This window comes from Geodermatophilus sp. SYSU D00525 (assembly GCF_054050475.1).
Window position 1 is genome coordinate 57,672 of record NZ_JBJGZK010000006.1, and the last position, 114,098, is coordinate 171,769.

The 114,098-nt window shown below is 75.3% G+C and carries 111 protein-coding genes, 5 tRNA genes and 1 pseudogene (2 of these 117 cut by a window edge); 87 read left to right on the top strand and 30 right to left on the bottom strand.

What is annotated here, in order from left to right; translation table 11 throughout:
• The 3 genes in view from ACI796_RS07210 to ACI796_RS07220 are tightly spaced (at most 5 nt apart) and all read left to right on the top strand, a layout consistent with a single transcriptional unit that may run on beyond the window.
• Positions 1-1,065: the 3' portion of a histidinol-phosphate transaminase gene (locus tag ACI796_RS07210; RefSeq protein WP_456940552.1), read on the top strand. 39 nt of this gene lie to the left of the window's left edge; 1,065 of the gene's 1,104 nt are visible here — the last part of the coding sequence; its start codon lies off the left edge, out of view; it ends in the stop codon at positions 1,063-1,065.
• Between the two features lie 5 nt (positions 1,066-1,070).
• Positions 1,071-1,667 carry an imidazoleglycerol-phosphate dehydratase HisB gene (hisB, locus tag ACI796_RS07215; RefSeq protein ID WP_456940553.1) on the top strand — a complete coding sequence of 199 codons (597 nt, stop codon included), beginning with the start codon at positions 1,071-1,073 and terminating at the stop codon, positions 1,665-1,667.
• A 3-nt stretch (positions 1,668-1,670) separates the two neighbouring features.
• Complete coding sequence (locus ACI796_RS07220) at positions 1,671-1,847, top strand: hypothetical protein (protein WP_456940554.1); 177 nt, start codon at positions 1,671-1,673, stop codon at positions 1,845-1,847.
• Here the strand turns inward: ACI796_RS07220 and ACI796_RS07225 are convergent.
• On the bottom strand, positions 1,834-2,292 hold the full coding sequence (locus ACI796_RS07225) for a hypothetical protein (protein ID WP_456940555.1): 459 nt from the start codon (positions 2,290-2,292) through the stop codon (positions 1,834-1,836). The genes ACI796_RS07220 and ACI796_RS07225 overlap by 14 nt on opposite strands.
• Before the next feature lie 81 nt (positions 2,293-2,373).
• Between ACI796_RS07225 and hisH the strand changes: the two genes are divergently transcribed.
• On the top strand, positions 2,374-3,009 hold the full coding sequence (hisH, locus tag ACI796_RS07230) for an imidazole glycerol phosphate synthase subunit HisH (RefSeq protein ID WP_456940556.1): 636 nt from the start codon (positions 2,374-2,376) through the stop codon (positions 3,007-3,009).
• Between the two features lie 4 nt (positions 3,010-3,013).
• On the opposite strand, the gene ACI796_RS07235 is transcribed toward hisH, so the two are convergent.
• Positions 3,014-4,054: a molybdopterin-dependent oxidoreductase gene (locus tag ACI796_RS07235; protein ID WP_456940557.1), complete on the bottom strand. Its 1,041-nt coding sequence runs from the start codon at positions 4,052-4,054 to the stop codon at positions 3,014-3,016.
• A gap of 65 nt (positions 4,055-4,119) precedes the next feature.
• On the opposite strand from ACI796_RS07235, the gene ACI796_RS07240 reads away from it, so the two are divergent.
• On the top strand, positions 4,120-6,435 hold the full coding sequence (locus ACI796_RS07240; protein ID WP_456940558.1) for a M20/M25/M40 family metallo-hydrolase: 2,316 nt from the start codon (positions 4,120-4,122) through the stop codon (positions 6,433-6,435).
• Positions 6,436-6,504: 69 nt separating this feature from the next.
• On the opposite strand, the gene ACI796_RS07245 is transcribed toward ACI796_RS07240, so the two are convergent.
• Positions 6,505-7,449, bottom strand: coding sequence for a helix-turn-helix transcriptional regulator (locus ACI796_RS07245; RefSeq protein ID WP_456940559.1), 945 nt, complete (start codon positions 7,447-7,449; stop codon positions 6,505-6,507).
• 107 nt (positions 7,450-7,556) lie between these two features.
• Between ACI796_RS07245 and ACI796_RS07250 the strand changes: the two genes are divergently transcribed.
• Positions 7,557-7,958, top strand: a complete 402-nt coding sequence (locus ACI796_RS07250; RefSeq protein WP_456940560.1) for a VOC family protein — start codon at positions 7,557-7,559, stop codon at positions 7,956-7,958.
• 6 nt (positions 7,959-7,964) lie between these two features.
• On the opposite strand, the gene ACI796_RS07255 is transcribed toward ACI796_RS07250, so the two are convergent.
• Complete coding sequence (locus ACI796_RS07255; RefSeq protein ID WP_456940561.1) at positions 7,965-8,723, bottom strand: SDR family NAD(P)-dependent oxidoreductase; 759 nt, start codon at positions 8,721-8,723, stop codon at positions 7,965-7,967.
• Between the two features lie 23 nt (positions 8,724-8,746).
• The gene (locus tag ACI796_RS07260; RefSeq protein WP_456940562.1) at positions 8,747-9,373 is read right to left on the bottom strand and encodes a nitroreductase family protein; all 627 of its coding nucleotides are present in this window, start codon (positions 9,371-9,373) and stop codon (positions 8,747-8,749) included.
• 58 nt (positions 9,374-9,431) lie between these two features.
• On the opposite strand from ACI796_RS07260, the gene priA reads away from it, so the two are divergent.
• From priA to hisF, 3 genes are read left to right on the top strand one after another with little or no spacing between them, the layout of a single operon-like run.
• Positions 9,432-10,166, top strand: coding sequence for a bifunctional 1-(5-phosphoribosyl)-5-((5-phosphoribosylamino)methylideneamino)imidazole-4-carboxamide isomerase/phosphoribosylanthranilate isomerase PriA (gene priA / locus ACI796_RS07265; RefSeq protein ID WP_456940563.1), 735 nt, complete (start codon positions 9,432-9,434; stop codon positions 10,164-10,166).
• Entirely contained in the window at positions 10,163-10,555 is a 393-nt protein-coding gene (locus ACI796_RS07270; protein WP_456940564.1) for a RidA family protein, read from the top strand. Before priA ends, ACI796_RS07270 begins: the two co-directional genes overlap by 4 nt.
• On the top strand, positions 10,552-11,346 hold the full coding sequence (gene hisF / locus ACI796_RS07275; RefSeq protein ID WP_456940565.1) for an imidazole glycerol phosphate synthase subunit HisF: 795 nt from the start codon (positions 10,552-10,554) through the stop codon (positions 11,344-11,346). Before ACI796_RS07270 ends, hisF begins: the two co-directional genes overlap by 4 nt.
• 64 nt (positions 11,347-11,410) lie before the next feature.
• On the opposite strand, the gene ACI796_RS07280 is transcribed toward hisF, so the two are convergent.
• The gene (locus ACI796_RS07280; RefSeq protein WP_456940566.1) at positions 11,411-12,052 is read right to left on the bottom strand and encodes a TIGR03085 family metal-binding protein; all 642 of its coding nucleotides are present in this window, start codon (positions 12,050-12,052) and stop codon (positions 11,411-11,413) included.
• Between the two features lie 111 nt (positions 12,053-12,163).
• Here ACI796_RS07280 and ACI796_RS07285 point away from each other — a divergent pair, with 111 nt between their 5' ends.
• The 17 genes from ACI796_RS07285 (at position 12,164) to ACI796_RS07365 (ending at position 34,768) form a co-directional block, all read left to right on the top strand.
• Positions 12,164-13,939: an ABC transporter ATP-binding protein gene (locus tag ACI796_RS07285; RefSeq protein ID WP_456940567.1), complete on the top strand. Its 1,776-nt coding sequence runs from the start codon at positions 12,164-12,166 to the stop codon at positions 13,937-13,939.
• Positions 13,940-14,016: 77 nt separating this feature from the next.
• Positions 14,017-15,828 (top strand): ABC transporter ATP-binding protein, encoded by a 1,812-nt coding sequence (locus ACI796_RS07290; protein WP_456940568.1) that lies wholly within the window; start codon positions 14,017-14,019, stop codon positions 15,826-15,828.
• Between the two features lie 27 nt (positions 15,829-15,855).
• A complete protein-coding gene (locus tag ACI796_RS07295; protein WP_456940569.1) occupies positions 15,856-16,269 on the top strand; it encodes a hypothetical protein in 414 nt (137 codons plus the stop codon).
• A gap of 37 nt (positions 16,270-16,306) precedes the next feature.
• Complete coding sequence (locus ACI796_RS07300) at positions 16,307-16,837, top strand: hypothetical protein (RefSeq protein ID WP_456940570.1); 531 nt, start codon at positions 16,307-16,309, stop codon at positions 16,835-16,837.
• A gap of 10 nt (positions 16,838-16,847) precedes the next feature.
• A complete protein-coding gene (locus tag ACI796_RS07305) occupies positions 16,848-18,500 on the top strand; it encodes an FAD-binding dehydrogenase (RefSeq protein WP_456940571.1) in 1,653 nt (550 codons plus the stop codon).
• Entirely contained in the window at positions 18,497-19,162 is a 666-nt protein-coding gene (locus tag ACI796_RS07310) for a hypothetical protein (RefSeq protein WP_456940572.1), read from the top strand. The genes ACI796_RS07305 and ACI796_RS07310 overlap by 4 nt, the downstream gene beginning before the upstream one ends.
• Positions 19,163-19,215: 53 nt before the next feature.
• The gene (gene hisI / locus ACI796_RS07315; RefSeq protein ID WP_456940573.1) at positions 19,216-19,590 is read left to right on the top strand and encodes a phosphoribosyl-AMP cyclohydrolase; all 375 of its coding nucleotides are present in this window, start codon (positions 19,216-19,218) and stop codon (positions 19,588-19,590) included.
• Entirely contained in the window at positions 19,577-21,085 is a 1,509-nt protein-coding gene (locus ACI796_RS07320; RefSeq protein WP_456940574.1) for an anthranilate synthase component I, read from the top strand. Before hisI ends, ACI796_RS07320 begins: the two co-directional genes overlap by 14 nt.
• Positions 21,082-21,750, top strand: coding sequence for a Trp biosynthesis-associated membrane protein (locus ACI796_RS07325; protein ID WP_456940575.1), 669 nt, complete (start codon positions 21,082-21,084; stop codon positions 21,748-21,750). The genes ACI796_RS07320 and ACI796_RS07325 overlap by 4 nt, the downstream gene beginning before the upstream one ends.
• 56 nt (positions 21,751-21,806) lie before the next feature.
• On the top strand, positions 21,807-22,616 hold the full coding sequence (trpC, locus tag ACI796_RS07330) for an indole-3-glycerol phosphate synthase TrpC (protein WP_456940576.1): 810 nt from the start codon (positions 21,807-21,809) through the stop codon (positions 22,614-22,616).
• 105 nt (positions 22,617-22,721) lie between these two features.
• A complete protein-coding gene (gene trpB / locus ACI796_RS07335) occupies positions 22,722-24,071 on the top strand; it encodes a tryptophan synthase subunit beta (RefSeq protein WP_456940577.1) in 1,350 nt (449 codons plus the stop codon).
• Entirely contained in the window at positions 24,068-24,865 is a 798-nt protein-coding gene (trpA, locus tag ACI796_RS07340) for a tryptophan synthase subunit alpha (protein WP_456940578.1), read from the top strand. Before trpB ends, trpA begins: the two co-directional genes overlap by 4 nt.
• Positions 24,862-25,812: a prolipoprotein diacylglyceryl transferase gene (gene lgt / locus ACI796_RS07345; RefSeq protein ID WP_456940579.1), complete on the top strand. Its 951-nt coding sequence runs from the start codon at positions 24,862-24,864 to the stop codon at positions 25,810-25,812. The genes trpA and lgt overlap by 4 nt, the downstream gene beginning before the upstream one ends.
• A 317-nt stretch (positions 25,813-26,129) precedes the next feature.
• Positions 26,130-30,794, top strand: coding sequence for a glutamate synthase large subunit (gltB, locus tag ACI796_RS07350; protein ID WP_456940580.1), 4,665 nt, complete (start codon positions 26,130-26,132; stop codon positions 30,792-30,794).
• Positions 30,787-32,274 (top strand): glutamate synthase subunit beta, encoded by a 1,488-nt coding sequence (locus tag ACI796_RS07355; RefSeq protein WP_456940581.1) that lies wholly within the window; start codon positions 30,787-30,789, stop codon positions 32,272-32,274. The genes gltB and ACI796_RS07355 overlap by 8 nt, the downstream gene beginning before the upstream one ends.
• A gap of 206 nt (positions 32,275-32,480) precedes the next feature.
• Positions 32,481-33,896 (top strand): pyruvate kinase, encoded by a 1,416-nt coding sequence (pyk, locus tag ACI796_RS07360; protein WP_456940582.1) that lies wholly within the window; start codon positions 32,481-32,483, stop codon positions 33,894-33,896.
• Between the two features lie 29 nt (positions 33,897-33,925).
• Positions 33,926-34,768, top strand: coding sequence for an acyl-CoA thioesterase (locus ACI796_RS07365; protein ID WP_456940583.1), 843 nt, complete (start codon positions 33,926-33,928; stop codon positions 34,766-34,768).
• Here the strand turns inward: ACI796_RS07365 and ACI796_RS07370 are convergent.
• A complete protein-coding gene (locus ACI796_RS07370) occupies positions 34,746-36,416 on the bottom strand; it encodes an aminotransferase class V-fold PLP-dependent enzyme (RefSeq protein WP_456940584.1) in 1,671 nt (556 codons plus the stop codon). The genes ACI796_RS07365 and ACI796_RS07370 overlap by 23 nt on opposite strands.
• A gap of 129 nt (positions 36,417-36,545) precedes the next feature.
• Positions 36,546-36,619 (bottom strand) — tRNA-Leu (locus ACI796_RS07375).
• Positions 36,620-36,697: 78 nt separating this feature from the next.
• Between ACI796_RS07375 and ACI796_RS07380 the strand changes: the two genes are divergently transcribed.
• Positions 36,698-37,312 carry an ANTAR domain-containing response regulator gene (locus ACI796_RS07380; protein WP_456940585.1) on the top strand — a complete coding sequence of 205 codons (615 nt, stop codon included), beginning with the start codon at positions 36,698-36,700 and terminating at the stop codon, positions 37,310-37,312.
• A 150-nt stretch (positions 37,313-37,462) separates the two neighbouring features.
• Positions 37,463-38,797, top strand: coding sequence for an ABC transporter substrate-binding protein (locus tag ACI796_RS07385; RefSeq protein ID WP_456940586.1), 1,335 nt, complete (start codon positions 37,463-37,465; stop codon positions 38,795-38,797).
• A gap of 77 nt (positions 38,798-38,874) precedes the next feature.
• Here ACI796_RS07385 and ACI796_RS07390 read toward each other — a convergent pair whose 3' ends face one another.
• The 5 genes from ACI796_RS07390 to ACI796_RS07410 form a co-directional block, all read right to left on the bottom strand.
• Positions 38,875-39,294: a DUF7712 family protein gene (locus ACI796_RS07390; protein WP_456940587.1), complete on the bottom strand. Its 420-nt coding sequence runs from the start codon at positions 39,292-39,294 to the stop codon at positions 38,875-38,877.
• A gap of 90 nt (positions 39,295-39,384) precedes the next feature.
• Positions 39,385-40,242, bottom strand: a complete 858-nt coding sequence (locus ACI796_RS07395) for an ABC transporter ATP-binding protein (RefSeq protein ID WP_456940588.1) — start codon at positions 40,240-40,242, stop codon at positions 39,385-39,387.
• Entirely contained in the window at positions 40,239-41,252 is a 1,014-nt protein-coding gene (locus ACI796_RS07400) for an ABC transporter ATP-binding protein (RefSeq protein WP_456940589.1), read from the bottom strand. Before ACI796_RS07400 ends, ACI796_RS07395 begins: the two co-directional genes overlap by 4 nt.
• Positions 41,242-42,240, bottom strand: a complete 999-nt coding sequence (locus ACI796_RS07405; protein WP_456940590.1) for a branched-chain amino acid ABC transporter permease — start codon at positions 42,238-42,240, stop codon at positions 41,242-41,244. The genes ACI796_RS07400 and ACI796_RS07405 overlap by 11 nt, the downstream gene beginning before the upstream one ends.
• A gap of 4 nt (positions 42,241-42,244) precedes the next feature.
• Positions 42,245-43,495, bottom strand: a complete 1,251-nt coding sequence (locus ACI796_RS07410; RefSeq protein WP_456940591.1) for a branched-chain amino acid ABC transporter permease — start codon at positions 43,493-43,495, stop codon at positions 42,245-42,247.
• A gap of 289 nt (positions 43,496-43,784) precedes the next feature.
• Here ACI796_RS07410 and ACI796_RS07415 point away from each other — a divergent pair, with 289 nt between their 5' ends.
• On the top strand, positions 43,785-44,405 hold the full coding sequence (locus tag ACI796_RS07415; RefSeq protein WP_456940592.1) for a GNAT family N-acetyltransferase: 621 nt from the start codon (positions 43,785-43,787) through the stop codon (positions 44,403-44,405).
• On the opposite strand, the gene ACI796_RS07420 is transcribed toward ACI796_RS07415, so the two are convergent.
• Positions 44,406-44,810 carry a PaaI family thioesterase gene (locus tag ACI796_RS07420; protein ID WP_456940593.1) on the bottom strand — a complete coding sequence of 135 codons (405 nt, stop codon included), beginning with the start codon at positions 44,808-44,810 and terminating at the stop codon, positions 44,406-44,408.
• Between the two features lie 69 nt (positions 44,811-44,879).
• Here ACI796_RS07420 and polA point away from each other — a divergent pair, with 69 nt between their 5' ends.
• The gene (gene polA, locus ACI796_RS07425) at positions 44,880-47,630 is read left to right on the top strand and encodes a DNA polymerase I (RefSeq protein ID WP_456940594.1); all 2,751 of its coding nucleotides are present in this window, start codon (positions 44,880-44,882) and stop codon (positions 47,628-47,630) included.
• Between the two features lie 108 nt (positions 47,631-47,738).
• Here polA and ACI796_RS07430 read toward each other — a convergent pair whose 3' ends face one another.
• Positions 47,739-48,236: a hypothetical protein gene (locus ACI796_RS07430; protein WP_456940595.1), complete on the bottom strand. Its 498-nt coding sequence runs from the start codon at positions 48,234-48,236 to the stop codon at positions 47,739-47,741.
• 43 nt (positions 48,237-48,279) lie between these two features.
• Positions 48,280-49,119 carry a class I SAM-dependent methyltransferase gene (locus ACI796_RS07435; RefSeq protein WP_456940596.1) on the bottom strand — a complete coding sequence of 280 codons (840 nt, stop codon included), beginning with the start codon at positions 49,117-49,119 and terminating at the stop codon, positions 48,280-48,282.
• 214 nt (positions 49,120-49,333) lie between these two features.
• Here ACI796_RS07435 and rpsA point away from each other — a divergent pair, with 214 nt between their 5' ends.
• The gene (gene rpsA, locus ACI796_RS07440; RefSeq protein ID WP_456940597.1) at positions 49,334-50,806 is read left to right on the top strand and encodes a 30S ribosomal protein S1; all 1,473 of its coding nucleotides are present in this window, start codon (positions 49,334-49,336) and stop codon (positions 50,804-50,806) included.
• 221 nt (positions 50,807-51,027) lie between these two features.
• Here rpsA and ACI796_RS07445 read toward each other — a convergent pair whose 3' ends face one another.
• Positions 51,028-51,207, bottom strand: a complete 180-nt coding sequence (locus tag ACI796_RS07445; RefSeq protein ID WP_456940598.1) for a hypothetical protein — start codon at positions 51,205-51,207, stop codon at positions 51,028-51,030.
• A gap of 248 nt (positions 51,208-51,455) precedes the next feature.
• On the opposite strand from ACI796_RS07445, the gene coaE reads away from it, so the two are divergent.
• Positions 51,456-52,061: a dephospho-CoA kinase gene (gene coaE, locus ACI796_RS07450; RefSeq protein WP_456940599.1), complete on the top strand. Its 606-nt coding sequence runs from the start codon at positions 51,456-51,458 to the stop codon at positions 52,059-52,061.
• 82 nt (positions 52,062-52,143) lie between these two features.
• On the opposite strand, the gene ACI796_RS07455 is transcribed toward coaE, so the two are convergent.
• From ACI796_RS07455 to ACI796_RS07470, 4 genes are all read right to left on the bottom strand, one after another.
• Positions 52,144-52,218 (bottom strand) — tRNA-Val (locus ACI796_RS07455).
• A 49-nt stretch (positions 52,219-52,267) separates the two neighbouring features.
• Positions 52,268-52,338: transfer RNA gene (locus ACI796_RS07460), tRNA-Cys, on the bottom strand.
• Positions 52,339-52,381: 43 nt separating this feature from the next.
• Positions 52,382-52,454, bottom strand: a tRNA-Gly gene (locus tag ACI796_RS07465).
• A gap of 102 nt (positions 52,455-52,556) precedes the next feature.
• On the bottom strand, positions 52,557-53,006 hold the full coding sequence (locus tag ACI796_RS07470) for an SsgA family sporulation/cell division regulator (protein WP_456940600.1): 450 nt from the start codon (positions 53,004-53,006) through the stop codon (positions 52,557-52,559).
• 215 nt (positions 53,007-53,221) lie between these two features.
• Between ACI796_RS07470 and ACI796_RS07475 the strand changes: the two genes are divergently transcribed.
• The 4 genes from ACI796_RS07475 to ACI796_RS07490 all read left to right on the top strand — a co-directional run bounded on the left by ACI796_RS07475 (position 53,222) and on the right by ACI796_RS07490 (position 55,345).
• On the top strand, positions 53,222-53,872 hold the full coding sequence (locus ACI796_RS07475; RefSeq protein ID WP_456940601.1) for a sigma-70 family RNA polymerase sigma factor: 651 nt from the start codon (positions 53,222-53,224) through the stop codon (positions 53,870-53,872).
• A complete protein-coding gene (locus ACI796_RS07480) occupies positions 53,869-54,759 on the top strand; it encodes an anti-sigma factor domain-containing protein (protein ID WP_456940602.1) in 891 nt (296 codons plus the stop codon). Before ACI796_RS07475 ends, ACI796_RS07480 begins: the two co-directional genes overlap by 4 nt.
• A 14-nt stretch (positions 54,760-54,773) precedes the next feature.
• On the top strand, positions 54,774-55,247 hold the full coding sequence (locus tag ACI796_RS07485) for a TIGR02611 family protein (RefSeq protein ID WP_456940603.1): 474 nt from the start codon (positions 54,774-54,776) through the stop codon (positions 55,245-55,247).
• A gap of 26 nt (positions 55,248-55,273) precedes the next feature.
• Positions 55,274-55,345, top strand: a tRNA-Val gene (locus ACI796_RS07490).
• Positions 55,346-55,576: 231 nt separating this feature from the next.
• On the opposite strand, the gene ACI796_RS07495 is transcribed toward ACI796_RS07490, so the two are convergent.
• Positions 55,577-56,122: a dihydrofolate reductase family protein gene (locus tag ACI796_RS07495; protein WP_456940604.1), complete on the bottom strand. Its 546-nt coding sequence runs from the start codon at positions 56,120-56,122 to the stop codon at positions 55,577-55,579.
• Positions 56,123-56,232: 110 nt separating this feature from the next.
• Between ACI796_RS07495 and ACI796_RS07500 the strand changes: the two genes are divergently transcribed.
• The 20 genes from ACI796_RS07500 to ACI796_RS07595 all read left to right on the top strand — a co-directional run bounded on the left by ACI796_RS07500 (position 56,233) and on the right by ACI796_RS07595 (position 75,270).
• Positions 56,233-56,655, top strand: a complete 423-nt coding sequence (locus ACI796_RS07500) for a hypothetical protein (protein ID WP_456940605.1) — start codon at positions 56,233-56,235, stop codon at positions 56,653-56,655.
• A gap of 35 nt (positions 56,656-56,690) precedes the next feature.
• A complete protein-coding gene (locus ACI796_RS07505) occupies positions 56,691-57,080 on the top strand; it encodes an HNH endonuclease (RefSeq protein WP_456940606.1) in 390 nt (129 codons plus the stop codon).
• Positions 57,081-57,090: 10 nt separating this feature from the next.
• Complete coding sequence (locus ACI796_RS07510; protein ID WP_456940607.1) at positions 57,091-57,630, top strand: MOSC N-terminal beta barrel domain-containing protein; 540 nt, start codon at positions 57,091-57,093, stop codon at positions 57,628-57,630.
• A gap of 98 nt (positions 57,631-57,728) precedes the next feature.
• Positions 57,729-59,801: a threonine--tRNA ligase gene (thrS, locus tag ACI796_RS07515; protein ID WP_456940608.1), complete on the top strand. Its 2,073-nt coding sequence runs from the start codon at positions 57,729-57,731 to the stop codon at positions 59,799-59,801.
• Complete coding sequence (locus ACI796_RS07520; RefSeq protein WP_456940609.1) at positions 59,798-60,379, top strand: HIT family protein; 582 nt, start codon at positions 59,798-59,800, stop codon at positions 60,377-60,379. The genes thrS and ACI796_RS07520 overlap by 4 nt, the downstream gene beginning before the upstream one ends.
• A 2-nt stretch (positions 60,380-60,381) precedes the next feature.
• Entirely contained in the window at positions 60,382-61,014 is a 633-nt protein-coding gene (pgsA, locus tag ACI796_RS07525; RefSeq protein WP_456940610.1) for a phosphatidylinositol phosphate synthase, read from the top strand.
• Positions 61,011-61,946 carry a phosphatidylinositol mannoside acyltransferase gene (locus tag ACI796_RS07530; RefSeq protein WP_456940611.1) on the top strand — a complete coding sequence of 312 codons (936 nt, stop codon included), beginning with the start codon at positions 61,011-61,013 and terminating at the stop codon, positions 61,944-61,946. The genes pgsA and ACI796_RS07530 overlap by 4 nt, the downstream gene beginning before the upstream one ends.
• On the top strand, positions 61,946-63,157 hold the full coding sequence (locus ACI796_RS07535) for a glycosyltransferase family 4 protein (RefSeq protein WP_456940612.1): 1,212 nt from the start codon (positions 61,946-61,948) through the stop codon (positions 63,155-63,157). Before ACI796_RS07530 ends, ACI796_RS07535 begins: the two co-directional genes overlap by 1 nt.
• Before the next feature lie 11 nt (positions 63,158-63,168).
• A complete protein-coding gene (locus tag ACI796_RS07540) occupies positions 63,169-63,708 on the top strand; it encodes a hypothetical protein (RefSeq protein ID WP_456940613.1) in 540 nt (179 codons plus the stop codon).
• Positions 63,709-63,774: 66 nt separating this feature from the next.
• Positions 63,775-64,677, top strand: a complete 903-nt coding sequence (gene pdxS, locus ACI796_RS07545; protein WP_456940614.1) for a pyridoxal 5'-phosphate synthase lyase subunit PdxS — start codon at positions 63,775-63,777, stop codon at positions 64,675-64,677.
• Positions 64,674-65,342, top strand: coding sequence for a pyridoxal 5'-phosphate synthase glutaminase subunit PdxT (gene pdxT, locus ACI796_RS07550; RefSeq protein WP_456940615.1), 669 nt, complete (start codon positions 64,674-64,676; stop codon positions 65,340-65,342). The genes pdxS and pdxT overlap by 4 nt, the downstream gene beginning before the upstream one ends.
• A complete protein-coding gene (locus ACI796_RS07555; protein WP_456940616.1) occupies positions 65,339-66,091 on the top strand; it encodes a YebC/PmpR family DNA-binding transcriptional regulator in 753 nt (250 codons plus the stop codon). The genes pdxT and ACI796_RS07555 overlap by 4 nt, the downstream gene beginning before the upstream one ends.
• A 145-nt stretch (positions 66,092-66,236) precedes the next feature.
• Complete coding sequence (gene ruvC / locus ACI796_RS07560; RefSeq protein WP_456940617.1) at positions 66,237-66,803, top strand: crossover junction endodeoxyribonuclease RuvC; 567 nt, start codon at positions 66,237-66,239, stop codon at positions 66,801-66,803.
• Positions 66,800-67,438, top strand: coding sequence for a Holliday junction branch migration protein RuvA (gene ruvA / locus ACI796_RS07565; protein ID WP_456940618.1), 639 nt, complete (start codon positions 66,800-66,802; stop codon positions 67,436-67,438). Before ruvC ends, ruvA begins: the two co-directional genes overlap by 4 nt.
• The gene (ruvB, locus tag ACI796_RS07570; RefSeq protein ID WP_456902765.1) at positions 67,435-68,559 is read left to right on the top strand and encodes a Holliday junction branch migration DNA helicase RuvB; all 1,125 of its coding nucleotides are present in this window, start codon (positions 67,435-67,437) and stop codon (positions 68,557-68,559) included. The genes ruvA and ruvB overlap by 4 nt, the downstream gene beginning before the upstream one ends.
• 172 nt (positions 68,560-68,731) lie before the next feature.
• Positions 68,732-69,097 (top strand): preprotein translocase subunit YajC, encoded by a 366-nt coding sequence (locus ACI796_RS07575; protein WP_456940619.1) that lies wholly within the window; start codon positions 68,732-68,734, stop codon positions 69,095-69,097.
• 10 nt (positions 69,098-69,107) lie between these two features.
• A complete protein-coding gene (gene secD / locus ACI796_RS07580; RefSeq protein ID WP_456940620.1) occupies positions 69,108-70,796 on the top strand; it encodes a protein translocase subunit SecD in 1,689 nt (562 codons plus the stop codon).
• On the top strand, positions 70,793-72,163 hold the full coding sequence (gene secF, locus ACI796_RS07585) for a protein translocase subunit SecF (protein ID WP_456940621.1): 1,371 nt from the start codon (positions 70,793-70,795) through the stop codon (positions 72,161-72,163). The genes secD and secF overlap by 4 nt, the downstream gene beginning before the upstream one ends.
• On the top strand, positions 72,160-72,756 hold the full coding sequence (locus ACI796_RS07590) for an adenine phosphoribosyltransferase (protein ID WP_456940622.1): 597 nt from the start codon (positions 72,160-72,162) through the stop codon (positions 72,754-72,756). Before secF ends, ACI796_RS07590 begins: the two co-directional genes overlap by 4 nt.
• Positions 72,757-72,846: 90 nt before the next feature.
• On the top strand, positions 72,847-75,270 hold the full coding sequence (locus ACI796_RS07595; RefSeq protein WP_456940623.1) for a RelA/SpoT family protein: 2,424 nt from the start codon (positions 72,847-72,849) through the stop codon (positions 75,268-75,270).
• Here the strand turns inward: ACI796_RS07595 and ACI796_RS07600 are convergent.
• The 3 genes from ACI796_RS07600 to ACI796_RS07610 are packed head-to-tail and all read right to left on the bottom strand — an operon-like array spanning position 75,260 to position 77,471.
• Positions 75,260-75,901: a class I SAM-dependent methyltransferase gene (locus ACI796_RS07600; RefSeq protein ID WP_456940624.1), complete on the bottom strand. Its 642-nt coding sequence runs from the start codon at positions 75,899-75,901 to the stop codon at positions 75,260-75,262. The two genes, ACI796_RS07595 and ACI796_RS07600, sit on opposite strands and share 11 nt — an antisense overlap.
• The gene (locus ACI796_RS07605; protein ID WP_456940625.1) at positions 75,898-76,614 is read right to left on the bottom strand and encodes a peptidylprolyl isomerase; all 717 of its coding nucleotides are present in this window, start codon (positions 76,612-76,614) and stop codon (positions 75,898-75,900) included. Before ACI796_RS07605 ends, ACI796_RS07600 begins: the two co-directional genes overlap by 4 nt.
• Positions 76,611-77,471 (bottom strand): peptidylprolyl isomerase, encoded by an 861-nt coding sequence (locus ACI796_RS07610; RefSeq protein WP_456940626.1) that lies wholly within the window; start codon positions 77,469-77,471, stop codon positions 76,611-76,613. Before ACI796_RS07610 ends, ACI796_RS07605 begins: the two co-directional genes overlap by 4 nt.
• A gap of 166 nt (positions 77,472-77,637) precedes the next feature.
• On the opposite strand from ACI796_RS07610, the gene ACI796_RS07615 reads away from it, so the two are divergent.
• From ACI796_RS07615 to aspS, 4 genes are read left to right on the top strand one after another with little or no spacing between them, the layout of a single operon-like run.
• Positions 77,638-78,321: an MBL fold metallo-hydrolase gene (locus ACI796_RS07615; RefSeq protein WP_456940627.1), complete on the top strand. Its 684-nt coding sequence runs from the start codon at positions 77,638-77,640 to the stop codon at positions 78,319-78,321.
• Entirely contained in the window at positions 78,318-79,595 is a 1,278-nt protein-coding gene (gene hisS / locus ACI796_RS07620; RefSeq protein WP_456940628.1) for a histidine--tRNA ligase, read from the top strand. The genes ACI796_RS07615 and hisS overlap by 4 nt, the downstream gene beginning before the upstream one ends.
• Entirely contained in the window at positions 79,595-80,575 is a 981-nt protein-coding gene (locus ACI796_RS07625) for an aldo/keto reductase (protein ID WP_456940629.1), read from the top strand. Before hisS ends, ACI796_RS07625 begins: the two co-directional genes overlap by 1 nt.
• Positions 80,576-80,605: 30 nt before the next feature.
• Positions 80,606-82,381: an aspartate--tRNA ligase gene (gene aspS / locus ACI796_RS07630; protein WP_456940630.1), complete on the top strand. Its 1,776-nt coding sequence runs from the start codon at positions 80,606-80,608 to the stop codon at positions 82,379-82,381.
• A 21-nt stretch (positions 82,382-82,402) separates the two neighbouring features.
• Here aspS and ACI796_RS07635 read toward each other — a convergent pair whose 3' ends face one another.
• Positions 82,403-82,918: an ASCH domain-containing protein gene (locus ACI796_RS07635; RefSeq protein WP_456940631.1), complete on the bottom strand. Its 516-nt coding sequence runs from the start codon at positions 82,916-82,918 to the stop codon at positions 82,403-82,405.
• A 63-nt stretch (positions 82,919-82,981) separates the two neighbouring features.
• Here ACI796_RS07635 and ACI796_RS07640 point away from each other — a divergent pair, with 63 nt between their 5' ends.
• The 4 genes from ACI796_RS07640 (at position 82,982) to ACI796_RS07655 (ending at position 87,199) form a co-directional block, all read left to right on the top strand.
• A complete protein-coding gene (locus ACI796_RS07640) occupies positions 82,982-84,307 on the top strand; it encodes a glycosyltransferase (protein WP_456940632.1) in 1,326 nt (441 codons plus the stop codon).
• 10 nt (positions 84,308-84,317) lie between these two features.
• Positions 84,318-85,409, top strand: coding sequence for a pyridoxal-phosphate-dependent aminotransferase family protein (locus tag ACI796_RS07645; protein ID WP_456940633.1), 1,092 nt, complete (start codon positions 84,318-84,320; stop codon positions 85,407-85,409).
• 53 nt (positions 85,410-85,462) lie between these two features.
• Positions 85,463-86,284, top strand: a complete 822-nt coding sequence (locus tag ACI796_RS07650) for a hypothetical protein (protein ID WP_456940634.1) — start codon at positions 85,463-85,465, stop codon at positions 86,282-86,284.
• A gap of 156 nt (positions 86,285-86,440) precedes the next feature.
• Entirely contained in the window at positions 86,441-87,199 is a 759-nt protein-coding gene (locus tag ACI796_RS07655) for a hypothetical protein (protein ID WP_456940635.1), read from the top strand.
• A gap of 133 nt (positions 87,200-87,332) precedes the next feature.
• On the opposite strand, the gene ACI796_RS07660 is transcribed toward ACI796_RS07655, so the two are convergent.
• On the bottom strand, positions 87,333-88,202 hold the full coding sequence (locus ACI796_RS07660; RefSeq protein ID WP_456940636.1) for an aldo/keto reductase: 870 nt from the start codon (positions 88,200-88,202) through the stop codon (positions 87,333-87,335).
• A gap of 35 nt (positions 88,203-88,237) precedes the next feature.
• Here ACI796_RS07660 and ACI796_RS07665 point away from each other — a divergent pair, with 35 nt between their 5' ends.
• The 14 genes from ACI796_RS07665 (at position 88,238) to nusB (ending at position 101,675) form a co-directional block, all read left to right on the top strand.
• The gene (locus ACI796_RS07665) at positions 88,238-89,611 is read left to right on the top strand and encodes a replication-associated recombination protein A (RefSeq protein ID WP_456940637.1); all 1,374 of its coding nucleotides are present in this window, start codon (positions 88,238-88,240) and stop codon (positions 89,609-89,611) included.
• 110 nt (positions 89,612-89,721) lie between these two features.
• Positions 89,722-90,147: a DUF948 domain-containing protein gene (locus ACI796_RS07670; protein WP_456940638.1), complete on the top strand. Its 426-nt coding sequence runs from the start codon at positions 89,722-89,724 to the stop codon at positions 90,145-90,147.
• On the top strand, positions 90,147-90,440 hold the full coding sequence (locus ACI796_RS07675) for a hypothetical protein (RefSeq protein ID WP_456940639.1): 294 nt from the start codon (positions 90,147-90,149) through the stop codon (positions 90,438-90,440). Before ACI796_RS07670 ends, ACI796_RS07675 begins: the two co-directional genes overlap by 1 nt.
• A gap of 47 nt (positions 90,441-90,487) precedes the next feature.
• Positions 90,488-93,178, top strand: coding sequence for an alanine--tRNA ligase (gene alaS / locus ACI796_RS07680; RefSeq protein WP_456940640.1), 2,691 nt, complete (start codon positions 90,488-90,490; stop codon positions 93,176-93,178).
• Between the two features lie 5 nt (positions 93,179-93,183).
• Complete coding sequence (gene ruvX, locus ACI796_RS07685) at positions 93,184-93,843, top strand: Holliday junction resolvase RuvX (protein WP_456940641.1); 660 nt, start codon at positions 93,184-93,186, stop codon at positions 93,841-93,843.
• On the top strand, positions 93,840-95,501 hold the full coding sequence (mltG, locus tag ACI796_RS07690; protein WP_456940642.1) for an endolytic transglycosylase MltG: 1,662 nt from the start codon (positions 93,840-93,842) through the stop codon (positions 95,499-95,501). The genes ruvX and mltG overlap by 4 nt, the downstream gene beginning before the upstream one ends.
• Before the next feature lie 7 nt (positions 95,502-95,508).
• Complete coding sequence (locus ACI796_RS07695) at positions 95,509-96,321, top strand: shikimate dehydrogenase (RefSeq protein ID WP_456940643.1); 813 nt, start codon at positions 95,509-95,511, stop codon at positions 96,319-96,321.
• A gap of 76 nt (positions 96,322-96,397) precedes the next feature.
• Positions 96,398-97,576 (top strand): chorismate synthase, encoded by a 1,179-nt coding sequence (aroC, locus tag ACI796_RS07700; RefSeq protein ID WP_456940644.1) that lies wholly within the window; start codon positions 96,398-96,400, stop codon positions 97,574-97,576.
• Positions 97,573-98,106, top strand: coding sequence for a shikimate kinase (locus ACI796_RS07705; protein WP_456940645.1), 534 nt, complete (start codon positions 97,573-97,575; stop codon positions 98,104-98,106). Before aroC ends, ACI796_RS07705 begins: the two co-directional genes overlap by 4 nt.
• Positions 98,103-99,158: a 3-dehydroquinate synthase gene (gene aroB / locus ACI796_RS07710; protein WP_456940646.1), complete on the top strand. Its 1,056-nt coding sequence runs from the start codon at positions 98,103-98,105 to the stop codon at positions 99,156-99,158. Before ACI796_RS07705 ends, aroB begins: the two co-directional genes overlap by 4 nt.
• The gene (gene aroQ / locus ACI796_RS07715; RefSeq protein ID WP_456940647.1) at positions 99,155-99,589 is read left to right on the top strand and encodes a type II 3-dehydroquinate dehydratase; all 435 of its coding nucleotides are present in this window, start codon (positions 99,155-99,157) and stop codon (positions 99,587-99,589) included. The genes aroB and aroQ overlap by 4 nt, the downstream gene beginning before the upstream one ends.
• Positions 99,586-100,689: a M24 family metallopeptidase gene (locus ACI796_RS07720; RefSeq protein ID WP_456940648.1), complete on the top strand. Its 1,104-nt coding sequence runs from the start codon at positions 99,586-99,588 to the stop codon at positions 100,687-100,689. Before aroQ ends, ACI796_RS07720 begins: the two co-directional genes overlap by 4 nt.
• On the top strand, positions 100,690-101,250 hold the full coding sequence (efp, locus tag ACI796_RS07725; protein ID WP_456926769.1) for an elongation factor P: 561 nt from the start codon (positions 100,690-100,692) through the stop codon (positions 101,248-101,250).
• A gap of 17 nt (positions 101,251-101,267) precedes the next feature.
• Entirely contained in the window at positions 101,268-101,675 is a 408-nt protein-coding gene (gene nusB, locus ACI796_RS07730) for a transcription antitermination factor NusB (protein ID WP_456940649.1), read from the top strand.
• A 55-nt stretch (positions 101,676-101,730) separates the two neighbouring features.
• Here nusB and ACI796_RS07735 read toward each other — a convergent pair whose 3' ends face one another.
• On the bottom strand, positions 101,731-102,123 hold the full coding sequence (locus tag ACI796_RS07735) for a hypothetical protein (protein ID WP_456940650.1): 393 nt from the start codon (positions 102,121-102,123) through the stop codon (positions 101,731-101,733).
• Between the two features lie 242 nt (positions 102,124-102,365).
• Complete coding sequence (locus ACI796_RS07740) at positions 102,366-103,208, bottom strand: glutaminyl-peptide cyclotransferase (RefSeq protein ID WP_456940651.1); 843 nt, start codon at positions 103,206-103,208, stop codon at positions 102,366-102,368.
• A gap of 422 nt (positions 103,209-103,630) precedes the next feature.
• Between ACI796_RS07740 and ACI796_RS07745 the strand changes: the two genes are divergently transcribed.
• From ACI796_RS07745 to ACI796_RS07770, 6 genes and pseudogenes are all read left to right on the top strand, one after another.
• Positions 103,631-103,816: a hypothetical protein gene (locus ACI796_RS07745; protein ID WP_456940652.1), complete on the top strand. Its 186-nt coding sequence runs from the start codon at positions 103,631-103,633 to the stop codon at positions 103,814-103,816.
• Positions 103,817-104,266: 450 nt separating this feature from the next.
• Positions 104,267-104,464, top strand: coding sequence for a hypothetical protein (locus ACI796_RS07750; protein WP_456940653.1), 198 nt, complete (start codon positions 104,267-104,269; stop codon positions 104,462-104,464).
• A 433-nt stretch (positions 104,465-104,897) separates the two neighbouring features.
• Entirely contained in the window at positions 104,898-105,101 is a 204-nt protein-coding gene (locus tag ACI796_RS07755; RefSeq protein ID WP_456940654.1) for a hypothetical protein, read from the top strand.
• 116 nt (positions 105,102-105,217) lie between these two features.
• Positions 105,218-107,926, top strand: coding sequence for a hypothetical protein (locus ACI796_RS07760; RefSeq protein WP_456940655.1), 2,709 nt, complete (start codon positions 105,218-105,220; stop codon positions 107,924-107,926).
• A 214-nt stretch (positions 107,927-108,140) separates the two neighbouring features.
• A pseudogene (locus ACI796_RS07765) lies at positions 108,141-108,557 on the top strand (ATP-binding protein); the annotation flags it as partial.
• 796 nt (positions 108,558-109,353) lie between these two features.
• Positions 109,354-110,958: a LuxR C-terminal-related transcriptional regulator gene (locus ACI796_RS07770; RefSeq protein ID WP_456940656.1), complete on the top strand. Its 1,605-nt coding sequence runs from the start codon at positions 109,354-109,356 to the stop codon at positions 110,956-110,958.
• A 138-nt stretch (positions 110,959-111,096) separates the two neighbouring features.
• Here the strand turns inward: ACI796_RS07770 and bldD are convergent, their stop codons facing one another.
• Positions 111,097-111,633 (bottom strand): transcriptional regulator BldD, encoded by a 537-nt coding sequence (bldD, locus tag ACI796_RS07775; protein WP_387986855.1) that lies wholly within the window; start codon positions 111,631-111,633, stop codon positions 111,097-111,099.
• A gap of 231 nt (positions 111,634-111,864) precedes the next feature.
• Between bldD and pyrR the strand changes: the two genes are divergently transcribed.
• The 3 genes in view from pyrR to ACI796_RS07790 are tightly spaced (each overlapping or abutting the next) and all read left to right on the top strand, a layout consistent with a single transcriptional unit that may run on beyond the window.
• Complete coding sequence (pyrR, locus tag ACI796_RS07780; protein WP_456940657.1) at positions 111,865-112,458, top strand: bifunctional pyr operon transcriptional regulator/uracil phosphoribosyltransferase PyrR; 594 nt, start codon at positions 111,865-111,867, stop codon at positions 112,456-112,458.
• On the top strand, positions 112,455-113,375 hold the full coding sequence (locus ACI796_RS07785; RefSeq protein ID WP_456940658.1) for an aspartate carbamoyltransferase catalytic subunit: 921 nt from the start codon (positions 112,455-112,457) through the stop codon (positions 113,373-113,375). Before pyrR ends, ACI796_RS07785 begins: the two co-directional genes overlap by 4 nt.
• Positions 113,372-114,098, top strand: partial view of a dihydroorotase gene (locus tag ACI796_RS07790; protein ID WP_456940659.1) — the 5' portion only. 560 nt of this gene lie beyond the right edge of the window; 727 of the gene's 1,287 nt are visible here — the first part of the coding sequence; it begins with the start codon at positions 113,372-113,374; the stop codon falls past the right edge of the window. The genes ACI796_RS07785 and ACI796_RS07790 overlap by 4 nt, the downstream gene beginning before the upstream one ends.

The following is a 114,098-nucleotide window of genomic DNA, read 5'->3' on the forward strand; positions in this document are numbered from 1 at the left end:
CGCGGCCGCACGCCCTACGGGGCCCCGCAGCTGCAGGTCACCCACCGGCTCAACACCAACGAGAACCCGCACCCGCTGCCGGCCGAGCTGCTGGCCACGCTCGGCGAGGCGCTCGGGCACGCGGCGGTGGAGCTCAACCGCTACCCCGACCGGGACGCCGTCGCGCTGCGCACCGACCTCGCCGCCTACCTCGGCCGCGGCGGGGAGCGCATCGAGCCGGCGCAGGTGTGGGCGGCCAACGGCAGCAACGAGGTGCTGCAGCAGCTGCTGCAGGCCTTCGGCGGAGCGGGCCGGACGGCGCTGGGCTTCACCCCCTCGTACTCGATGCACCCGATCATCTCGGCCGGCACCGGGACGGCGTGGGTGGACGGGCACCGCCGCGCGGACTTCACCATCGACGCCGCCCAGGCCGCCGCCCAGGTGCGCGAGGTCCGGCCCGACGTCGTCTTCGTGACCAGCCCGAACAACCCCACCGGGACGGCGGTCGCGCTGGAGACGATCGAGCAGCTCCACGACGCCACCGACGGCATGGTCGTGGTCGACGAGGCCTACGAGGAGTTCGCCCGCGCCGGCACGCCGTCGGCGCTGACCCTGCTGCCCGGCCGCCCGCGGCTGGTGGTCAGCCGCACGATGAGCAAGGCGTTCGGCATGGCCGGGCTGCGGCTGGGCTACCTCGCCGCCGACCCCGCCGTCGTCGACGCGCTGCAGCTGGTCCGGCTGCCCTACCACCTGTCCTCGCTGACCCAGGCCGCCGCGCGGGCCGCGCTGGCGCACACCGACGCGCTGCTGGCCACCGTCGACGCGGTCAAGGCCCAGCGCGACCGGATCGTGGCCACGCTGCCGTCCCTGGGGCTGACCAGCGTGCCCAGCGACGCCAACTTCGTCCTGTTCGGCCGGTTCGCCGACGCGCACGCCGCCTGGCAGGCGCTGCTGGACCGCGACGTCCTCGTCCGCGACGTCGGCATCCCCGGCTGGCTGCGGGTCACCGCCGGCACCCCGGAGGAGACCGACGCCTTCCTCACCGCGCTGGGTGAGGTGGCCCCCGACCACCGCCTGGGAGACTGAGACCCATGAGTCGTACCGCCCGCGTCGAGCGCGCCACCAGCGAGACCAAGCTGGTCGTCGAGCTGGACCTCGACGGCACCGGGAAGAGCTCGATCAGCACCGGCGTCGGCTTCTACGACCACATGCTCACGGCGCTGTCGAAGCACAGCGGCATCGACCTCACCGTCCAGGCCGACGGCGACCTGCACATCGACGCGCACCACACCGTCGAGGACGTCGCCATCGCGCTCGGCCAGGCGTTCGGCGAGGCGCTCGGGGACAAGAAGGGCATCACCCGCTACGGCGACGCCACCGTCCCCATGGACGAGGTGCTCGTGCAGGCCGCCGTCGACCTGTCCGGCCGGCCGTACTTCGTGCACGCCGAGCCCGAGACGATGACGCCGATGATCGGGCCGGACTACCCGACGTCACTGACCAGGCACGTGCTCGAGTCCTTCGCGTTCAACGCGCGGATCACCCTGCACGTGCGGGTGCTCTACGCCGGCCGCGACGCCCACCACATCGTCGAGGGCCAGTTCAAGGCGCTGGCCCGGGCGCTGCGGGCCGCCGTCGCGATCGACCCGCGGGTCGCCGACGTCCCCTCCACCAAGGGCGCGCTGTAACGGATGGAGTTCGGCGTCGTCCTCGTCGTCCTCGGCGGGTTCCTGCTGGGCGGGGCGTGGAGCATGTGGAAGGCGGACCACGACACGAAGGGCCGCACCGGTCCTCAGGTCCTCGTCGCGGTGATCCTCCTGGTGGCGGCGCTGCTGGCGACCGCGTCGGGCGTCCTCAGGCTGGTCTGACCGCCTCCTCCGGCTCGCCGGCGCCGACCCGGGGACGGCCCGCCGCCGCGGTGACCGCCCCGGCGGCCAGCGTGGCCGCCGGCGCCGGGAGCCCCCGGCCGCGGGACGCGTCCCGCGCCGCGGTGGCGGCCAGCCCCCAGACCCCCGCCGCCGGGTGGCCCCGCGACCCGGGGACGCGCCGGGTGACGGCGGCGGCCACCGCGCCGGCGGCCCCGGTCAGCGCCACGCCCCAGGTGTCGGCGGCGCGCGGGCCCGGCCGCACGCCCTCGGCGGCGTAGGCCAGCGAGCCCGCGTGGACCGGGAACCAGACGCCGGACGCCCGGTCGGCCGGCAGCACCCGGCCGTCGCTCTCCCCGCTGTCGCCGTGGCCGCCGGTGGCCCCGCTGACCATGCCGCCGAGCACGCCGGCGACCACCGCGGCCCGCCGCAGGACGTCCCTGTCCACGCCCGGGCAACGACCGGCGCCCGCCCGCGGTGCCGGGGAATCCCGGCGGGGGCCGCGACGCTGCCACGTACCGTGGCAGACGTGAAGAAGGTGGTCGTCCTCGACTACGGGTCGGGCAACCTGCGCTCGGCCGAGCGGGCCCTCGCCCGCGTCGGCGCCGACGTGACCGTGACCGCCGACCGCGACGCCGCCCTGGCCGCCGACGGGCTCGTCGTGCCGGGCGTGGGCGCGTTCGCCCACTGCATGCGGGAACTGCGCGCCGTCGACGGGCCGCGCACCATCGGCCGGCGGCTGGCCGGCGGCCGGCCGGTGCTGGGCATCTGCGTCGGCATGCAGGTCCTGTTCGAGCGCGGGGTCGAGCACGGCCACGACGCCGAGGGCTGCGGCGAGTGGCCCGGCACGGTCGAGCAGCTCGAGGCGCCCGTCCTGCCGCACATGGGCTGGAACCGGGTCGAGGTCCCCGAGGGCAGCGTGCTGTTCGACGGCCTGGCCGACGAGCGCTTCTACTTCGTGCACTCCTACGGCGTCCGCGAGTTCACCCTCGGCCAGGACGGGCCGCCGTCGCCCCTGGCGCCGCCGAAGGTGACCTGGGCCGAGCACGGCGACCGCTTCGTCGCCGGCGTCGAGAACGGCACGCTGTCGGCGACCCAGTTCCACCCGGAGAAGAGCGGCGACGCCGGTGCCCAGCTGCTCACCAACTGGCTGGCGACGCTCTGACCCGCTACTGCAGGGGGAAGGGCGGCTGCACCCACCACGGGGCGTCGACCACCTCCACCCGGCGGACCCACTTCACCCACCAGTAGCCGCGCCGGCCCGGCGCGACCAGCCGCAGCGGCGCCCCGTGCCCGGCCGACAGCGGCCGGCCCGCGCAGTGCGTGGCCAGCAGCAGCGCGCCCGCGTCGGCCAGCGGCAGCCGCCGCCGGTAGCCGGTGACGCTGACGACGTCGACGCTGCCGTCCTCCGGCAGGTCCGCGCCGGCCAGCAGCCGGTCCAGCCGGACGCCCCGCCACTCCTGCGTCGCGTACCAGCCGCCGGTGCAGTCGAGGACGGCGGTCACCGTGTCGCCGCGGTCGAGGTCGGCGGCGCGCAGCCGGGTCGTGCGGCCACGCGCGACCAGCTCGACGGTCCCGCCGGCGTCGTCCGGGACGGCGTCGGTGAACCACTGCGTCACCGGCATGGCCGCCGGGTCGCCGCTGCCGCGCTCGTGCGAGCCGGTGCCGCGCCGCCGCGCGCCCGGCGCCCCGGTGAGCCGCAGGCCCCCCTCGACCGCGCCCCACAGCGCGGCCGCGGCGACGGCCAGGCCGCCGGTCCGCAGCAGCGCGCGGCGGGAGGCGTCGCTGCGCCGCGGCCGCTGCCGGCTGCCGACGGCGTGCACGGCCAGCAGCACCGCGGTGCCGACCGCCGTCGCGACGTGCACCTGCAGCAGCGCCACCCCGCCCACGGACAGGCCCGGCCCGGCGACGGTGTGCAGCACGCCGGTCACGACGGTCAGCCCGACCAGGACCGCGAGGCCCCAGGCCGCCGTCGGGTCGCGGCGGCCGCGGGTGCGCGCCCGCGACCGGCGGACGACGACGGCCTTCCACGGCACGAGCAGCAGCAGGCCCAGCCCCGCGGCCCCGTGCACGGCGGCCACCAGCCGGGAGGGCAGCGGCGTCCCGACGCCGAAGGCGAGCACCCCGGTCCCGCCGGCCACGAGCAGGAGCGCCAGCAGCCCCAGGTCGGTCCGGCGCCCGGCACGAGCGGGGAGCGCACCGCGCAGCATCCCCGGAGTGTCCTCCGCGCGCACCTAGGGTGACCCGGTCCCGCATCCGGTCGAGGAGGACCCGCTTGCCCGCGTCGCGCACCCCCGCCCCGGCACCCGAGCGCCGGGGAGGGCCGCTCGGCCCGCTCGTCGTCCTGGCCCTGCTGGCCGGGCTGACCGTCTGGAGCGTGCTGGCGCTGCGGCCGCCGGCGCCCGCGCCCGCCGACGCCCCGGCGGCGTCGTTCAGCGCCGGGCGGGCATTCGCGCACGTGCAGGAGATCGCCGCGCAGGTGCACGTCGCGGGCAGCCCGGCGCACGAGCGCGTCGTCGACGGGCTGGTCGCCACGCTCACCGACCTGGGCCTGGACACCCGCGTGCAGAACGCCGTCGGCACCTGGCAGGCCGGTCCCGGGGAGGCGGAGATGGCGCGGGTGCGCAACGTCGTCGCGGTCCTGCCCGGCACCGACAGCACCGGCCGGCTGTTCCTCATGGCGCACTCGGACTCGGTGGAGACCGGCCCGGGCGCCAGCGACGACGCCGCCGGGGTGGCCGCGATCCTCGAGACGGTGCGCGCGCTGGGCGAGGGCGAGCCGCTGCGCAACGACGTCGTCGTGGTGGTCACCGACGCCGAGGAGGCCTGCCTGTGCGGCGCCGAGGCGTTCGCCGACAGCCACCCGCTGGCGGGCGAGGGCGGGGTGGTGCTCAACCTGGAGGCGCGCGGCACCACCGGCCCGCCGATCATGTTCGAGACGTCGCTGGGCAACGCCGGGCTGGCCGCGCGGTACGCCGCCGCGGTGCCGCACCCGGTGGCGAGCAGCTTCGCCGTCGAGGTGTACCGCACGCTGCCCAACGACACCGACTTCAGCGTCCTGCTCGGCGACGGCGACTTCACCGGCCTGAACACCGCCTTCATCGACGGCAACGCGGGCTACCACACCCCCCAGGACACCCCGGCCCGGCTGGACCAGCGGACGCTCCAGGCGCTGGGCGACAACACCCTCGCCCTCACCCGGGAGCTCGGCGACGCCGACCTGACCGACCTCGCCCGCCCCGGTGACGGCGACGCGACCTACTTCCCGCTGCCCACCGGGCTGGCGCGGTACCCGGGCGCGCTGGTGTGGCCGCTGGCGGGCGCGGCGGTGCTCGGCGTCGCCGTCCTGGCGCTGGTGGACCGGCGGCGCGGCTCGGCGCTGCCCCGGACGCTGCTCGGCACGGCGGCGGCGCTGCTGCCGCTCGTGCTCGCCCCGCTGGCCGTCGTCGGGCTGTGGCGGCTGCTGGTGCTGGTCCGGCCCGGGTACGCCTCGATGATCGACCCGTGGCAGCCGGGTTGGTTCCGGCTGGCGGCGGTCGCGCTCGTCGCGGTCGTGGTGCTCGCCTGGTACGCGCTGCTGCGCCGCCGCGTGGGCGCCACGGCGCTGCGGACCGGGGCGCTGGCGCTGCTCGCCGTCCTCGCGGTGCTGCTCGCGGCGGTGGCGCCCGGCGGGTCGTACCTGGCCGCGCTGCCGGCGCTGGCCGGCGTCCTCGCCGGGCTGCTGCCGCGGCGCGCGCGGCTCGCCGGCGCACTGGTGGCGGGGGCGGTCGCGGTCGTCGTCCTCGCGCCGACCGTGGCGCTGTTCTTCCCGGCGCTCGGCCTGGCCGGCGGGGCCGCGCCCGCGGCGGTCGCGACGGTGCTCGCCCTCGCCCTGCTGCCGGTGGTCGAGGGGCTGTTCCCCTCCCACCCCGCGCGGCTGCGGACGCTGGCCGTGCCCGGCACCGCGGCGGCCCTGACCGTGCTGCTCACCGCCGTCGGGCTGGCCGTGGACCGCTTCGACCCGCAGCACCCGGTGCCCAGCCAGCTGGTCTACGCGCTGGAGGCCGACACCGGCGAGGCGTGGTGGGCCAGCACCGAGGACGACCCGGGGGAGTACACGGCACGCTACGTCGGCACCCCGCGGACGCTGCCGCACGACTACCCCTACCTCGCCGGGCAGGCGGTGGCGGCCGGGCCGGCGGAGGTGGCGGACCTGCCGACGTCGCGGGTGGAGGTCGTCGACGACCGCTCCACCGGCGGGCAGCGGACGGTCACCGTGCGGGTCACGCCGCAGCGCGCGGTCCGGCTCGTGGTGCTCGACCTGACCTCCGACGGCGGGACGGTGAGCGCCGCCCGCGTCGAGGCCCGCGACGTCCCGGCGCGGACGCTGGGACAGGACCGGCTGTGGATCACCTTCCACGCGCCGCCCGCGCAGGGCGTGGAGGCGACGTTCACCGTGGACGGCGGCGGGCCGCTGCGGCTGCGGGTGGTCGACGGCAGCGACGGGCTGGGCGACCTGCCCGGCTTCGAGCCGCGCCCGCCCGGGGTGGACGCGGCCGGCACGCACAGCTCCGACCTCGTCGTCGTGGGGGCGACGACGGACCTCGGCTGACCCGGCGCCGCACGTCGACCTGCTGCCGCCTCGCCCGGGCCGAGGCGGCAGCAGGTCGACAGCGGGCGCTCAGCCGCCGTGGCGGGCCAGCAGCTCGGCGCCGATGACGGCGAGCTCCGCGCGCACCCCGGCCGGCTCCACCACCTCCACCGCGGCGCCGAACCCGGCCAGCTGCTCGGCGACCGAGCGCACCGTGTGGGCCGCCACCCGGAGCCGCACCCGCCCGTCGCCGTCCGGGCCGCCCTCGACGGCGCAGTGCCGGCCGAAGCGGTCCCGCAGCACGGGGACCAGCCGCCCGGCCACCAGCACCGTCGCCGAGACGGGGGACCGCCGGTCCTCGACCGCGCCGACCACCTCGTCCCACACGCCGGGCAGGTCCAGGTCGGCCGGCCGCGCGAAGACCTCCCCGGTCACCGCCGGCGACCCCATGCGGTCGAGGCGGAAGGTGCGCCGCCCCGCCGCGGTGCCGGCGACCAGGTACCAGGTGCCGTCCTTGTCCACGAGCCCCCACGGCTCGGCCCGCCGCCGGGCCGGGGTGCCGCCGCGGCCGGCGTAGTCGAACTCCACCACCCGCCGGGCGACGACGGCGTCGAGCAGCAGCGCCACCTCCGGCCGGTCCCGGGCCCGCTCGCCCCAGCCCGCCGGGTCGACGACGACCGCCTCCGCGGCGGCCGCGGCGTCGGCGCGGAAGGTGCCCGGCAGCGCCCGCAGCAGCTTGCGCAGCGCGCCCCGGGCGTCCGGCCCGGCCGCGGTGGCGGGGCCGAGCAGCAGGAACAGCGCCCGCGCCTCGGGCCCGGTCAGGCCGGTGAGGTCGGTGCGCGCCCCGCCGACCAGCTGCCACCCGCCGCCCCGGCCGGCCTGCGGGTACACCGGGACGCCCGCGGCCGACAGCGCCGCCAGGTCCCGACGGGCGGTCGCGACCGACACCTCCAGCTCGGCGGCGGCCTGCGCGGCGGTGACCCGGCCGCGGGCCTGCAGCAGCAGGAGGAGGGCGACCAGCCGGTCGGCACGCACGCCGCCGAGCATGCCGCGGAAAGTGCTCAGGAGGTGAGCACGTCACTGCGGAGCATGGGGTCCAGCGGGACGCAGCAGGCGGACCGCCCTGACGGAGGGACCCTCCCGTGCTCCGAGGACTGGCCACCGTGACCCTGCTCGCCGACGACGTCCCGGCCGCCGCCCGCTGGTACGCCGGCGTGCTGGACACCGAGCCCTACTTCACCCGGCCGGTCGAGGGGCCGCCGGCCTACGTCGAGTTCCGCGTCGGCGACGACGAGGACGAGCTCGGGATCATGGACGCCCGCTACGCCGGCTGGGCCACCGGGCAGCCGGCCGGCGTCGTCGTCCACTGGCACGTCGACGACCTGCCCGCCGCGCTGCGGCGCCTCGAGGACGCCGGCGCCACCGTCGTCTCCCCGCCCACCGTGCGCGGCGAGGGCTGGTCCACCGCGGTGGTCGCCGACCCGTTCGGCAACCTGCTCGGCCTCATCACCAGCCCGCACTGGGCCGCGGCCCACGGCGGCTGACCGGGGTCAGCTGCGCAGGTGGGAGGCGCCGTTGACGTCGACGATCGTGCCGGTGCTGAACCGCGCCTCCGGCGACGCCAGCCACAGCACCGCCGAGGCCACCTCCTCCGGGCGGGCGACCCGGCCGAACGGCGACTGCGCGCGGACGGCGTCGCCGCCGGGGCCGTCGAGCACCTCGCGCGCCATCTCGGTCTGCACGAAGCCCGGCGCCACGGCGGTGACCGAGATGCCCAGCGGCGCCAGGGCGAGGGCCATCGACTGCGCGAAGGCGTTCATCCCGGCCTTCGACGCGCCGTAGGCCGGGTTGTCCGGCTCGCCGCGGAAGGCGCCGCGGCTGGACACGTTCACCACCGCGCCGCCGCCGGCGGCCCGCAGGTGCGGGACGGCGCGGAAGGTGGCGTGCGCGGCGCCGAGCAGGTTGACCGCCAGGGTCCGCTCCCACACGTCCTGCCACTCCTCGAAGGAGGCGGTCAGCGGCGGGGACGCCACGAAGACGCCGGCGTTGTTGACCAGCACGTCCAGCCCGCCCAGCGCCTCGGCGGCGGCGTCGACCATCGCGCCCACGGCGTCGGCGTCGGTCATGTCGGCCTGCACCAGCGCGTGGCCGGAGCCGGGCAGCTCGTCGAGGACGGCCTCGGCGCGCTCCTTCGAGCTGCCCCAGTGGACGGCCACCCGGTCCCCGCGCCCGGCGAAGGCCCGGGCGATCGCGCGGCCGATGCCGCGGGAGCCACCGGTGACGAGGACGGCGCGCGAGGAGGAGGTCACGGGCGGGCAGTCAACCAGCCCGGTCACCAGCGGCCGCGGTGGACGACCTCGTCCACACCCCGCCGGCCGCGCCGCAGCGACGGCGAGCGCCGGTCGTCCCCGCCCGGGTAGCCGACCGACACGACGCCGACCGGCCGGTGGGTGCCCGGGATGCCGAACGCGTCCCGGAAGGCGTCCACCCGCTCGGCCGGGACGCCGAACAGGCAGGCGCCGAGCCCCTCGTCGACGGCGGTCAGCAGCATCATCAGGGCCGCCATCCCGGCGTCGACGTCCCAGTAGGGGACCGGCCAGCGGGCAGCGACACTGGCGGGGTCGCGGTCGGTCCAGCCCTTGTCCGGCTCGGCGTAGCGGTCGAGGTAGGCGTCCTTCGACGACAGCGGCACCACCAGCAGCGGCGCCCGCCGCATCCGGGTGAGCCACCCGTCGGGGCCGGGCGGGTGGGGGACGGCACCGGAGGCGGTCACCGACCAGAACAGGTCCCGCTCCTCGGCCGTCTCCAGCACCAGGAACGCCCAGCCCTGGGTGAACCCGGCCGACGGCGCCCGGATCGCGTGCGCGAGCAGCCGCTCGCGCACCTCCGGGGGCACCGGCCGGTCGGGGTCGTAGTCGCGCACCATGCGGCGCCTGCGGACGACGTCGGCGAACTCCACGCCCGCAGCCTGCCCTGGGCGAGGCAGGCCACAGCGAGGCGGTCCCTAGGCTGGGAGCGTGCCGACCCTGCAGCTGCTCCCCGCCGTCGACGTCGCCGACGGCCAGGCCGTCCGACTCGTCCAGGGGGAGGCCGGCAGCGAGACCTCCTACGGCGACCCCCTCGACGCCGCCCTGCAGTGGCAGCGCGACGGCGCGGAGTGGGTGCACCTGGTCGACCTCGACGCCGCCTTCGGCCGCGGCAGCAACCGCGAGCTGCTGGCCCGCGTCGTCGGGGAGCTCGACGTCGACGTGGAGCTCTCCGGCGGCATCCGTGACGACGCGTCGCTGGCCGCGGCGCTGGCCACCGGCTGCCGCCGGGTCAACCTGGGCACCGCGGCGCTGGAGTCGCCCGAGTGGTGCGCCCGCGCCATCGCCGAGCACGGCGACCGGATCGCCGTGGGCCTCGACGTCCGCGGCACCCGGCTGGCCGCCCGCGGCTGGACCCGCGAGGGCGGCGAGCTCTACGAGACCCTCGCCCGCCTGGACGCCGAGGGCTGCGCCCGCTACGTGCTCACCGACATCACCAAGGACGGCACGCTGCGCGGCCCCAACCTGGAGTTGCTGCGCGAGGTCTGCGCCGCCACGCCCCGGCCGGTGGTCGCCTCCGGTGGGGTCAGCTCGCTCGACGACATCCGGGCGCTGGCCGGGCTGACCGCGGTCGGCGTCGAGGGCGCGATCGTCGGCAAGGCGCTCTACGCCGGCGCGTTCACGCTGCCCGAGGCGCTGGCGGTCACCCGCGAGGCGTCGTCGTGACCGCGCGGCGGATCGGCTCGGGCGGGCCCTGGGAGGACGTCGTCGGCTACAGCCGGGTCGTCGTGCACGGGGACTCCGCCTGGGTGAGCGGCTGCACCGCCACCGTCGACGGCGCGGTCGTCCACCCCGGCGACGCGGGCGCGCAGGCCCGGGTCGCCTTCGGCGTGCTGGTCGCCGCGCTGGAGTCCGCGGGCCTGACCGCCGCCGACGTCGTCCGCACCCGCGTGTACGTCACCGACACCTCCCGCTGGGAGGAGGTCGGGCGCGCGCACGGCGAGGTCTTCGGCGCGGTCCGGCCGGCCACCGCGATGGTCGGCGTGGCCTCGCTGCTGCACCCCGACATGCTGGTCGAGGTGGAGGCCGACGCGGTCCGGGGGGCGGGCGCATGAGTCTCGCCGTCCGCGTGATCCCGTGCCTGGACGTCGACGCCGGCCGGGTGGTCAAGGGCGTCAACTTCGTCGACCTGCGCGACGCCGGCGACCCGGTGGAGATGGCCCGCGTCTACGACGCCGAGGGCGCCGACGAGCTCACCTTCCTCGACATCACCGCCAGCTCCGGCGACCGCGAGACCACCTACGACGTCGTCCGGCGCACCGCCGAGAGCGTGTTCATCCCGCTCACCGTCGGCGGCGGCGTGCGCAGCGCCGACGACGTCGACCGGCTGCTGCGGGCCGGCGCGGACAAGGTCGCGGTCAACACCGCCGCCGTCGCCCGGCCGGAGCTGATCAGCGAGATCGCCGACCGCTTCGGCAACCAGGTGCTCGTGCTCTCCCTCGACGCCCGCCGCGTGCGCGACGGCGCCACCACCGACTCCGGCTTCGAGATCACCACGCACGGCGGGCGCCGCGGCACCGGCCGGGACGCCGTCGAGTGGGTGGTGCAGGCCGCGCAGCTGGGGGTGGGGGAGGTGCTGCTCAACTCGATGGACGCCGACGGCACCCGCGCCGGGTTCGACACCGAGCTGATCCGCGCGGTCCGCCGCGAGGTGACCGTCCCGGTGATCGCCAGCGGCGGCGCCGGTGCGGTCGAGCACTTCCCGCCCGCGGTCGAGGCCGGCGCCGACGCGGTGCTCGCGGCCACCGTCTTCCACTTCGGCCAGCTGCGCATCCCCGACGTCAAGGCCGCGCTGGCCGGGGCCGGCGTCCCGGTGCGCACCGCCGCGGACACGCCGCTGCGCTGACGGGCCGGCGGCGTGCACGTCCGCGGACGTGCACGGTGCAGGACCGCGGACGTGCACGGCTCGCTCAGGCGACGGGGGCGCCGTCCCGCACGACCACCCGGGCGACGTCGCGCCGCCCGGTCGCCCACAGCAGGACCTCCATCGGCTCGCCCTCGACCGTGGTCGGGGCGGACCCGGCGCGGATCCGCCGTCCGGGGCCGGGGACGTCGCTGCGCTGCAGCACCAGGCCGCCCGGGTACCGCGGGGCCGCCGTGCGGGCGAACAGCTGCGCCGCGCCCCAGAGCCGGTCGGCGTCGGCCAGCGGGAGCGCGCGCGGCGCCCAGCCGGGCTGCGCCCGCCGCACGTCCTCGTGGTGGATCGCGAACTCGGCGGAGTCCGCGAGCGCCGACACGCCGGGCCAGCCCATCGGCAGCCACGCCGGCGGGCCCTGCCGCACCCGCGCCACCAGCTCGGGGTACGCCGTCGAGGTGCGCAGCCGGGCCTCGACCCGCTCCGCGTGGGCGTGCAGCCGCCCGCCGACCGGCGTGCGCTCCAGCGCGTAGCCGGGCAGCGCGTCGGGACGGCGGTCGCGGGTCACCAGGTGGGCGGCCAGGTGCGCCGTCGTCCACCCCGCGCAGCAGGTCGGGGCGTCGGGGCCGAGCTCGTCGAGGAGGTCGGCGAGGGCCGCGCGCTCGCGCGCGGCGAGCGGGCGGGAAGAGGGAGTCACCGCCGCGGGTTACCGATCTCGTCCAGCCGGGAAACCCGCAGGCTCCTGTCGGTGGTGCCGGTTAGCCTGACTAACGACCGCGGAGTGCGGTCGCGAACCCCGAGGAGACCCGTGCCCCGCGCCCGAGACGCCGTCGTCCGGCGGGGACTGCGCCACGTCGCCCGGTCCATCCGCGAGCAGCGCGGGATGTTCACCCTCGCCCTGCTCGCCAGCAGCCTCTACGCCGCGATGACCGTGCTGTCGGCGTTCGTGATCGGCGGGGTCACCGACCGGGTGGTGCTGCCGGCCTTCGCCGACGGCGACACCACCGCCGGCGCGCTCACCCTCGCCGTCGTCGTGATCCTCGGCGTCTCCGTGCTCAAGATCCTCGGCATCCTCGGCCGCCGGCTGTTCGCCGGCGTGATGGCCTACCGGCTGCAGGCCGACTACCGCCGCCGCGTGACCGCGCAGTACCTGCGGCTGCCGCTGGCCTGGCACCAGCGCCACCCCACCGGGCAGCTGCTGTCGAACGCGAACTCCGACGTCGAGGCCGCCTGGTACTTCGTCTCCCCGCTGCCCTTCGCCTGCGGGACGCTCGTGATGATCGCCATCACCGTCGTCGCGCTGGTGGCCACCGACCCGCTGCTGGCCGTGGTCGGCCTGGTCGTCTTCCCGCTGGTCTTCGTGGTCAACGCCGTCTACTCGCAGGTGATGAGCCCGCGGATGCAGCGGGCGCAGCAGCTGCGCGCCGAGGTCAGCGAGATCGCCCACGAGAGCTTCGACGCGGGTCTGGTGGTCAAGACCCTCGGCCGCGAGGACGTCGAGAGCGCCCGGTTCACCGAGCGGGCGCAGGAGCTGCGCGACGGGCTGGTGTCCGTCGGCCGGGTGCGCGGGCTGTTCGACCCGCTGATGGAGGCGCTGCCCAACCTGGGCACGCTCGCCGTGCTGCTGGTCGGCGCCGGCCGGGTCGCCTCCGGCGCCACCGACGCCGGCGACCTGGTGAGCATCGCCTACCTGTTCACCCTGCTCGCGCTGCCCATCCGCGCGATCGGCTGGGTGCTCGCCGACCTCCCGCGCGCGCTCGCCGGCTTCGACCGGGTCACCCCGGTCCTCGACGCCACCGGCGAGACCCCGCACGGCCCGGAGACCGCGCCCGCCGGCGACGGCGGCGCCCGGCTGGGCCTGCGCGCGGTCGACCACGTCTTCGACGGCGCGTCGCAGCCGGTGCTGTCGCAGGTCACCTTCGACGTCGCGGCCGGCAGCACGGTCGCCGTCGTCGGGCCGACCGGCTCGGGCAAGTCCACGCTGGCCGGGCTGCTGGTGCGGCTGGTGGACCCGGTCGGCGGCGAGGTGCTGCTCGACGGCGTCGACCTGCGCCGGCTGCGCGAGGGCGAGGTCAGCGGCCAGGCCGCGTTCGTCCCGCAGGGCACCTTCCTCTTCGACGACACGGTCCGCGGCAACGTGACCCTCGGCGGCGAGTACGGCGACGACGAGGTGCGCGCGGCGCTGCGCGTGGCCGCCGCCGAGGACTTCGTCGACCGGCTGCCCGAGGGCCTCGACACCCGCGTCGGCGAGCGCGGCGCCACCCTGTCCGGCGGCCAGCGCCAGCGGCTGGCCCTGGCCCGCGCCGTCATCCGCCGCCCCCGGCTGCTCGTCCTCGACGACGCCACCAGCGCCGTCGACCCCGCGGTCGAGGCGCGCATCCTCGACGCGCTGCGCTCGGCCGACCGGCCCTCGACGGTGGTCGTCGTCGCCTATCGGCAGGCCACCATCGCCCTCGCCGACGAGGTGGTGTGGCTGGAGAACGGCCGGGTCACCGCCCGCGGCAGCCACGAGGACCTGCTGGCCACCGTGCCCGGCTACGCCGCGCTGGTCCGCGCCTACGCGCAGGCGGAGGTGGCGGCGTGAGCGGACAGGGGCGTGAGCACCGCAGCGAGGAACGAGCGAGGAGCGGAGCGCCCCGCGGGAGCGAACCGACGAGCGCCGTGACTGCCGGGCGGCGCGAGGGCGCGTTCGCCACGCTGCGCCGCGGGCTGCGGATGATGCCGGAGTTCCGCCGCGGGCTGCCGGCCACGTTCGCGCTCGCGCTGGTCGCCACCGCCGGGCGGGTGGTCGTGCCGATCGCCGTCCAGCAGGTCATCGACCGTGGCCTGCTCGCCCCCGGCGGCCCCGACCTCGGCCTGGTCCGCACGCTGGTGCTGGTCTGCGCGGTCGTCGTCCTGGTCACCGGGGTGGCGGTCTACCGGATGAACGTCCGGCTGTTCCGCACCACCGAGACCGCGCTGGCGGGGCTGCGCGCCCGGGCGTTCCGGCACGTGCACGACCTGTCGGTGCTGCACCAGCAGGGCGAGCGCCGCGGCTCCCTGGTCTCCCGCGTCACCAGCGACGTCGACCAGCTGTCCACGTTCATGCAGTGGGGCGGCGTCCTCGGCGTGGTCAGCCTCGGCCAGCTGGTCGTGGCCACCGTCGTCATGACCGTCTACTCCTGGCAGCTGACCCTGCTGGTGCTGGTCTGCTTCCTGCCGCTGGCCTTCGCCGTCCGCTGGTTCGCCCGCCGGCTGCAGGTCGCCTACGGCGTGGTCCGCGAGCGGGTCGGCGACGTCCTCGCCGCCGTGTCCGAGTCCGTCGTCGGCGCGCCGACGGTGCGCGCCTACGGCATCCGCGAGCGGACGGCGGCCCGCCTCGACCGGGCCATCGGCCGGCACTACCGCGCCCAGGTCGACGCGCAGAAGGTCACCGCGGCCGTCTTCGTCACCGGCGAGTTCGCGGCCGCGGTCGCCAACGCCGCCGTCGTCGTGGTCGGCGTGCTGCTCGGCCTGGCCGGGCAGGTCAGCGCCGGCACGCTCGTCGCGTTCCTGTTCCTCGTCACGCTGTTCGTCGCGCCGGTGCAGACCGCCAGCGAGGTGCTCAACGAGGGGCAGAACGCGATCGCCGGGTTCCGCCGGGTGCTCGACGTCCTCGACACCGAGCCCGACGTCCGCGACCCCGCCGCCACCGGCACCGCGCGCGAGCTGCCGGCCGGGCCGCTCGGCGTCCGGCTCGAGCACGTCACCTTCCGCTACGCCCCGGGCGCGCGGGCGGCCCTCGACGACGTCGACCTCGCGCTGGCGCCGCGCCGCCGCTACGCCGTCGTCGGGGAGACCGGATCGGGGAAGACGACGTTCGCCAAGCTGGTCACCCGGCTCATGGACCCCACCGAGGGGCGGGTGCTGCTCGGCTCCGACGCCTCCGGCTGGGTGCCGCTGCCCGACGTGGCGTTCTCCTCGCTGCGCCGGCGGGTCGGCATGGTGCCGCAGGACGGGTTCCTGTTCGACGCGACGGTCGCCGACAACGTCCGCTACGGCCGCCCCGACCTCACCGACGAGCAGGTCACCGCGGCCTTCGCCGAGCTCGGCCTCGGCGACTGGCTGGCCGGCCTGGCCGATGGCGTCGCCACCGCGGTGGGCCAGCGCGGGGAGTCGCTGTCGGCGGGGGAGCGGCAGCTGGTCGCCATCGCCCGCGCGCACGTGGCCGCCCCCGACCTGCTGGTGCTCGACGAGGCCACCAGCGCCGTCGACCCGGCCACCGAGCGGCGGCTGACCCTGGCGCTGGACCGCCTCACCGAGGGCCGCACCACGCTCACCATCGCGCACCGGCTGTCCACCGCCGAGCGGGCCGACGAGGTGCTCGTCGTCGACGCCGGGCGGGTCGTGCAGCGCGGCACGCACGCCGACCTGGTCGACGCCGTCGGCCCCTACGCCCGGCTGCACGCGTCGTGGCGCCGGTCGTCGGCGGGGGAGCCCGAGCGCGTCGCCTGAGCGGGCGCCGGTCCTAGGCTCCGCGGCGTGACCACGTCCTCCACGAGCCCCTCCCGCATGCCCGGCACGGCGATCGCCGCCGCGGCGGTCGGCGCCCTCGGCGTGCTGCCGCTGGCCCTGGTCACCGTCCTGCCCTTCGTCCTCGGCGGGGTGCAGTCCGACGACGTCCGCGACTGGTGGGTCTACGCGCTGCTCCTGCTGCCCGTGATCCAGCTCTTCGGCGTCGTCTGGCTGGTCTCCCGCCGGGGCCGGTGGCCGCTGCTCCTAGGCGCCGTGGCCTCGCTGGGGTTCGCCCTCCTCGTCGTCGCGACGGCGGTCGCGGTCGGCGAGGACGTGGGCGTCGCGCCCTTCGTCGTGGCCGTCTGCCCGCTGGTCGCGGCCGGCCTGGCGCTCAGCCCCCGGGTGTCGGCCTGGCTGGCCGGGCGGCGCCGGGCGGGCTGACGGGGTCCGGCCAGGCAACGGACCTACGCTGCGCGGCATGCCGTCGTCCCCACCCCGCCGGACGACGACCCGCCGCTCGCCGCGGGCGGCGCCCGCGAGGTCGTCGGCCGTCCGGCGGACCGCCCCGCCGCCCGCGGCCGGCCGCCCGCTCACCGCGCCGTTCGCCGCCGTGTTCGGCCTGCTCGTCGCCGCCGAGGACCTCTACCTCGGCCGGCTGCTCTGGGACGGCCTGCCCCCGGGCTGGGGCTGGTACCTGGCCGCCTCCGCCGTTCCGGCGCTCCTGGCCGTCGCCGGGGCGGCGCTGGTGTGGCTGGGCCGGGGCCGCGGGTGGCTGGTGCTCACGGTCGCCGCGGTGCTGCCGCTGCTCCTGCTGCTCGGCGTGGCCCTGCTCTTCGGCGCCCTCGGCGACGGCTCGTCGGTCGGCTGGGCGCTGGCGCTGCTCGTCGGCCCGGTCGGCTGCCTGGCGCTGACGGTGCGCCGCCCGATCCGGGAGTGGACCCGTCCCGCCCGGGCGACACCGGCCCCGGTGCAGCCGGCGCGGACCCCCCGCGGCGGCCGCGCCCGCTAGCGTGCCCGCCGTGATCGACACAGACGTCGTCGTGGTGGGGTCCGGCCTGGCCGGCCTGGTGGCCACCGCCGAGCTGGCCGACGCCGGCCGGCGGGTGGTGCTGGTCGAGCAGGAGCCGGAGGCGTCCTTCGGCGGGCAGGCGTGGTGGTCCTTCGGCGGGCTGTTCCTCGTCGACTCGCCCGAGCAGCGCCGCCTCCGGGTCCACGACTCGCTGGAGCTGGCCCGCCAGGACTGGTTCGGCACCGCCGCCTTCGACCGCGCCGAGGACCACTGGCCCCGGCAGTGGGCCGAGGCGTACCTGGAGTTCGCGGCGGGGGAGAAGCGGGCCTGGCTGCGCGAGCAGGGCGTCGGCTTCTTCCCCGTCGTCGGGTGGGCCGAGCGCGGCGGCTACACCGCCAACGGCCACGGCAACTCCGTGCCCCGGTTCCACATCGTCTGGGGCACCGGCCCCGGCATCGTCGAGCCGTTCGCCCGCCGGGTGCGCGCCGCCGTCGAGCGCGGGCTGGTCGAGCTGCGCTTCCGGCACCGGGTGACCTCGCTGGTCGTCACCGACGGCGCGGTCACCGGCGTCCGCGGCGAGGTGCTCGAGCCCAGCGGCGTCGCCCGCGGCGAGGCCAGCTCGCGCACCGCCGTCGGGGACTTCGAGGTCGCCGCGCAGGCCGTCGTCGTCACCTCCGGCGGCATCGGGGGCAACCACGACCTGGTGCGGCAGAACTGGCCGGCCCGGCTGGGCCCCGCGCCGCAGCGGCTGCTGTCCGGCGTGCCCGCGCACGTGGACGGGCTCATGCTCCAGGCCACCGAGGCCGCCGGCGCCAACCTCATCAACCGCGACCGCATGTGGCACTACACCGAGGGGATCGCCAACCACTCCCCGGTGTGGGCGCGGCACGGCATCCGGATCCTGCCCGGGCCCTCCTCGCTGTGGCTGGACGCGACCGGGCAGCGGCTGCCGGTCCCGCTGTTCCCCGGCTTCGACACCCTGGGCACCCTCGCCCACATCGGGCAGACCGGGTACGAGCACACCTGGTTCGTGACGACGAAGAAGATCGTCGAGAAGGAGTTCGCGCTGTCGGGCTCCGAGCAGAACCCCGACCTCACCGGGAAGGACGTCCGGCTGCTGCTGGGCCGCGTCCGGGCCGGCGTCTCGGCCCCCGTCCAGGCCTTCCTCGACCGCGGCGAGGACTTCGTGACGGCGACGTCGCTGCCCGAGCTGGTCACCGGGATGAACCGCATCACCGGCGGCGCGCCCGAGGTGTCGCTGGAGACCGTGGAGCGCGAGGTCACCGCCCGCGACCGTGAGGTCGCCCACCCGTTCACCAAGGACCTGCAACTCACCGCGGTCCGCGGCGCCCGCAGCTACCTCGGCGACAAGCTCATCCGGGTCGCCCCGCCGCACCGGCTGCTCGACCCCGCGGCCGGCCCGCTGATCGCCGTCCGGCTCAACCTGCTCACCCGCAAGACCCTCGGCGGGCTGGAGACCGACCTGTCCGGCCGGGTGCTGCGGGCCAGCGGCGAGCCGTTCCCCGGCCTGTACGCCGCCGGCGAGGCGTCCGGCTTCGGCGGCGGCGGCATGCACGGCTACCGGTCGCTGGAGGGCACCTTCCTCGGCGGCTGCCTCTTCTCCGGCCGGGTCGCCGGCCGGGCCCTGGCGGCGGCCCTGTGAGCTCGCCCGGCAGCCCCTGGGCCGACCCGGCCGCCGGGACCGAGCCGGTGGCCTACGCGGGCCCGCCGGCCACCGCCCCGTACGTCACGCCGCCCCCGGTGTACGGGGGGTACGCGCCGGGCTGGCCGGCCGCGCCGTACTGGCCGGCCTACGGCCCGCCGGTGCCGCAGCGGCCGCGCCGGCCGGGGCAGGTGGTCGCCGCGGCGGTCCTCGCCTTCGTCCAGGCCGCCGTCGTCGCGCTGTCCTCGGCCTACGTGCTGCTGCTGGCCAGCACGTTCGGCGTCTTCGCGGCGATCCCCGACGCCGGCACCGGGGCCGACGACGACCTGTACGGCCTGGTCACCGAGGTCACGGCGCTCTCGGCGGTCCAGCTGCTCTCGGCGGTCCTGCTGGTCGTCGCGGGGGTGCTGGTGCTCAACCGGCGCAGCCGGGCGGTGTGGACGACGCTGCTCGCCGGCTTCGGCGTGCAGCTCGCCCTCGCCGTCTACTGGCTGGTCCGGCTGACCTCGCTCGCCGACCTCGCCGGCTTCGAGCCGACCGGCGTGCTCGTCGTCGGCGTGCTGTTCTACGCCGCCGCCCCGGCCGTGGGCCTGGGCCTGCTGCTGGCCGGCGCCGTCCGCCGGTGGGCCGCCGGCGGGGACGCGGCACCGTCCGCGGGGTGACCGCGCGGGGCCGCTGACCCGGCCGGTCCCGGCGGCGGGGGAGAATCGCCGGCATGCCCGCCGTGCCCGCCGTCGACTCCGCCCTCGACCCCGCCGTCGCCGCGCTGCTGCGCCGCGACCCGGCCGGCCTGGTCGCCGCCGTCGTGCAGCAGCACGACACCGGCGAGGTCCTCATGGTCGCCTGGATGGACGACGAGGCGCTGCACCGCACCCTCACCACCGGCCGGGCCACCTACTGGTCGCGCAGCCGCGAGGAGTACTGGGTGAAGGGCGAGACCTCCGGCCACCGGCAGTGGGTCCGCGACGTGCGGCTCGACTGCGACGGCGACGCGCTGCTGCTGCTCGTCGACCAGGAGGGCCCGGCCTGCCACACCGGCGAGCGCAGCTGCTTCCACCGCGACCTGGAGGTCACCCGTGCGGCTCGGTGAGACCAGCCCCTCGCGCGAGGCGTTCGCCGCGCTCGACCAGCCGGTCGTGCCGGTCACCCGGCGGCTGCTGGCCGACGGCGAGACCGCCGTCGGCATCTACCGCAAGCTGGCCGGCAACCGGCCCGGCACCGTGCTGCTCGAGTCGGCCGAGCAGGGCAAGCGCTGGTCGCGCTACAGCTTCGTCGGCGTGCGCAGCGCCGGGGTCCTCACCGAGCGCGACGGCCGGACGCTGTGGCTCGGCGACCCGCTGCCCGGGCTCACCGACGACCTGCCCGGGGACCCGCTGGCCGCGGTCCGCACGCTGGCCCGCCGGCTGCGCTCGCCGCGCCGGGAGGACCTGCCGCGGCTGGCCGGCGGGCTGGTCGGCTACCTCGGGTACGACGTCGTCCGGCGGCTGGAGCGGCTGCCGGTCACCGCCACCGACGACCTCGGCATGCCCGAGCTGTCGCTGGCGCTGGTCACCGACCTCGCCGTCCTCGACCACACCGACGGCACCGTGCTGCTCATCGCCAACGCCCTGACCGGGTCCGGTGACGCCGACACGGCCTGGGACGACGCCGTCGCCCGCCTGGACGCCATGGCCGCCGACCTCACCAAGGCCGTGCCGCCCGGCGTGGCCACGTTCACCCCCGCCGAGCCGCCGCCGGTGCGCAGCACGATGGCGCCGGGGGAGTACGAGGCCGGGGTCGAGACGGTGCGCGAGCACATCCGCGCCGGCGACGCGTTCCAGGTCGTGCTGGCCCAGCGGTTCGAGACCGACACCGACGTCGACGCGCTCGACCTCTACCGGGTGCTGCGGGCCACCAACCCCTCGCCGTACATGTACCTGCTGCGCTTCGCCGGCCGGGAGACGCCCTTCGACGTCGTCGGCTCCTCGCCGGAGGCGCTGGTGACCGTGACCGGCAGCTCGGCCGTCGTCCACCCGCCGGCCGGCACCCGCCCGCGCGGCGCCACCGAGGAGGAGGACCTGCGGCTGGCCGAGGGGCTGCTCGCCGACCCCAAGGAGCGCGCCGAGCACGTCATGCTCGTCGACCTCGCGCGCAACGACCTGGGCCGGGTGTGCGTGCCCGGCACCGTCGAGGTGCCCGACTTCATGCGGATCGAGTACTACAGCCACGTCATGCACCTGGTGTCCACCGTCGGCGGGGAGGTGGCGCCCGGCCGCGACGCGCTCGACGTCTTCGACGCCACCTTCCCGGCCGGCACGGTCTCCGGCGCCCCCAAGCCGCGGGCGATGGAGATCATCGAGTCGCTGGAGCCCACCCGGCGGGCGCTGTACGCGGGCACGGTCGGCTACGTCGACGCCGGCGGGGACCTGGACATGGCGATCGCCATCCGCACCGCGGTGCTCCACCAGGGCCGGGCGTACGTCCAGGCCGGTGCCGGGATCGTCGCCGACAGCGACCCCGCCACCGAGGAGGCCGAGACCCGGCACAAGGCGCGCGCGGTGCTCTCGGCGATCGCGACCGCGGAGGGCATGCGGGAGGTGCGGTGAACGCCCGGCGGGAGCTGGGGACGGCGCTCGCCGGCTGCGCGGTCGCCGGCGGCCTGGCGCTGTCGGCGGGCGGGCAGACCTGGGCCACGGTCACGGTCACCCGGCGGCCGCCGCTGCCGCCGGTCACCGAGGCGCTGACCGGGTCGTCGCTGGCGCCGCTGGTGCCCGCCGCGGGGCTGCTGCTGCTGGCCGCGGCGGTCGCCGTCCTCGCCGTGCGCGGCGCCGGGCGGGTGGCGGTCGGGGTGCTGGTGGCGCTGGCGGGGGCGGCGCTGGCCTGGTCGGCCGTGCGCGTGCTGGCCGGCGGGGTGGACACGACCGCGGCGCCGGGGGAGCGGCGCACCGCCGACCTCGCGGCCGCCTGGCCGGTGCTGTGCCTGGTCGCCGCCGTCGTCGCGCTGGCCGCCGGGGTGCTGGTCGCGGTGCGCGGCCACCGCTGGCCGGCCATGGGCCGCCGCTACGAGCGGGCGGCCGGTGCGGCCGCCGCGCCGGCCCCGGCGCGCGCCCGCACCGACGAGGACCGGGCGCTGGACGCCTGGCGCGCCCTCGACCGCGGCGACGACCCGACGGCCGACCCTGCCGACGACCCTGCCGACGACCCGGCCGGCGACCCCGCGCCGGGCCCGGCCGGCGACCCGGCGACCGGGCCCCCGGGCCGCCGTCGCTAGGGTGGGTCCACCGTCCGACCGGCACCGGACCGGCCGACCAGCAGCGAGGAGGCGGAGTGACCGTCCTCGACGACATCGTCGCCGGCGTCCGTGAGGACGTCGCGGCGCGCGAGGCGGCCACCCCGCTGGCCGAGGTGCGGGCCGCCGCCCGCGACGCCCGCCCCGCCCGCGACGCCCTGGCCGCGCTGCGCGCGCCCGGCGTCGGCGTGATCGCGGAGGTCAAGCGGCGCAGTCCGAGCAAGGGCGCGCTGGCCGACATCCCCGACCCCGCCGTCCTCGCCGCCCAGTACGCCGCCGGCGGTGCGCGGGTGATCAGCGTCCTCACCGAGCGGCGCCGCTTCGGCGGCTCGCACGCCGACCTGGCCGCCGTCCGCGCCGCCGTCGACGTGCCGGTGCTGTGCAAGGACTTCGTGGTCAGCAGCTACCAGGTGCACGAGGCCCGCGCCCACGGCGCCGACGTCGTCCTGCTGATCGTCGCGGCGCTCGAGCAGAACGCGCTGCTGGGCCTGCTCGAGCGGGTCGAGTCGCTCGGCATGACCGCGCTGGTAGAGGTGCACACCGAGGCCGAGGCCGACCGCGCGCTGGCCGCCGGCGCCTCGGTGATCGGCGTGAACGCCCGCGACCTCACCACCCTCGACGTCGACCTCGGCACCTTCGAGCGGATCGCGCCCGGTCTGCCGTCGGGCGTGGTCAAGGTCGCCGAGTCCGGCGTCCGCGGCCCGCGCGAGCTCATCGCCTACGCGGCCGCCGGCGCCGACGCCGTCCTGGTCGGCGAGGGCCTGGTCACCGCCGGCGACCCGCGGCAGGCGGTCGCCGACCTGGTCACCGCCGGTTCCCACCCGGCCGTGCCCCGCACGACCCGCTGAAGAAGGACCCTCCTGCCCCCCCACCGCTCGCTCGCTCGCGACGGGCCCCTGCAGGAGGGCCACCCCCTGCACCACCTCGGCGTCGCAGCGCGGGACACTGGGGGCATGACCACCAGTGCCGTCCACCCTCCCGAGCAGCGCAGCGACCCGGCGCGCCCGGCGTGGCCCGACGCCACCGGTCACTTCGGCGTCTTCGGCGGCCGGTTCGTCCCCGAGGCGCTGATCGCGGCCCTCGACGAGCTGACCGAGGCCTACGAGGCCATGCGGGTCGACCCCGCCTTCGTCGCCGAGTTCGCCGCCCTGCAGCGCGACTACACCGGCCGCCCGAGCCCGGTCACCGAGGTGCCGCGCTTCGCCGAGCACTGCGGCGGCGCCCGCGTGCTGCTCAAGCGCGAGGACCTCAACCACACCGGCTCGCACAAGATCAACAACGTGCTGGGCCAGGCGCTGCTCACCAAGCGCATCGGCAAGCAGCGGGTCATCGCCGAGACCGGCGCCGGCCAGCACGGCGTCGCCACCGCGACCGCCGCGGCGCTCATGGGCCTGTCCTGCACGATCTACATGGGCGAGGAGGACACCCGCCGGCAGGCGCTCAACGTCGCCCGCATGCGGCTGCTCGGCGCCGAGGTGGTCCCGGTGAGCACCGGCTCGCGCACCCTCAAGGACGCCATCAACGAGGCCTTCCGCGACTGGGTGACCAACGTCGAGACCACCAACTACGTCTTCGGCACCGTCGCCGGCCCGCACCCGTTCCCGGCGATGGTCCGCGACTTCCAGCGGGTGATCGGCGACGAGGCCCGCGCCCAGGTGCTCGAGCGCGAGGGCCGGCTGCCCGACGCCGTGCTCGCCTGTGTCGGCGGCGGCTCCAACGCCATCGGGATCTTCACCGCGTTCGTGCCCGACGAGGGCGTCCGCCTGGTCGGCCTGGAGGCCGGCGGCGACGGCGTCGAGACCGGCCGGCACGCCGCGACGATCACCGGGGGAGCCCCGGGCGTGCTGCACGGCGCCCGCTCCTACCTGCTGCAGGACGACAACGGCCAGACGATCGAGTCGCACTCGATCAGCGCCGGGCTGGACTACCCGGGCGTCGGGCCGGAGCACAGCTTCCTGCACGACGTCGGCCGCGCCGAGTACCGCCCGGTCACCGACGCCGAGGCCATGGAGGCCTTCGCGCTGCTGTGCCGCACCGAGGGCATCATCCCGGCGATCGAGTCCGCGCACGCCCTGGCCGGGGCGATGCGGTTGGGGAGCGAACTGGGTCCGGACGCCCTCCTGCTGGTCAACCTCTCCGGCCGCGGCGACAAGGACGTCGAGACCGCCTCGCGCTGGTTCGGCCTCGGCGACCGCGACGAGGTCGACCCCGGCCCCGGCATGGACACCGACCAGCAGCCCACCGAGGGCGCCGTCGCCTCCGGCGACGCGGTGCCCGGCCGGGCCGCGGGGAGCCCGGCGTGAGCCGGCTCGCCGACCGCATCGGCGCCGCCCGCGCCGAGGGCCGCGCGGCGCTGGTCGCCTACCTGCCGGTGGGCTACCCGAGCGTGGACGACTCGATCGCGGCCATGGTCGCGGCGGTCGAGGGCGGGGCCGACGTCGTGGAGATCGGCGTCCCGTACTCCGACCCCGGAATGGACGGCCCGGTCATCCAGCAGGCGGTCGACCCCGCGGTGCGCGCCGGCGTCGGCATGCGCGACGTGCTGCGCGCCGTCGAGGCGGTCGACGCCGCGGGCGCGGTGCCGGTGGTGATGAGCTACTGGAACCCGGTCGAGCGCTACGGCGTCGAGCGGTTCGCCGCCGACCTGGCGGCCGCCGGGGGAGCGGGCGCGATCACGCCCGACCTCATCCCCGACGAGGCGGGGGCCTGGCTGGCGGCGTCGGAGGAGCACGACCTGGACCGGGTGTTCCTCGTCGCGCCGTCGTCCACCGACGCGCGGCTGGCGTCGACCACCGCGGCCTGCCGCGGGTTCGTCTACGCCGCGTCCACGATGGGCGTCACCGGCACCCGCGCCACCGTCGGCGACGCCGCCGAGCGCCTGGTCGCCCGCACCCGCGCGGTCACCGACGTCCCGGTGTGCGTCGGCCTGGGCGTCTCGAACGGCGACCAGGCCGCCGAGGTGGCGGGCTTCGCCGACGGCGTCATCGTCGGGTCGGCCTACGTGCGGGAGCTGCTCGAGAGCCGGGGCGCCGACGGCGTGCGCCGGCTGTCGGAGGAGCTCGCCGCGGGCGTGCGCCGCCGGGTGGCCGTGCCGTGACGGTCCTCGCGAGCATCCCGAGCCCGGCCCAGGGGGTGTGGCACCTCGGGCCGTTCCCGCTGCGCGCCTACGCGCTGTGCATCGTCGCCGGCATCGTCGCGGCCTGCTGGATCGCCGAGAAGCGCTGGGTGGCCCGCGGCGGCCGGCCCGGCGAGGTGCTCGACATCGCGATGTGGGCGGTGCCCTTCGGCATCCTCGGCGGCCGGCTCTACCACGTGGTCACCACGCCGCAGCCGTACTTCGGGGAGGGCGGCGACCCGCTGCGGGCGTTCGCCATCTGGGAGGGCGGCCTCGGCATCTGGGGCGCCATCGCCCTCGGCGGCGTCGGCGCCTGGATCGCCTGCCGCCGCCGCGGCATCCCGCTGCCGGCCTTCGGCGACGCCATCGCCCCCGGCCTGCTGGTGGCCCAGGCGGTCGGCCGGCTGGGCAACTGGTTCAACCAGGAGCTGTTCGGCCGGCCCACCACGCTGCCCTGGGCCCTGGAGATCGACGCGGCGCACCGGCCCGACGGCTACGAGGCGTTCGCCACCTTCCACCCGGCGTTCCTCTACGAGCTGCTGTGGAACCTCGCCGCGGCCGCCGTCGTCGTGTGGGCCGACCGCCGGTTCCGGCTGTCCCACGGCCGCGCGTTCGCGCTCTACGTCGCGCTGTACTGCGCCGGCCGGCTGTGGATCGAGCTGCTGCGCATCGACGACGCCAACCGCTTCCTCGGCGTCCGGATCAACGTGTTCACGAGCATCGTGGTGGGCCTGCTCGCCGTGGCCTACATGGTCTGGCAGCGCGGCCGCCCCCGGGAGGTCCTCGACCGGGCCACCGCCGGCGGACGTGACGACGACGACACCCCCGCCGCCGACGCCGGCACCGCCGGCGAGGCCCCGACCAGCACCGACGTGCCCGCCGAGGAACGGCGGGGTGACCGGTCTCACGACGCGCCGGGCACGACCTGAGAGGACGCGCCGACGGATCGGTTTGCGCCGATGAGCCCGGTGTTACGGCTGTGTACCCTCCTGTCCAGACCAGCCGGTGATCCCGGGGGGTCACTCGCGTCGTAACCGGGCCAGCGCTGCCCCGCGGGACGACGACCCCGCGCAACCACCCGCGGGGCCGCCGGTCCTCAGCCTGTCCGGGCCACCGTGTCCCGGCCGGTCGCCGGCTCCGCTGTCCTCCACTGCTTCCGTGCACCGCACCCTCTGACCACCGGCCGGGCCCCATGCCCCGCGACGTCCTCCCGGGGACCGCGCGCAGGCCGACGACGGGAGTGATCATGTCCGGGTCCCGCACCCCCGCCCCCCGCACCACCGCCGGCTCGGCCGTGCCGTTCTCGGCCACCCCGCCGGCCTCCGGTCTCTACGACCCGGCGAACGACTCGGACGCCTGCGGCGTCGCCTTCGTGGCCGACGCCCGGGGCCGCCGCTCGCGCGCGATCGTGGCCGCGGGCCTGACCGCGCTGCACAACCTCGACCACCGGGGTGCCGCCGGCTCCGAGCCCAACTCCGGTGACGGCGCCGGCATCCTGACCCAGGTGCCCGACGCGCTGCTGCGGGCCAGCGTCGACTTCGACCTGCCCCCGCTGGGCGAGTACTCCGTCGGCGTCGCCTTCCTCCCGGTCGACGAGCAGGAGCGGGCCGCCCGCTACGCCGACGTCGAGCGGATCGCCGCCGAGGAGGGGCTGACCGTCCTCGGCTGGCGCGACGTGCCGGTCGACCCCGACGGCGCCGACCTCGGCCCCACCGCCCGCGCGGTCATGCCGCACTTCGGGCAGCTGTTCGTCGCCGAGACGATGGGCGCCCGCGCCGACGCCGCGGCCTTCGGCGGCCCGCGCGAGGTCAACGGCGTCACCCGGCTGGAGCGGCGCTCGTTCGTGCTGCGCAAGCGCGCCGAGCGGGAGGCCCGCGAGACCGGCAGCTCCCTGTACGTCGTCTCGCTGTCCAGCCGCACCATCACCTACAAGGGGATGCTGACCACCGACCAGCTGCCCGCGTTCTTCCCCGACCTGCGCGACGAGCGCTACGAGTCGGCGATCGCGCTGGTGCACAGCCGGTTCTCCACCAACACCTTCCCGAGCTGGCCGCTGGCGCACCCGTTCCGGTTCATCGCCCACAACGGCGAGATCAACACCATCAAGGGCAACCGCAACCGGATGCGCGCCCGCGAGGCCAAGCTCGAGACCGAGCTGTTCGACGGCCCCGCCGGCCCGGCCGCCGAGCTCGGCCTGGACCGGGTCTTCCCGGTCACCGCGAGCGACTTCAGCGACTCGGCCACCTTCGACGAGGTGCTCGAGCTGCTGCACCTGTCGGGCCGCTCGCTGCCGCACGCGGTGCTGATGATGATCCCGGAGGCGTGGGAGAACCACGACGAGATGGACCCGGCCCGCCGGGCCTTCTACCGGTTCCACTCCTCGATCATGGAGCCCTGGGACGGGCCGGCCTGCGTCGCGTTCACCGACGGCACGCTCATCGGCGCCGTCCTCGACCGCAACGGCCTGCGCCCGGGCCGCTGGTGGCACACCAGGGACGACCTCGTCGTCCTGGCCAGCGAGGCCGGCGTCCTCGACATCCCGGCCGGTGACGTCGTCGCCAAGGGCCGGCTGCAGCCGGGCCGGATGTTCCTCGTCGACACCGCCTCCGGGCGGATCGTCTCCGACGAGGACGTCAAGGGCGCCCTGGCCGCCGAGCACCCCTACGAGGACTGGCTGCACGCCGGCCTGGTGCACCTGCCCTCGCTGCCCGAGCGGCGGCGCGCGCGGCCCAGCCACGAGTCGGTGGTGCGCCGCCAGCAGCTGTTCGGCTACACCGAGGAGGAGCTGCGCGTCCTGCTCACGCCGATGGCCGCCACCGGCGCCGAGCCGATCGGCTCCATGGGCACCGACACCCCGATCGCGGCGCTGTCGGACCGCTCGCGGCAGCTCTACGACTACTTCGGGCAGCTGTTCGCCCAGGTGACCAACCCGCCGCTGGACGCCATCCGCGAGGAGCTGGTGACCAGCCTCGGGCGGACCTTCGGCCCCGAGCAGAACCTGCTCACGGCCACCCCGGCCTCCTGCCGGCAGGTGTACCTGCCCTACCCGGTCATCGACAACGACGAGCTGGCCAAGATCCTGCACATCGACGACGACGGCGACCTGCCCGGCTTCGCCGCCGTCCGGATCACCGGCCACTTCGACGTCACCGGCGGCGGCCCCGCGCTGGTGCAGGCGGTCGAGGAGCTGCGGAACAAGGTCAGCAAGGCGATCGCGGCCGGCGCGCGGGTCATCGTGCTGTCCGACCGCGACTGCGACGAGAAGCGCGCGCCGATCCCGTCGCTGCTCATGACCGCCGCCGTCCACCACCACCTGGTGCGCGAGCGCACCCGCATGGAGGTCGGCCTGGTCGTCGAGTCCGGCGACTGCCGCGAGGTGCACCACGTCGCGCTGCTGCTCGGCTACGGCGCGGCCGCGGTCAACCCCTACCTGGCGTTCGAGTCCATCGAGGACCTCATCCGCGACGGCGTCCTCACCGGCGTGCAGCCCGCCCAGGCGGTGCGCAACGTCGTCAAGGCGCTCGGCAAGGGCGTCCTCAAGGTCATGAGCAAGATGGGCATCAGCACCGTCGGCTCGTACACGATGGCGCAGATCTTCGAGGCCGTCGGCCTGTCCCAGGACGTCGTCGACGAGTACTTCACCGGCACCTCCTGTCCCCTCGGCGGCGTCGGCATGGACGTCCTCGCCGAGGAGGTCGCCATGCGGCACCGGCGCGCCTACCCGGAGAACCCCACCGAGCGCGCGCACCGGCGGCTGGAGACCGGCGGCGAGTACCAGTGGCGCCGCGAGGGCGAGGTGCACCTGTTCAACCCCGAGACGGTGTTCCTGCTCCAGCACGCCACCCGCTCGCGGCAGTTCGAGGTGTTCCAGCGCTACACCGACACCGTCGACGCGCTGTCGGAGGAGGCCGCGACGCTGCGCGGCCTGTTCGAGATCAAGAAGGGCGTGCGCCCGCCCGTGCCGCTCGAGGAGGTCGAGCCGGCCGGCGAGATCGTCAAGCGCTTCCAGACCGGCGCGATGAGCTACGGCTCCATCTCGCAGGAGGCGCACGAGACCCTCGCCATCGCCATGAACCGGCTCGGCGGCAAGTCGAACACCGGTGAGGGCGGCGAGGACCCCGACCGCTACGTGCCCGACCCGAACGGCGACCTGCGCCGCTCGGCGATCAAGCAGGTGGCCAGCGGCCGCTTCGGCGTGACCAGCGAGTACCTGGTCAACTCCGACGACATCCAGATCAAGATGGCGCAGGGCGCCAAGCCCGGCGAGGGCGGTCAGCTGCCCGGCGGCAAGGTCTACCCGTGGGTGGCCCGCACCCGGCACTCGACGCCGGGCGTCGGCCTGATCAGCCCGCCGCCGCACCACGACATCTACTCGATCGAGGACCTCAAGCAGCTCATCCACGACCTCAAGAACGCGAACACCGAGGCGCGGGTCAACGTCAAGCTGGTCGCCGAGGTCGGGGTCGGGACGGTCGCGGCCGGCGTCAGCAAGGCACACGCCGACGTCGTCCTGATCTCCGGGCACGACGGCGGCACCGGCGCCGCCCCGCTGACCTCGCTCAAGCACGCCGGCTCGCCGTGGGAGCTGGGCCTGGCCGAGACCCAGCAGACGCTGCTGGCCAACGGCCTGCGCGACCGGATCGTGGTGCAGGCCGACGGCCAGATGAAGACCGGCCGCGACGTGCTCGTCGCGATGCTGCTGGGCGCCGAGGAGTACGGCTTCGCCACCGCTCCGCTGGTGGTCTCCGGCTGCATCATGATGCGGGTCTGCCACCTGGACACCTGCCCGGTCGGCGTCGCCACCCAGAACCCGGAGCTGCGCAAGCGGTTCACCGGGCGGCCGGAGTTCGTCGTCACCTTCTTCGAGTTCCTCGCCGAGCAGGTCCGGCAGTACCTCGCCGAGCTGGGCTTCCGCTCGGTCGACGAGGCCGTCGGCCACACCGAGCTGCTCGACACCCGGCGCGCGGTGGACCACTGGAAGGCCAGCGGCCTGGACCTCTCGCCGATGCTCGCCCAGCCCGAGCTGCCCGAGGGCGCGTCCCGCCGGGCGGTCCGCACCCAGGACCACGGCCTCGACGTCGCCCTGGACCAGACGCTGATCCAGCTGTGCGAGGGGGCGCTGCTCGACGCGCGGCCGGTGCGCCTGGAGCTGCCGGTGCGCAACGTCAACCGCACGGTCGGCACGATGCTCGGCTCGATGGTCACCCGCCGCTTCGGCGGCGAGGGCCTGCCCGACGGCACGATCGACCTGACCTTCACCGGGTCGGCCGGCCAGTCCTTCGGCGCCTTCGTGCCGCGCGGCATCACCATGCGGCTGCTCGGCGACGCCAACGACTACGTCGGCAAGGGCCTGTCCGGCGGGCGGATCGTGGTCCGCCCGGCGCCCGAGGCGACCTTCGCCGCCGAGGACAACGTCATCGCCGGCAACGTCATCGGTTACGGCGCCACCAGCGGGGAGATCTTCCTCCGCGGGCGGGTCGGCGAGCGGTTCTGCGTCCGCAACTCCGGCGCGCTGGCCGTCGTCGAGGGCGCCGGCGACCACGCGCTGGAGTACATGACCGGCGGCCGCGCGGTGGTCCTCGGGCCCACCGGCCGCAACGTCGCGGCCGGCATGTCCGGCGGCGTCGGGTACGTCCTGGACCTCGCCCGGCACCGGGTGAACACCGAGATGGTCGACGTCGAGGCGCTGGACGGCGAGTCCGCGCAGTGGCTGCGCGACGTGCTGGTCCGGTACCACACCGAGACCGAGTCGCCGGTCGCGGCGGCCCTGCTGGCCGACTGGGGCCGCTGGTCCGAGCAGTTCAGCGTGATCATGCCGCGCGACTACCGTCGCGCCCTCGAGGCCCGGCGCGCCGCCGAGGCCGCCGGCACGGATGTGGATCGAGCAGTGATGGAGGCCGCACGTGGCTGACTCCACGGGGTTCCTGAAGTACGAGCGGGCGCTGCCGCCCCGGCGGCCGGTCGACGTCCGCATCCTCGACTGGAAGGACGTCTACCTCTCCCGGCAGAACGGGGAGGACGGCGTCTACCCGGTCGCCGCGCTGCGCCAGCAGGCCGCGCGGTGCATGGACTGCGGCATCCCGTTCTGCCACCACGGCTGCCCGCTGGGCAACCTGATCCCGGAGTGGAACGACCTCGCCCGCCGGGACGACTGGCGCGACGCGATCGAGCGGCTGCACGCGACCAACAACTTCCCGGAGTTCACCGGGAAGCTGTGCCCGGCCCCCTGCGAGGGCGCCTGCGTGCTGAACCTGCAGGACTCGCCGGTCACGATCAAGCAGATCGAGTGGGAGATCATCGACCAGGCCTTCGAGCGGGGCCACGTCGAGCCGCAGGCCCCGGCCGAGCGCACCGGCAAGAAGGTCGCCGTCGTCGGGTCCGGGCCGGCGGGCCTGGCCGCCGCCCAGCAGCTCACCCGCGCCGGGCACGACGTCACCGTCTACGAGCGGTCCGACCGCGTCGGCGGCCTGCTCCGGTACGGCATCCCCGAGTTCAAGATGGAGAAGGCCGTCCTGGACCGGCGGCTGGACCAGATGCGCGCCGAGGGCACCCGTTTCGTCACGGGCGTCGAGGTCGGCGGCCCGGGGGAGGACGACCTGTCGGCCGAGCGGCTGCGCGGGGAGTACGACGCCGTCGTGGTCGCCGCGGGCGCCACCGTCGGCCGCGACCTGCCCGCCCCCGGGCGTGAGCTGGACGGCATCCACCTCGCGATGGAGTTCCTGCCCTTCGGCAACCGGCAGGCGCTCGGCGAGCTGGACGACCCGCCGATCACGGCGAAGGGCAAGGACGTCGTCATCATCGGCGGCGGTGACACCGGCGCGGACTGCCTGGGCACCTCGCACCGGCAGGGCGCCCGCTCGGTCACCCAGCTGGAGATCATGCCCGCGCCGCCGGACAAGCGGGCCGAGGGCAACCCCTGGCCGACCTACCCGATGATCATGCGGGTCTCCTCGGCGCACGAGGAGGGCGGCGAGCGGCTGTACTCGGTCAACACCGAGCGCTTCCTCGGCGACGACGAGGGCCGCGTGCGCGCCCTGGTCATCCACGAGGTGGAGCGGGTCGACGGCCGGTTCCAGAAGGTCGAGGGCACCGAGCGCGAGCTGCCCGCCCAGCTGGTCCTGCTGGCCATGGGCTTCACCGGCGTGCAGCGCGAGGGCCTGGTCGAGGCGCTGGGCCTCGACGTCGACGGGCGCGGGAACGTCGTCCGTGACGGCGAGTTCATGTCCACCGTGCCCGGCGTGTTCGTGGCCGGCGACGCCGGCCGCGGCCAGTCGCTGATCGTGTGGGCCATCGCCGAGGGCCGCGCCGCCGCCGGTGCGGTCGACTCCTGGCTGACCGGCAGCTCCATGCTGCCCCGCCCGGTCACGCCGACCGCCGTGGCGCTGCGGTAACCGTGGCGCTGCGGTAACACTGTCGTCCTCCGGACGACACCGCCACCAGGTGCCGTCCCGACCGGGCGGAGCCCTGCACGAGAGTCCTCCTCGGGGGACCCTCCGGGCCCCCGCTCGTCGGACCGACCAGGGGCCGGGTCCTCGCGACACCCCGAGGACCCGGCCCCCGTCCGTTCCGCCGGAGGCGGCGCACTAGCGTCTGTCCCATGTCCCGCCGCGCGAAGATCGTCTGCACCCTGGGCCCGGCCACCAGCTCCCTCGAGCAGATCACCGCCCTGGTCGAGTCGGGGATGGACGTCGCCCGGCTCAACTTCAGCCACGGGGCGCACGCCGACCACGAGAAGGCGTACATCCACGTGCGCCAGGCCTCCGACCGAACCGGCCGCGCCGTCGCCGTCCTGGCCGACCTGCAGGGCCCCAAGATCCGCCTGGGCACGTTCGCCGACGGCCCGGTCCACTGGGCCACCGGCAGCCGCGTCTGCATCACCGTCGACGACGTCGAGGGCACCGCCGAGCGCGTCTCGACCACCTACAAGGGCCTGGCCAACGACGCCCGCGTCGGCGACCGGCTGCTGGTCGACGACGGCAAGCTCGCCCTCTCGGTCGTCTCCGTCGACGGGCCCGACGTCTGGTGCCTGGTCGTCGAGGGCGGCGAGGTCTCCAACAACAAGGGCCTGTCGCTGCCCGGCGTCGCCGTGAGCGTGCCCGCGCTGTCGGAGAAGGACGAGGAGGACCTCCGCTTCGCCCTGCACCTGTCGGTCGACTTCGTCGCGCTGTCGTTCGTCCGCTCGCCCAGCGACGTCGAGCTGGTGCGCGACATCATGCGCCAGGAGGACGTGCACGTCCCGGTGATCGCCAAGCTGGAGAAGCCCGAGGCGGTGGCCAACCTCGAGGCGATCGTCGAGGCCTTCGACGGGGTCATGGTGGCCCGCGGCGACCTCGGCGTGGAGCTGCCGCTCGAGCAGGTGCCGCTGGTGCAGAAGCGCGCCGTGCAGGCCGCCCGCGAGCGCAACAAGCCGGTCATCGTCGCCACCCAGATGCTCGAGTCGATGATCACCAACTCGCGGCCTACCCGCGCCGAGGCCTCCGACGTCGCCAACGCCGTCCTCGACGGTGCCGACGCGGTGATGCTCTCCGGCGAGACCTCGGTGGGCCGCTACCCGATCGCCGCGGTGCGCACGATGGAGCGGATCATCGACGCCGTCGAGAGCTCCGACGCGCGCGCCCCGGAGATCACCCGCCGGTCCCGGTCCCGCTCCGGCGCGATCGTCCGCGCGGCCCGGGACATCGGCGAGGCGCTCGACGTCAAGGCGCTGTGCACCTTCACCCAGACCGGCGAGACCACCCGCCGGCTGGCCGCGCTGCACCCCCGCCAGCCGCTGCTGGCCTTCACCGTCGACGGCCGGGTCCGCAGCCAGCTGGCGCTGTCCTGGGGCGTGGAGACCTTCCTGGTGCCCTCGGTGCAGCACACCGACGACATGGTCGAGCAGGTGGACTTCTCGCTGCTGTCCATCGGCCGGCTCCGGGTCGGCGACCGCGTCGTCGTCGTCGCGGGCAGCCCGCCGAACACGGTCGGGTCGACCAACCTCATCCGGGTGCACGAAGTCGGCACCGACTCGTGACCGGCGGCGGGACCCAGGCCGCCGCTCTGATGAGCGTCCTCGACCTCGAGGAGCGCTCGCCCGACGTGTTCGTGGGGCAGACCCCGACCACCACGCTGCAGCGCATCTTCGGCGGGCAGGTGGCCGGGCAGGCGCTCATGGCGGCCACGCGCACGGTGGCGGCCGGCCGGGGCGTGCACTCGTTGCACTCCTACTTCCTGCGGCCGGGTGACCCGCACGAGGAGCTGCGCTACACCGTCGAGCGGATCCGCGACGGGCGGTCCTTCTCCACCCGCCGGGTCATCGCCTGCCAGACCCGGCGCGGTGAGGACGTCGCCGTCTTCGCGCTGACGGCGGACTTCCACGCCGGCGAGCCGGGCGTCGTCGCGCACTCCCGGCCGATGCCGGAGGTGCCGCGGCCCGAGGAGCTGCTGTCGCTGGCCGACCACGCCGCCGGCCACGGCGACCTGGCCGCGCCCGCGCTGGAGATCAGCCGGGCCGTGGAGCAGCGGCCGCTGGTCAACCCGTTCGCGCCGGAGCCGAAGACCCCGCCGGCCACCCAGTCGCACGCCTGGTTCCGGGTGGCCGGCCGGCTCCCCGACGACGCCGGGGTGCAGGCCGCGGCGCTGACCTTCGTCAGCGACCTGACGCTGCTGTCCGCCGGGCTCGCACGGGTCGGCGGCGGGTGGGGCGGGCGCTACGTCGGCGCCAGCCTCGACCACGCCGTCTGGTTCCACGCGCCGTTCCGCGCCGACGAGTGGTTCCTCTACGAGACCGACAGCCCGGCCGCCTCCGAGGGCCGCGCACTGTGCTTCGGCAGCATCTGGACCGCCGAGGGCCGGCACGTGGCCACGGTGGCCCAGGAGGGGCTCATCCGGTCACTGGGGGAGTAGCCGGCACGACCTCGGCCGGCTCCGCCCCGGCCGGACTCTCGTCCGGGGTCTCCTCCGGGGTCTCCTGCACCGCCGCCTGCCCCGCTGCCTGCCCGGCGGCGTGCCGCCGGGCCGCCTCCTCCTCGGCCGCCCGCCGCTCGGCCTCCTTGCGCGCGGCCTCAGCGCGGGCGCGCTCGGCGGCCTGCTCGGCGAAGTCGGCGGCCAGCCAGTCGTGGCCCTCGCACAGCAGCGCCCAGGCCCGCTCGACGTGCGCCCGCGTCGTCGCCGGCGCGCCGATCGCCACCCGCAGCACCACCGCGCCGCGCACGGTCGTGTGGGTCAGGTAGACCTCGCCGCCGTCGTTGAGCCGCTCCAGCAGCGTCATGGTCGCGACGTCGGCGTCGACGTCGGCCGGCCAGCGCGGCCGCAGGCACACCAGGGACAGCGGGTGCGGGGTGGCGACGTCGAAGCGGTCGTCGGCGTCGGCCCAGCCGGCGAGCTCCTGCGCCAGCGCGACGCCGGACCGGACGTGCGCGCGCAGCCCCTCGGCGCCGTACCAGCGCAGCACGGTCCACAGCTTGAGCGCGCGGAACCGGCGGCCCAGCTCGATCTGCCAGTCGCGGTAGTCGACGACCGCGCCGGCCTCGGTGGCGGCGTTGCGCAGGTACTCGGGGAGGATCGACAGCGCGCCGGTGAGCGCCGCCCGGTCGGCGACCCAGAACAGCGTCGCGTCGAAGCCGGTGAGCAGCCACTTGTGCGCGTCGGTGGTGTAGCTGTCGGCCTCCTCGACGCCGGCCTGCAGGTGCCGCAGCTCGGGGGCGACGGCGCTCACGCCCGCGTACGCGGCGTCGACGTGCAGCCAGGCGCCGTACCGGCGGCAGACGGGCCCGATCTCGGCCAGCGGGTCCACCGCGGTCGTCGACGTCGTCCCGACCGTGGCGCACACCAGCACCGGCTTCAGCCCGCGGGCGGTGTCGCGCGCCAGCCGGGCGGCCAGCGCCGCCGGGCGCATCGCCAGGTCGCCGTCGACCTCCACGACCCGGATCGCGTCGGTGCCGAGCCCGGCGATCCGGACGGCCTTCTCCATCGACGAGTGGGTCTCGGAGGAGACGTAGACCGTGTACTCCTCGGGCACCACCCCGTGCCGGACGGTGGCCCCGCCGCTGGCCCGGTGCAGCGCCGCGAGCAGGGCGACCAGGTTGGCCCCCGAGCTCGAGTCCTGGACGACCCCGCCCCCGCTGCCCGTCGAGCGGAACGCCTCCGGCAGCCCGAGCAGGTCGGCCAGCCAGTCCAGGACGTGCTGCTCGAGCTCGGTGGCCGCCGGGCTGGTCACCCACGACATGCCCTGGACGCCCAGGCCCGCCGAGAGCAGGTCGCCGAGCACCGAGGGGCCGGAGGTGTTGGCCGGGAAGTAGGCGAGGAAGCCCGGGTGCTGCCAGTGCGTGACGCCCGGCAGGACGACCTGCTCGAGGTCGGCGAGGACGGCGGAGAAGGGCTCGCCCCGCTCGGGCGCCGACGGCGGGAGCGCCGCGCGGACGTCGCCGGGGGCGACCCGCGAGCGGACGGGGAAGGACTCGATGCGCGCCCAGTAGTCGGCGATCCAGTCGACCACCTCGTGACCGTGCTGCCGGAACTGCTCGGGGGTCATGTGGGGCACGGGCTCGCTCACCCCGACACCGTATGGCGCTGCCGCGACGATCACGTGAGCCGCCCCGCGACGAGCGCCGGGGAGGGCTCCGCGGCGGCGGGGACGGCACCCGGCCGCGGTCGTCGTCCGGAGGACGACGGTCCGGCACGGTGCCCCCGGTGCGACTCGAACGCACACTGCGCGGGTTTTGAATCCGCTCCCTCTGCCGATTGGGGTACGGGGGCAGGCGCCGCGACCGAGGTCACGACCCGGTCAGCCTAACCGGGACGCCACTCCCAGCCGTCGTCGCTAGGCTCCTCCGCGTGAGCAGCGAGCCGACCCGGGTCCTCATCGCCGAGGACGAGGCCCTCATCCGCCTCGACCTCAAGGAGATGCTGGAGGAGGAGGGGTACGTCGTCGTCGCCGAGGCCGGGGACGGGCAGACCGCCGTCGACCGGGCCCGGGAGCTGACGCCGGACCTGGTCATCCTCGACATCCAGATGCCGGTCCTCGACGGTCTGGCGGCCGCCGAGCAGATCGCGTCGGCGCGGATCGCGCCGGTCATCGTGCTCACCGCCTTCAGCCAGCGCGAGCTGGTCGAGCGGGCCCGCGACGCCGGCGCCATGGCCTACCTGGTCAAGCCGTTCTCCAAGAACGACCTCGTGCCGGCCATCGAGGTGGCCCGCGCCCGGTTCACCGAGATCGCCGCGCTCGACGGCGAGGTGCGCACCCTCGAGGAGCGGCTCGAGGCCCGCAAGGTCGTGGAGAAGGCGAAGGGCCGGCTCATGGCCGAGCAGGGGATGACCGAGGCCGAGGCGTTCCGCTGGATCCAGCGCACGGCCATGAACGAGCGGACGTCGATGAAGGCGCTCGCCGAGCGGATCCTCGCCACGGACGAGGCGTCTGCGGAGGGTGCACCCTCCCGGGGGAACGCGTAACCCGACCGGAACAGGCCAGGTCACGACCCCATCACGGTCTCCACGGTCCCGCATCCATCCCCGCACCCAGCAGTTACGTTCACCGGACTGACGGGGCCCCGGCACGTCCGGGGCCCGCCGGACCGACGTACGACAACTGGGAGTTGCTGGATGCGCACGCGTACCTACGCCCGCAGCATCGCCGTCACCTCCGCCGCGCTCGTCGCCCTCACCGCCTGCGGTGGCGGCGACGACGGTGGCAGCGGCTCGGGCGGCGACGCCTCGGGCGGCGGCGAGAAGCAGGTCAACATCTACGGCACCGACGGCAACATGGGCAACGCCCTCGGTGAGGACTTCACCGAGCAGGGCTCCCTGGCCGGCATGAGCGGCACCACGCCCCTCACCGAGCTGGGCCCGGAGTTCACCGACCGGCTGCTCGAGGTGGACCCCAACCTGCAGGACTACAACTACGCGGGTGAGACCTACGACGCGGTGATCGTCACGGCGCTCGCCGCGCAGGCCGCCGGCACCAACGACGCCAACACCTTCAAGGCGTACGTCAACGGGATCACCACCGGCGGCGACAAGTGCACCGACTTCGCCGCGTGCCTGGAGATCATCAACAACGGCGGCAACGTCGACTACGACGGCATCTCCGGCCCGCTGGCCTTCACCGACGCCGGGGAGCCCGCGGCGGCCAGCTTCGGCCTGCTGCAGTTCGGCGACGACAACGCGCTGGACAGTGACGCCACCGAGTACGTCATCGCCGGTGACGAGGCCAACGCCACCACCGACGAGGGCCCGGCCTACGCGCCGCCCGGCACGACCGGCGGCCCGCTGGTCATCGGCACCCTGCTGCCGCTGACCGGCAACCTGGCCTTCCTCGGCCCGCCGGAGGTCGCCGGCGCCAAGCTGGCGGTCAACGACATCAACGCCGCCGGCGGCGTCCTGGGCCAGCCGGTCCAGCTCGTCGAGGGTGACTCCGGTGACGCCTCCACGGACACCGCCACCCAGACCGTGGACCGCCTGCTGCAGTCCGGTGTGAACGCGATCATCGGTGCGGCGTCCTCCGGCGTGAGCCTGACGGTCATCGACGCCATCACCGGCGCCGGTGTCCTGCAGTTCTCGCCGGCGAACACGTCCGACCAGTTCACGAACTACAACGACAACGGGCTGTACTTCCGCACCGCCCCGCCGGACACGCTGCAGGCCCGCGCCCTCGCGGACCTGATCATCGCCGACGGCAACAACACCGTGGGGATCCTCGCGCTCAACGACCCCTACGGCACGGGCCTGGCGGAGAACACGCTGAACAACCTGGTCAGTGCCGGCCTCTCCGAGGACGACATCGTCAGCGTGACGTACGACCCGCAGGCGGCGAACTTCGACGCCGAGGTCCAGCAGATGACCGACTTCAACCCCGACGCGATCGTCGTCATCGGGTTCGAGGAGTCCTCGCGGATCCTGCAGGGCCTCAACGACCAGGGCGTCGGCCCGCAGCGGTGACCCCGCGGCGGTGAGGTGATCACCACCTGAGCAGCGGCCCGGTACCCCTCACGGGGTGCCGGGCCGCTGTCGTGTGCTCAGCGCTGCAGCGACTGCCCCTCGGGCGCCCAGTCGGCCGGGCGCCCGCGGTGGTTGGAGAACTCCACCGCCCAGCGCCACCAGCTGCGGTCGGGCGTGTGCTCCCAGCGCAGCAGGACGCCGACCTCCCCGCCGGGCAGCAGCACCGGCAGGCCCAGGTGACCCTCGTCGGGCCACACCTCGCTGCGTTGCAGGCCGCCGGCGGCCAGCTCGAGCAGCGTGACGGGGGAGTAGTCGCCGTCGCGGTCGACGTCGCCACGGGCCACGACGGTGTCGTCGTCGGCGGTGACCCGCACGGCCAGGCGGGCGGGCGCGGCGTGCACGAGCACGCGGGAGAAGCCGCCGGCGGTCAGGGCCCGGCAGAAGTCCAGGCCGTTCATGCCGCCGTCGCGGCTGCGCAGGTCCCACGTCCAGTTCACGGGACGGTCCTACCCGCGCGACCCCCGCACGAGACGACGAGGCCGGCGCCCCCTCGGGGGACGCCGGCCTCGTCCGGGGGCCTCAGGCGGTCACTGCGCCTTGGCGAGGGTCCCCAGGTAGAGCTCGATGACCTTCGGGTCGTTCATCAGCGACTGACCGGTGTCGGTGTAGGCGTTGCGGCCCTGGTCGAGCACGTAGCCGCGGTCGCAGATCTGCAGGCAGCGGCGGGCGTTCTGCTCGACCATGATGATCGAGACCCCGGTGGCGTTGATCCGCCGGCAGCGGATGAACACCTCGTCCTGGTAGGCGGGGGACAGGCCCGCCGAGGGCTCGTCGAGCAGCAGCACCGACGGGTCCATCATCAGCGCCCGGCCCATGGCCACCATCTGCCGCTCACCGCCGGAGAGCGCCCCGGCCTTGCCCTTGCGCCGCTCGCCGAGCAGCGGGAAGAGGTCGATGACGTAGTCGAAGCGCTCCTTGAACGTCTTCGGTCGCAGGTAGACGCCCATCTGCATGTTCTCCTCGATGGTGAGCGAGGGGAACACGTTGTTGTTCTGCGGCACGTAGCCGACGCCCATGGACACCAGCCGGTGGGCCGGCGCCGAGGTGATGTCCTCCCCGCGCAGCTTCACCGTCCCCGAGCGCACCGGGATCAGCCCGAACAGCGTCTTGAGCAGCGTCGACTTGCCCGCACCGTTGGGGCCGATGATCCCGACGAGCTCGCCGTCCTGGAGGTAGAAGTCGGCGCCGCGCAGGATGTTGACCCCCGGCACGTAGCCGGCGACGAGGTCGTCGGCCCGCACCAGGGCGCCCTCCGCGAGGCGCAGGTGCTCCTCGCGGGTGGCGGCCTTCTCCGCCGGCGACAGCTGCGTGGTCCCCGCCGCGGCCTCCTGGGCGCGGGTGACGTCCTCGCCGGACTCGTCGACGTGGAACAGCGGCTCGCTCATCGGTCGGTCTCCCTGCTGGTGTCGGAGCCCAGCACCTCGCCGCCGCCGTGCTCCTCGGCGGCGATCTGCGCCTCGGCCTGGGCGAGGACCTGGTCCTCCTCCTCGACGGTCAGCGGGGCGTCGTGGTGCGCGCCGAGGTAGGCGTCGACCACGGCCTGGTTCTGGCTGATCGACTCGGGCGGTCCCTCGGCGATCACCCGGCCGGCGGCCATGACGACCACCCAGTCGCTGATGTCGCGGACGACGTCCATGTCGTGCTCGACGAAGATCACCGTCATGCCCTCCTCGCGGAGGTCCTTGACGTGCCCGAGCAGGCTCTGCGTCAGCGCCGGGTTCACGCCGGCCATGGGCTCGTCGAGCATGACGACCTTCGGGTCGCTCATCAGCGCGCGGGCCATCTCCAGCAGCTTGCGCTGACCGCCGGAGAGGGTGCCGGCGAACTCGTCCTTCTTGGCGTCGAGCTTGAACCGCCGCAGCAGGTCCATGGCCTTCTCGGTGTTGGCCCGCTCCTGCGACTGCCACGTGCCGGGCACCAGCGCCCGCCAGAAGCTCTCGCCGCGCTGGCCCTGCGCGCCGAGCAGCATGTTCTGCAGCACGGTCAGCCGGGACAGCGCCTTGGTCAGCTGGAAGGTCCGGACGACGCCGAGCCGGGCGACCTGGTGCGGCGCGAGCTTGCCCAGCGGCCGGCCGTCGAAGCTCCACGTGCCGGTGTTGGGCTGGTCGAAGCCGGTGAGCAGGTTGAACAGCGTCGTCTTGCCGGCGCCGTTGGGCCCGATCAGCCCGGTGATGCCGCCGCGCTGCACCTCCAGGTGGTCGACGGCCACCGCCGTCAGGCCGCCGAAGGTGCGGGTCACCCCGTCGACGACGATCGCCGGGTCGGGCTTGGCGACGCCGACCTCCCACGCGACGTCGCGCAGCGCGGCCTGCGCCAGCCGCTGCGGGGCGCGGCCGGAGCCGCCCTTGTCCAGCGACGCCGCGTGGGCGCCGGTGGGGGTGTTGTCAGCGGGCATCGAGCATCACCTCTCGTCGGTCGCCGAGGATGCCCTGCGGCCGGAAGACCAACAGAAGCATGAGGCCGATCCCGACCAGGACGAAACGGATCTGCGCCACGTCGGTGGACGACAGCAGCCCCTCCGGGATGATCCCGTTGTCGATGAGGAGCCGCAGACCGGTGTCGGCGAACTGCAGGATGAACAGCAGGATGATCGAGCCGACCACCGGCCCGAGCACCCGCGCGGCGCCGCCGAGGATCAGGGCGGCGTAGGCCAGGAACGTGTTGGCGTTCTGGTACTGGTCGGGCACGGCCGAGCCGGTCCCGACGGCGTAGATCATCCCGCCGAGGGCGCCGAGGATGCCGCCGAGCACCAGCGCCTGCATCTTGTAGACGTAGACGTTCTTGCCGAGCGCGCGGACGGCGTCCTCGTCCTCGCGGATGGACTTGAGCACCCGGCCCCACGGGCTGCGCACGAGCGCCCACACCAGCAGGCAGGACAGCGCCACGAGCACCCAGCCGACGACGGTGACCCAGAGCTCGCCGCCGGACCAGCTGGTGCCGAGGATGCGGTAGCGCTCGTTGGTCGCCCAGGGGGCGAGCGCGATGAAGTCGCCGTTGAAGGCGGACAGGCCGCGGGTCCCGTTGGTCACCGGCGTGGCCGACACCGAGCGGAACAGCAGCCGCAGCCCCTCCGCCGCCGCGATGGTCGCGATGGCGAGGTAGTCCGCCCGCAGCCGCAGGGTCGGCAGACCGAGCAGCAGGGCCAGGACGACGGCCGCGGCCAGGCCGACGAGCACGCCCACCCAGAAGGGCAGGCCCCACTGGCTCACGGAGATGGCGATGCCGAAGCCGCCCAGCATCGCGAAGGCGATCTGCCCGAAGTTGAGCAGGCCGGCGTAGCCGAACTGGACGTTGAGGCCGATGGCCAGCAGCGCGAAGAAGACCGCCTGGAACCCGAGACCGGCCTTGAGGGCGACGGCCAGGGCGTCGATGAGGTCACCCATCGGTTCAGCCGATCCGGACCCGGCTGCCCAGGATGCCCTGGGGCCGGATGACGAGGATGACGATCAAGAGCAGGAGCCCCCCGACGTACTTGACGTCATTCGGGATGACGAGGGTCGACATCTGGACGAACACGCCCACGATGAGGCTGCCCACGAGGGCGCCGTAGGCGGTGCCGAGGCCACCGAGGGTGACGCCGGCGAACATCAGCAGCAGCAGGCGGAAGCCCATGTCCCACTGCACCTGGTCGGACAGGCCCAGGAGGACGCCGCCGAGGGCGGCCAGCGCGCCACCCATCATCCAGACCACGAGGATGACGCGGTTGACGTCGATGCCCGACGAGGCCGCGAGGTCGCGGTTGTCGGCGACCGCGCGCATCGCCTTGCCGATCTTGGTGCGCTGCAGCATCAGGGCGACCAGCACCAGGACGACGACCGAGACGACGATCGAGATGAGCGCCCGGTTGGTCAGCGTGAACAACCCGTAGTCGACGGCGCGGCCGGTGGCCACCTGGTACGGGCTGGACCGGCCCCCGTAGAAGATCTGGATGGCGTAGCGCAGCACCAGCGACAGGCCGATGGACACGACCAGCGCCGCGACCAGCCCGGTGCCGCGGCGGCGCAGCGGCCGCCACAGGCCGAGCTCGTTGAGGGCGCCGACGGCCGCGCCGACCACCATGGCGATGAGCGCCGCGGGGATCAGCGGCACGCCGCCCTGCACGTTGATGTACCAGGCGGCGACCGCGCCGATGGTGACCAGCTCGCCGTGGGCGAAGTTGGTCAGCCCGGTGGTGCCGAAGATCAGGGACAGGCCGACGGCGCACATCGCGATGAGCAGGCCGAAGCGGATGCCGTCGACGAGCAGCTGGACGGCGCGGACGGTGCCGCCGCCCCCGCCCCGGCTGCCGTCCTCGAGGCCGATGATCACCGGCTCGCGCCGGCCGGTGTCGACGGTGACCGCGCGGTTGTCCGCGCCGGCGAGCTCGACGCCCTCGGGCAGGTCGTCGGCGTCGATGGTGACGACGTAGTCGCCGGGGCCGGGCAGGTCGACCGACCAGCGCCCGTCCTCGTCGCTCTCGACGCTGTCGACCTCGTCCCCGGCGGCGGTGGTGACCGTGACCTGGACGCCCTCGATGGGGCCGGACCGGCTGGTCTGCAGCGTGCCGAGCACCTGCTCGCCCTCGGCGCTCGCGATCCCGGGGACCAGGACGGCGAGCCCCGTGACGGCGACGAGGACCAGCAGGAGTCGCAGCAGCACCCCGCGGACGACGCTCCGGCGCCCCGGGCGGATCGCGCTCCGGTGCAGCTCGGGTCGCCCGGCAGTGGCTGACGGGTGCCTCACACAACCTCCCTGGTCGTGGCAGTGGAGGCGTGACGGTAACCCAGGCGTGTTGCCTCCCCGTTCCCTCGTCGCCGCACTGTGACCGAAGCGCGACGCGCCGACGCACCCGTCTGAGTGACCACTCCCGTCCCAGGACCGGCGCGTCGGCGTGGCCGGAGGGGGTGGGAGGTGCACGCTCGGCGGCACCGTCCAGGGGAGGGCTCCCGTGTCTGCTGCCGGCCAGCGGTACCGCGTCGTCACGCGCACGGCGCGCCCCGACGACCTGCCCGCCGTCCTCGCCCTGGTGCGCCAGCACCGCGCCGAGGCGCACGCGGAGGGCGTCCTCACCGGGCAGACACCCGGGGCGGCCGCGGCGGCGGGCTTCCGGCGGCTGCTGACCGACCCTGCGCACCGGGTGGTGCTCGCCGTCCTGCCCGGCGCCAACGCCGCCACGGCGGCGACCGCGGGCGAGGCGGTCGTCGGCCTGGCCGTGCTGGGGCTGGACCCGCTGTCGGCGGTGCTCGGCGTCCCGCAGGTCACCGTGGACAACCTCGTCGTGCACCGGGACCACCGCCGGTGCGGGGCCGGGGCCGCACTGCTGGCCGCGGCCGCCGACCACGCCGCGGAGGTCGGCGCCGAGCACGTCGTCGCCGCGGTCGGCGGGCACGAGGCCGAGCGGCAGCGGTTCTTCGCGCGGATGGGCTTCGCGCCGCTCACCACCCGCCGGATCGTGCCCCGGGAGACGCTGGCCCGGTCGCTGGCCGCCTGGCAGCGCGGCGGCGTCCCGCTGCCCCGGCCGCCGCGCCGTCGCCCGGTGGCCCGGGCGGTGCCGGCCCTCCCCGCCTGATCAGGCGGGGAGGATCGCGCAGGTCAGCCGCGCGGTGGCGGTGGTCCGCCCCCGGTCGTCGGTGACCTCGACGAGGAACGTCGACAGCGTGCGGCCGACGCGGGCCGGGGTGCAGACGGCGGTGACCGTGCCCGACGTCGCCGCGCGCAGGTAGCTGGCGTTCAGCTCGACACCCACGGCCTTGCGGCCCGGGCCGGCGTTGAGCATCGCCGCCCAGGAGCCGATCGTCTCGACCAGCGAGCACGTGGCGCCGCCGTGCAGCAGGCCGAAGGGCTGCTGGTTGCCCTCGACCGGCATCGTCGCCACCAGCCGGGCCGGGTCGTAGTCGACGATCGTGATGCCGAGCTTGTCGTCGAGCGGGCTGCTGGCGGTGGGCGACAGCCAGTCCGGGGGAGCGGAGGTCACCGGCGCACCCTAGCCCCGGTCCCGTGCGGGCCTCGGAACCGTGGGTGAGCGCACCTAGGATCGTGCGCGATGTCCGCTCCGGTGACCACCCCCGCGCCCACCGCCCCCTCGGCGACGGCCCAGCCCACCGCCCAGCGGCCGCGGCTGCTCCTCCTCGACGGGCACTCGCTGGCCTACCGCGCGTTCTTCGCGCTGCCGGTGGAGAACTTCTCCACGACGACGGGCCAGCCGACCAACGCCGTCTACGGCTTCACGTCGATGCTGATCAACGTGCTGCGCGACGAGCAGCCCACCCATCTCGCGGTGGCCTTCGACGTCGGCCGGCAGACCTTCCGCAGCGAGATCTACGCGGAGTACAAGGCCAACCGCACCGAGAGCCCCACCGACTTCCGCGGGCAGGTCAGCCTCATCCAGGAGGTGCTCGCCGCGCTGCGGGTCCCGGTGATCACCGCGCCGGGCTACGAGGCCGACGACGTCATCGCCACGCTGACCGTGCAGGCCGTCGAGCAGGGCATGGACGTGCTCATCTGCACCGGCGACCGCGACGCCCTGCAGCTGGTCAGCGAGCACGTCACCGTGCTGTACCCGCGCAAGGGCGTCTCGGACCTCACCCGGTTCACGCCGGAGGAGGTCGAGGCCAAGTACGGGCTGACGCCGCGGCAGTACCCGGACTTCGCCGCGCTGCGCGGGGACCCCAGCGACAACCTGCCGAGCATCCCGAGCGTGGGGGAGAAGACCGCGGCCAAGTGGGTCCGCGAGTACGGCTCCCTCGACGAGCTGGTCGACCGCGTCGACACGGTCAAGGGCAAGGTCGGCGAGAAGCTGCGCGAGCACCTGTCCTCGGTGCTGCAGAACCGGCGGCTGACCGAGCTCGACCGGCAGGTGGCGCTGGAGCTCGGCCCGCAGGACCTCGCCGTCCGCGCATGGGACCGCAACGAGGTGCACACCCTCTTCGACAACCTGCAGTTCCGGGTGCTGCGCGAGCGGCTGTTCGCCACGCTGACCAGCGCCGAGCCCGAGGTCGAGGGCGGCTTCGACGTCACCGCCGACGACGTCCCGGCCGGCGGGCTGTCGGCCTGGCTCGACGCGCACGCCCGCACCGGCCGCACCGGCGTCGTCTTCCGCGGGACGTGGGGGCGGGGCACCGGGGAGCTGGCCGGCCTGGCGCTGGCCGCCGCCGACGACCACGCCGTCTTCGTCGACTGCGGGCCCGACCTCGACGCCGCCGACGAGCAGGCCCTGGCCGCGTGGCTGGCCGACCCGGCCACCGAGAAGGTGGTGCACGACGTCAAGGGGCCGCTGCTGGCGGTCTGGGCGCGCGGGTGGGACCTGCAGGGCGTCACCAGCGACACCGCGCTGGCGGCCTACCTGGCCACGCCGGGGCAGCGCTCCTTCGACCTCGCCGACCTCTCGGTGCGGTACCTCAAGCGCGAGCTCAAGGACGACGCCGCGCCGGAGGCGCAGCTGACGCTGGAGGGGATGGGCCCGACCGAGGCCGACCTGGCCGCCGAGGCCGCGCACGCCGACGTCCTCAAGGCCGTCGCCGTCAACGACCTGTCCGACGCCCTCGAGCAGGTGCTCGGCTCCAAGGGCGGCGACCACCTGCTCGGCGACCTCGAGCTGCCGCTCACCCGGGTGCTGGCGCGGATGGAGCAGCGCGGCATCGCCGTCGACACGGACCTGCTGACCGAGCTGCAGCGGGAGTTCGCCGAGGGGGTGGCCGCCGCGGCGGCCGAGGCGTACGCCGTCATCGGGCGCGAGATCAACCTGGGCTCGCCCAAGCAGCTGCAGGCGGTCCTCTTCGACGAGCTGGGCCTGCCGAAGACGAAGAAGATCAAGTCCGGCTACACCACCGACGCCGACGCGCTGACCTCGCTGCTGGCCTCGACCGGGCACCCGTTCCTCGAGCACCTGCTGCGCCACCGTGACGTCACCCGGCTGCGCACGGTCATCGACGGGTTGATCCCGATGGTCGACGACGCCGGCCGCATCCACACCACGTTCCAGCAGACGATCGCCGCCACCGGCCGGCTGTCCTCGATCGACCCGAACCTGCAGAACATCCCCATCCGCTCCGCCGAGGGCCGCCGGATCCGGCAGGCCTTCGTCGTCGGGTCCGGCTACGAGTCGCTGATGACGGCCGACTACAGCCAGATCGAGATGCGGATCATGGCCCACCTGTCCGAGGACGAGGGGCTCATCGAGGCGTTCACATCCGGGGAGGACCTGCACTCCTTCGTCGCCTCGCGGGCCTACGACATCCCGATCGAGCAGGTCGACCCGGAGATGCGCCGCCGGATCAAGGCGATGAGCTACGGCCTGGCCTACGGGCTGAGCGCCTACGGGCTGGCCCAGCAGCTGCGGATCACCCCGGAGGAGGCGCGCGGGCAGATGCACGCCTACTTCGAGCGCTTCGGCGGGATCCGCGACTACCTCGACGGCGTCGTCGACGACGCCCGGCAGACCGGCTACACCGAGACGACGCTGGGCCGCCGCCGCTACCTGCCCGACCTCACCAGCGACAACGGGCAGCGGCGGCAGATGGCCGAGCGGATGGCGCTCAACGCCCCGATCCAGGGCTCGGCGGCCGACGTCATCAAGGTCGCCATGCTCGGTGTCGAGCGGGCGATCGAGGCCGAGGGCCTGTCCTCGCGGATGCTGCTGCAGGTGCACGACGAGCTCGTGCTCGAGGTCGCGCCGGGGGAGCGGGAGGCGCTGGAGGCGATCGTCCGCCGCGAGATGTCCGGCGCCGCGCAGCTGTCGGTGCCGCTGGAGGTCTCGGTCGGCGTCGGCCGCAGCTGGGACGCCGCCGCTCACTGACGGGCCTGGTCTGGACGTCCACCTCAGGTCGAGGGTGGCCTCCTGATCGACGACTGCAGGGAACTCGCTGCTGAGCGCTCCGGCTCAGCGACGAGTTCCCTGCAGTCGTCACGTGCGCTGTGCCTTGCTCCGATTCCACAGGGCGCGATCGAGCTCGCGGAGGGTCGCGCCGGTGCTGCGGGCCACGTCCTGACACACCCCCGGGTGGACCGGGTAGGTGGGCCACCCAGGCGCGAGGAGTCCGTGCGCCCGGAGGGTCTCGACCGCCCGGGAGTCCATCACCGTGTGCTCCTCCGGCAGTGCGACCGACAGCAGTGCGCTCGCCATGTGCGTCCCGACTCCGTGGAGCAGGCCGAGCACGCGGTGACGGAGGGGGAGCGGCGCAGTCAACGCCGACTCCGTGAGGTCCAGGACGTCGGCGTCGTCGTTGCAGGCCAGGTAGAACGTGGATCGCGGGCTCTTCCACGTCCCGACGGCATCGAACCCGGTCCGCAGGTACCCGCCTCGCCCCCGTACCGCTGGCCCGACGACGTCGAACAGGTGGACCTCGTGCGTCTCCAGCGGGTACCGCTCACTCCAGTGCCTGACGAACGCCGCATCGATCACGTCGCGAGCTCCCCGTAGCGGCAGGTCGGCCCGATCGCGTGGGTCAGGGGCGGTGGGCGACCAGGACCAGCGTGCCGGGGACGAGGGCGCCGCGGGCAGGGGACCACTGGCCCCACTCCTGCGTGCGGCCCGGCGTCCACTCCGGCTCGACCAGGTCGTCGAGGACCAGGCCCGCCCCGACGACGGCGCGCACCCAGTCGCCGACCGTGCGGTGGTGCTCGACGTAGACCGTGCGCCCCTCGCCGTCGGTCTCCACGTAGGGCCGGCGGTCGAAGTAGGACGACACGACCCGCAGGTCGTCGGGGTCGGGGGAGTCCGGCAGCGGCCAGCGGAACGGGTGGTTGACCGACGCGGCGAACCGCCCGCCCGGGCGCAGCACCCGCGCCACCTCGGCCAGCGCCCCCTCGACGTCGGCGACGAACGGCAGCCCGCCGAAGGCCGAGCAGACGACGTCGAACGACGCGCCGGCCAGCGGCAGCGCGCCGACGTCGGCCTGCACCAGCGGCACCCCGATGCCGGTGTCCCGGCCCAGCTCCGCCGCGCGGGCGAGCATCCCGGCCGACAGGTCCAGCGCGACGACGTCCGCGCCGGCCCGGCGCAGCCAGCGCGCGCACGGCGCCGAGCCGCAGCCGACCTCCAGCACCCGGCGGCCGGCGACGTCGCCGAGCAGGTGTGCGTCGGCCTCGCGCAGCCCCTCCGGGCACCACAGGAAGTCGACGTCGCCCAGGTCGTCGCCGTGCTCGGCGAGGTAGGCCGGCGCGGCGGCGTCCCACCAGCCGCGGTTGGCGCGCACCGACTCGGCGGACCCGGCCGGCCGCCGCTCGACCCCGCCCGCGGCGGGGTAGCCGTCGGGCCCGAGGGGGAGTGCGGGCGGCGGCATCATGACACGCCCAGCGTGACACGCCGCTGCGGATCGGCAGAGGTCGTCCACCCGGTGGACCCCGGTGCGCGCGCGTCCGTACCATGGGAATGCGCCAGAGGTCTGTCAGTGCTGTTACCCGCAAGGGATCGGCGCGCGCCGGCTCTCCCCGCTCCCGCGGTCACCCGGCCGCGGTCCCCCTGTCCCTACGCATCCCCCGTCCGGAGCACTCGACCACATGACCTCCACCCAGGTCCGTCCCGACAGCACCCCCCAGATCGCGGTGAACGACATCGGCACCGCCGAGGACTTCCTCGCCGCGATCGACCAGACGATCAAGTACTTCAACGACGGCGACATCGTCGAAGGCGTCATCGTCAAGGTCGACCGGGACGAGGTGCTGCTGGACATCGGCTACAAGACCGAGGGCGTCATCCCCTCGCGCGAGCTGTCCATCAAGCACGACGTCGACCCCAACGAGGTCGTCAAGGTCGGCGACGAGGTGGAAGCTCTCGTCCTCCAGAAGGAGGACAAGGAAGGCCGCCTGATCCTGTCCAAGAAGCGCGCCCAGTACGAGCGCGCCTGGGGCACGATCGAGGCCAAGAAGGAAGCCGACGAGGTCGTCACCGGCACCGTCATCGAGGTCGTCAAGGGCGGTCTCATCCTCGACATCGGCCTGCGCGGCTTCCTCCCCGCGTCGCTGGTCGAGATGCGCCGCGTCCGCGACCTGCAGCCCTACGTGGGCCGCGAGCTCGAGGCGAAGATCATCGAGCTCGACAAGAACCGCAACAACGTCGTCCTGTCCCGCCGGCAGTGGCTGGAGCAGACGCAGTCCGAGGTCCGCAGCGAGTTCCTCAACAAGCTCGCCCGCGGCCAGGTGCGCACCGGCGTCGTCTCCTCGATCGTCAACTTCGGCGCGTTCGTCGACCTGGGCGGCGTGGACGGCCTCGTGCACGTCTCCGAGCTGTCCTGGAAGCACATCGACCACCCGTCCGAGGTCGTCGAGGTGGGCCAGGAGGTCACCGTCGAGGTCCTCGACGTCGACCTCGACCGCGAGCGGGTCTCCCTGTCGCTGAAGGCGACGCAGGAGGACCCGTGGCGTCAGTTCGCCCGCACCCACCAGATCGGCCAGGTCGTGCCGGGCAAGGTCACCAAGCTGGTGCCCTTCGGTGCGTTCGTCCGGGTCGACGAGGGCATCGAGGGCCTGGTCCACATCTCCGAGCTGGCCGAGCGCCACGTGGAGATCCCGGAGCAGGTCGTGCAGGTCGGCGACGAGATCCTCGTCAAGGTCATCGACATCGACCTCGACCGGCGCCGCATCTCGCTGTCGCTCAAGCAGGCCAACGAGGGCGTCATCGGCGACGAGGAGCAGTTCGACCCCGCCGCCTACGGCATGTCCGCGTCCTACGACGAGCAGGGCAACTACATCTACCCCGAGGGCTTCGACCCCGAGACCGGGGAGTGGCTCGAGGGCTACGAGGAGGCCCGCGAGACCTGGGAGCGGCAGTACGCCGAGGCCCAGGCCCGCTTCGAGGCGCACCGGAAGCAGATCGCCGCGGCCCGCGAGGCCGACGCCGAGGCCGCTGCCGGTGGCAACTACTCCTCCGGCGGCGACACGGCGACCGGCGGCGACACCACCTCCGGTGGCGGCACGCTGGCCAGCGACGAGGCGCTCGCCGCGCTGCGGGCCAAGCTCGCCGGCGGGGAGTGACCGCTGACCGCGCGCTGACGGTCTGAACCGACGACAGAGGCCCAGGACCCGTGAGGGTCCTGGGCCTCTGTCGTGCGCGCACGGATCGGCGCAGAGGGGTGCCCGCCCGCCGTCCCCGTCCGGGCGGGCACCCGGTCTGATCGGCCCACGTCCGCCCGACGTGTCGGGACGCCCCTCCGGCAGGGTCCCGGCGCGAGCGGTGAGGGCGGAGGAGGCCTACCTCAGAGGCTGAGGATGATCGCGAAGGCCGAGCGCGGGCGGCCGCCGGCCGCGGCCAGCGACTGCCAGGTGTGGCGGCCGGCCGGGGCGGCGTCGAGCAGCCAGCGGAGGAACGCCCCGCGGCGCGAGGGCCCCGCCTCCTGCACCGCCATGCGCGCGCGGACGGCGGGGATGTCGGCCACCCGGATCCCGCCCGCACGCTCCGCCCGGTGCCGGCCCGGTGTGCGGGGACCGGCGGGGACCGTCGCGACGGCGGTGCGGGGCTGCGACATCGGGCTGCCTGCCTCTCTCGGCTGCGTCCCCCTCCATGGGGAACAGACGGGACGGACGTTATGAGGAGTGACGGGTGTGACTGGTGCGACGCGCCGGGGCCGGGGGGCGGGTGTTACCCGTCCGTGACCGCCGACCGTGCGCTCGTTACCGTCCGTCCGTGCTGCGGATCGGGTTGACCGGCGGGATCGGGTCGGGGAAGAGCACGGTGGCCGCCCTGCTGGCGGCCCGGGGGGCGCTGGTCGTGGACGCCGACCGCATCGCCCGGGAGGTCGTGGAACCGGGTACGCCGGGGCTGGCCGCCGTCGTGGACACCTTCGGGCCGGGCGTGCTCACCCCCGACGGGGCGCTCGACCGCCCGGCGCTGGCCGCCGTCGTGTTCGCCGACCCGCAGGCGCGGGCGCGGCTGGACGGGATCGTGCACCCGCTGGTGCGCGCCCGGGCCCTGGAGGTCGTCCAGGCGGCCCCGGAGGACGCCGTGGTCGTCCAGGACGTCCCGCTGCTGGTGGAGACCGGCCAGGCCGGCGCGTACGACCTCGTGCTGGTGGTCGAGACCGACCTGGACACCCGCGTCGCCCGGCTGGTGCTGCGCGGGCTCACCGAGGACGACGCGCGCGCCCGCATCGCCGCCCAGGCCACCGACGAGCAGCGCCGGGCGGTGGCCGACGTCGTCCTCGACAACAGCGGCGCCCCCGAGGCCCTCGCCGCCCAGGTGGAGCGGTTCTGGGAGGAGCGGGTGGCGCCGGCGGTGGGGGAGCGGCGGTGAGTGCCGCCCCGACCGCCCGCCGGCTGACGGACCCCGGAGACGACCAGAGCCCCGGACCGCTGGGGTCCGGGGCTCCGCGTGCTGGTGGGCGATACTGGGTTCGAACCAGTGACCTCTACCGTGTCAAGGTAGCGCTCTACCACTGAGCCAATCGCCCGAGTCCGGTCTGCCGACCGGTCCGCTCCACCGCGCTCGGCGAGGAGCCGAGGTGGAGACGGGATTTGAACCCGTGTAGACGGCTTTGCAGGCCGTTGCCTCGCCTCTCGGCCACTCCACCGCACACACGGGCGCCGGTCTCGCGACCAGCGCCCGAGGTCCCGAGCGGACGACGGGATTCGAACCCGCGACCCTCACCTTGGCAAGGTGATGCTCTACCAACTGAGCCACGTCCGCGTTGCTGTGTTCTGTTGTGTCGCTGTCGTGCTGTGTCGCTGTCGTGCAGGGAGAACCATACCCGACCCTCGGCAGGGGTTTCACGGGGGGTCCCCCCGGGGTTCACCGGGCCCCGGGGTCGGCCCCGCCGCCGGACAGCAGCGCGGCCAGCTCGTCGTCGACGTCGAGCGCCGCCGTCTCCTGCCCGGAGGGCACGAGCTCCTCGGTGCGCTGCAGGAACGCGGCAACCGTGGCGCGGGACAGCTCGAACAGCGCCTCCCCGGAGGGGGCGCGCAGGTGCAGGTACAGCACGTCACCGCTGGTGCGGGCCGGCCAGATGCGCACGTCGCCGTCACCGGCCGGCCGCTCGAGCCCGGCCGCGAGCAGCTCGCGGCCGAGCAGCCAGGTGATGCCGTCGTCGGCGACCTCCCCGGCCTCCCCGAAGCCGATCCGCACCGCGAAGGGGTCGTGCACCGCGTAGGAGAGGGCGGCCGGCACCTCGGTCCAGGAGGTCGGGCCCACCAGGTACAGCGTCGTGGGGACGGAGTACCCGGGGGTGGAGCGGGATGCCATGTCGCCTCGATCCATGTCACGTGTAACGACGAGAGGAGTCGGATGTTGCGCCGACCTGCTACCGGGCGTGTCGCCACGGCCGGGCCGACCGCGGCGGTCATCTTCCCGACCGGTCCGCGCGGTCCCGCCGGGTTCAGGGGCGGGAACCACCTGGGGATGCCCCTACCCGGCGTGGTGAACCGTGATGCGCGCTGCCGCGAATGCGTCGTGTGACGATGGGAACCGTGACGCGTCCGGCACGACGTCCGGAGGGCGACCCCGGTGACCTGGACCTCGTGGCGCGCGTGCGGGCCGGCGACCGGGGCGCCGTGGACGACCTCTACGAGCGGTTCCGCCGGCCGGCGTTCGCGCTGGCCAGGCGGGTGCTGGCCGACGACGTCCTCGCCGAGGACGTCGTCCAGGACGTGTTCCTCACCGTGTGGCGCGACCCGCACGCCTACGACGGCACCCGCGGCAGCTTCTCCGCCTGGCTGCTGGCGATGGTCCACCACAAGGCCGTCGACGCCGTCCGCCGGGAGGAGTCGCAGCGCCGCCGCCGGGCCCGCGCCGAGGACGACCTCGCGCTGAGCGCCCCCACCAGCGCCCGCGACGTCGAGGACGAGGCGTGGGACCGGGTGGTGTCCGAGCGGGTGCGGACCGCGCTCGCGGCGCTGCCCGACGCCCAGCGGGAGGCGCTCACGCTCGCCTACTACGGCGGGTACACGCAGCGGGAGGTCGCGGCCCTGACCCGCGCGCCGCTGGGGACGGTGAAGACCCGCATGCTGGCCGGCATGCGCCGGCTGAAGGAGGAGCTCGGCGGGGTCGCCGGGGGCGGCGCCGGTGGCGCGCTCAGCGGTCCCGCCGCGGTCGACGGGGGTGCCCGGTGAGCCCGCGCCCCGACTCCCACGAGCCCTTCGACGAGCTCGCCGTCGGCTGGGCGCTGCACGCGCTCGAGCCGGAGGACGAGGCGCTGTTCGGCGCCCACCTGCCGACCTGCCCGCGGTGCACCCGGACCGTCGCCGAGACCTCCGAGGTGATGGCGGCGCTGGCCGCGGACCTGCCGCAGGCCGAGCCGGACGACCGGCTGCGCGACCGGCTGCGGGCCGCGGTCGAGGAGACCGGGCAGCTCCCCCCGCCGGCCGGCGTCGACCCCGCCGCCCCGGGCGTGGCGCCCGTGCCGCCGGCCCCGGCCGCCCCCGGCGGGCGCCGCCGCACCGACCGTCCCGTCGCGACCGGCTTCCCCGGCTACGTGCCCGCCGCGGAGGAGCCCGCGCCCGACCCCCGCCCGGTGTGGCGGCGGGTGCTGCCCAACGCGCTGGTCGCCGCCGCCGTCGCCGCGATCCTGGCGCTCGGCACCTGGAACGTCGTGCTCAGCTCCGCCCGCGACGACGCCCGCGCCCTCGCCGCGGAGCAGCAGCAGGTGGTCGAGGCGCTGCTGCAGCCCGGACGGGCGACCATCGCACCCGTCCAGGACGGCGACGGCGACCCGGTGGCCACCGTCGTCGCCCGCGACGCGCAGCTGGAGGTCGTCACGCACGGGCTGCGGGTCAACGACAGCAGCGCCAGCGTCTACGTGGTGTGGGGGATGGCCGACGACGCACCGGTGGCGCTCGGCACCTTCGACGTCGTCTCCCCACAGACCGACCTCCGGACCGTAGGCTCCGCCTCGACCGGTCTCGACGGCTACGCGGGGTACGCGATCAGCATCGAGCCCGGCCGGCAGGCTCCGGCGGAACCGTCGGACGTGGTGGCGAACGGGCAGGTGACCAGCTGAGCGGACAGGACACGGTGCCGCCGCCCCCCCGGGAGCGGCGGGCACGACCGACCGCCGAGCAGCGGCGGGAGCACTTCGACCACGACGGCGTCCACAGCCTGCGCGAGCGGGTCGCGGAGTCGCGGTGGCGGCAGCGCCTGGCCGCCCGCCGCTCGGTCGACCACGCCTACCGGATGGTCGTCGGCATCGTCGGCGGCCTCGTGGTCGCCGTCGGCCTGGTCACCATCCCGCTGCCGGGCCCCGGCTGGCTCACCGTCATCGCCGGCCTGTTCGTGCTCGCCACCGAGTTCACCTGGGCCGAGCGGCTGCTGGAGTTCACCAAGCGGCACGTCAAGGCGTGGACCGACTGGCTGGGCCGCCAGCCGGTGTGGGTGCGCCTGGGGATCGGCGTGCTGACGGCGGCGTTCGTCTACGGCGTCCTCGTCGTCACGCTGCACGTCACCGGTGTTCCGGACTGGATGCCGGGGTGGGTGCCCCTGTGGCGCTGACCGTCTGGCATCATGGACGGCGCAACGGGCGATTGGCTCAGTGGTAGAGCGCTTCGTTCACACCGAAGAGGTCACTGGTTCGAACCCAGTATCGCCCACCGGCACGCGAGGGCCGGGCTCCCGACGGGGGCCCGGCCCTCGCGGCGTCCACGGGGGTACCGCGTCGTCGCCCGGTCGCCGGCGGCCCTGGCGACGCCCTGCTCGCGCTCGGGGCGACCCGGGTGGTGCCGGCCGACCCCGACGGCGACGGGTTCTGCGTGCTGCCGTCCCCGTGGCCGACGGGAGGGCCGGGCTCCCGACGACGGGAGCCCGGCCCTCTCGCGGTGGGCTCAGGCGGCCGGGCCGTAGGTCAGGTGCGCCACGCCGTTGCTCAGCGCCTCGACGCCGACCAGCGACAGCTTCTGCTTCGTGCCCTCGGGGAACAGGTGGATGCCCTCGCCGACGGCGACCGGGTACACGTACAGGTGCAGCTCGTCGACCAGCCCGTCGGCCACCAGCGCCCGCACGAGGGTGGCGCTGCCGCTGACGTAGAGGTCCCGGTCGGCCTTGAGCTCCCGGATCCGGTCGGCGTCGTAGCCGCCGAGGGAGGTGGAGTTCCGCCACACGCCCTCGGCGTCGGCCAGCGTCGAGGAGACGACGTACTTGGTGGTGTCGTTGAAGAACGGCGCCCCGGGGTCGTCCTCGACCGTCCGCGTGGACCACGCCGGCGCGAACATCTCGAAGGTCGTGCGGCCGAGCAGGATGCCCGTCGCCGGCGCGGTGATCGCCCCGATGGAGGCGGCCAGGTCGTCGGGGAACCCGTAGTCGACCGTCCACATCGGTGCGTCGACGACCCCGTCGACGGTGGTGAACTCGTGCACGCGGATGGCACCCATGTCTGCTCCTCGGTCGGTCGGCCGGCCCTGTCGGCCGGTCTCGTCGGGTCAGACACTGGCCGATCCCGTTTCTCATCGGTCGGGGACCCGCCGTGCTGCACGATGCGGGAGTGGAGCCGGTCCCTGATGCGTACACGCTGCGTGCCGTCGTCGAGCTGGAGGTGGCGCTCGAGGCGGGGGTGGTGGTCGACGCCGCGCACGCCGTCGTCGGCGACCTGGCGGTGCGGTCCTTCGGCCCGGGGGTGTTCGGCTGGATCGGCGAGGCGCTGGCCGAGGAGAGCCGGGACCCCGAGGACTGGGCGGCGTTGCTCGCCGACGAGGCCCTCGCCGGCCGCGTCCTCGCGCACCTGCGGGACCGCGCGGGCGACGACGACACGGCGGGAGGCGACCTCGTGTGGTCGGCGTACGCGCCCGGTGCCGGTCCCGGCCGGGAGCAGTTCCGGCGGGCCGTCCGCCGCCGCCGGCGGAGCGCGCTGACGGCCGCACTGCTGCCGCGGCCCCCGCGGGTGGCCGGGCGCCGCCGCCGGGACTGAGCGCGCCCACCTGGATCAGGCGCACCATGGGGGAGATGGCACTGGACAGGGTCGCCCGGCTGGACGCGGCCGTGGAGCGGGACGGCCCCACCTGCATCTGGTGCGGCCGGGCGCTCACCGGGCACGTCACCCCCACGACCGAGCACGTCGTGCCGCGGGTCAAGGGCGGCCCGTCGTGGCTGGAGAACGAGGTGGCCGCCTGCCGGCGGTGCAACGGCGAGCGCGGGCACACCGCACCGGTCGAGTGGCTGGAGGAGTGCCTGCGCCGCGGCTGGCCCGCCGACGAGCAGCGGCTGGCCCGCGTCCTGACCGGGCTGGCCGAGGCGATCGCCGTCCGCGGCGGGCAGCGCCGGGCCCGGCCCTACCTGGAGTCCCAGCTGCGCCGGCTGCGCCGCCGCGGTGTCGTCGTCGCCCGCCCTGCGTAGCGTGACCCGCGTGAGCGCGGGGACGGTCGTCGGCATCTCGGTCTACCCCGTCCGCGGCTGCGCCGGCACGCCCCTGCGGTCCGCCGACGTCGGCCCCGCCGGCCTGGCCGGGGACCGTGGGTCCGCCGTCGTCGACCTCGACGGGCGGGTGCTGCGCGGGAAGGACGCCCCCGCGCTGGCCGGCGTCACCCCCACCGGCCACCCCGACCTCGACGCCGCCGCCGTCGCCGCGGCGCTGGGCCGGCCGGTGCGGCTCGAGCCGCTGACCGGCCGGCCCGAGGGCGCCGCGGCGGTGCACCTGGTCTCCCGGCAGGCGCTGGACCGGGCGGCGGCCGGTGTCGTCCCGGCCGGCTGCGGCGCCGAGGACCCGCGGGCCAACCTCCTCCTCGACCTGCCCGCCGACGACGAGCGGACCTGGGTGGGCCGCCGGCTGCGGCTGGGCTCGGCCGTGCTGGAGGTCACCCGGCTGCCGAAGCACTGCCTGGGCGTCTACGCGGAGGTGGCCGAGCCCGGGACGGTCACGGTCGGCGACGAGGTCCTCCCCACGTAGTCGGCTCTCGGGAACACCGGGGCACGGTCGATACGCTGGCCGGTGCGCGTCCGCCGAGCGGACGCCGTCCCGATCTCGCGCAACCCCCAGGAGCCCCCGTGTCCGCCGCGCCCACCCCTGCCGCAACCGCCCCGATCCGGGTGCCGGCCGGGACGACGGCCGAGCAGGCGCTCAAGGACGCCGGGGTCGCGCTCAAGGGCCCCGACGGCGCCGTCGTCGTCCGCGACCTCGCCACCGGCGACCTGCGCGACCTCGCCTGGGCCCCCGACGCCGACGCCGAGGTCGAGCCCGTCGTCGCCGCCAGCCCCGAGGGCCGCGCGGTCATCCGGCACTCGACCGCGCACGTGCTCGCCCAGGCCGTGCAGGACCTGTTCCCCGGCACCCGGCTGGGCATCGGCCCGCCGGTGGAGAACGGCTTCTACTACGACTTCGACCCGGAGAAGCCGTTCACCCCGGAGGACCTGCAGGCGCTGGAGAAGCGCATGCAGCAGATCGTCAAGGCCGGCCAGCGCTTCTCCCGCCGGGAGGTCAGCGACGACGACGCCCGCGCCGAGCTCGCCCACGAGCCGTACAAGCTCGAGCTGATCGGCCTCAAGGGCTCTGCTGCCGACCCGGCCCACCCGGCCGCCGAGGGCGCCGACGTCGAGGTCGGCGGCGCGCAGCTGACCATGTACGACAACCTCGACCCGCGCACCGGCGAGCGGGTCTGGACCGACCTGTGCCGGGGCCCGCACCTGCCGCGCACCTCGACCATCCCGGCGTTCAGCCTCACCCGCTCGGCCGCCGCCTACTGGCGGGGCAGCGAGAAGAACCCGCAGCTGCAGCGGGTCTACGGCACCGCGTGGGAGAGCCGCGAGGCGCACAAGGCGTACCTGGAGCAGGTGGCCGAGGCCGAGCGCCGCGACCACCGCCGCCTGGGCGCCGAGCTGGACCTGTTCAGCTTCCCCGACGAGATCGGGTCGGGCCTGGCGGTGTTCCACCCCAAGGGCGGCGTCGTCCGGCGGGAGCTGGAGGCGTACAGCCGGCAGCGGCACGAGGAGGCCGGCTACTCCTTCGTCAACACCCCGCACATCACCAAGGGCCGGCTGTTCGAGATCTCGGGCCACCTCGACTGGTACGCCGAGGGCATGTACCCGCCCATGCAGCTCGACGAGGAGCGCGACGCCGACGGCACCGTCCGCCGGCAGGGGCAGGACTACTACCTCAAGCCGATGAACTGCCCGATGCACAACCTGGTGTTCGGGTCCCGCGGCCGCTCCTACCGCGAGCTGCCGCTGCGGCTGTTCGAGTTCGGCACCGTCTACCGGTACGAGAAGTCCGGCGTCATCCACGGGCTCACCCGCGCCCGCGGCTTCACCCAGGACGACGCGCACATCTACTGCACCCCCGAGCAGATGCCCGGTGAGCTGCGCGGGCTGCTCGACTTCGTCCTCGGCCTGCTCGCCGACTACGGCCTCTCCGACTTCTACCTCGAGCTGTCCACCCGCAACCCGGAGAAGTCCGTGGGGTCGGACGAGAGCTGGGAGGTCGCCACCGAGGCACTGCGCCAGGCGGCGCTGGAGTCCGGCCTCGAGCTCGTCCCCGACCCGGGCGGCGCGGCGTTCTACGGCCCGAAGATCTCGGTGCAGGCGCGCGACGCCATCGGCCGCAGCTGGCAGATGTCGACCATCCAGGTCGACTTCAACCTGCCCGAGCGGTTCCACCTCGAGTACACCGCCGCCGACGGCTCCCGCCAGCGGCCGGTCATGCTGCACCGGGCGCTGTTCGGCTCGATCGAGCGCTTCTTCGCCGTCCTCACCGAGCACTACGCCGGTGCGTTCCCCGCGTGGCTGGCCCCGGTGCAGGTGGTCGGCATCCCGGTCACCGACGACCAGGTCGGCTACCTGACCGACGTCGCGCTGAAGCTGCGCGCCCGCGGCATCCGGGTCGAGGTCGACGACTCCGACGACCGCATGCAGAAGAAGATCCGCAACGCCAGCATGCAGAAGGTGCCCTTCGTGCTCATCGCCGGGGCCACCGACGCCGAGGCCGGCGCGGTCTCCTTCCGCTACCGCGACGGCAGCCAGCGCAACGGCGTGCCGGTCGACGAGGCCGTCGACGCCGTCGTCGCCTGGGTGACCGCGCGGCACAACGCCGACCCGACGGCGGACGCGCCGCTGGAGTCGCGGTGACCGTGGGGCCCGACGGCTTCACGGTCCCCGTCTCCGCCGACGACGACGGGCCGGCCGCCGTCTTCGAGCACCTGTGGACGCCCTACCGGATGGCCTACATCCGGGGCTCGGGCAAGCCCACCGGCGAGCACGACTGCCCGTTCTGCCTCATCCCGGCGATGCCGGACGAGCAGGGACTGGTCGTGGCGCGCGGCGCGACCGTCTTCGCGGTGCTGAACCTCTACCCCTACAACGCCGGGCACCTCATGGTGGTCCCGTACCGGCACGTGCCCGACTACACCGACCTGACCGACGACGAGGTCGCCGAGCTGGGCGCGTTCACGCAGACGGCGATGCGGGTGGTGCGGCAGGTGACCGGAGCACACGGTTTCAACATCGGGATGAACCAGGGCCAGGTGGCGGGGGCCGGCATCGCCGACCACCTGCACCAGCACGCGGTGCCGCGCTGGGGCGGCGACACGAACTTCATGCCGGTCATCGGCCTCACCCGGGTGCTGCCGCAGGTGCTGGCCGAGACCCGCGCGCTGCTGGCCGCGGCGTGGCCGGGCGCGGCGCCGTCGGCGCGGACGGGGGACTGACCGTGCTGGGGTCGGGTGCCCGGGCGGCCGTCGGCCGGTTCTGGGCCCCGGTGGTCACCCGGCTGGCGCGGGCCGGGGTGACGCCGGACGCGATCACCGTCACCGGGACCGTCGGCGCGATCGCCGCGGCGGTGACGCTCATCGCCCACGGCGTCCTGTTCTGGGGCGCGTTCACCGTCACGCTGTTCGTGCTGCTCGACATGCTCGACGGGGCGCTCGCGCGCGCCCGCGGCGGCGGGTCGGCGTTCGGCGCGGTGCTGGACTCGGCCTGCGACCGTGCCGTCGACGCCGCCGTCTTCGGGGCGCTGGTGTGGTGGTACACCGGCGCGGGCGACGACCGGCTGCTCGCGCTGCTGGCCATGGTGGGGCTGGTCCTCGGCGTGCTGACCAGCTACATCAAGGCGCGGGCCGAGGGCGTCGGCATCCCGTGCGACGTCGGCCTGGTCGAGCGCACCGAGCGGCTGATCCTGGTGCTCGCCGGCACCGGCCTCACCGGCCTGGGCCTCCCGTACGCCGTCGACGTGGGCCTGTGGCTGCTGGTGGTGGGCGGCGCGGTGACCGTCGCCCAGCGGGTGGCCGCCGTCCACCGTGGCGCCCGGGGGACGTCGCTGACGCCGTCGGCGCCGGCCCCGTGAGCGGCCTCCGGGCCCGGGCGGCCGCCCGGGCCACCGACCTCGGCTACGCGGCGGGCTGGCAGGCGGTGCAGTGGCTGCCCGAGCCGGTGGCCCGCGGCGCCTCCGACGCGGTCGCCCGCTTCGCCGCCGGCCGTGAGGGCCGGGGCACCCGCCAGCTGCGGGCCAACCTGCGGGTGGCCACCGGCGGCAAGCTCGCCGACGACGAGCTCGCCGCGCTCACCGCGCGCGCGCTGCGCTCCTACGCCCGGTACTGGCAGGAGGCCTTCCGGCTGCCGCGCCTGGGCACCGCGCGGGTGCTGCGCGACACCGTCGTCCCCGGGATCGAGCACCTCGCCCGCGCCCGCGCGCAGGGCCGGCCGGTGATCCTGGCGCTGCCGCACAGCGGCAACTGGGACGCCGCCGGGGTGTGGTTCCTCGACTGGCTCGGCGAGCCGTTCATGACCGTCGCCGAGCGGCTGCGGCCGGAGTCGCTGTACGAGCGGTTCCTGGCCTACCGGGAGACGCTCGGCATGCGGGTGGTGCCCCTCACCGGCGGGGAGCGGCCGAGCTCGGCGGTGCTGCGCGAGTGGCTCGAGGCCGGGCGCTCGGTGTGCCTGCTCGTCGACCGCGACCTCGGCTCCGGCGGCGTGCCCGTCGAGTTCTTCGGCCGGCCGGCCACCATGCCCGGCGGTCCGGCGCTGCTGGCCGCGCAGACCGGCGCCTCGCTGCACCCGGTCACGTGCCGGTTCAGCGAGCGCGGGTGGGTGCTGCAGGTCGGCGAGGAGGTCCCGCTGGACGGCGGGACCCGGCTGCGGGACCGGGTGGCGACGGCGATGCAGGGCGTGGCCGACGCGTTCACCGCCGACATCGCGCGGCAGCCGGAGGACTGGCACGTGCTCGGGCGCATCTGGGCCGACGTGCCGCCCGACCCGCCGGCGGGGGAGTGTCGCTGATGCGGATCGGCCTGGTCTGCCCCTACCAGTGGGACGTCCCCGGGGGCGTCCAGTACCACGTGCGCGACCTCGCCGAGACGCTGCGCGGGCTCGGCCACCACGTCGAGGTGCTCACCCCGGCCGAGCACGAGGAGTCGCTCACCGACCCCTGGCTCACCTTCGCCGGGCGCACCGTGCCGATCCCCTACAACGGCTCGATGGCCAGCGTGCAGTTCGGGCCGGTGTCCGCCGCGCGGGTGCGCCGCTGGCTGCGCGAGGGGCACTTCGACGTCGTCCACGTGCACGACCCGGCGCCGCCGTCGATCGGCCTGCTGGTCTGCATGATCGCCACCGGCCCGATCGTGGCCACCTTCCACGCCGCCACCGTGCGGTCGAAGTGGCTGGCCGCCTGGGGCCCGGTCGTGCGCCCGTGGCTGGAGAAGATCACCGGCCGGATCGCCGTCTCCGACTTCGCCCGGCGCGTGCAGGTCGAGCACCTCGGCGGCGACGCGGTGATCATCCCCAACGGCGTGCACGTGGGCTTCTTCGCCGAGGGCCCGACCCTGCCCGGGGCCGCCCGCGGCGTCGACGGGCCGACCATCGGGTTCCTCGGCCGCTACGACGAGCCGCGCAAGGGCCTGCCGGTGCTGCTGGAGGCGATGCGGACCGTCGTCCGCGAGCACCCCGGCGCCCGGCTGCTGGTGGCCGGCCGCGGCGACCCCGACGCCCTGTACGCGGCGGTGGGGGAGGACCTGCGCGCGCACGTGGCCCTGCTCGGCGAGATCCCCGAGGCCGACAAGGCCGCCTTCCTGCGCTCGGTGGACGTCTACTGCGCGCCCAACCTGCTCGGCGAGTCCTTCGGGGTGGTGCTCATCGAGGCCATGGCCGCCGGCGCGCCGATCGTGGCCAGCGACCTCGACGCGTTCGCGCGGGTGCTCGAGGACGGCACGGCCGGGGTGCTGGTGCGCCGCGGGGACAGCGCGGCGCTGGCCCGGGCGCTGTCGGACCTGCTGGCCGACCCCGCCCGGCGGGCGGCGCTGTCCGCGACCGGGCGCGAGGTGGCCGCGGGCTACGACTGGCAGGTGGTCGCCCGCCGGGTGCTCGCCGTCTACGAGACCGTCGTGCTCCCCGGCGCAGGAGAGGTCACCGCGGGCGACGACGAGGCGTGGCCGGAGGTGACGGGCGCCACCGACGGGGTGTCGACCTCCCTGAGGAGGCGCGGCCGCCGCTAGCGTGACTCGGCGTGACACCCGGCGCCTGGTTGCTCGTCGCCGCGGTCGTCGTCGTCCTCCTGCTGGCCTGGACCGCCTGGACGCTCACCCGGCTGCGGCGGCTGGAGGCCCGCGTCGCCCGCTCGCGGACGGTGCTCGAGGACCGGCTGCGGCACCGCGCCGCGCTCGCCGAGGACCTGGCCGCCGGGTACAGCGCCGCGCTCGGTGAGGACCGCGCGTCCCGGCTGAAGACCGCCGCCTACGAGGCACGGCAGACGCCGGCCGGCGACCGGGAGCTGGCCGAGAACGCCCTGGGCCGGGAGCTGCGCGCCCTGCCGGCCGAGGTGCCCGGCGTCCCCGCGTCGCTGCTGGCCGCGCTGGCCGAGACCGACGCCCGCATGGGGCTGGCCCGGCGCTTCTACAACGACGCGGTCCGGGACACCGCGCTGCTGCGCCAGCGGCGGCTGCCCCGGCTGCTGCGGCTGCACGCGGACCGGCCGCTGCCCCGCTTCTTCGACGTCGAGGACGGCCTGGACGCGGTCCCCACGGGCGCCGGCACACCGCGCGGCTGAGCCCGCCTACGCTGGGCCGGGTCGCGCGGTCGTGCGGCCTGCCCTCCGCACCACCCAGGAGCAGCCGTGTCCGACCCCGCCGCCCTCCCCGTCACCGGCACCTCCCGCGTCAAGCGCGGCCTCGCCGAGCAGCTCAAGGGCGGCGTCATCATGGACGTCGTCACCCCCGAGCAGGCGAGGATCGCCGAGGACGCCGGCGCCGTCGCCGTCATGGCGCTCGAGCGGGTGCCCGCCGACATCCGCGCCCAGGGCGGCATCGCGCGGATGAGCGACCCCGACATGATCGACGGGATCGTCTCCGCCGTCTCCATCCCGGTGATGGCCAAGGCCCGCATCGGGCACTTCGTCGAGGCCCAGGTGCTGCAGAGCCTCGGCGTCGACTACGTCGACGAGTCCGAGGTGCTCACCCCGGCCGACGAGGCGCACCACATCGACAAGCACGCGTTCACCGTGCCGTTCGTCTGCGGCGCCACCGACCTGGGCGAGGCGCTGCGGCGGATCGCCGAGGGCGCGGCCATGATCCGGTCGAAGGGCGAGGCGGGCACGGGCAACGTCGTCGAGGCGACGCGGCACGTGCGGGCGATCCGGGCCGGCATCCGGCGGCTGGGCACCCTCGACGAGACCGAGCTGTTCGTCGCGGCCAAGGAACTGCGCGCGCCGCACGACCTGGTCGCCGAGGTGGCCCGCACCGGGAAGCTGCCGGTCGTGCTGTTCACCGCCGGCGGCATCGCCACCCCGGCCGACGCGGCGATGATGATGCAGCTGGGCGCCGAGGGCGTGTTCGTCGGCTCGGGGATCTTCAAGTCCGGCGACCCGGCCCGGCGCGCCGCCGCGATCGTCCAGGCGACGACGTTCCACGACGACCCCGACGTGATCGCCAAGGTCTCCCGCGGGCTGGGCGAGGCCATGGTCGGGATCGACGTGGACACGCTGTCCGACTCGCAGCGGTTCGCCGCGCGCGGCTGGTGAGCGCGCCCCGGATCGGGGTGCTCGCGCTGCAGGGCGACGTCCGCGAGCACCTCGCGGTCCTGACCGGGCTCGGCGCGGACGCGGTGCCGGTGCGGCGCCCCGCCGAGCTGGCCGCCGTCGACGGGCTGGTCCTGCCCGGCGGCGAGTCGACCACGATGGCGAACCTCGCCGTCCGCACCGGGCTGCTCGAGCCGCTGCGTGCCGCCGTCCGCGGCGGGCTGCCGGTGTACGGCACCTGCGCCGGGCTGGTGCTGCTGGCCGACCGGCTCCTCGACGCCCCGCCCGGGCAGCAGACGATCGGTGGCCTCGACGTCACCGTGCGGCGCAACGCCTTCGGCCGGCAGGCCGACTCCTTCGAGTCGCGCGTCGCGGTGGAGGGCGTGCCCGGCGGCCCGCTGTCGGCCGTGTTCATCCGTGCGCCGTGGGTCGAGGAGGCCGGGCCGGGGGTGCAGGTCCTCGGGCGGGTCGAGGGCGGAGCGGCCGACGGTAGGATCGTCGCGGTGCGCCAGGGCGACGTCGTGGCCACCAGCTTCCACCCCGAGCTGACCGGGGACACCCGGGTCCACGCGTGTTTCGTGGAGATCGTGCGGAGCGCGGTCGGCGGGGCGGTCGCAGCCCCCAGCGGCGCCGGTGCCGGCGCCCCCGACCTCGGAGGAGCACAGTGAGCGGCCATTCCAAGTGGGCGACCACGAAGCACAAGAAGGCCGCCATCGACGCCAAGCGCGGCAAGCTGTTCGCCAAGCTGATCAAGAACATCGAGGTCGCGGCGCGCACCGGCGGCGGTGACCCCGCGGGCAACCCGACGCTCTACGACGCCATCCAGAAGGCGAAGAAGTCCTCGGTCCCCAACGACAACATCGACCGCGCGGTCAAGCGCGGCTCGGGCGCCGAGGCCGGTGGCGTCGAGTACCAGTCGATCACCTACGAGGGCTACGCGGCGGGGGGCGTCGCGGTGCTCGTCGAGTGCCTCACCGACAACCGCAACCGGTCGGCCTCCGAGGTGCGCACCGCGATGACCCGCAACGGCGGCTCGATGGCCGACCCGGGCTCGGTGTCCTACCTGTTCACCCGCAAGGGCGTCGTCGTCGTCCCGAAGGCCGACGGCGTCGACGAGGACACCGTCCTCATGGCGGTCCTCGACGCCGGCGCCGAGGAGGTCCGCGACCTCGGCGACACCCTCGAGGTCGTCTCCGAGCCCGGTGACCTGGTCGCCGTCCGCACCGCGCTGCAGGACGCCGGCATCGACTACGACTCGGCCGAGGCCGGGTTCGTGCCCAGCGTCACCGTCGAGCTCGACGAGGAGGGCGCCGGCAAGGTGTTCCGCCTCATCGACGCGCTCGAGGACCTCGACGACGTGCAGAACGTCTACGCCAACTACGACGTCTCCGACGAGGTGCTCGAGAAGGTCGGCTGAGGGAGCTCATCCTCTCCCTCCCCGCCGCGCACGGCCGGGGCCGCGCACCGCTCCCCGGACCGTGCCGCGTGTTGCGCCGCGGGGCCGTCGTCCGGGACGGTTACGGTTGCGGTCGAACACGCGTTCGGTGGGAGGGGGAGCGGGCATGCGGGTGCTCGGCATCGACCCGGGGCTGACCCGGTGCGGGTGGGGTGTGGTCGACGGCCGGCCCGGCACGCGCCCGGCCGCCGTGGGCGTCGGCGTGATCCGCAGCTCCGCGGACCTGGACCTGGAGCTGCGGCTGCTGGAGCTGCACACCCAGGTCACCGCGCTGCTGCGCGAGCACCGGCCCGACGTCGTGGCCATCGAGCGGGTGTTCACCCAGAACAACAAGGGCACCGCCACCGGCACCGCGCAGGCGGCCGGGGTCGCGGCGCTGGCCGCTGCGCAGGCCGACCGGCCGGTCGCCTGGCACACGCCCAGCGAGGTCAAGGCGGCCATCTCCGGCAACGGCCGCGCGGACAAGGAGCAGGTCACCCTCATGGTCACCCGGGTGCTGGGGCTGGCGTCACCCCCCAAGCCGGCCGACGCCGCCGACGCCCTGGCGCTGGCGGTCTGCCACGTGTGGCGCGGCCCGGCCCAGGACCGGCTGCGGGTCGCGGCGATCGCCGGCGGCATCGGCGCGCCGGTGGTGCAGCGGACGCTGCCGCGCTGGCAGGGGGTGTCCCGGTGATCGCCTCGGTGAGCGGCCGGGTCGCCGCGGTCGGCCCGGAGGGCGCGGTCGTCGAGGTCGGCGGCATCGGCCTGGCCGTGCAGTGCACGCCGGGCACCATCGCCCGGCTCGCGGTGGGGGAGGACGCCCGCCTGGCCACCAGCCTGGTCGTGCGCGAGGACTCCCTCACCCTCTACGGCTTCGCCGACGACGACGAGCGGCAGCTGTTCGAGCTGCTGCAGACCGCCAACGGCGTCGGCCCGCGGCTGGCGCAGGCGGTGCTGGCCATCCACCCGCCGCGCGAGGTCCGCCGCGCGGTGTCCACGGCCGACGTCAAGGCGCTCATGCAGGTGCCCGGCATCGGCAAGAAGGGCGCCGAGCGGCTGATCCTCGAGCTGCGCGACCGGCTGGGCGCCACCACCATCGACACCCAGCTCGACGGGCCCGCCCCGGCGGGTCTCGCGCCGGTCACCCCGGTGGCGCCCTGGCGCGACCAGCTGTCCTCGGCGCTGGTCGGGCTCGGCTGGTCCACCAAGGAGGCCGACACCGCGCTCACCGCGCTCGCGCCGGTCGCCGACGAGCAGCTCACCAGCACCGGGCGGGTCGACGTCGCGCTGCTGCTGCGCCAGGCGCTGCAGCTGCTGGGCCGGTCGTGAGCGCCCCGTTCGACCGGTCGCTGACCGGCGAGGTGGAGTCCGGCATCAGCCGCGACTTCGCCGTCTCCCCGCAGGCCGGGGACGAGGAGCGGGTGGTCGAGTCCGCGCTGCGGCCGCACTCGCTGACCGACTTCATCGGCCAGCCCAAGGTCGCCCGCCAGCTCGCGCTGGTCCTCGAGGGCGCCAAGCGCCGGGGCCGGCCGCCGGACCACGTGCTGCTGTCCGGCCCGCCCGGGCTCGGCAAGACCAGCCTCGCGCTGATCATCGGCTCGGAGCTCGGCACCTCGGTGAAGATCACCAGCGGCCCGGCGATCGAGCGCTCCGGCGACCTCGCCGCGATGCTGTCCAACCTCGGCCCCGGCGACGTGCTGTTCATCGACGAGATCCACCGCATCGCGCGGCCCGCCGAGGAACTGCTGTACATGGCGATGGAGGACTTCCGGGTCGACGTCGTCGTCGGCAAGGGGCCCGGCGCCACCGCGATCCCGCTGGAGATCAACCCGTTCACCCTGGTCGGCGCGACCACCCGGGCGGGCCTGCTCACCGGGCCGCTGCGCGACCGGTTCGGCTTCGTCGGGCAGATGGAGTTCTACGAGCCCGCCGAGCTGCAGCAGGTGCTCGCCCGCAGCGCCGACCTGCTCGGCGTCGAGCTCACCGACGACGGCTCGGCCGAGATCGCCGGCCGCTCCCGCGGGACGCCGCGCATCGCCAACCGGCTGCTGCGCCGGGTCCGCGACTACGCCGAGGTCGAGGCCGACGGCCGGGTCACCCGCGCCGTCGCGCAGGCCGCGCTGGCCCTCTACGACGTCGACGACCTCGGGCTGGACCGGCTGGACCGGGCGGTGCTGGAGGCGCTGGTCGTGCGCTTCTCCGGCGGGCCGGTCGGCGTCTCCACGCTGGCGGTCGCGGTGGGCGAGGAGCCGACCACCGTCGAGGAGGTGTGCGAGCCGTTCCTCGTCCGCGCCGGGCTGCTGGCCCGCACCCCGCGCGGGCGGGTGGCCACCGAGGCGGCCTGGCGGCACCTCGGCCACCCGGTGCCGCGCGGCGGCATCCCCCTCGGGGGTGTCACAGCCGTCCCGCGTGACCCGGGCGCGTCGTCGGAACCGCTGTTCGACGCCTAGACTGATCGGCGCTGGCGCGCAACTCGGCCCTCCCCGGGCCGACCGGTCCCGGCCGTGCGATCCCGTGTCGGCGCGGACGGTGTCCCGCGCGCCACGACCGACGTACCCGAGCGGTCCCGACCCGGGCCGCACCGACCGCGCGCAGCCGGCGCGGTAGAGAGGCACTCCCGTCGTGGAACTGTTCCCCCTGCTCCTGCTCGTGCTGGCGTTCGTGGCGCTGGTCGTGCTCCCCGCGCGGGCCCGCAAGCGCCAGCAGAACCAGACGCAGTCGGCGCTGGCGATCGGCGTGCCGGTCACCATGGCCGGCGGTGTGTACGGCACGGTGGCCGGTCTCGACGACCCGGCCACCGTCCAGGTCCAGATCGCCCCGGGCGTCGTGGTGACCTACGCCCGGCAGGCGGTCCTCCAGGTCCGCCCGGTGGCCGGCGAGGTGCCCGGCCCGGTGGCGACCGGGGAGACCGTGGTCGAGCCCGCCCCGGACGAGACCACGCCCCGGGACGACCGGCCGGGTGACGGCCCCACCGGCAAGACCCTCTGACGGAGGACCCGTGGCCAACCGCGCCCTGCCGGCGCGCCGCTACTTCGGCGCGCTGGTCCTGATCGTGGCCGTCATGTACGGCCTGATCTTCCTCACCGGCTCCGACCGCACCCCCCAGCTCGGCCTGGACCTGCGCGGCGGGACCACGGTCACGCTGACCGCGCGCACGCCCGACGGGCAGGCGCCGGCGCCCGAGGACCTCGAGCTCGCCCGCCAGATCATCGAGCAGCGGGTCAACGGCCTCGGCGTCGCCGAGGCCGAGGTGGTCACCGAGGGCGACGCGAACATCGTCATCTCGGTGCCCGGCGACGACGGCGAGCAGGCCCGCGAGCTGGGCCAGACCGCCCAGCTGCGGTTCCGCCCGGTGGTCACCGGCCCCGAGGCGGCCGCGCCCGCGGAGAGCACCGACAGCGCCGCGCCGAGCGACTCCGCCACCCCGACCGACGGCGCGACGCCGACGGACCCCGCGGCCCCCACGGACTCCGCGGCGCCGACCGACCCGGCCACCCCCACCGACGCCGCGACGGCGACGGACCCCGCCACCCCGAGCGACGGCGCGGTGAGCGACCCCGCGCTCGACCCGGACCGCCCCGCGGTGACCCAGGAGGAGGCCGCGGCGCAGTACGCGACGCTGACCTGCGACCCCGCGGACACCACCAGCGAGGTCGCCCGCCCCGACGACTACGTCGCCGCGTGCAGCGAGGACGGCTCGCAGAAGTACCTCCTCGGCCCGACGATCATCGAGGGCACCGAGATCGCCGACGCGACCGCCGGCACCCAGCAGACCACCGGTGAGTGGGTCGTCCTGCTGGACTTCAACTCCGAGGGCCGGGCCACCTGGGCGGAGTACACCGCCGCCAACGTCGGCAGCAACGTCGCCTTCACCCTCGACGGCCGGGTCGTGTCCGCGCCCACCATCCAGGGCGCCATCAACGGCCAGACGACCATCACCGGCTCGTTCGACCAGGCGAGCGCCGAGGAGCTGGCCAACCAGCTGCGCTACGGCGCGCTCCCGCTGACCTTCGAGCAGGCCACCGCCGAGTCGATCTCCACCGAGCTCGGCGCCGAGCAGCTGGAGGCCGGCCTGATCGCCGGCGCCATCGGCATCGCGCTGGTGTTCGTCTACGCGCTGGTCTACTACCGGCTGTTGGGCCTGGTCATGATCGCCAGCCTGGTGCTGTCGGCGGTCGTGGTCTACGCCAGCCTCGTCCTGCTCGGCCGCGAGATCGGCTTCACCCTGAGCCTCGCCGGCATCGCCGGGTTCATCGTGGCCATCGGCATCACGGCGGACTCGTTCGTCGTCTACTTCGAGCGCCTCAAGGACGAGGTCCGCGAGGGCCGGACGCTGCGCTCGGCGGTGCCGCGCGCCTGGGTCCGCGCCCGCCGCACCATCCTCTCGGCCGACGCGGTCAGCTTCCTCGCCGCGGCGATCCTCTACTGGCTGGCCATCGGCGACGTGAAGGGCTTCGCGTTCACCCTCGGCCTGTCCACGGTCCTCGACCTGGTCGTCGTCTTCCTCTTCACCCACCCGCTGATGGCCGTGCTCGCCCGGTTCCGGTCGTTCGGCTCGAGCCGGTTCTCCGGCCTCGGCCAGGTCGACCGGTCGCTGCGCTCGGCCGCCCCGGCCGTCCGCGCGGAGCGCGAGCTGGTCGGCGCCGGGTCGGGTGCCCGCGCGTCCCAGGACAGGAGCAAGGCATGAGCCGCGACGAGGAGACCCCGGTGCCGGTGGGCACCGAGGCCGACGAGGCCCGCGCGGCCGACGCGTCGGCGGCCGAGGACGCCGCTGCCGCGGCCGACGACGCCGCGCTCGCCGACGCCGGCCTCCCCGCCGAGGGCAGCACCACCCGCCGCCCCGAGCGGCGGGCGTCCCTGGCGCACCGGCTGTACAACGGCGAGGCCGGCCTCGACGTCGTCGGCCGCAGCCGGCTGATCTACAAGGTCACCGCCGTCATCGTGCTGGTCTGCATCGCCTCGATGGTGTTCCGCGGCTTCAACTTCGGCATCGACTTCGCCGGCGGCAACAGCTTCCGGCTGCCGGGCGACAGCGCCGTGCTTGAGCAGGTGCGCGAGGCCGCCACCGACGCGGGCGCCGACGTCGCCTCCGCGCAGGTCGTCGGCGGCGACGAGATCCTGCTGCGCACCGGCGCGCTGGACAACGACGGCGAGCGGGCGGTCGTCGAGGCGGTGGCCGACGCCGCCGGCGTGGACGCGGGCGCCGTCAGCCCCGAGTCGGTGAGCGCCGAGTGGGGTCAGGACATCACCGACCAGGCGCTCATCGCGCTCGTGGTGTTCCTCGTCGCGGTCATCGCGTTCCTGGCGATCCGGTTCCAGCCGAAGATGGCCATCGGCGCCATCGTGGCGCTGCTGCACGACCTGCTGGTCACCGCCGGCGTCTACTCGCTGGTCGGCTTCGAGGTCACGCCGTCGACGATCATCGGCCTGCTGACCATCCTCGGGTTCTCCCTCTACGACACCGTCGTCGTCTTCGACAAGGTCGACGAGAACACCCGCGGCCTGGCGCAGAGCGCCCGCATGACCTGGGGGGAGGCGGCCAACCTCGCGGTCAACCAGACCCTCATGCGCTCGATCAACACCTCGGTGATCGCACTGCTGCCGGTCGCCGGGCTGCTGTTCGTCGGCGCGGGCCTGCTCGGGGTGGGCACGCTCAAGGACCTGGCGCTGGTGCTGTTCGTCGGCCTCGCCGCGGGCGCCTACTCGTCGATCTTCCTGGCCACGCCGATCGTCGCCGACCTCAAGGAGCGCGAGCCCGAGGTCGTCGCGCTGCGCAAGCGCGTGCTCGCCCGCCGGTCGGCCGCCGCCCGCCAGGGCGCCCGCGCCTCGGCCGGGCCGGTCGCCAGCGCCCGCCGGGCCCGCGGCGGCGCCGCGCGCGGCGGGGTGGCGCTGGCCGAGCGGGACGCCGGGTCGCTGGGCCCGGCGGAGGCCGACGTCGTCGTCGAGTCGCCGGCCACGGTCGGCCCCGACGCCGGCCGGCCGCGCGGCGCCACCGCGGCGCCGCGCCCGGGCGTCCGGCCGCAGCGGCCGGGCGGGTCGAAGAAGCGCCGGTGAGCACCGCCGAGGCGCTGCCGCCCCTCGACGAGCTCATCGCCTCCCTGACCGTCGACGTCCCGGACTTCCCCGAGCCCGGGGTCGTCTTCCGCGACCTCACGCCGGTCTTCGCCGACGGCCCGGCCTTCCGCCGCATGGTGGAGGGCCTGGCCGCGCCGGTGCTGGCGGACCCGCGGGCAGCGGCGGTCGCGCACACCGACGACGGCCGCCCCGGCGACCCGGGATTCGACGTCGTCGTCGGCGTCGAGGCCCGCGGGTTCCTGCTGGCCGCGGCGGTCGCGCTGCACGCCGGCGTCGGCGTCGTGCCGGTGCGCAAGGCCGGCAAACTGCCCCGGGAGCGGATCGCCGCCGAGTACGTGCTCGAGTACGGCACCGCGACCGTCGAGATGCACACCGACTCGCTCCGCCGCGGTCAGCGGGTGCTGCTGGTCGACGACGTGCTCGCCACCGGCGGCACGCTGGCGGCCTCCGTCGCCCTGGTCGAGGAGCTCGGCGGCGTGGTGACGGCGGTGTCGGTGGTCGTCGAGCTCGCCGCCCTGGGCGGTCGCGAGCGGCTCGCCCCGCACGCCGTGCACACCCTCTGGACCACCTGAGGAGGAGCCCCGGCCCGGCGCGGCCGCGCCCCTGGCGGGCGCGGCTAGCATGGTGCTGGTCGTTCCTCCTCTGCTCCCGCAGGAGTCGCCGTGGCACCCGACGCGCCCGCCACCCGCGTGGCTGGCGCGCGGCCCGAGGAGGACCCCGCTCCGCCGCAGGACCAGCGCACCCCGCTGCCGTCCCGGCCGCTGGTCCGCCGTCCCGACGACGTCGGCAGCGAGCCGCCGGAGGAGGGCGCCCCCGCCCGCCCGCGCCGGGTGCGCGACCGGCTGGCCCGCCGGATCGTCGCCGGCCAGCGCAGCGAGGTCCGCCCGGTGCTCGAGCCGCTGGCCGCGCTGCACCGGCAGAGCCACCCCAAGGCCGACCTCACGCTGCTGCAGCGGGCCTACGACGTCGCCGAGGCCGCGCACGCGACCCAGAAGCGCAAGAGCGGCGATCCCTACATCACCCACCCCCTGGCCGTGGCCACCGTGCTCGCGGGCCTGGGGATGGACACCACGACGCTGGTCGCCGCGCTGCTGCACGACACCGTCGAGGACACCGGCAAGACGCTCGAGGCGATCAGCGCCGACTTCGGCCCCGAGGTCGCCCACCTCGTGGACGGCGTCACGAAGATCGACAAGGTGAAGCTGGGCGACGCCGCCCAGGCCGAGACGATCCGCAAGATGATCGTCGCGATGGCCCGCGACCCGCGGGTGCTGGTCATCAAGCTCGCCGACCGGCTGCACAACATGCGCACGCTGCGCTTCCTCCCGCCGGAGAAGCAGGAGAAGAAGGCGCGCGAGACGCTGGAGATCCTCGCCCCGCTGGCCCACCGGCTGGGCATGAACACGATCAAGTGGGAGCTCGAGGACCTCGCGTTCGCCACGCTCTACCCCAAGCGCTACGACGAGATCGTCCGGCTGGTCGCCGAGCGGGCGCCCTCGCGCGACACCTACCTCGCCGAGGTGACCGCGGCGGTCACCGAACAGCTCAAGGCGGCCGGGATCCAGGCCGTCGTCACCGGCCGGCCCAAGCACTACTACTCGATCTACCAGAAGATGATCGTCCGCGGCCGGGACTTCACCGACATCTGGGACCTGGTCGGCATCCGGATCCTGGTCGACACCGTCCGCGACTGCTACGCGGCGCTGGGCATCATGCACGCGCACTGGCAGCCGGTGCCCGGGCGTTTCAAGGACTTCGTCGCGATGCCGAAGTTCAACATGTACCAGTCGCTGCACACGACGGTGATCGGGCCGCAGGGCAAGCCGGTCGAGCTGCAGATCCGCACGCACGACATGCACCGCACCGCCGAGTACGGCATCGCCGCGCACTGGAAGTACAAGGAGAAGGCGCGGCAGGGCGGCAGGCCCGGCCCCGGCGAGTTCGGCGCCTCGAAGGTCGGCACGCCCGACGACATGCTGTGGCTGCGCCAGCTGCTGGACTGGCAGCGCGAGGCCCAGGAGCCCGGCGAGTTCCTCGAGACCCTGCGCTACGACCTCGGTCCGCAGGAGGTCTTCGTCTTCACGCCCAAGGGCGACGTCATGAGCCTGCCCGGCGGGTCGACGCCGGTGGACTTCGCCTACGCGGTGCACACCGAGGTCGGCCACCGCTGCATCGGCGCCCGGGTGAACGGCACGCTGGTCAGCCTGGACAGCAGGCTGTCCAACGGCGACGTCGTCGAGATCTTCACCTCCCGCTCGCCCACGGCCGGCCCGTCGAAGGACTGGCTGTCCTTCGTCGGCTCCTCCCGCGCGCGGACCAAGATCCGCCAGTGGTTCACCAAGGAGCGCCGCGACGACGCCGTCGAGGCCGGCAAGGAGGCCCTCACCCGGGCCATGCGCAAGGCCGGCCTGCCGCTGCAGCGGCTGCTCGGCGGCGAGGCGCTGGTCACGCTGGCCAAGGACCTCCGCTACGCCGACGTCACCGCGCTGTACGCGGCGGTGGGGGAGAACCAGATCTCCGCGGCGTCGGTGGTCGACAAGCTGATCACCGCCCTCGGCGGCGCCGAGGGCGCGGTCGAGGACATCGCCGAGACCGCGATCCCCACCCGGCGCCCGCTGCACCGGCGCCCGGCCAGCGGCGACCCCGGGATCGTCGTCCACGGGATGAGCGACGTCTGGGCCAAGCTCGCCAAGTGCTGCACCCCGGTGCCCGGCGACGAGGTGCTCGGCTTCGTCACCCGCGGCGGCGGGGTCAGCGTGCACCGCACCGACTGCACCAACGCCGCGGACCTGCGGCGCAAGAGCGAGCGGCTGGTCGAGGTGGAATGGGCCAGCCAGCCCGGGTCGGTGTTCCTCGTCTCGATCCAGGTCGAGGCGCTGGACCGGCACCGGCTGCTGTCCGACGTCACCAAGGCGCTGGCCGACGAGCGGGTGAACATCCTCTCGGCGTCGGTGCAGACCAGCCGGGACCGGGTGGCGGTCAGCCGGTTCACCTTCGAGCTGGCCGACCCCGCGCACCTGGGCGCGGTGCTGCAGACGGTGCGCAACGTCGAGGGCGTCTTCGACGTCGAGCGCGTCACCGCCTGAGGGCCACCACCGCGTACAGCGGGTCCCCGGCGCCCGGCGGGGTGCGCAGCGACACCTCCGGCTCGGTGAAGGCGCCGGCGCGGCGCACCAGCTCGGCGACCAGCGCGCCGTGCTGCTCGTCGGTCGTGGCCAGCCAGCCGTGCACGGCCTTGGTGGGGAAGCAGCGGTTCGAGAAGGTGACCACCAGCGGCCCGCCCCGGCGCAGCACCCGCCCGGCCTCGGCGAGCACCTCGACCGGCCGGGTCAGGTAGTCGATCGACACGCAGCACACCACGGCGTCGACGTCGCCGTCGGGCAGCGGGAGCCGCGGGTCGGCGTTGAGGTCCCGCACCACCCGCTCGGTGGCCGCGGGGTTGGCGGCCAGCTCGCGGGCGTTCATGCCGAGCACCACCAGCTCGGCCGGCGGGGTGCGGAAGTGCGAGACCCACGAGGACATGAGGTCCAGCACCCGGCGGGGGACCGGCGCCGAGCCGTCGATGCCGAGCTCGGCGTAGAGGTCGCCGACCGCGGCGATCGCGGCGTCGTCGATGTGGGTGACCAGCCGCGGCGGGCCGTAGAACTCCGCGTCGGGCCGCTCGTCGTCGCGCGCGAAGAACCCGGGCGGGAACCCCGCGTAGGGGTCCTCCGTCATCCCACCGGTGCCATCGAGGTGACCGTCACCGGGACGGTCGGGGCGCCGCCGCCGGGGGAGGGGTCCAGCGAGCCGTCGTTGCCGTTGGCCGCGACCACGTCGAGGACGGCGAGGCCGCCGTCGTCGACCGTGCCGACGACGGTGTAGTCCGGCGGCAGCGCGCTGTCGCCCCAGACGAGGAAGAACTGGCTGCCGTCGAGGCCCTGCCCGCTGTTGGCCATCGCCACGGTGCCGCGGGGGTAGGTCTCGTCGCCGTCGACGTCGGTGGGGAAGGCGTAGGTGGGCCCGCCGGCGCCGGTGCCGGTCGGGTCGCCGCACTGCAGCACCTGCAGGCCCTCGCTGTCGACCTCCCGGTGGCAGGACGAGCCGTCGAAGAAGCCCTGCGCGGCCAGGTGCAGCATGCTCGCCGCCGCGCACGGGGCGCCGGCCCGGTCCAGGGTGAGTGTGAGCTCGCCCAGGCTGGTGGTCATCCGCAGCGCCGCGGTGCCCTCGGCGGGCACCTCGTCGTCGGGCGGGGCGACCTCCACGGCGTAGGGGTTGCCCGACCGGGCGGCCACCCACTCGCAGGCCACCGTCGCGGCGCCCGCAGTACCGCCGCCGGCGTCGCCGGTCCCGCCGGGGACCGGCGACGCCGAGCCGGAGACCGTGCCCGTGCAGGCCGACAGCGCCAGCAGGGCGCCGGTGAGGCCGGCGCCCGCCCGCGCCGGCCTCACGCGACGACGGTCATCGAGGTGATGGTCACCGGGAGGTTCGGCGCGCCGCCGCCGGGGCTCGGCTCGAACGAGCCGTCGTTGCCCGCCGCGGCGACGGTGTCGAGCACCGCGAGGCCCGCCTCGTCCACGGTGCCGACCGCCGTGTAGTCCGGCGGCAGGTCGGTGTCGACGAAGCAGAGGAAGAACTGGCTGCCCGTGGAGCCGGGCGTGCCGCTGTTGGCCATGGCGATCGTGCCGCGCGGGTAGGTCGTCTCCGGCGTGACCTCCTCGGCGAACTTGTAGGTCGGGCCGCCGGAGCCGGTGCCGGTCGGGTCGCCGCACTGCAGCACGCCGAAGGTCGGCTGGTTGACCTCGCGGTGGCAGGTGCTGCCGTCGAAGAACTGCTGCGAGGCGAGGAAGGCGAAACTGGCCGCGGCACACGGGGCCTTGGCGCGGTCGAGGGTCAGGGGGACGTCGCCCTGGTCGGTGCTCATGAGCAGCTGCACCGTGCCGCTGGCCGGGGTGGAGGCCGGGTCCGGCGGGGTGCCGACGTCGGTCAGGTTCGGGTTGCCCGACGTGTCGGGCGCGTAGGTGCAGGTGACGGTGCCGTCGGCGTTGGTGACCGCGGGGGCGGCGGTCGCCTCGGTGCCCCCGGTGGCGGCGGCCGAGCTGCTGCTGGCGGCGGCCCGGGCGCTGTCGTCGTCGTCCCCGCCGAGCCCGGCGACCAGGGCCACCGCCCCGGCGACGAGCACGACGGCCATCACGGTCACCACGACGAGCAGGTTGCGACGGCGCTTGCGGGCGAGCTCGGCGCGCCGCTCGAGCTGGCGCTGCAGGCGGCGCTGGGCGGCAACCCGCCGCTGCTTGTTGGTCGGCACGGGTCGGGACACTCCTCGGACGGACGACTGTTCCGCGGGGTCCGGATCCGGCCTCGGCCGCGCTCCGCGGTCTCCCCGCTGGTCGATCCGCGAGTGTAGGTGCCGCGCCTGTGCACCCTCGGTTGCCGGACCGGAGCGGCCCCGATCCCCCGCGTAACCTGCACGGGTGCTCATCCGCTCGTTCCCGGCCGGCGCCTTCGGCACCAACTGCTACGCCGTCGCCCCCGGGCCCGGCCAGGAGTGCGTCGTCGTCGACCCGGGCATGGACGCGGTCGAGCCGCTGGCCCGGGTGCTCGCCGACGACGGCCTCAAGCCGGTCGCCGTCGTGCTCACCCACGGCCACCTCGACCACACCTTCTCCGTGCTGCCCGTCTGCGAGGGCTACGACATCCCCGCCTACCTGCACCCCGACGACTCGGGCATGCTCGCCGACCCCGCGCGCTGGCACGGCCCGGCGCTGGCGCCGCTGGTCACCGGCGTCCGGCTGCCCGACCCCACCGACGTGAAGCCGCTCGACGACGGCACCGTGCTCACGCTGGCCGGCGTGGAGCTGACCGTCCGTCACGCGCCCGGGCACACGCGGGGCTCGGTGGTCTTCTCCCTCGACCTGGGGGAGGCGCCCGGCCTGCTCGCCGGTGACGTGCTGTTCGCCGGGTCGGTCGGCCGGGTGGACCTGCCCGGCGGCTCCTGGGAGTCCATGCTCGCCTCGCTGCGCGACGTGGTGCTGCCGCTCGACGACGAGACCGTCGTGCTGCCCGGCCACGGCCCGGCGACGACGATCGGCCGCGAGCGGGCGACCAACCCGTACCTGGCCGAGGCGGCGTCGGCTCCGAAGGGGCGGGGCCTGTGAGCGGGCTCAGCGCGCCCAAGGGGACCTTCGACGTCCTGCCGCCGGACTCGGCGCGGTTCCTCGCCGTCCGCGAGACGCTCACCGCGCCGCTGCGGCGGGCCGGCTACGGCTACGTCGAGACGCCGGTGTTCGAGGAGACCGCGGTGTTCTCCCGCGGCGTGGGGGAGTCCACCGACGTCGTGACGAAGGAGATGTACACCTTCGACGACCGCGGCGGTCGCTCGCTCACGCTGCGGCCCGAGCTCACCGCCGGGCTCATGCGGGCGTTCATCGAGCACCGGCTGCACACCGGCCCGCTGCCGGTGAAGCTGTGGACCGTCGGCTCGGCGTTCCGCTACGAGCGCCCGCAGGCCGGCCGCTACCGGCACTTCACGCAGGTCGACATGGAGGCCCTCGGCGTCGACGACCCGGCCCTCGACGCCGAGGTCGTGGCGCTGGGCGTGCAGGGCTTCCGCGACCTCGGGCTCACCGACTTCGAGCTGCTGCTCACCTCGCTCGGCGACGCCACCTGCCGGCCGCAGTACCGCGAGCTGCTCGTCGCCTACCTGGAGAAGCTGGACCTCGACGAGGAGACCCGGCGCCGGGCGGAGATCAACCCGCTGCGGGTGCTCGACGACAAGCGGCCCGAGGTGCAGGCGCAGCTCGACGACGCCCCGCTGATGGTCGACCACCTGTCGGACTCCACGAGGGCGCACTACGACGCCGTCCGCCAGCACCTGACCGACCTCGGCGTCACCTGGACCGAGGCGCCCCGGCTGGTGCGCGGCCTGGACTACTACACGAAGACGACGTTCGAGTTCGTGCACCACGGGCTGGGCGCGCAGTCGGCGATCGGCGGCGGCGGCCGCTACGACGGGCTGTCCGCGGCGCTCGGCGGCCCGGACGTCAGCGGCATCGGCTACGCCGTCGGCGTCGACCGGACGCTGCTGGCGGTGCAGGCCGAGGGGCTCGACGTCGCCGCCGCCCCCGGCGTGCAGGCGTTCGTCGTGCCGCTGGGCGCCGACGCCAAGCGGCTGGCGGTCCGGCTGGTCGGGCAGCTGCGCCAGGCCGGCGTCCCCGCGGACACCGTCTACGGCGACCGCGGGCTCAAGGGCGCGATGAAGGCCGCCGACCGGTCGGGTGCCACGCACGCGGTCGTCGTCGGCGAGCGGGACCTGGCCGAGGGCGTCGGCCAGCTGAAGGACCTGCGCACGGGGGAGCAGCGCGCCGTCCCCGTGGGTGACCTGTTCGAGGCGCTGAGAGCTGCGGTTGCTACGGGAGTGGTGAGCGAGTGATGGAGACCCGACCCCTCGGACGGACCGGCGCGGAGGTCGGCGTCGTCGGCCTGGGCACGTGGCAGCTGGGTGGTGACTGGGGCGACGTCGACGAGGAGAGCGCGGGCGGGGTCCTCGACGCCGCCCTCGACGCCGGCGTGACCCTGCTCGACACCGCCGACGTCTACGGCGACGGCCGCAGCGAGGAGCGCATCCGCAAGGCGCTGGCCACCCGGTCGGAGCGGCCGTTCGTGGCCACCAAGGCCGGCCGCCGCGCCGACCCGTTCGAGGCGGCGCAGTACACGCCGGAGAACCTGCGGGCGTGGGTCGACCGGTCGCGGCGCAACCTCGGCGTCGACACCCTCGACCTGGTGCAGCTGCACTGCCCGCCGACCGCGGTCTACTCCGACCAGCGGGTGTACGACGCGCTCGACGCGATGGTCGCCGACGGCGCGATCGCGGCCTACGGCGTCTCGGTGGAGACCGTCGCCGAGGGGCTGACCGCGCTCGAGCACCCCGGCGTCGCCACCGTCCAGGTGATCCTCAACATCTTCCGCCGCAAGCCGCTGGAGGAGCTGCTGCCCGCGGCGGCCGCGCGCGGCGTCGGCATCCTCGCGCGGGTGCCGCTGGCCAGCGGCCTGCTGTCCGGGAAGTACGACGAGTCGACGACGTTCGGCGCCGACGACCACCGCAACTACAACCGCCGCGGCGAGGCCTTCGACGTGGGCGAGACCTTCTCCGGCGTGCCCTACGAGGTCGGCGTGGCCGCCGCGCGGGAGTTCACCGCGATCTGCGGCGACCGGGTCCCGGCCCAGGTGGCGCTGCGCTGGGTGGTCCAGCAGCCCGGCGTCACCTGCGTCATCCCCGGCGCCCGCTCGGTGGAGCAGGTCCGGTCGAACGTCGCCGCTGCCGATCTCGCGCCGCTGACCGACGCCGAGCTCGCCGACCTCGAGCGGCTCTACGACGAGCGCATCCGGCAGCACGTCCACGACCGCTGGTGATCCCCCACACCCCCTGAGAGAGAGACCCCTGTGCTCCGCACCCACGACGCCGGCACGCTGCGCGCGTCCGACGCCGGTTCCACCGTCACCCTCGCCGGCTGGGTGGCCCGCCGGCGCGACCACGGCGGCGTCGTCTTCGTCGACCTGCGCGACGCCTCGGGTTACGTCCAGGTCGTCGTCCGCGAGGAGGAGGCGCACCACCTCCGCGCCGAGTTCTGCGTGCTGGTGAGCGGCGAGGTCCGGCAGCGGCCGGCGGGCAACGAGAACCCCGAGCTGCCCACCGGCGAGGTCGAGGTGGCCGCCGCCGAGCTGCGGGTGCTGTCGCCGGCGGCGCCGCTGCCGTTCCCGATCGAGACCGACCAGGCCGCCAGCGACGACGTCCGCTACAAGTACCGCTACCTCGACCTGCGCCGGCAGGGCCCGGCCCGGATCCTGCGCCTGCGCAGCGAGGTCAACCGGATCGCCCGCGGCGTCATGGCCGGCCACGGCTTCGTCGAGGTGGAGACGCCGGACCTCACCCGCTCGACCCCCGAGGGCGCGCGGGACTTCCTCGTGCCGGTGCGGCTGCAGCCGGGCAAGTGGTACGCGCTGCCGCAGTCCCCGCAGCTGTTCAAGCAGCTGCTGATGATCGGCGGGCTGGAGCGCTACTACCAGATCGCCCGCTGCTTCCGGGACGAGGACTTCCGCGCCGACCGGCAGCCGGAGTTCACCCAGCTCGACTTCGAGATGAGCTTCGTCGAGCGCGACGACGTCCTGGCCGTCGTCGAGGACGTCGTCCGGGCGCTGTGGCGCGAGCTGGCCTCCTACGACGTGCCCGAGATCCCGCGGATGACCTACCGCGAGGCGATGGACCGGTTCGGGTCGGACAAGCCCGACCTGCGCTTCGGCATCGAGCTCACCGAGCTGACCGAGTTCTTCGCCGAGACGCCGTTCCGGGTGTTCCAGGCGCCCTACGTGGGCGCGGTGGTCATGCCCGGCGGCGGGTCGCAGCCGCGGCGGGCGTTCGACGGCTGGCAGGACTGGGCCCGCTCGCGCGGCTACCGCGGGCTGGCCTACGTGACCGTCGCCGAGGACGGCACCCTCGGCGGGCCGGTGGCCAAGAACATCTCCGACACCGAGCGCGAGGGGCTCGTGGCCGCCGTGGGCGCGGACCCGGGCGACTGCGTGTTCTTCGCCGCGGGCCCGCGCCGGTCCTCCCAGGAGCTCCTCGGCGCCGCGCGCAACGAGATCGCCCGGCGGCTGGAGCTCGTCGAGCCCGGCTCCTGGTCGTTCCTGTTCGTCGTCGACTTCCCCATGTTCGAGGAGACCGAGGACGGCGACTGGACGTTCATGCACCACCCGTTCACCTCGCCCACGCCGGAGTGGCGCGACCGGTTCGCCGAGGACAAGGCGAACGCGCTGTCCGACGCCTACGACCTGGTCGTCAACGGCAACGAGCTGGCCAGCGGCTCGGTCCGGATCGCGGACCCCGAGCTGCAGGAGCGGGTGTTCGAGACCCTCGGCATGTCCCGCGAGGAGGCCCGCGAGCGGTTCGGGTTCTTCCTCGAGGCCTTCGCCTACGGCCCGCCGCCGCACGCCGGCGCCGCGCTGGGCTGGGATCGGCTGACCGCGCTGCTGGCCGGGGTCGAGTCGATCCGCGAGGTCATCGCCTTCCCGAAGACCGGCGCCGGCTACGACCCGCTGACCGGCGCGCCGACGCCGATCACCGACGCGCAGCGCAAGGAGGCGGGCATCGACGCCGTCGCCGAGGAGCCGGCGCTGCCCGGCGAGCCCGGCGCCCCGGGGCCGAGCGACCCGACGAGGTGACCGCCCGGCCGGGCCGGCTGCTCAGCCGGCCCGGTCGGCCACCTCGGGCGGCCAGACGACGCGGAAGCGCTCGAACACGACCTCGAGCGCGTCGTCCCAGACCTGCCCGCGGGCTGCCTGCGTGTGGGTGAAGTAGCGCAGGTGACCCGCGAGCCAGCTCGCGCGGGTGCGGTCGTCCTCGCCCTCGTCCCACGCGAAGGCGTCGTCGACGCTGTCGAGCCGGCCGACGCGCAGCTCGGTGCTGCGCAGGACCGCGCGCGGGCGGCCCTCGCCGTCGCAGGCGATCCAGTGCCCGCCGATGCGGGGCAGCGGCTCGCCCTCGTGCGCGAAGTCGGCGACCAGGCCCGCGGTGGCCCGCTTGGTGCCGGCGAGCACCAGCCCGATCAGCTCGTCGGCCAGCGCGCGGCTGTCGCCGAAGCGCTCGACGGGCGGCTCGTCCTCGGGCGGGCCGCCGCCGGGGCGGCTCGCCGTGTACGCCGCCCACATCGCGGCGGCCTCCTCGCGGCGCGGCGCGCCCGGTGCGTCGTCGGTGCTCACCGGCCCATCCTCGACGCGCCGGGCGCCTGCGCGGGAGACTGCGCGCACGGACGGAGGTGTGCGATGCGGGTGCTGGTCGCCGCGATGCCCTTCGCCGGCCACGCCGCACCCATGGCCGCGCTGGCCGCGGAGCTGACCGCCCGCGGCCACGAGGTGCTCGCCCACACCGGCCGGAGGTACGCGGCGCGGTTCACCGCCGCCGGGGCGACCTGGGTGCCGTGGGAGCGGGCGCCGGACTTCGACGACACCGACCTGCGCGCGACGTTCCCGCAGGTGGGCGACGGCCGTGGCATGCGGGCGGTGGCCACCAACCTGGAGCACGTGTTCCTGCGCACCGGCCCGGGCCAGGCCCACGACATCGAGGCCGCCGGGCCGGTGGACCTGCTGGTCAGCGACCAGCTGGCGCTGGGCTGCAGCCTGGTCGCCGAGCGCACCGGGACCCCGTGGGCGTCGGTGTCGCTGGTCCCGCTGTCGATGCCGTCGCGGGACCTGCCGCCCTTCGGCACCGGCCTGCTGCCGGGGCGCGGCCGGCTCGGGCGGGCCCGGGACGCCGCGCTGCGGGCGCTGGTGGCGCGCACCCTGGTCCGCCGCATGGACGCCGTCCTCACCGAGGTGCGCGCCGAGGCCGGCCTGCCGCCGGCACGGTCCGCGGCGCTGGAGGCCTTCGCCTCACCACAGCTGGTGCTCGCCCACGGCGTCCCCGAACTCGAACACCCGCGCGGCGACCTGCCCCGTCAGGTGCACTTCGTCGGGCAGCTCGCGCCGCCGCCCGCCGGCCGCGAGCCGCCGCCGTGGTGGCCGGAGCTGCTCGCCGACGGCCGCCCGGTCGTGCACGTCACCCAGGGCACCTACGACGTCGACCCGCGCGACCTGCTGCTCCCGGCCCTGCGCGGGCTGGCCTGCGCTCCCGTCGTGGTCGCGGCCGCCACCGGGTCGGGGGCGCTGCCGGCGGACGCCGTGCCGCCGAACGGGCGGCAGGCGGAGTTCCTCCCGTACGACGTGCTGCTGCCGCGGACGGCGGTGGTGGTCACCAACGGCGGGTGGGGCGGCGTGCTGGCGGCGCTGGGGGCCGGGGTGCCGCTGGTGGTGGCCGGCGGCACGCTCGACAAGCCGGAGATCGCCCGCCGGGTGGCCGCCTCCGGCGCCGGCGTCGACCTGCGGACCGGCCGGCCGACGCCGCGGCGGGTGGCGGAGGCGGTCGCGGAGGTGCTCGCCGACCCCGGCTTCCGGTCCCGCGCGGGCGTGGTGGCGGCCTCGCTGGCCCGGCACGGCGGCGCCGCGGCCGCCGCGGACCTGCTGGAACGGCTGGTCACCGAGGGCGGTCCGGTGGAGCGTGCGGACGCCGACCCGTGGGGTGTCTGGGGAGCGGTCGCGGGAGGCCGGTCCTAGGGTGCGGCGCATGCCGCTGCGCGCCCGCACCCTGCTCGGTCCCGGCCCCTCCAACCCCTACCCGGAGGCGACGGTCGCGCTCGGGCAGCCGCTGCTCGGCCACCTCGACCCGGCGTTCCTCGCCGTCCTCGACGAGACCTCCGACCGGCTGCGCACCGTGTTCGGCACGGCCAACCGGCGCACGCTGCCGCTGTCGGCCACGGGGTCGGCGGGGATGGAGGCGGCGTTCGTCAACACCGTGGGGCCGGGCGACGTCGTCGTCGTGGCGGTCAACGGGCTGTTCGGCGAGCGGATGGTCGACGTCGCGTCGCGGTGCGGCGCCGAGGTGGTGCGGGTCGACCACGAGTGGGGCTGTCCCGTGGACGCCGCCCGGGTCCTCGAGGCGCACCCCGCACCGAAGCTGATCGCCGCCGTCCACGCGGAGACCTCGACCGGCGTGCTGTCGGACCTGGAGCCGCTGGCGGCCGGCAAGGGCGACGCGCTGCTGCTCGCCGACTGCGTGACCTCGCTGGGCGGCATCCCGGTGCGGCTGGACGACTGGGGCGTCGACCTCGCCTACTCCGGCTCGCAGAAGTGCCTCGGCGTGGCCCCCGGCCTGGCCCCGTTCACGATCGACGAGCGGGCCTGGGAGCGGCGGGTGGAGAAGCCGCGCAGCTGGTACCTCGACCTCGGCATGCTCGGCGGCTACGCGGGGGAGGCGGCCGGGTCCGGTGGCCGCACCTACCACCACACCGCGCCGACCGGGATGGTCGTGTCGCTGCACGCCGGGCTCGGCCGGATCCTCGAGGAGGGCTTGGACGCGGTGCACGCCCGGCACGCCGAGGCCGGCCGGCTGCTGCACGAGGGCCTGCAGGAGATGGGCCTGGAGCTGTTCGCCGCCGAGGGGCACCGGCTGCCGGAGCTCACCACCGTGCGGGTGCCCGACGGCGTCGACTCCGCGGCCGTGCGCAAGGAGCTGCTCGAGCGCTACGACCTGGAGATCGGCGGCGGGGTCGGCGCGTACGCGGCCACGGTCTGGCGGATCGGGCTCATGGGCCACAACGCCCGCCCCGACACGGTCGCCCTCGTGCTGGCCGCGCTGCGCGAGGTGCTGGGCCGCTGAGCGCTGCGGTCAGCCCGCCGGGAGTCGCCCGGCGGCTCCCGGTCTGGGCGCTCGTGCCGTTCGCCGCGCCGGCCTGGTGCGCGGGCTTCCTGCCCTGGCTGCTGCACGGGATGGGGCGCGGGGCGCCGATCGTGCTGCCGCTGCGGGCCGGGCTGCTCACGTCGCTGGTGCTCGGCGCCGCGGTCGGCGGGCTGCTGGCCGGCGCGCTGGCGCTGCTCGTGCCGGCGGGGCGGCGCCGGGCCGCGCTGGTCGCGACCGGGTGCGGCGCCGTCCTGGGGATCGCGGTCACCCTGGTGCAGTCGGTGGCGGCCCCGGACGCCGGCGCGGGCTTCGACTCCGACCCGCGCGTGCTGACCGGGCTCGCCGTGCTGACCGCCGGCCTCGGCGTGCTGGCGTGGGGCGCCGGGTCCCTCGTCCTCGCCGGTCCCGCCGGGGCGGGCGTGGTGCTCGGGCTGGCGGCCGGCCTGCTGCCGGGGTGGCTCTCGCTGCTGCTGCCGTCGTCGGCGTACGGGTCCGGCCTCCGCACCGCGCTGGTGTGGCTGCAGGCCGTCCTGCTGGCGGCAGCGCTGGTGGTGGTCAGCGTCCGGCCGGTGGCGCGGCTGGTCGTGTGGCCGGTGGTCGTGCTGGGCGCCTGGCTGGTCGGCCCGGCGCTGACCGCGGTGGCGTGGCTGGAACCCCTGCTGCGGCCCGGCGCCGGCCTGCCGCGGACCCTCGGCGATGCGCTGTCGGGGGCGTGGCAGGTCTTCGGCCTGGCGGCGTCCCCCACGGGCCGGGACTGGGGACCGTGGGTGGCCGCGCTCGTGGGCGCGGTGTTCGTGGCGGTGCTGCTGGACGGCCGCCGCCGCGCGCTGGCGGGATCCGCTCCTGCGAGTTGATCACCGGGGCGTTGCCGCTGACACGCGCAGACACGCCGACGCGGGTGGCGACGAGGCGATGATCGACAGCGGGCGCGGCGTGTCCACAGGCGCCACGGCGTCCACAACCGGCCGCTCCGGCCCGGCGGGGGCCCGGACCGGCCGCACTGTCCCGGCATGGACGACGTCGAGCTGCCGCTGGTCCACACGTGGACGGAGGCCCGCGCGGCCGGGGCCCGACGGCGGCAGGTGGCCGCTGACGGGCGGCGGCTGACCCGCGGCCTGCACCTCTCGGCCGCCGCGGAGACGGGTCTGGCCGCCCGCTGCCGCGCGTGGACGCGGCTGCTGCCCCCGGACACGGCCCTCGGGCTGGGCACCGCGGCCGTGCTGCTCGGCGCTCACACTGACCCTTCACCTGAGGTCGAGGTCGTGTTGCGTCCGCGGCCGGTGCTCCCGCAGCGGCGCGGGCTCGCGGTGCACGTCCGGGAGCTGCGCAGCGAGGACGTGACCGAGGTCGCGGGTCTGCAGGTGACCTCCGGGGCGCAGACGTTCCTCGACCTGGCGCCACGGCTCCCGCCGGCCGAACTGGTCGCGGTGGGCGACGCGCTGCTCCGCGCAGGGCGCCTCGACGCGGTGGCGCTCGAGCGGCGCCTCGGCCGGGCCGGCCGGACCCGGGGCGTCGTCCGCGCGCGGGAGTGCGCGCCGCTGCTGTCCCGGCACGCGGTGTCCCGCCCGGAGAGCCTGCTGCGCTACTGGCTGACGACGAGCGACTTGCCGGCCCCGCAGGCGCAGGTGCCGGTCGTCGACCGCCGGGGCCGGGTGGTCGCGCACGCCGACCTCGGGTACGCCGGACACCGGCTGGCGATCGAGTACGAGGGGCGACAGCACGCCGAGGCGGAGCAGTTCGGGCGCTCCGCTTCGCGGCGCGGCACCTGACAGGCCCCGCCGTCGTGGTCGAGCGGACGCGGCGGGCGCTGCTCAGCCGGAGGTGGCGCCCGGGGAGTTGATCATCGGGTCGTTGCCGCCGACACGCGCGGACACGCCGACGTGAGTGGCGACGAGCCGGTGATCAACCCGGCGTCGACCCGTCGAGGTGGGCGAGCTGCTCGGGCGTCAGCTCCAGGTCGGCCGCGGCGGCGGAGTCCTGGATGGACGCCGGCCGCGACGCGCCGGGGATGGGCACGACGACGTCGGCCTGGGCGAGGTGCCAGGCCAGCGTCACCCGGTACACCGACACGCCCAGCTCGGACGCCACCTCCGCGAACGCCGGCGCGGTGGCCGACAGCGACCCGGCCGCGGTGACGCCGCCGAACGGGCTCCACGGCAGGAACGCCAGCCCGTGCGCCGCGCAGTGCTCGACCTCGCCGGCCGAGAAGCGCCACCCCGGCGAGAACTGGTTCTGCACCGCCGCCAGCGCCGGGCCGACGATCGAGCGGGCGACGTCGATCTGCGCGACGTCGGCGTTGGAGATGCCGACCATCTGCACCAGGCCGTCGTCGGCGAGTTGCCGCAGCGCGCCCATCGACTCCTCCCACGGCGTGTCCGGGTCGGGCCGGTGGTACTGGTACAGGCCGATCGCGTCCACACCCAGGCGCCGCAGCGAGGCCTCGCACGCCTTCCGCAGGTACGCCGGCGAGCCGTCGAGTTCCCAGTCGGTGCCCCGCCGGGTGTGCCCGCCCTTGGTGGCCACCAGCACGTCGCCCGCGCCCGGCCCGTAGGACGCCAGCGCCTCGGCCACGAGCGTCTCGTTGTGCCCGAACTCGGCCTCGTCGCGGGCGTAGGCGTCGGCGGTGTCGACCAGGGTCACGCCGGCGTCCAGGGCCGCGTGGACGACGGCGACCGCCTCCTCGCGGGTGGGTCGGTCGGTCTTGGTCGACAGGGGCATGGCCCCCAGGCCGATCGCGCTGACGGTGCGGTCTCCGATGCGTCGCTGGTGCACGGGGCTGTCGTGCCCCGCGGGTAGCGTCGCTACCCGTGACGTCCTTGTTCGACGAGCCGGCGGAGGTCACCGGCGACGCCGTCGACCCGGGTGCGCCGCTGGCGGTGCGCATGCGTCCGCGCTCCCTCGACGAGGTCGTCGGCCAGACCCACCTGCTCGGCCCGCGGGCGCCGCTGCGCCGCCTGGTCGAGGCCGACGAGCCGATGTCGCTGGTCCTCTACGGCCCACCCGGCACCGGCAAGACGACGCTGGCGCACGTCATCTCGCTGGCCACCAAGCGGCAGTTCGTGCAGCTGTCCGCGCTCGACGCCGGCGTCAAGGAGGTCCGCGCGGTCATCACCGCGGCCAGGCGCGAGCTCACCTACGCCGGCCGGCGCACCGTGCTGTTCATCGACGAGGTGCACCGGTTCTCCAAGACCCAGCAGGACTCGCTGCTGTCGGCCGTCGAGGACCGCATCGTCAGCCTGATCGCCGCCACCACCGAGAACCCGTTCTTCTCCGTCGTCAGCCCGCTGCTGTCGCGCAGCCTGGTGCTCGCGCTGCAACCGCTGTCCGACGACGACGTCCGCGCGCTGCTGCACCGGGCGCTGACCAGCGACCGCGGGCTCGGCGGGGCGCTCACGCTGAGCCGGGAGGCCGAGGAGCACCTCGTCCGCGTCGCCGGCGGCGACGGGCGCAAGGCGCTGACCGCGCTGGAGTCCGGGGCGGGCGCCGCGCGGGCCGCGGGCTCAGGCGAGATCGACCTCGCCACCCTGGAGACCGCCGTCGCGCAGGCCGCGGTGCGCTACGACCGCCAGGGCGACATGCACTACGACGTCGCCAGCGCGCTGATCAAGTCGATCCGCGGCAGCGACGTCGACGCCGCGCTGCACTACCTCGCCCGGATGGTGGTGGCGGGGGAGGACCCGCGGTTCATCGCCCGCCGGCTGGTCATCTCCGCCAGCGAGGACATCGGCATGGCCGACCCGACGGCGCTGCAGACCGCGGTCGCCGCCGCGCAGGCGGTGCAGCTCATCGGCATGCCCGAGGGGCACTTCCCGCTGGCGCACGCCGTCGTCCACCTGGCCACGGCGCCGAAGTCGAACGCGGTGACGGTGGCGATCGGCGAGTCGGTGGCCGACGTCCGCGCCGGCCTCGGCGGGCCGGTGCCGGCCGGCCTGCGCGACGCCCACTACGCCGGGGCCAAGAAGCTGGGCCACGGCTCGACCTACGTCTACCCGCACGACGCGCCCGACGGGATCGTGCCGCAGCAGTACCCGCCCGACGGGCTGGTCGGCCGCGACTACTACCGGCCCACCCCCCGCGGCGTGGAGGCCGGCATCGGCGCCCGCCTGGGCAAGCTCCGGGCGATCGTCCGACGGCACCCGCGGGAGAGCCGGGGCGCCGAGCGGACCGGCCGGGGCGCCTGACGGGCCGGTGTCGTCCGGCGCACCGGAGGAGCGCCGGGGGCCGCGACTACTGTGGCCACGCCGGTCGTTGCCGACCACGCCGGCCGCCGACGGAGAAGAGGAGACGCCGCGTGTCCGCAGGAGAGTGGGCCGGACTGATCGCCGCCCTGGCGCTGGTGCTGCTGGTGCTGCTGCTGGCCGTCCCGCTGCTGAAGCTGGGACGCACCCTGGACGAGGCCACGCTGACCATCCGGCAGACCCGGGAGGACAGCCGGCCGATCCTCACCCAGGCGCAGACGACGATCGCCCAGGTCAACAGCAACCTCGAGCGGGTCGACGACATCACCGGCAACGCGGCGAACGTGTCGAGCAACGTCGCGGCGCTGACCAGCGTCGTCGCCGCCACCGTGGGCAGCCCGCTGATCAAGGTGGCCGCGTTCAGCTACGGCGTCCGCAGCGCCACCAGGAAGCGCCGCGAGGGCCAGGCGATCGCCGAGGCCGCCGCCCGCGACAAGGCCGAGCGCCGCGCGCGCCGCGCCGCCCGGCGGGCCGCCTGATGCGTCGGCTGTTCTGGCTGGCGATGGGCATCACCATCGGCGCGCTCGTCGTCCGCAAGCTGTCCCGGGCCGCGGAGAAGCTCACCCCGCAGGGCATCGCGGGCGCGCTGGTCGAGGGCCTGCGCGACCTCGCCGACGCGATCGGCGAGTTCGGCGCGGACGTGCGCGCCGCGGCCGCGGTGCGCGAGGAGGAGCTGCGCTCGGGCACCGGCCTGGACGCACCCCTGCCCGAGCGCGACCAGACCCCGCTCCAGCTCCCCGGACGGCGCGGCGCGCACGCCGCCGACCGCTGAGCACCCACCCCGCGGGGACCGCTCCCGCATCGAGGACCGAGTAGGACATGCAGACCGCCGAGATCCGCCGCCGCTTCCTGCAGCACTTCGAGCAGCGCGGGCACACCGTCGTCCCCAGCGCCTCGCTGGTGTCGCCGGACCCCTCCCTGCTGTTCACCGTCGCCGGCATGGTGCCGTTCATCCCGTACCTGACCGGCCGCGAGCCCGCGCCGTTCCCGCGGGCCACCAGCGTGCAGAAGTGCGTGCGCACCCTCGACATCGAGGAGGTGGGCAAGACCACCCGCCACGGCACGTTCTTCCAGATGAACGGCAACTTCTCCTTCGGGGACTACTTCAAGGAGGGGGCCATCCAGCACGCCTGGGACCTGGTCACCGGGCGGGTGGAGGACGGCGGGCTGGGCTTCGACCCCGACCGCATCTGGGTCACCGTCTACCTCGACGACGACGAGGCCGCCGACGCCTGGCACCGCATCGCCGGCCTGCCGAGGGACCGCATCCAGCGGCTGGGCAAGAAGGACAACTACTGGCACACCGGCGCCGACGGCCCCGGCGGGCCGTGCTCGGAGATCTACTTCGACCGCGGCCCGGAGTTCGGCCCCGACGGCGGCCCGCTGGTCGACACGGCCGGCGACCGGTTCCTGGAGATCTGGAACCTCGTCTTCATGCAGTACGAGCTCACCGACGTCCGGAGCAAGGAGGACTTCCGGATCGTCGGCGAGCTGCCGAAGAAGAACATCGACACCGGCATGGGCCTGGAGCGGGTGGCCTTCCTGCTGCAGGGCGTCGACAACCTGTACGAGATCGACGAGGTGGCGCCGGTGCTGCGCCGCGCCGCCGACCTCGCCGGGGTCACCTACGGCAAGGACCACGACGCCGACGTCCGGCTGCGCGTGGTCGCCGACCACGTCCGCAGCGGTCTGATGCTCATCGGCGACGGCGTCACCCCCGGCAACGAGGGCCGCGGCTACATCCTGCGCCGGCTGCTGCGCCGCGCCGTCCGCTCGATGCGGCTGCTCGGCGTCGACGCCGCCACGCTGCCCGAGCTGCTGCCGGTCTCCCGCGACGCGATGGGCGCGAGCTACCCCGAGCTGGTCACCGACTTCGACCGGATCAGCTCCGTGGCCTACGCCGAGGAGGAGGCGTTCCGGCGCACCCTCACCTCGGGCACCGCGCTGTTCGACACCGCCGTGGCGCAGGCCAAGGCGGCCGGGACGCCGTCGCTGTCGGGCGAGCAGGCGTTCTCCCTGCACGACACCTACGGCTTCCCGATCGACGTCACCCTCGAGATGGCTGCCGAGCAGGGCGTGACCGTCGACGAGGACGGCTTCCGCGCGCTCATGCAGCAGCAGCGCGACCGGGCCCGCGCCGACGCCCGCGCCAAGCGCACCGGCTCGGTCGACGTCCTGGCCTACCGCCGGCTGCTGGCCGACCACGGCCCCACCGACTGGCGCGCCTACTCGACCCTGCGCACCGACTCCCGCGTGCTCGGCCTGGTCGCCGACCTCGCCGCGGAGGAGGGGGCCCCGGCCGCGCCGGCCGGGCCGGGCGAGGTCACCCGCGTGGTCCTGGACCGGACGCCGTTCTACGCCGAGTCCGGCGGCCAGGTCGCCGACGCCGGCACCCTCACCTGGGACGGCGGCCGCGCCGAGGTGCTCGACGTGCAGCGGCCGGTCAAGGGCCTGGTCGTGCACCAGGTCCGGGTGCTCGAGGGCGAGCTGGCCGAGGGCGCGGAGCTCACCGCCGAGGTGGACCGCGAGTGGCGGCTGTCGGCCTGCCAGGCGCACTCGGGCACCCACGTGGTGCACGCCGCGCTGCGCCAGGTGCTCGGCCCGCAGGCACTCCAGTCGGGCTCCTACAACCGCCCCGGCTACCTGCGGCTGGACTTCGCCTGGCAGGGCGCGCTCACCCTGCAGCAGCGGCACGACATCGAGGACGTCGCCAACGCGGCCGTGCGCGCCGACCACCGGGTCACCGCGACCTACATGACGCTGCCCGAGGCCCAGGCCATCGGCGCGCTCGCGCTGTTCGGCGAGACCTACGGCGAGCAGGTGCGCGTCGTCGAGATCGGCGGCCCGTGGTCGCGCGAGCTCTGCGGTGGCACGCACGTCGCCGGCTCCGCGCAGATCGGCACGCTCGCGCTGACCGGCGAGTCGTCGGTCGGCTCGGGCTCGCGGCGCGTGGAGGCCGTCGTCGGCCTCGAGGGCTTCCGCTACCTGGCCCGCGAGCGCGACCTGGTGCGCCAGCTCGGCGAGCTGCTCAAGTCGCCCACCGACGGGCTGGTCGACCGGGTCGGCGGCATCCTGTCCCGGCTGCGCGACGTCGAGCGGGAGGTCGCCGACCTGCGCGCCCAGCAGACCCAGGCCGCGGCCGGTCAGCTGGCCGCGGGCGCCACGGACGTCGGCGGGGTCGCCGTCGTCACCGCGGCGCCGGCCGGCCTCTCCGGCGGTGACCTGCGCACCCTCGCCCTCGACGTCCGCGGGCGGCTCGGCGAGCGCCCCGGGGTCGTCTTGCTGGCCTCGGAGTCGGGGGGCAAGGTGGCTCTGGTCGCAGCACTGAACCCCGCCGCCCAGCAGCGCGGGCTGTCCGCCAGCGACGTGCTGCGTGCCGCGGCCGCCCCCGTCGGGGGCCGCGGTGGCGGCAAGCCCGACGTCGCCCAGGGCGGCGGCACGGACCCGGGCGGCATCCCCGCCGCCCTGCAGGCCGGCGAAGAGGCGGTCGCGACCGCCGCAGGGAGGTGAGCGGAGTGCCCGAGCAGCGCCCCGACGAGACCGGTCCGGTGGGGGAGCGGCGCGTGCAGGGCCGCCCGGCGGTGCCGCCGTCGCGTCCCCGGCAGGCCCCGCCGCAGGAGCCGGTGCACCACCGCACCGAGCAGATCGACCTGCGCGCCGGCTTCCCGCCGGTGCGCAACGAGACCACCGAGATCGACCTGTCGCAGGGGCTGCCCGCCGGGCTGCCGCTGCCGCCGCGCCGCACCCGCCAGGGCCGCCGGCTCGGGCTCGACGTCGGCACGGTGCGGATCGGCGTCGCGCTGTCGGACCCCACCGGCACCCTGGCCAGCCCGCTGGAGACCGTGGAGCGCCGCCGCGACGGCGGGGACCTCGACCGGATCGTCGCCCTCGTCGAGGAACACGAGGTGACAGAGGTGATCGTGGGGGAGCCGAGGCACCTGTCGGGTGCGTCGGGCGCCTCCGCGCGGGAGGCGCGTGCCTACTCTCGGTCACTCGCCGGGCGCATCGGCAGCGTGCCCGTGCACCTCGTCGACGAGAGGCTCTCCACCGTGACCGCAGCCAGTTCCCTGCGGGCGAACGGGCTCGACAGCCGCGCCCAGCGCCCCGTGATCGACCAGGCCGCCGCCGTGGTCATCCTCCAGGCGTACCTCGACGCCCAGCGGGGGCGCTCGTGACCGGTCCGGTCCCGCCGCACGGGCGGGGCCTCTCCGGCGTGCCCGACGTCCCGGCGCCTCCCGCGGGCGCCGGGCCGGCCGGTCCGGCGACGACGCGGCTGCCCCTCGGTCCCAGCCCGGTCTCGCCCGGCACCCCCACCCGCGCGGGCCTGCTGGACCACGGCGTCCGGCCGGTGACCGCCGGCCGGCACGCCGCTCCGGATGACGCCGGCGCGCCCGAGGACGACCGCACCGGCCCGCTGCCCGGCGACAGCCAGCCCGTGCCGCCGCTGCCCGGCGTCCCGCCGCGGCCGTCCGGCCCGTGGTCGAAGCTCGCCCGCCACACCGGGACCGCCGACCCCGACGACGCGCCCACCGTGGCCGCGGCCGCCGTCGGCCCGCACGACGAGCCCGCCGACGACGAGGACCCCACCGGCGGCCTCGAGGTCCTCGGCGCCGGCAGCGCCGACCCCGGACCCGGCCGCCGGCGCCGGCGCCGCTCCCGCGACGACGCCGAGGAGCACGGTTCCGCCGCCGTCTTCGGCGAGGAGCCCGACGACGGGCACCACGACCTGCACGACGCCGCCGACGACCACGGCGCCGCGGCCGCGCCCCGCCGGCGCTCCGGCCGCCGCCGCAGCCCGCTGGCCAACGTCCTCGCGCTGCTGGTCCTCGGCGCGCTCGTCGCCGGCATCGTGTTCGGCGGCAGGGCGCTGATCGGCCTGGTCAACCCCGAGGCCGAGGACTACACCGGCGCGGGCACCGGCAGCGTCGAGGTGCGCGTCGGCGAGGGCGACACCCTCAGCGACATCGCCGGCACCCTCGTCGAGGCCGACGTCATCGCCTCCTCCGAGCCGTTCGTCGAGGCCGCCGAGGCGAACGCGGCGGCGACGGGCATCCAGCCCGGCGTCTACGAGCTGCGGTCGCAGATGAGCGGCCAGGCCGCCCTCGACCTGCTGCTCGACCCGGCCGCCCGCCAGGTCTCGCGGGTCACCGTGCCCGAGGGCTCCACGCTCGCGGGCACGCTGCAGCGGATCTCGGAGACCACCGGCCTGCCGGTGGAGGAGCTGCAGGCCGCCGCGGCCGACCCGGCCGCGCTGGGCCTGCCGGCGTACGCGAACGGGCAGCTCGAGGGCTTCCTGTTCCCCGCGACCTACGACGTCGAGCCCGACGACACCGCCGTCGACGTGCTGCGCGCGATGGTCACCCGGTTCACCGACATGGCCACCGACGTGCAGCTGGAGCAGCGGGCCGCCGCGGCCGGGCGCTCGGTGTACGACGTCGTGGTCGTCGCGTCGATGATCGAGCGGGAGACCAAGGTCGACGACGAGCGGGTGAACGTGGCGCAGGTCGTCTACAACCGCCTGACCGACGGCATCCCGCTCGGGATCGACGCGACGCTGGCCTACGGGCTCGGCAAGAACGGCAACGACCTGACCGTCAGCGACCTGCAGACCGACAGCCCGTACAACACGCGGACCCGGGCCGGCCTCCCGCCGACGCCGATCGCGGCGCCGGGCGAGGCGAGCCTGGAGGCGGCGCTGGCGCCGACGACCGGGGACCTCCTGTACTACGTGCTGGAGTCCGCGGACGGGCGGCACTTCTTCACCGCCAGCTACGACGAGTTCCTGGCGGCCCGCCAGCGGTGCGCCGACGCCGGCCTCGGGTGTGGTGGCTGACCGGCCCGTGCCCGCACCGGCCCCGCCCGGCCGGGCGGCCGTCCTCGGCCGCCCGGTCGGGCACTCCCTCTCCCCGCTGCTGCACCGCGCCGCGTACGCCGCGCTCGGCCTGACCGGCTGGACCTACGACGCCCTCGACGTGGGCGCCGAGGACCTGCCCGACCTGGTCGCCGGCCTCGGCCCGGAGTGGCGCGGGTTCTCGGTGACCATGCCGTGCAAGCAGGCGGCGGTCGCCGTCGCCGACGCCGTGGAGCCGCTGCCCCGGCTGCTGGGTGCGGCGAACACCCTCGTGCACACCGGCGCCGGGTGGAGGGCGGAGAACACCGACGTCCACGGCGTCGGGATGGCGTTGCAGACCGCCGGCGTCGAGCGGGTCGCGCACGCGGCGATCGTCGGCGCGGGCGGGACGGCCGCGGCCGCCGCCGTCGCGTTGGCCGAGCTCGGCGCCGAGTCGGTGGACGTGCTGGTCCGCGACCCCTCCCGCGCCGCCGACGTCACCCGGGTGCTCGGGGTGCTCGGCGTCGAGGCCGTGGTCCGGCGGCTGGAGCCCGGCCCGGTCGAGGCGCCGGTCGTCGTCAGCACCGTGCCGATCGGCGCGCACCGCGACCTCGCCGGCCTCGGCTGGCGCGCCGGGCAGACCGTGCTGGACGTGCTGTACGCCCCCTGGCCCACGCCGGTGGCCGCCGCGGCCGACCGGGCCGGCGCCACGGTGGTGAGCGGCATCGAGGTGCTGTTCTGGCAGGCCACGGTGCAGGTGGAGCTGATGACCGGGGTGCCCGCGCCGCTGGGGCCCATGCGCGCCGCGCTGGACGCCCGCTGACCCCGCCGGTCCCGTCCGGGCCGCTCTCGTCGGACGGACCGCTGGGCCGAGGACCCCGACTGGCAGAATCGGCCGCATGTTGCGCTGGCTGACCGCCGGTGAGTCGCACGGCCAGCAGCTCACCGCCATCCTCGAGGGCCTGCCCGCCGGCGTGCAGGTGCAGACCTCCGACCTCGACGTCGACCTGGCCCGCCGCCGGCTCGGCCACGGCCGCGGCGCCCGGATGTCCTTCGAGCAGGACGCCGTCACCCTGACCGGCGGCGTCCGGCACGGCGTGACCATGGGCGGGCCCATCGCCGTCCAGGTGGGCAACACCGAGTGGCCCAAGTGGACGACGGTCATGGCGTCCGACCCGGTCGACCCCGAGGTGCTCGCCGGGCAGGCCCGCAACGCGCCGCTCACCCGGCCGCGCCCGGGCCACGCCGACCTCGCCGGCATGCAGAAGTACGGCTTCGACGACGCCCGCCCGGTGCTCGAGCGGGCCAGCGCCCGCGAGACCGCCGCCCGCGTCGCGCTCGGCGCCGTCGCCCGGGCGTTCCTGCGCCAGGTGCTCGACGTCGAGGTGGTCAGCCACGTCGTCGCCATCGGGCCGGTCACCGTGCCCGACGGCATCGTCCCCGGCCCGCAGGACAACCCGCGCATCGACGACGACCCGGTCCGCTGCGCCGACCCGGCCACGAGCGCCGTCATGGTCGCCGAGGTCGACGACGCCCGGAAGAACGGCGACACCCTCGGCGGCGTCATCGAGGTCGTCGTGCACGGCCTGCCGCCGGGCCTGGGCAGCCACGTGCACTGGGACCGGCGCCTGGACTCCCGCCTGGCCGGCGCGCTCATGGGCGTGCAGTCGGTGAAGGCGGTCGAGGTCGGCGACGGCCTGGAGACCGCGCGCCGCCGCGGCTCGGTCGCCCACGACGAGATCGTCAGCGAGGACGGCCGGATGCGGCGGGTCACCGACCGCGCCGGCGGCATCGAGGGCGGCATGACCAACGGCGAGGTGCTGCGCGTCCGCGCCGCCATGAAGCCGATCTCCACCGTGCCGCGGGCGCTGGCCACCGTCGACGTCGCCACCGGTGACGCCGCCGTCGCGATCAACCAGCGCAGCGACGCCATCGCCGTCCCCCGCGGGGCGGTCGTCATGGAGGCGATGGTGGCGCTGGTGCTCGCCGACGCCGTCCTGGAGAAGTTCGGCGGCGACTCGGTGACCGAGACCCGCCGCAACGTGCAGGGCTACCTCGACGCGCTCCCGTTCCGGTGACGGGTCCGCTCCTCGTCCTGGTCGGGCCGCCGGCGTCGGGCAAGACCACCGTCGGGACGGAGGTGGCGACCGCGCTGGGCCTGCCGTTCCGGGACACCGACGCCGACGTCGAGGCCACCACCGGCACCAGCGTCGCCGACCTGTTCGTCACGCACGGCGAGCAGCACTTCCGCGACCTCGAGGAGCAGGCGGTCGCCCGGGCGCTGGCCGAGCACGACGGCGTCCTCGCGCTCGGTGGCGGCGCGGTGCTCAGCGCGGCCACCCGGGCGCTGCTGGTCGCGCACGGCCGGGCGGGCGGCACCATCGTCCACCTCGACGTCGACCTGCCCTCGGCGGCCAGGCGGGCCGGGCTGTCCCGGGACCGCCCGCTGCTGGCCGTCAACCCCCGGGCGATGCTGCGGACCCTGCTCGAGCAGCGCGCCCCCCTCTACGCGGAGGTCGCCACCGTGGTCGTGCCCACCGGGGGCCGCACCCCCGAGGACGTGGTCGCCGACGTGCTCGCCGCGCTGCCTGCGGGGGCCGGGCGATGAGGCGCGTGACGGTCGCGGGGGAGAAGCCCTACGACGTCGTCATCGGCGCCGGGGCGCAGGTCGAGCTCGGGCTGCTGCTCGCCGGGACGCCGAAGGCCGCCGTCGTGCACAGCCCGCCGCTGGCCGCGCTCGCCGGCGCCGCCGTCGAGACGCTGCAGACCGCCGGCGTGGCCGCCGAGGCCGTCGTCGTCCCCGACGGCGAGGCCGCCAAGACCGCCGCGGTCGCCGCGGCCGCCTGGGAGGAGTTCGGCCGGCTCGGGCTGACCCGCTCGGACGCCGTCGTCGGGGTCGGCGGGGGAGCGGTCACCGACCTCGCCGGGTTCCTCGCCGCCACCTGGACCCGCGGCGTCCGCGTCGTGCACCTGCCCACCAGCGTGCTCGGCATGGTCGACGCCGCGGTGGGCGGCAAGACCGGCATCAACACCGGCGCCGGCAAGAACCTGGTCGGGGCGTTCCACCCGCCGGCCGGGGTGCTCGCCGACACCGACGTGCTCGCCGGGCTGCCGGAGGCGGAGTTCCGCGCCGGGATGGCCGAGGTGGTCAAGTGCGGCTTCATCGCCGACGGCGCCATCCTCGACCTGCTCGCCGCCGACCCGACCGGCCGCCGCGACACGGAGGAGCTCGTCGAGCGGGCGGTGCGGGTCAAGGCCGACGCCGTCGGGCAGGACCTGTTCGACACCGGCGTCCGCGAGTTCCTCAACTACGGGCACACCCTCGGCCACGCGATCGAGCGGGTCGAGGACTTCCGCTGGCGGCACGGCGAGGCGGTCGCCGTCGGGCTGGTCTTCGCCGCCGAGCTCGGCGTCCGGGCCGGGACGCTGACCCGCGCCGAGGCCGACCGGCACCGCGAGCTGGTGGCGGCGATGGGCCTGCCGACCGCCTACCGGGGCGACTGGGCGGCGCTGCAGGCGGTGATGCGCGTGGACAAGAAGGCCCGCGGCGCGACGCTGCGGTTCGTCGTCCTCGACGGCATCGGGAACCCGACGATCCTGACCGACCCCGAGCAGGCGTGGCTGGACGCGGCGTGGGCCGCGGTATCGGAGGCACAGTGACGATCCAGGTCCTCAACGGGGCCAACCTCGGCCGGCTCGGCACCCGCGAGCCCCAGGTGTACGGCACGACGACGTACGCCGAGCTCGTGGCGATGGTCGAGGAGGCCGCCGCCGGGCTCGGGCTCGCCGTGCGGGTGCGCCAGACCGACTCCGAGGCCGAGCTGCTCGGCTGGGTCCACGAGGCGACCGACGCCGGCGACCCGGTCGTCATCAACCCCGGCGGCTGGTCGCACACCTCGGTGGTGCTGCACGACGCGCTGGCCGCGGTGACCGCGCCGGTCGTGGAGGTGCACGTCTCGAACATCCACCGGCGCGAGGAGTTCCGGCACCACTCCTACGTCTCCCGCGTCGCCGACGGCGTCATCGCCGGGCTCGGCGTCCAGGGCTACGAGCTGGCGCTGCGGTACCTGGCGGCGAAGGGGGTCTCGTGAGCAGGGCGGCCGAACGGCGGGAGCGGCTGCGGGCGACCGCGGCGGAGCGGGGGCTGGACGCCGTCCTGGTGACCACCCTGCTCAACGTCCGCTACCTGACCGGGTTCACCGGCTCCAACGGCGCGCTGCTGCTGCGCACCGACGGGGCCGACCTGTTCGGCACCGACGGCCGGTACACCACCCAGGCCGGCACCCAGGTGCCCGACGTCGAGCTGCTGGTCGACCGCAGCACGGTCCCCGCGCTGGCGCAGGAGGCGGTCCGCCGGGGTGCGGGCCGGATCGGCTACGAGAGCCACCACGTCACCGTCGACGGGCTGGCCCAGCTCGAGCGGGTGCTCGCCGACGCCGCGGCCGGCGGGACGGTGCCCGGGCTGGTGTCGGTCCGCCGCGCGGTCGAGGAGCTGCGCGCGGTCAAGGACGACGACGAGATCGAGGCGCTGCGCCGCGCCTGCGCGGTCGCCGACCAGGCGCTGGCCGAGCTGGCCGCCGAGGGCGCGCTGCGGCCCGGGCGCACGGAGCTGGAGGTCGGCCGGGAGCTCGACGCCCGCATGCTGGCGCTCGGCGCCGAGGCGCCGTCGTTCGAGACGATCGTGGCCACCGGCGCGAACTCCGCGATCCCGCACCACCGGCCCGACCGCACGGTCCTGGCCGGCGGCGACCTCCTCAAGCTCGACTTCGGCGCGACCGTCGACGGCTACCACTCCGACATGACCCGCACGCTGGTGCTCGGGCACGCCGCCGACTGGCAGCGGGAGGTCTACGCGCTGGTGGCCGAGGCGCAGGCGGCCGGGCGGGCGGCGCTGGCCGTCGGGGCCGACGTCGTCGCCGTCGACGCGGCCTCGCGGGACGTCATCGCCGCGGCCGGGCACGCCGAGCACTTCACCCACGGCCTCGGGCACGGGGTGGGCCTGGAGATCCACGAGGCGCCGGGCATCGGCCCGCTGGGCGCGGGTAGTCTGGCCGCCGGCATGGCCGTCACCGTGGAGCCGGGGGTCTACCTCCCCGGCCACGGCGGTGTCCGGATCGAGGACACGCTCGTCGTCACGGCGGACGCGCCCGAGTTGTTGACCCTCACGAGCAAGGAACTGCTGGTCCTCTAGATGGCTACCACCAACGACCTCAAGAACGGCATGGTCCTCAACCTCGACGGCCAGCTGTGGTCCGTCACCGAGTTCCAGCACGTCAAGCCCGGCAAGGGCGGCGCGTTCGTGCGGACGACGCTGAAGAACGTGCTCTCGGGCAAGGTCGTCGACCGGACCTTCAACGCCGGCACCAAGGTCGAGACGGCCACCGTGGACAAGCGGAACATGACCTACCTGTACCGCGAGGGCAACGACTTCGTCTTCATGGACGGGGACACCTTCGAGCAGATCTACGTCCCGTCCGAGACCGTCGGCGGCGGCGCGGACTACCTGCTCGACAACACCGAGGTCGTCGTCGCGGTGCACGAGGGCACGCCGCTCTACGTCGAGCTGCCGGTGACCATGGAGCTCGTCGTCCAGCACACGGACCCGGGCCTGCAGGGCGACCGCTCCACCGGCGGCACCAAGCCCGCCACCCTCGAGACCGGCGCGCAGATCAACGTGCCGCTGTTCGTCAACACCGGCGACAAGCTCAAGGTCGACACCCGCGACGGCCGGTACCTCGGCCGCGCCAACTGACACACCGGCTCCGAGCCATGGCTGCCCGCACCAAGGCGCGCAAGCGCGCCGTCGACGTCCTCTACGAGGCGGACCTGCGGGGCACCGACCCGGTGGAGCTGCTCCGTGAGCGGATCGCCGACCCGTCGCCGCCCGTCCCCGACCACGCCGTCCGGCTGGTCGAGGGCGTGGCGGCGCACCAGGCGCGCATCGACGAGCTGATCGGGGCCCACGCCCGCGGCTGGTCGCTCGAGCGGCTGCCCGACGTCGACCGCGCGATCCTGCGGATGGCGGTGTTCGAGCTGCTCTGGGCCGACGACGTGCCCGACGCCGTCGTCATCGACGAGGCCGTGGAGCTGGCCCGGACGCTGTCGACCGACGACTCGCCCGCCTACGTCAACGGCGTCCTCGGCGCCATCCTCGACGCCGAGGTCCCCACCGGCTGAGCCGGCCGGCCGGTCGCCCCGGCGGTGGGCCGGGGTCGCCGCCGGCGGTCGGACCTCAGCCGCGGGTGACCGTGAACGCCACCCGGCCGTCCGCGACCTCCGTGCAGGTCAGCTGCAGCCCGCCCACCGGGGTCGTCCGCCCCACCGTGCAGGAGACGTCCCGGTCCTCGACCCGGAGGGTCGCCCGGTCGCCGTCGGTCCCGGTGAGCCCGATCGTCGTCCCGAGCACGTGGGCCCGGGCGCCGCTCCCTCCCAGCGTCACCGAGCAGGAGTCCCCGGAGCACGACACCAGGCTCACGGACCCGGAGCCATCCCCCACGGCGGCGCTGACGCCGATCGAGCTCAGCCACCCGGACAGCGGACCGGCAGGACCAGCGGAGCTGCTCCAGGAGAACGAGCCGCACACCAGGAGCAGCGCCGAGAGCAGGACGGGGAACCGACTCTCCACGGGTACCTCCGGACGGTCGTGGGGTGGTCGTCGGGACGCCGCCGGCGGGCGACGCACCCCTCGTCGCGCCATCCCAGCACGTCGCGGCGGCGCAGGGTGCGGTCCCCGGACCGGTCCCGTGGTCCCTGACCGCACCTCGGTGGTGCCGACCGGCTGCGTCCGTGGTGCCCGCCCGCTGGTGCGGGACGGCCGGGGACGACACGGTGCCCGGGACCGGGGCGAGTCCGCACCGGCGGACCGGACTACTCCACGAACCGCACGCGGAACGAGACGGGCCACAGCTTGCCGGTGAGCAGGTACTCGTCGTCGCCCAGGGCGGCGATGCCGTTGAGGACCGCGTTGGCGTCCGCGCGCTGCTCCTGGTCGAGCAGGCCGGCGGCGTCGACCAGCGCGGTCACCCGCCCGCTCACCGGGTCGATGCGGACGAGGGCGTCGGACTGCCACACGTTCGCCCAGACCTGTCCGTCGACGCACTCCAGCTCGTTGAGCTGGGTCACCGGCTCGTCGTCGAAGGTGACGGCGACCGAGCCGGTCTCGGCGAAGGTGACGGGGTCGTGGAAGCGCAGCTGGTCCGTGCCGTCGCTGCGCACGAGGCGGGTCCCGTCGAAGCACAGCCCCCAGCCCTCGCCCTCCAGCGGCACCTCCTGCCGGAGGGTGAGCGTGGCCCGGTCCCACTCGAGCACCACACCGTCTTGCCAGGTCAGCTGCCAGATGCGGTCGTCCACCACCGTGATGCCCTCGCCGAACAGCCGGCCGGGGAGCGGCGCGGACCGCCGCACCTCGCCGGTCGCGGGGTCGACCTCGCGCAGCTGGGACCGGCCCGCGAGCCCGGTGCCCTCGTAGAGGGCGCCGTCGTGCACCTCGAACCCCTGGGTGAAGGCCGACGGGTCGTGCGGCACCTCGGCCAGCACCTCCGGCCGCAGCACCGGCACCGGCTGGTCCGGATCAGTGTCCGCGGCGTTCCGGGCCCGCGCCGACTCCCCGTAGACGGAGACCTCCGTGCTGTCGCGTGACGCGCAGGCGGACAGGAGCGCGACGGCGAGGACGACGGAGCCGAGTGCTCGACGGCGGGCGCCACGGTTCATCAAACGGTCACAATCCGTTCGGGACGGTCGATCGGGTCACCGGGTCACCGGGTCGCCGGGGCACGCCGATCGACCGGCGCCTCCCACCCGGCGACCCGGGACGAACCGGGGCCGCAGACACTACGACCCGACCGGTGGGTCCGACAGTGATGACACCTGCTGATCCGTGCCGGTTCTCCGCTCTAGGTGTCGCATCGAGCGGGCACCGTGGTGGACGGACCCGGGGCCGGGATCCGGCTGAGCCGAGATAGGTGGTGGCCACCGATGTCGCCCTCCACGGCGGGGCCCGAGACTCTCGCGTGCCGATCCCGGACCGCGGCCGGGCTCGGCAGTCCACGGGGCGATCGGGGAGGTCCGGCGGCGACGCCGCAGTCCTGATCCCGGCAGGCCTCATCCCCAGTACCGCATCCTGAGGAGATCCCATGTTCGAGGACCAGACCGTCGAGCTGCTGCCCGAGCGCACCACCATGCAGTTCTTCGCGGCACAGAACTTCAACACCGCCGTCGCCGCGGCCGTGAACGCCGGCAACGTCAACGTGGGCGGCAACCAGGCGAACATCGCGGCTGCCCTCTCGCTCGCGGGCAGCAACGTCTTCATCGGTGACTGACGCCTGAGCCACCTGCCGATGGAGTGATGCGAGGCCCGGCTGCGTGCCCGGCCGGGGAGGGGCGGTCGTTCGCGGCCGCCCCTCTTCCCGTTGTCGGCGCTCGGTGTACGGAGGCCGGCGTCTCCTCCACGGGAGGACCCACATGGCCCTCGCAGCGATCCGTGCCCTCGCAGCGATCCGTGCGCCTCCGCGCTCGGTGCCGTGGTCGCCACCTACGTGTACCGCCTTCGCGGATCGGTGGTGGCGACGACCGGCGTCAATGGCGGGACCGGAGCAGATAGGTGCCGGACGCTGATGCCGCCGGTCCGGCGGCGGCCCGAGACTTCCACGCGCCGACTCCGGACCGCGGCTGGACTCGGCAGTCCACGGGGCGAGCAGGAGGGTCCGACGGCACCGCTGCGGTCCTGCTCCTGGCGGACTCCAACCAGTATCGATCCTGAAGGAGACACCATGTCCGAGGACCTGAAGCTCTTCGCCGACGAGCAGGTCGAGCTGCTGCCCGAGCGCACCACCATGCAGTTCTTCGCGCAGAACGGCAACACCGCGACCGCGGTGGCCGCCAACGTGCTGAACCTGAACGTCGGTGGCAACCAGCTCAACGCCGCCGTCGCCGCGGCTGCAGCGGGCAGCAACGTCTTCATCGGCTGACGCCTGAGCCTCTTGCCGATGGGGTGATGCGAGGCCCGGCTGTGTGCCGGGCCGGGGAGGGGCGGTCGTTCGCGGCCGCCCCTCCTCGCGTTGTCCCTCGCCGCGTGCAGGACGCCGCACCGGACCTCCCCACGAGGCGTCTACGTGGTGGCTGGACCGACGCCCGGGACAGCGGATCCGTACCGTCGTCCGCCGTACGGGCATGACCCAGCGGGGGCGCGTGGTCCCGGGTGCGGGGGTCAGTGGAGGGACCGGAGCAGATAGGTGCCGGACGCTGATGCCCTCGGTCCGGCGGCGGCCCGAGACTTCCGCGTGCCGATCCCGGACCGCGGCCGGGCTCGGCAGACCACGGGGCGATCAGGAGGGTCCGGCGGCACCGCTGCGGTCCTGTTCCTGGCGGACTCCATCCAGTACCGATCCTGAAGGAGACACCATGTCCACGGACCTCGAGCTCTTCGCCGACGAGCAGGTCGAGCTGCTGCCCGAGCGCACCACGATGCAGGCCGGGTTCTTCCAGAACGGCAACCTCTCCATCGCCGTCGCGGTGAACGCGGGCAACATCAACTTCGGCGGCACCCAGATCAATTCGGCCGTCGCCGCGGCGCTCGCCGGGAGCAACGTCCGCTTCGGCGGCTGACAGCGCCACGGGCCCGGCGGTTGCTGACGCACCCGCCGCGTCCAGGGGAGGGGCGGCCGGTCACCGGCCGCCCCTCCCCGTGTCCGGATCGGCCGACGAGGGACGGAGAGGGAAGCGTGACGCAGACCGAGGTCCTCGACCGCCCGGCAACGGGTGGGATCCCGCTGCCACGGCTGGCCCCGGGCACCGAGCTGCTGGGCGAGTACCAGGACTCCGCCTACGAGGACCCCCGGTTCATCATCCGCCGGGTCGACGGGCAGGTCATGCAGGTCCCTCGCCTGCTCTACCGGCTCGCCGGCTCCCTCGACGGCCGGGACACCGAGCAGGTCGCGGCCGACCTGAGCGCCGAGCTCGGCCGTGAGCTGACCGCCGACCAGGTGACCTTCCTGGTCGAGGAGCGGCTCCGGCCCGCCGGGATCATCGCTGCCGACCACGTCGACGAGCACGTCGCCGGGGCCGGGGACGCGAGCCCGCAGGCGCCGGTCCGCGCCGACCCGCTGCTGGGCCTCCGCTACCGCGCCGGTGTCATCCCGGCCGCCGTCAGCTGGCGCATCGCCGGGTTCTTCCGGCCGCTGTTCACCCGGCCGGCCTGGGTGGCGCTCGTCACCGCGTTCCTCGCCGTCGACGTCTGGATCGTCGCCCAGGGCGACGTGCTCGGCCGGATGGAGTCCGCCGTCGTCGACGTGGCCCGGCAGCCCGGGCTGGTGCTCGCCCTCCTCGGCCTCACCGTGGTCTTCACCGCCTTCCACGAGTCCGGCCACGTGACCGCCTGCCGCTACGGCGGCGCCCGTCCCGGCGAGGTCGGCGTCGGGCTCTACATCGTCTGGCCGGCGTTCTACAGCAAGGTCACCGACAGCTACCGCCTCGACCGGGTCGGGCGGCTGCGGACCGACCTGGGCGGCGTCTACTTCAACTGCATCGCCATGCTGGCGCTGGGCCTGTGCTACCTCGGGACGGGCGAGCCGTGGCTGCTCATCGCGCTGGTCACGATGCACGCGCAGACCGCCTGGCAGTTCCTCCCCAACCTGCGGATGGACGGCTACTACATCCTCGCCGACCTGGTGGGGGTCCCCGAGCTGTTCGGCTTCGTGAAGCCGGCGCTGCTGAGCCTGCTCCCGGGCCGCCCGTCCCACCCGCTCCTGCGCAGGCTCAGGCCACGGGCGCGCCGGGTGGTCGTGCTGTGGGTCGCACTGATCGTCCCCACGCTGCTCGCCTGGCTGGTCGCCGTCCTCGTCGCCCTGCCGCACCTGCTGCCCGTCGCGTGGCAGGCATCGCTGGAGTACGTCCGGCACCTCGACGCCGGAGCCCGGAGCGGGGACGTCCTGGCCACCACGCTGGGCGTCTTCCAGCTCCTGCTCCTGGCCCTGCCGTGGCTCGGCCTGGGGCTCATCCTGTGGTCACTGGCCTCCCTGGTCGCCCGGCGTCCCGTCGCCCTGGTCGCCGGCCGTCCCGCCGTCCGCTGGGCCGGGCGGGTCGGGTCGGCCCACCGGGCAGCCGTCCGCCGGGTCGGTGCGGTGGTCGGGCTGGCAGGCCTCGGCGCCCTCCTGCTCGTGCGGGTGGCCTCCGTCGCCTGGTCGCACCCGGCCACCGCGGCGGAGCTCCGGCTGGTGGACGGCGCGTGGGCCGCCCTGCACGGCGTGGACGGTGCCGCAGTGGGCTCCGGCGACCGGCTGCTGCGCCTGCAGGTGGCCGGCTACGCCTGGCTGACCGGTGCCTTCGAGCGGCACGACACGATCCTGGCGGGAGGCCGGGAACTCGCGGTCGTGGCGTCCGCGGTCCTGGTGGTGGCGCTCCTCGTGCTCGTCCGGACCCGGCGCGTGCGCCCGGTCGCGGTGGCCCTGCCCCTGCTGGCGGTGCTCGTGATGGGGCCGGCGGTCACCGTGCTCGCCACGGTCGCCAGCGGTCTGGTCGGGGCCGCGTGGGCCGCCGTGGGCGCGCTCGTGCTGAGCCGGGCACGGCGCCCCGTCGCAGGAGCGCTCGGGATCGCCGCCGTCGCGGTGGGCGTGGCGACCGAGCCCCTGGTCGCCGTCCCGCTGGCCGTGGGCATCGGGACCCACCTCGGAGCCGGATCGGGCCGGCGCGCGCGGCACGCGGGCGGACCCCGGCACGCCCGCCCGGACACGGTGGAGGGCGACACCCGACCGTGGCTGGCAGCGCTCGTCGTCCTCCCGGTCGCCGCTGTGGTGGCCACCGTGCCGAGCGGTCCGGCCGACCTCCCCCTCGGATCCTCCGAGCGCGCCGTGCTGCTGCTCCTCGCGGCGCTCGCCGTCGGCACCGGGTTCCTCCTCCGCGGCCTCCGCCTGCCGGCGGCAGCTGCCGGTGCGGCCACCGTGCCGGCCGTGGTGCCCTGGCACGGGGCCGGCACGGCGCTCCCGGTGGTGCTGGTCGCCGTGGTGCTTCTCGGCTTCCTGTTCGCCGTTGCGTGGACCGGTGGCCCGGCGGCGGCCCGACCGCACCCGCTGCTCCGGGGCACCTTCCTCGTGGCCGCCCTGGTCGTCGTGATCACCGGAGCGCTCTTCCTGCCGGTGTCCGCGCGGACCCCGCCGCACCAGCAGCTCGCCGCCTGGATCGCCGAGCAGGCCTCCTCGCGCGGCACCGTGGCGGTGCCGGCCGGGCTGTGGGGGGACCTCCTCCGGGACGGGGTCCCGCCCGATCGGCTGGTCCGGGTCGGGTCGCCGGCGGCCGCGGAGGCGGACTGGGAGGTCACGGTCGGCGGCTCCACCGCCGGTACACCGCCGGCTGCCGCCTTCGGCGGGGGGCCCGCTGTCCTCATGGTCAGTCCAGGCACGGGGACCGGGGGAGCGGCCCCCGGTCGGGCGAACTGATTGTGAGGGACGCGTCGCGCAGGGGTACGACCCGGGCCACGGGAGAGCCCGGACGTCGAATTCGGGACGAACCCGTGACTAAAGTCGCCGCGCGGGATCCGTACCAGTAGCTCGGGGGAGCGGCAGTGGCGAGGGAGCTCATGCCGGGAGCGGTGGAACGACGGACGGGCCACGGGATGCCGTGGTCCGTCCCTGATCGCGCTCGTCCCGTCTGATGGGGGCGACGCGCTGGCCCCTCACGGGCCGGGAAGCCGAGCTCCGGACCATGATCGCTGCGCTCACCGCGAGGCCGGAGCGCAGCCTGGTGATCACAGGTCCCCCGGGGGTGGGGCGGTCCCGACTGGCTCGGGAGGCCCTGACCGCCGCCGCGCAGCGGGGCCACCCGACCGCGTGGGCCGTGGCCACCGGTGCCGCGGCGCTCGTGCCGCTCGGCGCGTTGGCCCACCTCCTGCCCGCGGTGGACGACGGCGCAACCGGACTGGCCCTGCTGCAACGGGCGACCGCGGCCATCGCCGGGGACGGGACCGGTCCGACCCCGGTCCTCGGCGTCGACGACGCCCACCTGCTCGACCAGATGTCGGTGACCCTCCTGCACCAGCTCGCCGCGAGCGGTGCGGTCATGCTGGTCCTGACCGTGCGCACCGGTGCGACGGAGCCGGATCCGGCCGCCCCGCTGTGGAAGGACGGGCTGGCCGACCGGATCCACCTGGAGCCGTTGCGCCGCGCCGAGCTCGTCCGGCTGATCGGCCAGGTGCTCGGCGGGGACGTGGACGCCCGGACGGGTGAGCGACTCTGGCACCTGAGTCAAGGCAACCCGTTGTTCCTCCGGGAGCTGCTGGAGGACGGCGTCTGGAGCGGTCGGCTGACGAGGTGCGAGGGGGCGTGGCGGTGGCAGGACGCCATGCTTCCGTCCCAGCGGCTGTGTGAGATCGTGCTGGCCCAGCTGGGGCAGCTGGATGCCGCGGAATGGCGGGTGTTGGAGGTCCTCGCCACGGTCGAACCGCTGTCGGCCCGGGAGGTCGAGGCGCTGAGCAGCCGGGAGGCCGTCGCCCGGCTCGAACGCCTCGGCGTCGTCGTCGACGACGCCGAGGGGACGCCGGGTCTCGTCCGTACGGCACACCCGCTGTACACGGAGGTCGTCCGGAGCCGTACACCCGAGGCGGTGCTCCGGTCCATCCGTCGTGAGCTCCTCGCCGGCTCCGGGGACGACCGGTCCCCGGCACACGTCGCAGCCCGGTGCCTGGCACTGCTCGACGGAGGGGAGCCGGTGCCGGACGCCGGGCAGCTCACCGCGGCCCCCCCGGGTGGGGCCGCGCTGCTCGAACAAACCCAAGCCGGGCGGGAGGCGCGGGCCCCCCTCGAGGGGGGCGGGGCGGGGGCGGCCGGGCGCGCCGCAGCCCCCGCCCCCCGCGCGGCGCCCCCCCCCGATGCTCGACCACCGCCTCGCCGGGCGCCTGGCGCGGGCCGCCGTCGAGGCGGGCGGGCAGGCGCCGGCGTACCTCGCGCTGGTGGAGGCCACCACCTGGCCCGGGTCCCCGGTGGAGACCGAGGACCTCACCCGCCACGCCGCAGAGGTCGCCGTCACGGACGACGACCGCGTCGAGGCCACGGTGATCCGGGTGCTGGACCTGGCCTGCGCTCTCGGTCAGGTCGCCCAGGCGCAGGCCGTGCTCGACGCGGTGGTCCCGGCAGTCCGTTCGGACCACGGCCGCTCCCTCCTCGCGGCGACCGGGGCGGTCCTCGCGTTCTGCAGCGGCGACCCGGTCGGGGCGGTGGACCGGGCAACGGCTGTGCGCTCCACCGCCCGCGAAGGGGAGCCGGCCTGGCAGCTCGCGACCGCCGCGGCTGCACTGGGGCACGCCGTCACCGGAGCTCCGCGGTCGGCGCTGGCCAGCGTCGCCGAGGGGCGGGCCGGTCTCTCGTGGCCGGACGGGAGGAGCGTGCCCGCCTTCGTGTACCTGGCGTTGACGCAGGCCGAGGTCATGGCGCTCCGCCTGAGCGGACGGGTGCGTGAGCTCGAGTCCCTCGCTGCCGACCTCCACCGGCGCAACCTGGCCGGCCCGGAGTGGTACGGGGACGCCGTCGCCTCCCTGCACTGTGGCTGGGCCGCGCTCGCCGCCGGGCGGGTACGAGTGGCGGCCCGCTGGCTGGTCAGCGCCTACGCGGGCCTGCGGAGGGCCGACCCGCTGGGTCTCCTGCCGGTGTGCCGCTCCCAGCTCGCGATGGCGCGGGCGCTCCTCGGCGACGTCGACGCCGCACGCGGGCTCGTCGCCGAACTCGACGAAGCCGCCTCCGCCGCGCTCCCCGTCTACGCCCCCTTCGTCCTCGTCGCGCGCGCCGTGGTGGCCGGTGCCCAGGGACACTCCGCCGAAGCCGCCCGGCTCAGCCGGGAGGCCGCTCGAAGCGCCGCCGAGCAGGGGCAGGTGGCGACCGAGGCGGTCGTCCTGCACACCACCTTCCGCTTCGGGCGCCCGCTCCACGTGGTCGACCGGCTCGGCGTCCTCGCCCGGCGCTGCGAGTCGGCCTACGTGCAGGACCTCGCCGACCACGTGGGGGCGATCGTGGCCGAGAACGGGAACGACCTCGACGTGCTGAGCCGCCGCTTCGAGGAGGCCGGCCTGCTGCTGACCGCTGCGGACGCCGCCGCGGAGGCGGCGGCCGCCCACGAGCGCCGCGGCGCGCGGCGCCCGGCGGCCACGGCCATGGCACGGGCCGTCACGCTGGCACGCGAGTGTGGCCTGGCAGGCAGTCAGTCCCTGCAGGCGCTGCTGCCCCCGTCCCTGACCGCACGGGAGCAGGAGGTGGCTCGGCTGGCCAGCCTCGGGTTGAGCAACGTGCAGATCGCGGACCGGCTGGTCGTGTCGGTGCGCACCGTCGAGGCGCACCTCTCCCACATCTACGGCAAGCTGGGCATCACCGGGCGGACCGAGCTGTCCGACGCGCTCGTGGACCCGCCACCGCGCACAGGCCCCCCGAACGGCGCCCGGGGGGAGCTGATGCTGCGCGGTCGGCGGCTGTCCGCGCGGCTGTGACCGCGGGCCCGGGCGGGCGCGGACACAGGCCCCGGTCACCCGAGCCGGACCGACCCGGCCGGTGGCCGGGGCGTACGCACTCCGCAGCCCGGTCTCGTCGTGCTGTCGCGAGGCCTGCCGCGGGACAGCGGTGTTTCCTCAGCGGGGGGCGCGGCGCCGGTCCCAGGCCTCGTCCTCGTCGTCGACGGGGCCGCCGACGCCGTCCATGCCGGGGTTGAGCACGCCCCACTCGATGAGCCGGGTGGTGAGCTCGTCGGGGCTCATGTCGTAGATGATCGCCAGCGACTTCAGGTCCTCCGCGCGGATGGAGAGGACCTTGCCGTTGTAGTCGTGGCGCTGGGCCTGGATGGTCGAGGCGTAACGGGCGAGCGGGCCGGCCTCGTCGGCGGGCAGCGAGCCCAGCGACTCCAGGTTCAGCACGATCTTCGTCGTCGAGGTGACGGCCGACGAGGGCCGCGGGTCGGGCAGCAACTCGGAGACCGGCACGCCGTAGAACACGGCGAGCTCGGAGAGCCGCTGCACGGTCACCGCGCGGTCCCCGCGTTCGTAGGACCCGACGACGACGGCCTTCCAGCGTCCGTGCGACTTGTCCTCCACGCCCTGGAGGGAGAGACCCTGCTGGTTGCGGATTGCTCGCAGCCGGGCGCCGAGTGCCCGCGAGTAGTCGGTGCTCATGCGTCTCTGCTCACTGTCCGTCGTGGTGTCCGGGGCTGGTCCGTCACGCAGCGTACTCACAAGTGGCGGATGGCAACAGCGCCTCCCTCGTGCGGGCCATCCTGGGACACCGGCGCCCACCTGCGGGGTCACGACGCGCGACGACGGTCACACGGGGGTGTGCAGTACGGTCGAGACCGGTCCACCCCACTCCTTTAACGACCCGTCCCGTGAGGCGGGGAAGGAGGCCTGATGGCCGGCACGACCGGGCCCCTGCCCGGGAACCAGTCCCCAGACCCGTCCGGCGGCCCGGCGCCCACCGTGCTGCTCGCCGCCGCCGACGTGGCCCGCGTCGTCGACCGCATCGCGCACCAGGTGATCGAGAAGGCCGGCGACGCGCTGCCCGACCTCGTCCTGGTCGGCATCCCCACCCGCGGCGCCCCGCTGGCCCGCCGGCTGGCCGCCCGCGTCGCCGCCTTCGCCGGCACCGCGGTCGACGTCGGCACCGTCGACATCACCCTCTACCGCGACGACCTGCGGATGCGCGGCGTCCGGGCGCTGGAGGACACCGTCCTGCCGTCCGCGGGGATCGACGGCCGGCTGGTCGTCCTCGTCGACGACGTCCTGTTCTCCGGCCGCTCGGTGCGCGCGGCACTCGACGCGCTGCGCGACCTCGGCCGGCCCCGCGCGGTGCAGCTGGCCGTCCTGGTCGACCGCGGCCACCGCGAGCTGCCGATCCGCGCCGACTACGTGGGCAAGAACGTGCCCACCTCGCGCGCGCAGAAGGTGCGGGTCCACCTCGCCGAGACCGACGGCGCCGACGAGGTGCTGGTGACCGGCCGGTGAAGCGGCACCTCCTGGACGCGGCCGACCTCGACCGCGCCGACGCCACGCTGGTCCTCGACACCGCCGCGCAGATCGACCAGGCGCTGGCCGGCCGCGAGGTCAAGAAGCTGCCCACGCTGCGCGGCCGGACGGTGGTCAACCTCTTCTACGAGGACTCCACCCGCACCCGCATCTCCTTCGAGCTCGCGGCCAAGCGGCTGTCCGCCGACGTCATCAACTTCTCCGCCAAGGGCAGCAGCGTGTCCAAGGGCGAGAGCCTCAAGGACACCGCGCTCACCCTCGAGGCGATGGGCAGCGACGCGATCGTCGTCCGCCACTCGGCGTCCGGCGCCCCGCACCGGCTGGCCGGCTGGGTGCGCGGCAGCGTCGTCAACGCCGGCGACGGAACGCACGAGCACCCCACCCAGGCGCTGCTGGACGCCTACACGATCCGCCGCCGGCTGGGCCGGCTGGACGGCGTGCGGGTGGCGATCGTCGGCGACGTGCTGCACAGCCGGGTGGCCCGCTCCAACGTCTGGCTGCTGACGACGCTCGGCGCGGAGGTCACCCTCGTCGCGCCGCCGACGCTGCTCCCGGTCGGAGTCGGGTCCTGGCCGGTGCAGGTCTCCTACGACCTCGACGCCGTGCTGCCCAAGGCCGACGTCGTGATGATGCTGCGGGTCCAGCTCGAGCGGATGAACGCCTCGTTCTTCCCCAGCGCCCGTGAGTACAGCCGCCGCTACGGCCTGGACGCCGTGCGGATGGCGGTGCTGGCGGACGACGCGATCGTCATGCACCCCGGCCCGATGAACCGCGGCATGGAGATCGCCGCCGACGTCGCCGACTCGGTCCGCTCGACGATCGTCGAACAGGTCGGCAACGGCGTCAGCGTGCGGATGGCCGTGCTCTACCTGCTGCTCGGAGGAACGCCCTCGTGACCACGCTGATCAAGGGGGCACGCGTCCTCGGCGGCGAGCCCGCCGACCTGCTGCTGAAGGACGGCCGGATCGCCGCCATCGGGGGCCGGCTGTCCGCCACCGGCGCCGACGTCGTCGACGCCGGCGGGCTGGTCGCCCTGCCCGGCCTGGTCGACCTGCACACCCACCTGCGCGAGCCCGGCCGCGAGGACGCCGAGACGGTGGAGACCGGCAGCCGGGCCGCGGCGCTGGGCGGGTTCACCGCGGTGCACGCCATGGCCAACACCGACCCGGTCGCCGACACCGCCGGCGTCGTCGAGCAGGTGTGGCGCCTGGGCCAGGAGGCCGGGCTGGTCGACGTCGTCCCGGTCGGCGCGGTCACCGTCGGGCTGCGTGGCGAGCGGCTGGCCGAGCTCGGCGCGATGGCCGACTCCGCCGCCCGGGTGCGGGTCTTCTCCGACGACGGGCACTGCGTCGCCGACCCGGCGCTCATGCGCCGCGCGCTGGAGTACGTGAAGGCCTTCGACGGCGTCGTCGCCCAGCACGCCGAGGAGCCGCGGCTGACCGCCGGGGCGCAGATGAACGAGGGCGACCGCTCGGCCCGGCTCGGGCTGACCGGCTGGCCGGCCGCCGCCGAGGAGGCGGTCATCGCCCGCGACGTGCTGCTCGCCCAGCACGTCGGCGCCCGGCTGCACGTCTGCCATGTCTCCACCGCCGGCTCGGTGGAGATCCTGCGGTGGGCCA

Bases quoted from the DNA above. Each gene is read 5' to 3' on its own strand.
- hisB (WP_456940553.1), top strand. From the start codon at position 1,071: ATGAGTCGTACCGCCCGCGTCGAGCGCGCCACCAGCGAGACCAAGCTG.
- ACI796_RS07220 (WP_456940554.1), top strand. From the start codon at position 1,671: ATGGAGTTCGGCGTCGTCCTCGTCGTCCTCGGCGGGTTCCTGCTGGGC.
- ACI796_RS07235 (WP_456940557.1), bottom strand. From the start codon at position 4,054: ATGCTGCGCGGTGCGCTCCCCGCTCGTGCCGGGCGCCGGACCGACCTG.
- hisF (WP_456940565.1), top strand. From the start codon at position 10,552: ATGAGTCTCGCCGTCCGCGTGATCCCGTGCCTGGACGTCGACGCCGGC.
- ACI796_RS07300 (WP_456940570.1), top strand. From the start codon at position 16,307: ATGCCGTCGTCCCCACCCCGCCGGACGACGACCCGCCGCTCGCCGCGG.
- hisI (WP_456940573.1), top strand. From the start codon at position 19,216: ATGCCCGCCGTGCCCGCCGTCGACTCCGCCCTCGACCCCGCCGTCGCC.
- trpB (WP_456940577.1), top strand. From the start codon at position 22,722: ATGACCACCAGTGCCGTCCACCCTCCCGAGCAGCGCAGCGACCCGGCG.
- gltB (WP_456940580.1), top strand. From the start codon at position 26,130: ATGTCCGGGTCCCGCACCCCCGCCCCCCGCACCACCGCCGGCTCGGCC.
- pyk (WP_456940582.1), top strand. From the start codon at position 32,481: ATGTCCCGCCGCGCGAAGATCGTCTGCACCCTGGGCCCGGCCACCAGC.
- ACI796_RS07365 (WP_456940583.1), top strand. From the start codon at position 33,926: ATGAGCGTCCTCGACCTCGAGGAGCGCTCGCCCGACGTGTTCGTGGGG.
- ACI796_RS07385 (WP_456940586.1), top strand. From the start codon at position 37,463: ATGCGCACGCGTACCTACGCCCGCAGCATCGCCGTCACCTCCGCCGCG.
- ACI796_RS07395 (WP_456940588.1), bottom strand. From the start codon at position 40,242: ATGAGCGAGCCGCTGTTCCACGTCGACGAGTCCGGCGAGGACGTCACC.
- ACI796_RS07400 (WP_456940589.1), bottom strand. From the start codon at position 41,252: ATGCCCGCTGACAACACCCCCACCGGCGCCCACGCGGCGTCGCTGGAC.
- ACI796_RS07405 (WP_456940590.1), bottom strand. From the start codon at position 42,240: ATGGGTGACCTCATCGACGCCCTGGCCGTCGCCCTCAAGGCCGGTCTC.
- polA (WP_456940594.1), top strand. From the start codon at position 44,880: ATGTCCGCTCCGGTGACCACCCCCGCGCCCACCGCCCCCTCGGCGACG.
- ACI796_RS07435 (WP_456940596.1), bottom strand. From the start codon at position 49,119: ATGATGCCGCCGCCCGCACTCCCCCTCGGGCCCGACGGCTACCCCGCC.
- rpsA (WP_456940597.1), top strand. From the start codon at position 49,334: ATGACCTCCACCCAGGTCCGTCCCGACAGCACCCCCCAGATCGCGGTG.
- ACI796_RS07470 (WP_456940600.1), bottom strand. From the start codon at position 53,006: ATGGCATCCCGCTCCACCCCCGGGTACTCCGTCCCCACGACGCTGTAC.
- ACI796_RS07475 (WP_456940601.1), top strand. From the start codon at position 53,222: ATGGGAACCGTGACGCGTCCGGCACGACGTCCGGAGGGCGACCCCGGT.
- ACI796_RS07495 (WP_456940604.1), bottom strand. From the start codon at position 56,122: ATGGGTGCCATCCGCGTGCACGAGTTCACCACCGTCGACGGGGTCGTC.
- ACI796_RS07505 (WP_456940606.1), top strand. From the start codon at position 56,691: ATGGCACTGGACAGGGTCGCCCGGCTGGACGCGGCCGTGGAGCGGGAC.
- ACI796_RS07535 (WP_456940612.1), top strand. From the start codon at position 61,946: ATGCGGATCGGCCTGGTCTGCCCCTACCAGTGGGACGTCCCCGGGGGC.
- ruvC (WP_456940617.1), top strand. From the start codon at position 66,237: ATGCGGGTGCTCGGCATCGACCCGGGGCTGACCCGGTGCGGGTGGGGT.
- secF (WP_456940621.1), top strand. From the start codon at position 70,793: ATGAGCCGCGACGAGGAGACCCCGGTGCCGGTGGGCACCGAGGCCGAC.
- ACI796_RS07600 (WP_456940624.1), bottom strand. From the start codon at position 75,901: ATGACGGAGGACCCCTACGCGGGGTTCCCGCCCGGGTTCTTCGCGCGC.
- ACI796_RS07625 (WP_456940629.1), top strand. From the start codon at position 79,595: ATGGAGACCCGACCCCTCGGACGGACCGGCGCGGAGGTCGGCGTCGTC.
- ACI796_RS07640 (WP_456940632.1), top strand. From the start codon at position 82,982: ATGCGGGTGCTGGTCGCCGCGATGCCCTTCGCCGGCCACGCCGCACCC.
- ACI796_RS07645 (WP_456940633.1), top strand. From the start codon at position 84,318: ATGCCGCTGCGCGCCCGCACCCTGCTCGGTCCCGGCCCCTCCAACCCC.
- ACI796_RS07655 (WP_456940635.1), top strand. From the start codon at position 86,441: ATGGACGACGTCGAGCTGCCGCTGGTCCACACGTGGACGGAGGCCCGC.
- ACI796_RS07675 (WP_456940639.1), top strand. From the start codon at position 90,147: ATGCGTCGGCTGTTCTGGCTGGCGATGGGCATCACCATCGGCGCGCTC.
- alaS (WP_456940640.1), top strand. From the start codon at position 90,488: ATGCAGACCGCCGAGATCCGCCGCCGCTTCCTGCAGCACTTCGAGCAG.
- aroC (WP_456940644.1), top strand. From the start codon at position 96,398: ATGTTGCGCTGGCTGACCGCCGGTGAGTCGCACGGCCAGCAGCTCACC.
- aroB (WP_456940646.1), top strand. From the start codon at position 98,103: ATGAGGCGCGTGACGGTCGCGGGGGAGAAGCCCTACGACGTCGTCATC.
- efp (WP_456926769.1), top strand. From the start codon at position 100,690: ATGGCTACCACCAACGACCTCAAGAACGGCATGGTCCTCAACCTCGAC.
- nusB (WP_456940649.1), top strand. From the start codon at position 101,268: ATGGCTGCCCGCACCAAGGCGCGCAAGCGCGCCGTCGACGTCCTCTAC.
- ACI796_RS07740 (WP_456940651.1), bottom strand. From the start codon at position 103,208: ATGAACCGTGGCGCCCGCCGTCGAGCACTCGGCTCCGTCGTCCTCGCC.
- ACI796_RS07745 (WP_456940652.1), top strand. From the start codon at position 103,631: ATGTTCGAGGACCAGACCGTCGAGCTGCTGCCCGAGCGCACCACCATG.
- ACI796_RS07750 (WP_456940653.1), top strand. From the start codon at position 104,267: ATGTCCGAGGACCTGAAGCTCTTCGCCGACGAGCAGGTCGAGCTGCTG.
- ACI796_RS07755 (WP_456940654.1), top strand. From the start codon at position 104,898: ATGTCCACGGACCTCGAGCTCTTCGCCGACGAGCAGGTCGAGCTGCTG.
- ACI796_RS07770 (WP_456940656.1), top strand. From the start codon at position 109,354: ATGCTCGACCACCGCCTCGCCGGGCGCCTGGCGCGGGCCGCCGTCGAG.
- bldD (WP_387986855.1), bottom strand. From the start codon at position 111,633: ATGAGCACCGACTACTCGCGGGCACTCGGCGCCCGGCTGCGAGCAATC.
- pyrR (WP_456940657.1), top strand. From the start codon at position 111,865: ATGGCCGGCACGACCGGGCCCCTGCCCGGGAACCAGTCCCCAGACCCG.